This is a genomic window from Rhodospirillales bacterium, assembly GCA_023898765.1.
Taxonomy (GTDB): Bacteria; Pseudomonadota; Alphaproteobacteria; order Micavibrionales; family Micavibrionaceae.
The window spans coordinates 1-115,343 of sequence record CP060238.1 but is presented as its reverse complement, the minus strand read 5'-3'; the positions used below and the strand labels follow the sequence as shown (position 1 = coordinate 115,343).

Genomic DNA, 115,343 nt, shown 5'->3' with positions numbered 1-115,343 from the left:
GTCGCTGCCGCATTTTCAAAAACCGGTAAAGGCGCGGGCATTTTCGGCGCAGAAACAGATTTAGCGTCTGTGCCGCAAAAATAAAAATATTTCCCGGAAGGTTTTGTCCGGCTTCTTTACGGATGTAAAATTGTTCACGGCGTCCCCGCAATGCTTCCAGTTGTGAAATTCCGCCGTTTTCAAACAGGCAGATCGGAAAAGGGCAGTACAAAATGTTTTCAGCGCGCTGTAAAAACCTGATTGTAAAATCGTAATCGGCTGCGATTTTATACCGCAAATCATAACGCAGATCTCCGAGGGCGGTTCGCCGGTAGAGCATGGCCTGATGATGCGTAAACATGCCCTGCCATGTTTTTTTGTGGGGACGGGAATATTTGTAAAAATTCTCTTCCAGGGCATCGCCGTAGATGAAATCTGGTTTTGTTTCCGCGATGGCCGGTTGTATTTTTTCAAGGGTGTCCGGCGCGGCAAACTGGTCCCCGGCATTCATGAAAATCAGGTAAGAGCCCCGGGTGCGCTCTATCCCCTTGTTCATGGCCTCGTAAATTCCATGGTCCGGCTCGCTGATCCAGAGCGAGTTGGTATGTGGCAGATATTCCTTTGAGCCGTCTTGCGAGCCGCCGTCAATCACAATCCATTCGTAATTCCCGGTGCTTTGTCCTTGCAGGCTTTCATGCGTGCGCTTTAGTCCTTCCAGGTTATCCAGTGTAATCGTAATGACAGAAAAAAGAGGCTTAGTCATCGCCGATGGCGTCTATATAAAGGCCAGATATGGCGAGATTGGCGAAGATCTGGCTGATGCGCTCGGCGCCTTCGAGAAAATTAAAGGGTTCCGGATCGCGCGGTACGACAATGGTGGAGCCGGGCGGAATGAAATTCGCCTGATGGGACCACGCGCTGACTTGCAAAGGCTGCGCGCTGCCGTCCGGGTAGACGACGAAAGCGCGCTCTTTATCCGCGTAATAGGTCGTGCCGCCGGCTTCACGGATATAATCGCCTGGGGATTTTCCTTTGCGGAACTGTAGTGCGGCGGGCGAAAGGACTTCGCCGGCGACACGGACATTTAACGGACGTTTGGGAATATAAATCCGGTCCCCGGCCTCCAGAAGAATGTCCTGTTCGTGGTCGGCTTTGAGAGAGCCGGGATCGGCCTCGACCGTGATGCGGCCCACCGCTTTGGCGCCTTTCAGCTGGGTGACGAGTCCCTGCACGGCGCTGATTTGCGCCATGTCCGGTTTTTTGTCCTTGTCCAGATTCTGCAGGCTGCTTGCGAGTTTGAGTTCCAGATCCTGTGCCTGCGCCCGATAACGGTTTTGTTCCCGCTTGCGTTCGCTGGCGCGGCTGAAAATCGCGCCGTCAGGATAGCCCTGCAGGGTGATGCCGCCTGCGCGCTCCAGAAGGCTGAGCATGGTGTCGCCGGCCATCAGGTCATAACGGCCCGGATGATTGACTTCGCCCAAAATGGTTACGCTCTGGTCTTCCACGCGCTGGTATTTCTGGTTTACCCGCACCGTATCGCCCGGACCGATGAGAACATCCGCCGGATTGTCATCGTGAAAATTGACGGTGATCCTGCGTATGCCGCTGCGCCCTTGCGCTTGATGGTCTTTGCCGGTCAGGCGGGATGTGACCTCGATGTTGGAGGTGTTGGCTTCCAGCGTTGTGCCGCCTGCCACAGCCAGAACGGAATCCAGCGTGGTGTTTCCGGCAACGGGATAGGCGCCGGGACGCCGGACCGATCCGCGGACGAATGCAGAGCGTTCCCGCAGGTAAGAATTTATCAAAGGATCTTTAATGAAAGTGTCGTCTTTTTTTTGCGGTGCTTCATGTTGAAGGGAAGCTTCATGTAAAAGCGGTTGCCGGTCCGTTTCCTTTGCGTTTTCAATATTTTGAATTTGCATCATGGAGAAGAGGTGAACGATATCCCCTTCATTGAGGCGGCGGTCGAACGTTTTTTGCAAAACCTGACGCGGGGAAAATTCCAGAAGAGTTTTCGTGAGCTGGTTTGCGTCCCGGCGTTCAATGACTCCGATAAGCGGGTAAATATCATTTCCAAGAATTTTTTCGTCTTTAATGAGGTCTGAAAGGGATTTTGCTTTTTTAATATCATGTGCGCCGGGCTGGCGTGTGTGGCCGGACAATGTGACGTCACGCGTGCGTTTTTTTTCGGCTTGCGCGACCATAAGGATGCTGCCGTCTCCAAAAAGCCTGTCCACCGATGTTTCTATATCCTGCACGGTTTCTTCGCCCTCTTTCGTAACTTCCAGTTTCACATAGCGGTTGTTCCCCGGGGTCAGAACGCCGCCTGCTAGCCCCAGCATTTGTGTCCGGTTTAGCTTCTCGCCTTTGACGAGTTCATAAATGCCTGCGCGTTTGACCGCGCCGGAGATAGCCGCTGTGGGGCCGATGGGCGGGACGATAATCCTGTCGCCGTCCTGAAGAAGTTTGTCCGCTCCGGAGCTGTTGCTCATCAAAAGATTGTAGAGATCAATCGGGTAAGAGCGTCCTTTGCGGACAAGTTTAATCCGGCGCAACGACCCTGTTTTTTTGATTCCCTTTGCGGCGCTCAGCGCATCAAGGGCGCTGTGAAAGGCGGTCAGGTTTTTGCGTCCGGGTGCTATCACATGGCCGATGACCGATACGCTGATTTGCCGCACGCCGGACAGGGAGACAAAAACCTGCGTGTTGTGCATTTGCGCTGCGGCATCTTCCAAAGCGCTGCGGATATTTCCAAGCGTTTTTCCTGCGGCGAAAAGAGGGGCAAAATCTTCGATAACGATAAAGCCTTGCGAGTTTACGTCATATATGCTGCGGCGGCTGACTTGTCCGCGCAGAATAACTTCCAGTTTGTCGCCGGTGCTTAAAACATAATCGTCCTGCACCGTGCCGACGGGAATTTTATTTTCCGGCGGCTCGTCCGTATTGGAAAACAAGTCGTACCCATATTGATGCAGTTCATCGACAATTCGGCCCGAATAGATATCTTCCAGCGGGGAGAAGTTGAATTTTTCTTCTGTGAAGTCTTCCAGGTCTTTTAAAGACAGGCGGCGCGGGGAAATCTCTTCCGTCCCTATGGCGTTATTTGTTGCAGAATCCTCGGCATTTTCTTCCTCCCACGGCACAACCGGCGCGCTGGTCAGGGGGTCGGCGCGTGCGGGAGAGAACAAAACAAAGATAAAGGAGATTGTCAGAAAAAAAGGGACAGCGCTCCTGATAAGACAAAACATGATTCAAACCCAAGAAAATCAATGCGCCTTTTAATATACAGGCGTATGAGCTTTCTGTGAATCCCTTAATATGCCTCCTTCTGTCTTGCAAAGCTTTTTTGGACACGCTATTTCAGGAAAATGGCTCTTCATATGATTAAACTGGCGGTTGGTGTCGAGACACTTGCCGATTTTGCGCTTCGGCACGAAGCCGAGGCAACGGATTACGATGGTGTTCTTGCTGTGCCCTGCTGGACACGGTTCAGGGCTCGTCGGGCGGAGGAGATTCTTTCCGGCGGGGGGAGTCTTTACCGTGTTATTAAAAACCGGATTCAGTGCCGGATGAAAATTCTAGGGTTTGAAATGGTGGAAACGGCCGATAAGGGAACGCGCTGTATGATCCTGCAGTCGCCCGATATTATTCAAACGGTTTCTGTTGCCCGCCGTCCTTTTCAGGGATGGCGCTATCTGGAGGAAAAGGATGTTCCGCCGGACCGTGGACTTTATATCCGGGGGCAGGAAGCGGAGGATATTCCTCCTGAAATGGAAGCGGATTTAAGGGAATCCGGCCTTTTGTAATCATTGACGTAATACAATTATTTCTGTTGTTTTTCTGCGGTTTCAATCGCGGAAACCGGAAGGTTGCAATGCTTGTAAAAACCGCTTCATGAGCCCCGTTTCGTTGGGAAAACCTCTAAAAGTAAAAAAAATGTAAAAAAGGTGAAAAAGGTGTTTGACAGCCGTCGCGTGATCGTTATATAACCCCTCTCACAGCGCAGGCTTGGCCCGCGCTTTTTTATGTCGGAAGGCTTGAAATCTGAGGGTTTTTGTCGATTCGGCATAAAAGTTGACGAGTGGTCTTAAGAAGATTATATTCTCACCATTGTCAAATATGAGTAGCTCTAACGCTTTTGTTCCTAATGGGAAGAGGTGCGTGCGGGCCGCACGGTTCTTGAACATCGTGAATAGGAAAGAAGAGATACACAGGCAGCAGCGCCTGGGCCGTCAGGCCCTGATGTGTTGAACACATTAAAAAAGTCGGTTTTATGCCGGCATTTTGAGATCTGCTATTTAGTCTGTGTATTTTGTAAAACTTACAAAGTAAGTAACGATTCGTTTTCACTTTAAGTGAGGACGGATACAGTTACATGACGCATAGCAGGTCCTTGCACTTCTCAAATCCTTCTTAAGAAGGTTGAAGTGTCCAAGGATACTTCAATTTCTTAAATATGAAGTGATTTGAGTTGAGATCAAACTTGAGAGTTTGATCCTGGCTCAGAACGAACGCTGGCGGCAGGCCTAACACATGCAAGTCGAACGAACCTTCGGGTTAGTGGCGCACGGGTGAGGAACACGTGGGAATATACACTTCGGTGCGGAACAACGTCTGGAAACGGACGCTAATACCGCATAATGACTCCGGTCCAAAGATTTATCGCCGAAGAATTAGCCCGCGTCTGATTAGTTTGTTGGTGGGGTAACGGCCTACCAAGACGACGATCAGTAGCTGGTCTGAGAGGATGATCAGCCACACTGGTACTGAGACACGGACCAGACTCCTACGGGAGGCAGCAGTGAGGAATATTGCGCAATGGGGGCAACCCTGACGCAGCCATGCCGCGTGAGTGAAGAAGGCCTTAGGGTTGTAAAGCTCTTTCAATGGCGAAGATGATGACGGTAACCATAGAAGAAGCCCCGGCTAAATTCGTGCCAGCAGCCGCGGTAATACGAATGGGGCGAGCGTTGTTCGGAATCACTGGGCGTAAAGCGTATGTAGGTGGTCAAGAAAGTCGGGAGTGAAATCCCAGGGCTTAACCCTGGAACTGCTTCCGAAACTCCTTGACTAGAGTCCCGGAGGGGCCAGCGGAATTCCGAGTGTAGAGGTGAAATTCGCAGATATTCGGAGGAACACCAGTGGCGTAGGCGGCTGGCTGGACGGGAACTGACACTGAGATACGAAAGCGTGGGGATCAAACAGGATTAGATACCCTGGTAGTCCACGCCGTAAACGATGTGTGCTAGTTGTTGGGGGCCACAGGTCTTCAGTGACGCAGCCAACGCATTAAGCACACCGCCTGGGGAGTACGGTCGCAAGATTAAAACTCAAAGGAATTGACGGGGACCCGCACAAGCGGTGGAGCATGTTGTTTAATTCGAAGCAACGCGAAGAACCTTACCTACCCTTGACATACCTCTCGGGGATTACAGAGATGTTTTCCTTCGGTTCGGCCGGAGAGTGTACAGGTGCTGCATGGCTGTCGTCAGCTCGTGTCGTGAGATGTTGGGTTAAGTCCCGCAACGAGCGCAACCCTTATCGTATGTTACCAGCATTTAGTTGGGGACTCATGCGAGACTGCCGGTGATAAGCCGGAGGAAGGCGGGGACGACGTCAAGTCATCATGGCCCTTACGGGTAGGGCTACAAACGTGCTACAATGGGAGTGACAGTGGGCAGCGAGGTCGCGAGGCCGGGCTAATCCCTAAAAGCTCTCTCAGTTCGGATTGTACTCTGCAACTCGAGTGCATGAAGTTGGAATCGCTAGTAATCGTGGATCAGCATGCCACGGTGAATACGTTCCCGGGTCTTGTACACACCGCCCGTCACATCATGGGAGTTGGTTTTACCTGAAGGCCGTGTGCTAACTTCGGAGGCAGCGGACCACGGTAGGATCAGCGACTGGGATGAAGTCGTAACAAGGTAGCCGTAGGGGAACCTGCGGCTGGATCACCTCCTTTCTAAGGATGTTGTTTGGCATGTTTAGTTTTAAAAACGCGAAACTTTTCGCGGGCGGCAGTCGCCGCCTCTTGGTAACAAGAGCTTGCGGCTGCAAGCCGTGACAAGTGCCACGTTCTTAAACTAAAGTGCTGCTGTCTGTGCATCTCTTCTTTCCTGCATAAAGAACCAAAATAGGGTTGGCCGTTGGTTGAGCCTTTTTATTAAAGGAGGGCTTGTAGCTCAGTTGGTTAGAGCACACGCTTGATAAGCGTGGGGTCGGAAGTTCAAGTCTTCCCAGGCCCACCATTTAATGGGGACGTAGCTCAGCTGGGAGAGCGCCTGATTTGCATTCAGGAGGTCGGGAGTTCGATCCTCCTCGTCTCCACCATTTCTTTTCAAAACGCTTCGGATCGTAAGTGTTTTGATGAGGAATGAAAATTTCTCGGTTCTTGTACATCGTGAATAGGTTTGAGAATGTTGTTTGTCTGCAGAATCAGCGCAGGCAAATAACGAGTAAAGACAACCAATATTGACACAGGGAATGTGGTGCAAGCTACGTTTTGTGTGTCAAAATGATCTAACTTTAGACTGAGTAATCATGTTAAATGCCCTGTCCTTTGCCGAGGAGCAGGGAGCAGCAGATTTAATTCTGCGCGTGATTCAATATCAAGTGTCTAAGGGCATCTGGTGGATGCCTTGGCGATCAGAGGCGATGAAGGACGTGGCAGGCTGCGAAAAGCTCCGGGAAGGTGTCAACAACCGTTGATCCGGAGATGTCCGAATGGGGAAACCCAGCTCTTAGGAGTTATCGTTCACTGAATACATAGGTGAACGAGGCAAACCTTGCGAAGTGAAACATCTCAGTAGCAAGAGGAAAGGAAATCAACCGATACTCCCCTAGTAGCGGCGAGCGAAAGGGGACCAGCCCAGTGGCTGAAGTTTAAGAACCGGAAGTATCTGGAAAGATACACCAAAGTGGGTGATAGTCCCGTACGGGTAGAAAGAACTTCAGTCCTCGAGTAAGGCGGAACACGTGTAATTCTGTCTGAATATGGGGGGACCATCCTCCAAGGCTAAGTACTCCTGATCGACCGATAGCGAACCAGTACCGTGAGGGAAAGGTGAAAAGAACCCCGATAAGGGGAGTGAAACAGACCTGAAACCGGATGCCTACAATCAGATGGAGGGGGCTTGTACCCTGACATCGTACCTTTTGTATAATGGGTCAGCGAGTTAGTCTTGCATGCAAGCTTAAGCCGTTAGGTGGAGGCGCAGCGAAAGCGAGTCTGAATAGGGCGATATAGTATGCAGGATTAGACCCGAAACCCGGTGATCTAGTTATGGGCAGGTTGAAGATACGGTAACACGTATTGGAGGACCGAACCCACCTATGTTGAAAAATGGGGGGATGACCTGTGACTAGGGGTGAAAGGCCAATCAAACCGGGTGATAGCTGGTTCTCCGCGAAATCTATTTAGGTAGAGCGTTGTGTGAATACCTTCGGGGGTAGAGCACTGGAAGGGCTAGGGGGGCGCGAGCCTTACCAAACCTTACCAAACTCCGAATACCGAAGAGTAATGCACAGCAGACAGACTATGGGTGATAAGGCCCGTGGTCGAAAGGGAAACAGCCCAGACCTACAGCTAAGGTCCCCAAATCATAGTTAAGTGGAAAAGGAAGTAGAAGGTCCATGACAATCAGGAGGTTGGCTTAGAAGCAGCCACCCTTTAAAGAAAGCGTAATAGCTCACTGATCTAAATAAGACCTTCCGCGCCGAAGATGTATCGGGGCTCAAACTATGTACCGAAGCTTAGGATTCAGCTTCTTCGGAAGCTGTCTGGTAGCGGAGCGTTCCGTAAGCCTGTGAAGGTCCCCCGCGAGGGTGGCTGGAGGTATCGGAAGTGAGAATGCTGACATGAGTAGCGACAAAGAGTGTGAGAAACACTCTCGCCGAAATCCCAAGGGTTCCTGTCCAAGGCTAATCCGGGCAGGGTGAGTCGGCTCCTAAGGCGAGGCAGAAATGCGTAGTCGATGGGAACACGGTTAATATTCCGTGACCTGAACGTAGTGACGGTGGGCGTGAACCGTATCTCCTTATTGGATTGGAGATGCGGTGAAGCACATCCAGGAAATAGCTCGTTCATTAAGACCGTACCCGAAACCGACACAGGTGGGATGGTAGAGCATACCAAGGCGCTTGAGAGAACTATCTTGAAGGAACTCGGCAAAATGCACCCGTAACTTCGGAAGAAGGGTGACCTCTGTTTGGGCAACCAGACGGAGGTGGCACAGACCAGGGGGTGGCGACTGTTTATCAAAAACACAGGGCTCTGCGAAATCGCAAGATGACGTATAGGGTCTGACGCCTGCCCGGTGCCGGAAGGTTAAGTGGAGGTGTGCAAGCACTGAAATGAAGCCCCGGTAAACGGCGGCCGTAACTATAACGGTCCTAAGGTAGCGAAATTCCTTGTCGGGTAAGTTCCGACCTGCACGAATGGCGTAACGACTTCCCCACTGTCTCCAAGGTAGACTCAGCGAAATTGAATTCCCCGTGAAGATGCGGGGACCCCGCGGTTAGACGGAAAGACCCTATGAACCTTTACTACAGCTTTACAGTGGCATTAGATTATTTATGTGCAGAATAGGTGGGAGCCTTTGAGTCAGGGACGCCAGTCCTTGAGGAGGCACCTGTGAGATACCACCCTTGAATTGTTTGATGTCTAACCGTGGCCCGTTATCCGGGTCCGGGACCCTGTATGGTGGGTAGTTTGACTGGGGCGGTCGCCTCCCAAATAGTAACGGAGGCGCGCGATGGTGAGCTCAGGACGGTCGGAAATCGTCTGTGGAGTGCAATAGCATAAGCTCGCCTGACTGTGAGACTGACAAGTCGAGCAGGGACGAAAGTCGGTTATAGTGATCCGGTGGTTCCGTATGGAAGGGCCATCGCTCAACGGATAAAAGGTACTCTAGGGATAACAGGCTGATAGCGCCCAAGCGTCCACAGCGACGGCGCTGTTTGGCACCTCGATGTCGGCTCATCTCATCCTGGGGCTGGAGCAGGTCCCAAGGGTATGGCTGTTCGCCATTTAAAGAGGTACGCGAGCTGGGTTCAGAACGTCGTGAGACAGTTCGGTCCCTATCTGCCGTGGGAGTTGGAGTCTTGAGAAGAGCTGTCCCTAGTACGAGAGGACCGGGATGGACGCACCTCTGGTGTACCAGTTGTTCCGCCAGGAGCACCGCTGGGTAGCTATGTGCGGACAGGATAACCGCTGAAAGCATCTAAGCGGGAAGCCTCCTTCAATACCAGGACTCCCTATCAGAGCCGTGGAAGACCACCACGTTGATAGGCCGGATGTGGAAGTACAGCAATGTATGAAGCTAACCGGTACTAATTGCTCGATCGACTTGATTTTGAATCATCAGCGCGCAGTATTAAGTCTGTTTGCATACTTCTCTGTCATCCCCGCGGCACGCCGAAGGCGTTTGCACAGCGGGGATCCAGAGAAATGATTACGAAGTCTAAAAAGGATTTTATTGGTTTGTTTTTACTTTTTTGATTTAAGAACGCCGGACTTCCGGCGGGCGGCAGTCGCCGCCTTTTAAAAAAAGCGTTCGACCGAATGCCGCGAACGGTTTCGCGTTCTTACATTGAAAACGGGTTTGGATGACCTGGTGGTTTTAGCGCGAGCGAAACACCCCATCCCATTCCGAACTGGACCGTGAAAAGCCGCCGCTCCGATGGTACTTCGTCTTAAGGCGCGGGAGAGTAGGTCACTGCCAGGTCTTCCAAGCCCGTTTTTAATTCTTTATCTCGCCGAAGCTTTAGCGAAGGCGGATCAGACCTATTTATGATTTTTTTACATGAAATTCTTCCATGACAATATCAGTTTTAAGCCAGTATTTGTTTCATGTGATTAGCAAATTACCATCACATAAACATAATGACTTTCTGCGTATTGTTTATTTAATCGAAGCTGTTGATTATCATAAGCGTAATTTAGACTTTGCTCAAAAGCTAGAGCCTTCGGAAGCAGGATGGATGAGAGGGGCGCTCCAACCCCCAGAAGACTGGAAAACAAGCATTGATATTAAAGAACCCAGCCAAATTGCACATTATTGGTCTTACCTAGTTTCTATTATTGAGTTTGAAGCGTTTCTAACAACTATAGTTAGATTATCAGATGTTGCCTTTACACTCTTGAACCAAGAAATGATGAAAGCAGCTATTGAAGCTCAAGTTTTGACCAAACGAGAAGCCAAATATGTGAAAAACATTCGCGATTATTGCGATAAAAAAAACAAACCTAAATACAGTTTTTTACAAAAGAGCACATATAACAAAATTTTGGAACAAGCGTGGAAAGACTGGTTAGAAGATTTAACAAATTTAAGAAATCTGATCGTCCATAAAATTCCTTTTGGCGGCAGGACTTGGTCTGGTGGGCAAATTCCAATTGATGGGGGTTTGTATAGCGTACTCTTTTTGCCCGAATTTTCTGAAATAAAGAATTCGGCGTAATGGAAAAAATGTGATGCTGATTTCGGACGATTTCTGCCGTAAAGTCCTATCTGTTCGCAAGAAGGAAGGTCTTACAATTGCCGAGGTGGCGTCCCGGTTTTGTGTGGGCGTGGCCAGCGTGACACGTTGGCTTAAAAACCCCGAATCCCAAAAAACTCGCAACAAGCCCGCGAGCAAGATCGACATGGCGGCGCTGGCCCGTGATGTTTTGGCTTTTCCCGACGCTTACCAGTACGAACGGGCCCGTCGTCTGGGGGTCAGTGAAACCCTTGAAAGTCATGTCGAGTGTATCGACATGCAGAGTCAACTATCTGCTTTCCTTGATCTTCTTCTGGAACATATTCTCAACCCGTCTGCACCAACGATAGACAATTTGGTCGCAGAACGGTTTTTCTCTGCGATTATCACGAGGCGGGATTTCTGGAGTGATCCCCCAACTTTTCAGAGACACGCGCAGCTTGTCGTACTCGTAGTCCCTGATAACGACGCAATTCTCATTCAGCAGTGGACAAAGCCGTTTTTCCAGCCAGTCATTAAAAATAGCAGCAACGCCCAGAATTTGAGCCACCGCCGTTTTCTTTATGTCTTCCGATACCATATCCAAAGCGTGCGTGCGCATATCACATGAGTAGCTCATACTTTCGTATTAACATGGATTATTATTTGTTCAAAGAACTATGGCAACCCCCATCCATTTTGTAATGGAATGTTTTGGCTTTGTAATGGAGTGTTTTGGCTTTGTAATGGAATGTTTTGGCCTGGCTTTTCATCATCTTGGATCAGCCCTTCTTGAACAAGGAAGGCCTTCAGTATATTATGTCCACCATGATCAGGGTCCAGGTTTGTGCTTTTCCATATTTTTAGGAGTGCTTCATTGCGTGCGAGCATACTTTCATCATACTGATTTTTTTCATTTTCTCCGGAATTTTGGGATATTTCAGGCCTTTTGATAAGGGCTTCGATAATAGTGCGTGCTCCTATTACCCCTCTTTTCTGATCATCATGTATCCAAATTACAGCGTCGGCCAGATAATCGGCCATATTGGTCATACCATGCTCGTCTATCATTTTCATAGCTGTCGATAAGCCGGGCTTTGCAAGATGCTCAAAAGAATGCCCCATATACGCAATGCCGACCATTCTCCCGTAAGTGCGCGCAACCATTTCATGCATTTTTGTATTTGCGAACCCTTCCGGCGAATTGGAATGAGGAATTATAGCTGCTGCCAAAGCATGGAAAGCGTCAGGAAACTCCCTGGGGTCAGAAGAAGAAGGCCCTAATCTGTCAAAGAAATTATCAAGGCTTTTGTTGAGAGAATAAGCCGTTCTGTACCGACTCTCGGTGTCATTATCCTGCAATGTTGAAAAATTATTCAAATCTTCCCGGATATGGAACGCTGTTGTAAACAGAGAAGCGACTTTATGCGTATAGGCGGGCAAGGTTATACTTTGAATTTTATATTCGAGTTTTTCGAGATTATTATTCATCTCGGCAAATGCAGGGGAGTATGCCCAAAACAAAATCGTCAAAAGCGCCACCAATGCGCAATGTTGCGACGAATTCGTCCGCAACGAGCCCACATCCGAAATGCTCGAAGTCGGCTCAATTCCCGGCGGCCCGGATGAATTGCGCGCCATTTTGGATGATACCAACAAGAAAATCGCCTGCCTGAAAACCATGACACCGCGGGCAGCTTTTTAGACATCTCTATAATCCTTTTTTAGACAACACCATTAACCCATTGGCCTAAAAAAGAAATCGTCCGAAATCAGCATCACATTTTTTCCATTACGCCAAGAATTCGGATATAGATACAGAAAATGTGCTTAATATTGAATTTGACAAAAATAAATTGCCAGAAATTTTGTTAGAAAGAAATTCTAAGGCCTATAGTGAAAAAGTTCATAAAAAAGTTCATGAATTAGTTAATAGCCTTTTGCTGGGGGGCTAGTGAAAAGCCTTCCATCTCTTTCCGAATCAGATTTTCGCTTTGACCTTTGTAAAAGCCAAGAGTTCTTTAAACCTCTTTCAAACCCATTCACAGTGATTTAACCTGAAACCATGTTCGATTTCCTGACAGGTCTGGAAGATCAGGTTCTTTATGCGTCGCTCTTTTTTACAGGCGCCAAATCCGTTATTGGCGCCCAATAAGCATTCTTATGAAACAGGGCGAACGGGGTGAGCAGGATGATCTTTAAATCCATGAACAGGGACCAGTTCTCAATATAGTAAAGGTCGTAGGCCACACGTTTTTTCATTTTATCCAGTGTGTCCGTTTCTCCGCGGCAGCCGTGAATTTGTGCCCATCCTGTTATCCCGGGTTTCACGCGATTGCGCGCGGCATAGCTGTCGACAAGATCGTTGTAATAGGCGTTATGGCTGACCGCGTGGGGGCGAGGCCCTACAATCGACATTTCCCCCCGCAGGACGTTAAACAACTGCGGCAATTCGTCCATGCTTGTTTTTCGCAGGATCGCTCCTGTTTTGGTAATGCGCGGGTCCTGTTTCTGGGCTTGTTTGACTTCACCCTCCCCGGAATCCGTGACGGTCATCGTACGAAATTTATAGATATTGAAAACTTCTCCCATAAAACCATTCCGGCTTTGCTTGAACAGGACGCTTTCCGCCTTATTCATTTTTAACAGGAGGGCGCTTATCAGGAGAGCCGGGGAAAAACAAAGGAGTAAAAGAAAGGAAATAACGATATCGGACAGGCGTTTCATGTAAACCTGCCGGTTACCGAGAGGCCGGCGGTAAATGGAGACCAGCGGGGCTTCCCAGAGGCGGTCCGGCGATTCCCTTCCGAATAAAACGGTGGGCAGACAGTAATGGACGTGGCACGGCAGGGCCCGTAAATCCGACAACATCTGGTTCATACCTTCTTCGGACTCCATTTCACATGCGATAATAACGTCATCCACTTTTTCTTTATAAGATAGCTCTATGAGACTGTTTATGTCCCGAATGACGGGCAGACCGAATCTCTCGCTGTCATGACCATCATCATTCGGAAGATAAATCGCGAGAGCTTCTATCTTTGTTTGTTTCGAATCGTTGATAAGGCCCATTAACTTTTTTGTTTTGGCTGTGTCTCCAACCAGGATAGCCTTGCGGACAAAACGTCTTTGCTTCAGTTTTTGGCGGAACCATATGCTGAAGGCGTAGCGTTCCACACATAAAAAGCTGAAACTTAAAAACAGCCAGTAGGCCAGCCAGAGTCTGGAAAAGTCAGCGGATGATTTCAGGAGGAATGTTATAGAAAGGCAAAAGATGACAGGCAGGATGTTTGCCAAAAGCAGCAGGCTGACTTGTTTGAACAGGCCGTGCAAACAGCGAAGTTTATAGAGGCCGGATAAATGCCCCACAATCAGAAAAAAAACGGTGTCGGTAAGGATAAAACCAAGGTAATTTCCCGGAAGGACAAAAGAATTTAGACGCAAAAAATAAGCGATATGTGCCGTGATTAATAAAACCAGCACATCGACAAGACGGATAACATCGAAAATATTTTCTTCAATGCCATCCCTTATCCAGTAATTTTTCATCGTACTCTACACCTGCCGTTTTCAATAGGTTTATATCAACCTATTGTATTTACACATTAATTTTTATGAAGCATATGTTCCATATCTTAAGGCTGTTTTATAAGGAAGATTGAGGGTTTTATCCATAAAAAAATCAGGGATGCGCGTAGCGTTCTACCGGGCGTACGCGTCAAACAGCTTTTGAATGCCCTCTTCCAGCGCGACAGTGTGTTTCCAGCCGAGCGCGCGCAATTTGGAGATATCCGTCAGTTTGCGCATGGTTCCATCCGGTTTTTCAGCGTTAAAAAACAGCGCGCCTTCAAAACCGACGGTTTTTTTAATCATTTCCGCCAGATCCTTGATGCTGATTTCCTCGCCGGTCCCAATATTAATTGGTGTGTGAAAAGGATGGCCGGTTTCTATCAGGAAAATGCAGGCGTCGGCCATATCCTCGGACCACAAAAATTCCCGCAATGGCCTGCCCGTTCCCCAGATTTCCACCTTGTTCTCATCCACTCCGAATCGAGACAGGTATGCTCTGGCTTCCTCAATCGTTTTGAGGTTTAAATTTTGAACGACCGCGTCATATTTCTGTTCGCTCAGGAGTTTCGCCAGATAAATTTTTCGCATAATCGCAGGCAGGACATGGGCTGTTTCCAGGTCAAAATTATCATAAGGCCCGTATAAATTGGTGGGCATGACGGCCATAAAATCTGTGCCGTATTGGCGGTTGTAGCTTTCGCACATTTTTATGCCTGCGATTTTTGCCAGGGCGTAAGGTTCGTTTGTCTTTTCCAAAGGCCCGGTCAGAAGGCACTCTTCCGGCATAGGCTGCGGCGCGTCTTTCGGGTAAATGCAGGAGCTTCCCAAAAACAACAATTTTTGAACGCCGTGTTTATACGATTGATGAATGACATTGTTTTGAATCATCAGGTTTTCATAGATAAAATCTGCCGGATATGTGTCGTTCGCAACAATGCCGCCAACTTTGGCCGCGGCTAAAATAACGCATTCCGGCTTTTCTTCTTTGAAAAAAGATGTGACGGCCTTTGTGTCTGTTAAATCCAGATCACAGTGGGTGCGCGTTACAAGGTTTGTGTATCCTTTGTCCTGAAGGTTTTGAACGATCGCCCGTCCGACAAGCCCCTGATGTCCGGCTACATAAATTTTACTGTTTTGTTTCATTTCTTTTGGACCAAAGTTATAAACTCTAGTAACCGTTCGCAGCCAAAAATTTTTCTTTGTTCATTTGCGCCAAATCGTGTTTCATCATGTCATCGACCAGTGATTTCAGGTCGCAAACAGGCTTCCAGCCCAGTCTCTCGTGCGCTTTTGTGGCGTCTCCGACAAGGACGTCCGCTTCCGTGGGGCGAAAATAGTTGGGGTCTACGGAAAGAACTTCCTGACCGGTTTTGAGTTGGTATTCCGGATTGGCGCTGGAGGCGACAAGCGCTTTTTCGTCAACGCCTTTCCCGATAAAATCGAGTTCCACACCGATATAGGCGAAGGCCATGCGCACAAAATCCCGTACGGAAGTCGTTGTGCCTGTTGCGATGACCCAGTCTTCCGGTTCGTCTGCCTGAAGGATCATCCACATCATTCGCACGTAATCCCTGGCATGTCCCCAATCCCGCCGGGCATCCAGATTCCCCAGATAAAGTTTTTCCTGGCGTCCTAGCGCAATGTTTGAAACGGCCTGCGTAATTTTGCGCGTGACAAACGTTTCTCCCCGAACAGGCGATTCATGATTGAACAAAATGCCGTTGCAGGCAAAAAGCCGGTACGCTTCACGGTAATTTACGGTAATCCAGTAAGCGTACATTTTGGCGGCGGCGTAAGGGCTGAGAGGATAAAATGGTGTCTTTTCAGTTTGCGGAATTTCCTGCGCGGTGCCGTAGAGCTCCGATGTGGATGCCTGATAGATGCGGGTTTTTTCGCTCAGGCCCAGAAAACGGACAGCCTCCAGAATGCGCAACGTTCCTATGCCGTTGACATCGGCGGTGTATTCCGGAAGGTCGAAAGAGACATGAACGTGGCTCATTGCGGCAAGGTTGTAAATTTCGTCCGGTTGAACACTCTGGATAATACGCGTAAGGCTCATGCTGTCTGTCATATCGCCGTAGTGAAGAATGAAATTACGATTGTCCACGTGAGGGTCCTGATAAAGATGGTCAATACGGCCTGTATTTATCAAAGAGCTTCGTCGTTTAATGCCGTGAACCACATATCCCTTGTTTAATAAAAACTCCGACAGGTAAGCGCCGTCCTGACCCGTAACGCCCGTAATCAGTGCGACTTTAGACATTTTTAATTCCCTGACTTCTGGTTTTCACTGGCGTTGTCTGTGTGTTTTTGAAAGGATGTGGGTGTTGAGTGTTATGCAGGTAAAAGGATATGTTTAATGCGGCCGGATCGTCAAGGGATATGGCGCGGCTCTCAAAACGGCTGAAGGAGTGGGTGACAGGTATGGCTGAAGAATTTTTATCGGAAGCGATGGATTACATTGACCATTGGCTGGAATGCCAGAAGCTGCAGGACCGGCAAACGCCCGGCTATTCGGTTGCCATATCGCATAAAGGTGAAATTCTTTACAAACAGGCGTTCGGTTACGCCTATCTTGAAACGCAGGAAAAGATGACGCCGGCGCATCTTTTCAGGGTGGCGTCCCATTCCAAAACCTTTACGGCGATTGCTATTATGCAGCTTATGGCGGCGGGAAAGCTTTCCATCTATGAACCGGCAGCCCGGTATCTTCCTTTTTTAAAAGAGAATCCCGACAAACGTTTGCAGGACGTTACAATTGAGCAGATGCTTTGTCACGGCTCCGGCATTTGCGGGAATGGGGAGGATCCTTCTTTCTGGGGATTGGAAAAGCGTTATCCTACAAAAGGGGAAATGGTTTCCTTTTTTAAAACCGAGCCATTGGTAATTGAAAGCGATGTCCGCTTTAAATACTCGAACTATGCTTACGGGTTGCTCGGCTGGATTGTCGAGGAGGTGTCCGGCTTAAGTTATGCGGATTATATGCGCGAACAGATTCTGAAACCTTTGGGCCTGAAAAGAATTGGCGCGGAATATGATCCTGAAAGCGGGCCTTACGTTACCGGTTATACGCCCTTGCTGCCTGATGGAAAACAGGCGCCCATGGGCGTCTCTTCGAATACGGGAGAACTTGTCGGGGCAACGGGTTTTTATTCTGATGCGGAAAGCCTTTGCCGCTTTTACAGCGCCGTGATTCCGGGGTCCGGCCTGCTTTTGCCGGATGATCTAAAACGCAAGATGCTGAGCCGGAAATGGGACATGCCGGATGAGGACACAAAACGCGGCTATGCGCTGGGATTTCTTTGCGACGAGCAAGACGGGCGGGCGCTGAAGGGGCATTATGGCGGCATGCCGGGCAATATGACCCAGACGCTCTTTGATGGTCAGGACGATGTAGTGGTTTCTGTTTTAACAAACTCACAGGCGGGGAAGCCAGACATCCTTCAAAAAGGGATCTGGCACATTATAGATTTTTTTAAAGCGCATTATGAAGAGCCTTCCCCTTATAAAAAATACGCCGGGCAATTTTACGATATCTGGGAAACGTTTCGTTTTGTCCCGCTGGGGAAGAAAATATACGTTTCCGTTCCAACAGAGGCGGAGCCTTTTAAAAATTGCAGCGAACTGACACACCAGAAGGGCAACATCTTCAAAATCACAAAAGAAACGGGGTATGGCAGTTATGGGGAAGCGGTTGAATTCGTCATGGAGGGGAAGGACGTGAAAAGGGTGAAATATGGAGGATTCCCCAAATATGCGAAGCAGGATTATCTGGACTATATAGAAAAGGTAAAGAAAAAATATAATTAAAATCAATGTGTTGGTAATTTTTTGCCCGGATTTCGGATTTATCTTGCGGGGGAGGCGTTTGGCATAAAAGGAAATCATGTGTAAAATGGGAAGGTATAGGCTGAAAGGGGAGGAATTGAAAATGGTCACAGGTTACTGCGTGAAATGTAAGAAAAAAGATGTCCAGATGAATGCGCCCGCTATCCACCAGACAAAGAAAGGCGGTTTTATGGCGAAGGGGGCTTGCCCTGCGTGCGGCACGACGATTTGCGCGATGATGTCGAAAGACAACGCGGAAAAAGCCATTTCGAACGGTGTTACAAAAGCTTATTAAGCCTTAGGCGGCCAGTTCGGCCAGAGAGAGGAACTGTCTCAGGCGCTGCGTTTTCGGGTTTGAGAGAATCTCCGGGCCGCCTTGTTCGGCGACTTTGCCGGACTCCAGAAAGATGATTTGATCGGCGGCGCTTCGGGTAAAGCCGAGCTGGTGGGTAATCAGCAGGATGCCGATCCCGCGCTGTTTCAGATGCGCCAGTTTTGTCAGGATTTTGGCTGTTTGCTCGACATCCAGCGCCGAGGTGATTTCATCCATCAGGATATATTCGGGGTTTAAAATCAGCGCGCGCGCGAGCGCGGCCCTTTGTCTTTGCCCGACAGAGGCTTCGTTTGGAAAATTATCGATAAAAGATTCCATCTCGAAAAGCGCGATGAGGCCTTTGAGGTCTTCCTGCGCCTTCGCATTTCTTTGACGGGCCGGCAGCATGATGTTTTCCCGCAACGTCAGATGGGGCCATAGAAACAGGGACTGGAACACGGCCGTGATTTGCGGCCAGGGCGGCGCGATATTTTCTTCCTTGAGGGGAAAGTCATATTGCCGGTCATCAAAACGGATGCGGCCCTGATCGGGATAATCCAGAAGCGCCATGGCTCGCAAAAGGGTTGTCTTTCCGCCGCCGGACGGGCCGATCAGGCAGGTGATTTCTCCCGGCGCGATTTTAATATCCACGCCTTTGAGAACGTGGTTGCCGGCAAAGGATTTATAGATATCCTGACCCGAGAGCATTATTCCGGCACCTTGTAGGGTTGGAGAACAGGGTACAGGCTTCCCGGATATTTCTCGTATTTATGAAGGATTTTTTCCATTTGGCCGCTATTGAGGATCTGGACAAGGGCCGAATTCAGCATGGACTGAAGACGGACATCCTCTTGCGGCAGGGCGATGGTGTTCCCAAAGACCCGAAGGGGTCTGGCTTTTGTAATATTTTTCAGTGTCTGCGGATGCGCGTCCATAAACTGGTTGCCCAGGTAGTTTTCTACGAAAGTGAGATCGGCTTTGCCCGTTTTGACATCCATAAGCTGTTCCATCACGCTCGTCATATTGGGTTTGGATAAAATTTTTGCCTTCGGGAAATCCTGTTTTGCAATAATGGCGGCCATTTCGCCATCTCCCGCGGAAATGGTGACGTCTTCGGAATTTATCAGCGCAATGTCACCATCGAAACGATTGTCGTCGGCGCGGACAAATGCGTTCACGGCGGAGTACCAGAGCGGGGTTGTGAATCCGAGATATTTTCCTTCCGCCGGGTTTTGCCAGAATCCGACACAAATGGCGTCTGTGCGCCCGGTTCTGATTGTTTCCACGGTGTTGGCCCAGCCTACTTCTTCCGCCCATTCGATTTCAAGACCTAAAAGATTTCCGGCCTCTTGCATCACGTCATAGATGATTCCCGATAAGGCGCCCGTGTTGGGGTCCTGAATGACGGCAGGCGGATAGACCACATACCCGCATCTGATGGTCTGCGTGCGCATCACGCGTTCATAGGCGGATTCTGTGCCGTCTTCCGCGAAAGCGGGGGCGGCCATCAGGCTCAACCCCAGCGCCAGAAGTAAAATCAGCTGTTTCATTTTTGTTTTCCTCGCGTTTATGTTTATGTTTCGGAAATGTCCCTTGTAAAGCGGGCTTTCAGCCACAGCGCAAAACCATTGACCGGCAGCGATACGGCCAGAAAGAAAATCCCCAGCGCGGTATAAATTTCCACGGGGCGGTAAATCTGGGCGTTGATGCGCTGCGCCACGCGAAAAATTTCTTCCACGGAAATCAGGGAGGCGAAAAGCGTTGTGTGCAGCATGGCCACCTGCAAAAAAAGAAGCGTGGGCAAAATCTGGCGCAAAATAAGGGGAAGCTGGATTTTGAAGATGGTTTGCTTTCTGGTCAGGCCCGTGACTTTTGCGGCCGTCAGATATTGCTTTGGAAAATCGTTCAGCGCGCCGCGCACCGTGTCGGCGACGCCGAAAATATTGACGACTGAGAGGGTGAAAGCCGCCGTTATAAAGGGGTTTATAACAACGTTAAACATGGCCTGCGCCGGATAGTGCAGCCAGAACAAAAACACCAGGATGGGCACGCCGGAGAGCATAAAGGAAAACAGGCGGCTGGGCGTCCCTACGGTCCATGGAAACCTCACGCCGGCAAGCCCCAGCGCGCTGCCGAGCACAAGGCCGCAGCCCCAGATAATCGCGGAGAGCTGCAACGTAACGCCAAGCCCGTTCAAAAAAGCGGGATAGTAGTTAACAAGGATGCTCCATACGGACATGCGTTCGGTCTCTCTGGTCTTTGAGGTAGACTGCCTGAATGTCTTAGCATCTAAAAGAGGCTCAAACTAGAGCGTTTTTTGGCGTCTGACGCATTCCGGGCGAAGATCGGAGCAGGGGAAAAGTCCCGAACAGGCACCGCAGGAAAAGCCTGCAAGCTGTTCCACGTTTTCAATCGTGACGGCAGAGCCTTTGACCCGCATCTTAACTTTTTTCTGTAGAGTTGTAAGCGCCCGGGAGAAAGTTTCCGGCTGCATGCCTAGGCGGGCGGCAATCAGTGTCTTGTCATAAGGCAGACGGAGTGTAACAGGCCCGTCTGCGTTTTCCTTGATAAGCCGGAGGAGAAAGCACCCAATTCGCTGCGAAGCGTTTTGTATTGTCCTGTGTTCTATCTCCAGATCTTTGAGGACGTTTTGCCGGCCTATATAGTCCAGCATTTCCAGTACCAGCATTTTGTCCTGACCGATTTCCTTTTCCAGCGATAAAAGGGGAAAAGCCAGAAGAGTTGCATCTTCGACAATTTCGGCACTGAAAGGGTAGGTGTTTTGTTCAAAAAGGGCCGTTTCTCCAAAAATATAACCTTCTGAAACAACGTTCAGGACGACATCGTTTCCATCCTGCGTTTCACGGAAGAGTTTAACCCATCCGTTTTTTATGTAATAGAACCATTCGGCCTGATCTTCCTGAAGAAAGAGTGTTTTGCCTTTCGGGATATTTACGGTCTTTACCTCATCGGCAAAGCGGCCCAGAATATCCCGCCGAAAATCCGTAACGAAAGGGTGATGGCAGAGAATGTCTTTCATGGTCTCCGTTTCAGTGAATTTTATATCGGCATGTTCCATGGTTTTATCCTAGTCAGTCCATAGTTGCAGCGGCATCTGTTTTTTGCTTCGAAAAACTATTTCCCACAGAATTTTGACATTGGTCAAGGATGGTTTTTTGAGGCACTATAGTATAAGCGCGGAATTTGAGTTTCCCAAACGAAAGATATTCTATGCTGGGGCAGTGTCTAGAGGCGATTACGACCCAAAACGGTCTGGTTTTGAGCCTCTTTATAGCGGGGTTGGTCGGCGGTTTGACGCATTGCAGTGGCATGTGCGGCCCCTTTGTCTTGGCTCAAACGGGCGCTTTGGGGAACGAATCCGGCGGTTTCTGGCGGAAAATGCGTGCAGGGATGTTGTTGCCCTATCATTTAGGCAGGATGACGACCTATATAATGCTCGCAGTTCTGCTGAGCACGGTTTTGAATGCAGCGTTTCTTTACGGTCCGGCGAAAGCGCTTTTATCTTCCTTGCTTTTGATGGCGGCGGGCAGTCTTTTCCTGATGAGCGTTTTTCCTGCGTTGCAGGATATGTTTCCGTGGCTGGTAAAAATTCGTTTGCCTGTCCCGCGCGGCCTGATTGAAAAACTGGCGCGGCCTTTCACCCAAAAAATTTCGATTCTCCACCGGTATATACTTGGGGGGCTGATGGGTTTTTTGCCCTGCGGATTGTTGGTGGCGGCTTTGATGGCGGCGGGGACGGCGGCGGGGCCGTATAACGCGGCGTTGGCGATGGCATCTTTTTCTGTGGGAACAATGTTTCCCCTCTGGATTATTGGGGGTGTTGGGCGTACAATAGCGGCGCGATGGCCCGGTGTTATGGCTCCCCTTGCGAGGGCAATGATGATGGTAAGCGGTCTGGTTTTGTTTGTGATGGCCGGAAGCATGATTTTGTAGTGACGATTTTTGTAAAGGGAAGACGGGATGAATTCTATGGATGCAAGCATGAGAGAAAAGCCAGATTATGATATGGACATCGTGAAGCTTTTCACGTTGGCGACGATTTTTTGGGGTGTGGTCGGGTTTTTGGTGGGGCTGATTATCGCTCTGCAACTGGCTTTTCCGGATCTGAATGTCGAGCCGTGGCTTAATTTTGGGCGCTTACGTCCTGTCCATACCTCCGGTGTGATTTTTGCGTTTGGCGGGAACGCGCTTTTTGCGACCAGCTATTACGTGGTCCAGCGGACTTGCCATGCGCGGCTGTGGGGGGGGTGGCTGCCCGCTTTTACCTTCTGGGGCTACAACTTCTTCATCGTGATTGCGGCGCTGGGCTACGTGCTGGGTGTTACGCAGGGAAAAGAATATGCCGAGCCTGAATGGTATGCCGATTTGTGGCTGACCGTTGTTTGGGTCGCATATCTTTTAGTCTTCATGGGAACTCTGATTAAACGTAAGGAACCGCATATCTATGTGGCCAACTGGTTCTATCTGGCCTTTATTATCACCGTGGCCGTTCTTCATCTGGGCAATAACATCCAGATTCCAATTGGCCTACTGGATGCGAAGAGCTATGAAGTGGCTGGCGGGGTCCAAAGCGCTATGATTCAGTGGTGGTATGGTCACAATGCGGTTGGCTTTTTCCTGACCGCCGGCTTTTTGGGGATGATGTATTACTTCATTCCCAAGAGGGCGGAGCGGCCTGTTTATTCTTACCGTTTGTCCATTCTTCACTTTTGGTCCCTGATCTTCATTTACATCTGGGCTGGGCCGCATCACCTGCATTACACGGCGCTGCCGGACTGGGCGCAGACGTTGGGAATGACCTTTTCGATTATCCTGTGGATGCCGAGTTGGGGCGGGATGATTAACGGTATGATGACCCTGTCTGGCGCGTGGCACAAATTGCGTGAGGATCCTGTCATTCGCTTTATGATTATCGGGGTGGCTTTCTACGGGATGAGTACCTTTGAGGGGCCGCTCATGTCAATTAAGGAGGTCAATGCCTTGTCCCACTATACGGACTGGACAATCGGTCATGTCCATTCCGGCGCGCTCGGCTGGGTTGGTTTTATTACGTTCGGGGCGCTTTATTATCTGGTGCCCAAGCTTTGGGGGCGCAGGGAAATGTATTCCTTGAAGCTGGTCAATTTACATCTGTGGGTCGCCACGATGGGGATTGTCCTTTACATCTGCGCGATGTGGGTTTCGGGAATTATGCAGGGGCTCATGTGGCGCTCTTATGACGATATGGGCTTCCTTGAGTATTCCTTTGTCGAGACCGTTATGGCGATGCATCCCTTTTATGTCATCAGGGCGTTGGGCGGCGTTTTCTATCTCGGCGGGGCTTTGATCATGGTCTACAATGTCTGGAAGACCATCAGGGGAGATGTGAACATGGATGAAGAGGCCGAATATCTGGCCAAGATAGAGCCGCAAGGAGCACGCGCATGAGCTTTCTAAATAAACACGAAAAACTGGAACGTAATTCGGTTGCGATGCTGATCGGCATTATTCTGGTTGTTCTGGTGGGAGGGCTTGTCGAGATTGTCCCTCTCTTCCGGACGGAAACGGTGATTGAGCCTGTAGAGGGTGTGCGCCCTTACACGCCTCTGGAACTGGCGGGGCAGGCCATTTATATTCGTGAGGGCTGTTATCTTTGCCATTCGCAACAAATTCGCTCTCTCAGGGACGAGGTGACCCGTTACGGTCATTATTCCTTGGCAGCAGAAAGCATGTACGACCATCCGTTTCAGTGGGGATCAAAGCGGACGGGGCCGGATTTGGCACGGGTGGGGGGAAAATTTTCCGATGCCTGGCACGTTGCGCACTTGACAGAGCCACGGGATGTCGTGCCTGAATCGATCATGCCATCCTACAGCTTCTTGTCCAAACAGGCGGCGGACATTGAAAAAATCGATAGAAATATGAAAGTTTTGAAAATGGTCGGTGTGCCTTACACGGATGAGATGATTGCCAACGCCTATAAAGATGCGGTGGCACAAGCTTATGGTGAGGACAGTGACAACTATGACGGTTTTGCAGAGCGTTATGGTGAGGATGTGGCTGCGCGTGACTTTGACGGGCAGGAAAATCTGGTTTCGGATATGGATGCGTTGATTGCTTACCTGCAGGTTTTGGGAACAATGGTGGACTTTTCCGCTGCGGAGGCTGTTGAAGAATGATGGACTGGATAGCACATCATGCAGGGATCATAGGCCTTTTATTTTTTGTTGGTTTTTTTACACTGACGGTTCTGTGGGTATTTCGGCCAGGTTCCAGTAAGCATTATGCGAAGACGGCACAAATTCCCTTAAAAGAGGATGATGACGAATGAGTGACGAAAAGAAAAAAGAAATTGATGATGTTTCCGGTGTTGAAACAACGGGGCATGAGTGGGATGGTTTAAAAGAACTCAACAATCCCTCGCCGCGTTGGTGGATATGGGTATGGATTGCCTGCACGGTTTGGGCTGTTGGCTATTGGGTATTTTATCCGACATGGCCGACACTTGCCGGGAACACAAAAGGTATTTTAGGCTGGACCAGTCATAACCAGCTTGTGGCGGCGCAGGACAAGCTTTCCGCGCGTCAGGATGTTTATTTGGAGCGTTTTGAAGGGGCTTCTTTAAAAGAAATTATGGCGGATCCGGAGCTCTATGCTTTTGCGGTTGCAGGGGGAAACGCGGCTTTTAAGGACAACTGTGCGACATGTCATGGAAGCGGCGGCGTTGGAGGAAAAGGCTTTCCAAATCTGAATGACGATGATTGGCTTTGGGGGGGGGCTCTTGAGGATATTCAGCAGACGATCACTTACGGTATTCGCAGCGGGCATGATGAGGCGCGTCAGTCTCAAATGTCGGCTTTCGGGGCGGACGAGTTGCTGGAGAAGGATGAAATTTCGGCCGTTGTTGATTATGTTCTTTCTCTCTCTGGCGGTGAGAAAGCGGAATCTTATGCTCAGGGGAAAGAGATTTTTGCGGATAACTGTGCGGCTTGTCATGGCGAAGATGCAAAAGGCGGACGTGATTTCGGGGCGCCGAATCTAACGGATTCTATCTGGCTCTATGGCGGAGAGCGTGAAGATGTTTATGAAACCGTTTTCTATGCGCGAAGAGGCGTCATGCCGACCTGGGCCGGACGTCTGGATGAAAACACCATCCGTCAATTGACAATTTATGTTCATGAGCTTGGCGGCGGGGAATAAATGCTTTTGGCTGTTTATTCAGCCTCGCTTTGTTTCCATTCATGTTTCTAGAGGGGAAAAGCGGTGTCTTCTGAAGAAAAACCGGTCCAGCTTTTTGCTGCGCGTAAGAAAATATATTCTAAACGTGTTTCCGGGAAATTCCGAACTTTAAAGTGGACGGCTCTCGTTTCCTGTCTGGCCTTTTATTATCTCGCGCCTTTTCTGCGCTGGGATCGTGGCCCGAATGCGCCAGATCAGGCCATTTTGATTGATCTGCCTGCACGCCGTGCTTACTGGTTTTTTATCGAAATCTGGCCGCAAGATATTTATATTTTGACAGGCATTCTTGTCTTTCTCGCCGTTATTCTCTTTGCGGTGACGAGCATGTTTGGCCGTGTCTGGTGCGGTTATTTTTGTTTTCAGACGGTTTGGACCGATCTTTTTATCTGGGTCGAGCGGATTGTGCAGGGGGATCGCTTTGCGCGGCAAAAACTGGATGACTCCCCGCTTTCTTTTGAAAAAATCTGGAAAAAGGGGCTAACTCACTTTATTTGGATCTTAATAGGTCTTTTTACGGCGGGCACGTTTGTTTTGTATTTTAATGATGCGCCGAGTTTATTGACCGGTTTTTTACATCTACAGGCTTCTCCGATGGTTTTAGGGTTTATGATTGCCCTGACCCTCAGTACATACGTGATGGCCGGGTTTGCACGTGAACAGGTTTGTACTTTCATGTGTCCTTATGCGCGTTTTCAATCGGCTATGTTTGACAAGGAGACGTTGATTATCGGCTATGACCCGATCCGTGGCGAGCCGCGCGGCAAGCACAAAAAAGGAGATAGTTGGGAAGGGAAAGGCCACTGTGTCAATTGTACGGCCTGTGTCCAGGTCTGTCCGATGGGGATTGATATTCGCGAAGGGTTGCAGATGGAGTGTATAGCCTGCGGCCTGTGCGTGGATGCGTGCGACGAAATTATGGATAAAGTGGAATTGCCCCGCGGGCTGGTTCGTTACGATACCGAAAGAAATTTTGACCTTTTGGCGAAGGGGCAGCCGGAAGAGAAATTTCATATCTGGCGTCCCCGTACGCTTTATTATGGGGCGGTGTTATCGCTGATCGGGATATCCATGCTCTATGCTCTTCTTACAATTTCTCCGTTGGAGCTGCATGTTTTACATGATCGTAACCCTCTCTTTGTTCAACTTTCGGATGGAAACGTCCGCAATGGTTACGAGATCAAAATCCTGAACAAGACACACGAACATTCCCATTATGCTTTGTCTGTAAGCGGGCTGGAGGGGGCTGTCCTTTCTGTGAAGGGCGCGGGAGAGGTCTCTGCGGAGGATCTGTATGTTCCGGCGGATAGTGTAGGCGCCTATCATGTTTTTGTCAGCGCGCCAAAGCAGGAAGAAGAGCGCAAAAACGTTTCTTTTGCTTTGAAGAGCCGTGATGGTAAGATGGAAGACACATACGAAAGCATATTTATTAGCAAAAGGCCTCGAGGATGAGTGCGTCAACGCCCCGAAAAAGTGATAAATGGATTCCATGGTATTTTGTTTTGGTTTTCCTGGTTGTGGTGTGTGTGAACGGTTTTTTTGTTTACACGGCTGTGACGACCCATACAGGGCTTGTGACAAAGTCTCCCTATGAAAAGGGGTTGTCCTATAACAAAAAAATCGCAGAGGCGCGGCGCCAGGAGAATCTTTCCCTCAAACAGGATGTCAGCTTTGAGGCAGGGCGTCTGCGCTGGCAGCTTCGCGATAAGCAGGGGCGACCTATCCTGAAAGTAAAAGCGAATGCCCGCTTTGTTCGTCCCGTTCAGGAGGGGTATGATTTTTCTCTTCCCCTGCAGGAAAAAGGCAGCGGGCTTTATGAGGCTGTGGTAGACTTTCCGCTGTCAGGAAAATGGACGGCCAGACTGGACGCGCAATGGGACAGCCAGCATTATCAGACTCTTTATCATTTGATGGCGCCGTAAAGAGCGACCAAAACGCAGAGGCCGGTTACGAGTCCCTTGTTCGCCAGACGGCTGAAGGGGACAATGAGCTTGTTCTTTCTGTTGACGGCGTTCATTGCGCCGCCTGCATCCAGAAAATCGAATCCCGTCTGAATCGGGAAACGGATATTATTCAGGCGCGCCTGAATTTTTCAACACGCCGGCTGATTGTGCAATGGAAAGGCCCTGCTGTCCGTGCGAATGATTTTGCACGGGATGTGGCGGCTCTGGGATATGGGGTGCATCCCTACAACCCGCGCAGCGCGCAGGAGGGAACGAAGGAGGAAGAGCGCTTCTTGCTTCTTTGTCTGGGTGTGGCGGGGTTTGCCATGGGCAATATTATGCTTTTGTCGGTCGGGCTTTGGAGCACGACCATAGAGACGATGGGGCTGGCGACACGGGATTTGATGCACTGGGTGACAGGCGTCATTGCGCTGCCGACGGTTGTTTTTTCCGGTCGGCCTTTTTTTCGGTCTGCGTTGAAGGCGCTTTCCGCCGGTCATACCAATATGGATGTGCCGATTTCTCTGGCGATTGTTTTGGCCTGCGGGATGAGCCTGTTTGAAACGCTCCGGCACGGGGAGCATGTCTATTTTGACTCTGCCGTGATGCTGATGTTTTTTTTGCTGATAGGCCGGTATCTTGATTTCAGGGCGCGGCGCTCCGCGCGGTCTACGGCAACGGATCTTTTGACGACCTTGTCCGGTTTTGCGAGCGTGCTGGAGGAGGGCGGCACTCTTCGCCGGGTTTCCATTTCCGACTTGCGGGAGGGGCTGCGTGTGCGTGTAGCGGCCGGAGAGAAATTTCCGGTCGACGGTTTTCTTCTGGAAGGGGAAACGGACGTGGATACGTCTCTTGTTACGGGAGAGACATTGCCGCGGCATGCGGGGAAAGATACGGAAGTTTATGCCGGGACGCTCAATCTTTCTGCACCTGTGGTCATTCGCGTGGCCAAGGCGGCGGAAGATTCCCTGCTCTCGGATATTGTTCGCCTGATGGAAAAAGCGGGGCAGGGGCAGGCGGAATATGTCCGTCTTGCGGACAAGGCGGCGCAGCTTTATACGCCGGTTGTCCACACTTTGTCTGCGGCGACATTTCTGGGCTGGTGGCTTGGTCTGGGGGCGGATTGGCAGGACGCCCTGATGGTGGCGATTACGGTTTTGATTATCACATGTCCCTGCGCTCTCGGGCTGGCGGTGCCAGTGGTGCAGGTGCTGGCGACGGGGCGGCTTATGAAAGAAGGCGTTCTGGTCAAGGCCGGCGATGCGTTGGAGCGTCTGGCGAAGATAGATACGGTTCTTCTGGATAAAACCGGCACGCTGACATTGGGGCGTCCGGCCTTGCAAAATAAAGAAGAGGTGCCGCCGCAGGCTTTGCGGCTTGCTGCAGCGTTGGCGGTGCAGAGCAGCCACCCGCTTTCCCTGGCCGTGGCATCTGCCTATGAGGGGGATGTGCCAGATATTAAAGAGGTCCGCGAATATCCGGGAAAAGGGCTGGAAGGGCGTTTAGGGGACAAGACAATCAGGCTGGGGAGCCGGAAATGGTGCGGGGACAGGGCGGCGCCTTCTTCCGAAGAACTGGAGCTATGGCTGGCTTGCGAAGGGGAGGCGCCTGTGCGCCTGTCCTTTGCGGATGTGCTGCGCGTGGACGCAAAAGAGGTTATTGCCACCTTTAAGGCGCAAGGCGTATCTCCGTTTCTTTTGTCCGGTGACAGGGAGGCCGTCGCCGCGCGTGTGGCGCGGGAGGTCGGGATTGAAAAATACTGGGGTGAAAAGATACCGTCCGAAAAATACGAGATACTGGAGTCCCTTAAGAAAGACGGCCATTCTATCCTGATGGTGGGAGATGGTTTGAATGACGCGCCCGTTCTGGCAAGCGCCAATGTTTCAATGTCGCCTTCCACCGCTATTGATATGGCGCAAAATGCGGCGGATATTATTTTTATGGGCGAGCGTTTATCTCCGTTGGTGCAGTCTCATAAGACAGCGGTCCAGACGCAAAAACTGGTCAAACAGAATTTTGCCCTGGCGGTGCTTTATAATATAATCGCGGTTCCATTGGCGATGGCGGGTCTGGTGACGCCTTTTATTGCGGCGCTGGCCATGTCGGGTTCGTCTTTGATTGTGATTGCCAATTCTTTTCGTTTAAGATGGAGAGGTTAGAATGAGCGTCCTTCTTTACCTTGTTCCCGTTGCCCTGTTTCTGGGGTTGCTGGGGCTGGCGGGCTTTATCTGGTCGCTGAAAAGCGGGCAATACGAGGATATGGACGGCGCGGCCCGCCGCATTTTGCTGGATGACGATATAAAGGATGAACCTTCCGGAGAATAAAAAGGTTTATGTTTTTTTAAGCTATAGCGTTTCGTAGGATATTTTTGGTGAAAAATCCAGGAGTTTCCAGCAACCCTTAACGTCAAAGATGCTGGCACTGTCATCAATCAGCAGTCTTTCCAAAGACGCGGCTGTCATCTCTTTGTATGTTTTGTGTTCGACCATAAGGGCCACGCAATCATATTTTTTGTTGGCAGGAAGTGTTTGCTTAATGGATAGCCCGTATTCTTTTTTAACTTTATCAATTTGCGCAAAAGGATCGTGCACATCGACATTATGCCCTTTTTTTTCCAGTGTCTTAACGACATCAATCACTTTTGTATTTCTGATATCGTTGATGTTTTCCTTGAAGGTAAAGCCGAGGATCAGGATGTTTGCCGGTTTTTTCTTCGCTCCGATACAGGCGTCAACCCTGTCTGCGATAAAGGCGCCCATGCGGTCATTTGTCTGGCGTCCGGCAAGGATGACTTCCGGTTCGTGGCCTATCTCCCGCGCACAATGCGCCAGATAATAGGGGTCGACACTAATGCAGTGCCCTCCTACCAGACCGGGGGTGAAGTTTAAAAAGTTCCACTTTGTACCGGCGGCTTCCAGAACATCGCAGGCCGATATACCCATTTTATTCAGGATCATTGTCACTTCATTGATAAAGGCAACATTGATATCCCGTTGTGCATTTTCAATGGCTTTGGAGGCTTCGGCTGTTTTTATATCTTTTGCCTTAAAAACGTTGTTTTTTGTAACGCGGGCGTAAATTTCAGCCAGAATTTCGGTGACTTCAGGCGTTTGTCCTGAAACGACTTTGGTTATATTCTCGATTGTATGTTGTGTGTCGCCCGGATTAATGCGTTCGGGGGAGTATCCCAGATAAAAATCCTGTCCGCAGGTCAGTCCGGACTTTTCTGCCAGTAGTGCACCGCAAATATTTTCGGTTACGCCCGGATAGACCGTACTTTCATATACAACGATATCGCCTTTTTTAAGATGTTTTGCAACGCTTTGAGTTGCGCTTTTGACGGCGTTTAAATCCGGTTCATTGTGACTATTAATGGGGGTGGGAACGGTAATGATATAGATTTGGCATTCTGAAATGTCGTTGCAGTCGGATGTAAAATGACATGTACAGGACTTCAGATCGGCCTGTTTTGTTTCCCGATTATTGTCCCTGCCTTTCTTTAATTCGTTAATTCGCTCTTCATTGAGGTCAAAGCCAATGGTTTTAAAATGCTGGGAAAGCATCACGGCCAGAGGCAGGCCCACATAGCCCAGACCGATGACAGCGAGTGATGTTTCTTTAAGGTTTTTTATCATGATTGTCCTGTTTTGGCTCCGGCCGGAAATTGTCCGGATTTCCCGGCGATACTAGATTTTTAAAGGGGGCAGGGCAATCCCGGATTTTAAATAATGGCGTTATTTCGGGTTTTTTTTATGGTCTTTATGTAGAAAAAGACGGCCGGACGCTTGATGGATATTGTGAAACCCGGTAGAGTCGTCTATCATTTCTACGGCTCTGTTCCTGACTGCCGTTCTGGTCGTTTTTTGTGTTCAAAACTATTCAAGGTTTTTAAGTTTTACCATGTCGAAACCCCAACAAGTTAGACCGACTAAGGCTTATGACCTTAAGGCATTTACTATTCTTCTTGTTGAAGATTATGAGTTTATGCAGCATCTGATTACCGGCATGTTGCGTGCTTTTGGGGTTGGAAATATCATTGTTTGTGAAAGCGGCAGCGAGGCCAGAGGGCTTTTATCCGTTATGGCGGCGGCCAAAACGGCAGATATGAAAATGGCCGATATCGTCTTGACGGACTGGATGATGCCGGAGGGGGATGGCGAAAGTCTGTTGAACTGGATCAGGAATCATAAAGAAGATAAGATAAGGTTCATGCCTGTGACCATGGTGAGCGCTTTTACAAGCGAAGATGTCGTCAAAATGGCGCGGGATTTCGGGGCAAATGAAGCGCTTGTCAAACCCGTTTCCGGTGAAAAACTTGCGCAGCGAATTTTGTCGGTGATCGACCATCCGCGTCCTTTTATCAAAGCCCCCCATTTCTTTGGCCCTGATCGAAGACGTAAAGAATTAACGTGGAAAAAGGAAGAAAGACGTAAAACGCAAGCGGAAGAAATAAAGGTGCACAATGAGCAAATCTGAAGAAAAAAAAGAACATGATGTTGAAGTTTTCAAAAGGGTGAACCGTTTGAAGCTCAAGACTGGGGCCGGTTTGAATGACGGGCCGGGGAAAATCGACCAGCATCGTGTAAACAGCGCCAATTCGGTCGTGCAGACGATGGCTTCCTTATATCCGCAGGAAATTAAAAACGTCATGAGCGTTTTGTATAAGGAATGGAAGGAGATAAAGGCTCTTCCCGAAGGCGAAGACCGCAGTGTCCATGTAAAGAAAATGTCTAATACAGCCAACCAAATCAAGGATCTGGCGGGAACTTTCGGTTATGTGTTGATGGAGTATTTCGGGGAATCCCTGCGGGACTATATTCTTGCAACGGATTTGAGCAAGAAAGAGCATTTCACGATTGTTCAGGCGCATGTGGATGTGATGGCGGTGGCTTTTCGTGAAAATCTGAAGGGAGATGACGATGAAGCGGCGGTAGAGCTTAAAAAAGTCGTTCAGGAAGCCATTGAAAAATACAGTTAGGACAACAGCGTTTCCGGAATTCTTTCGGCAGGTTATAATTTCATTAACGATTCTTTGAGACGATCTAAAAGCCATGATAAAGCAATCTACAAATCACCTTTTTATGCTGGAACCTGCGGAGTTTCACGCCAATCCGGAAACGAAGGAAACCAATGCCTACCAGCATGAGGACCCCAGTGACGCGTCTCCTTTGCAGGGGAAGGCGCAGGCCGAGTTCCGGGCGTTCCGGGATACTTTGATCTCCCATGGTGTGTGCGTTACGACCGGGAAGGGGGCTAAAGGGCATCCGGACGATATTTTCTGCAACAATTGGGTCTCGACGCATGCGGGGCAGCGGCGGATGGTCTTGTATCCCATGCTGGCCAAGAACAGGCAGGGGGAACGGCGTCAGGATCTGATCGATGTTTTACGTAAGTCTTATAGTGACGTCATGGATTTTTCCGTGCACGAACAGCATGGAAAGTTTCTGGAAAGTACAGGGTCCCTTTGCCTTGACCGTGTCAACGGCATCGCTTATCTGGGGCGTTCTGCACGCGGCGATGAGCGGCTGGCTTCTATGTGGTGCGAGACAATGGGGTACAAGCTTTTTGCTTTTGATACGGAGGATGAAGGGAAACCCGTTTATCATACGGATGTTGTGATGTGGATCGGGACGGGGATGGCGGGAATTTGTGCCGATGCCCTGAAAGACAAGTCCGTGATTGAGAAATTAAAAGAAACCCATGAAGTTATCGAATTTACCAATGAGCAGATGGCGGCTTTTTGCGGCAATGCGCTGGAGGTTATTGGCGAAGGCGGGCGCAGAATGCTGGTCATGTCGGCAGCAGGGTTCAGGTCCTTAAGCCCCGCACAAAGAAAGCACATCGGGAAGTATTACCGCACGGTTATCCAGCCCAATATTCCCACGATCGAATATTATGGCGGGGGATCCGCCCGCTGCATGCTTTTGGAACTGTTTTAGGTTTCTTTTGTTATTGTGCGCTCCATCCGCCATCGACCGGGAGGGCGGCGCCGGTGATGTTGGCGGCCCCATCCGAGCATAAAAACACAGCCAGAGCGCCGATCTGTTCAAGCGTCGTAAATTTTTTAGTGGGCTGGGCGGCGAGCAGGACATTTGTGACGACCTCTTCCTCTGTAAGGCCGCGTGCTTTGGCGGTATCGGCGATTTGCCCTTCAACCAGCGGTGTTTTGACGTAACCCGGGCAGATGGCGTTGCAGGTAATGTTGTGTACGGCCATTTCAAGGGCGACCGTCTTGGTCAGACCGGCGATGCCGTGCTTGGCGGCGACATAAGCGGATTTATAGGGAGACGCGACAAGCGCATGGGCGCTGGCAAGATTGATAATCCTGCCCCAGCCTGCCTCTTTCATGTATGGAACGGCGTGTTTTGTCATGTGAAAAGCGGCAGACAGGTTGATCGCGATAATGGCGTCCCATTTTTCGGCGGGGAAGTCCTCGATGGGGGAGACATGCTGAATACCTGCATTGTTAACGACGATATCCACGCTGCCGAGCTTGTCTTTTGTTTCCTTGACGAGCGCTTCAATCTCCTCCGGACTGGTCATATTCGCACCGTTATAAAGAATTTTTCTTCCGGTTTCTTTTTCCAGCGCCGCGCGGTCTTCCTCTATCTTGCCTGCGTCTCCGAAGCCGTTCAGCATGATGTGGCAGCCTTCCCGGGCCAGGGCGCGGGCAATTCCCTGTCCGATACCGCTGGTTGAGCCTGTGATAATGGCTGTTTTTCCTTCGAGCATGTCACGCCTTCCCTTCCCGTTTCGCCCTTTCATATTTACCCCTCATCCATAACGAAGTCGAGGGGTCTTGTGGAGCTATGCTTGTAAATCAAGATGTTTTCCGCGCAAGGACTCGAAAGGTCCGGGCCGGTGGTTTGGCAGGACCCCGCCGGACAGGGTAAAAGGATCGCTGGGACGTATGCCGGTTTCTATTTTGGTGCTTTGTTCTCCGGCTTCATCGGTAAAGCGCAGGATGCGCTGGAAAAGTCCGTTATGTGTGCGTTCTAGATTGTCTTCCAGAAAGGTGGTGTTTCCGGAAGGGTTTTGCTGGATAACGTTCCGCTGCGTTCCGCGCGGGGTGGTGACCAGTTCTTCGATACGGGTAAAGCGCCGTCCGTCGGCGCGCTCAAATATCTGCGTCCGCCGTATTCCTTTTTCCAGTTCTTCCAATGTTTCGGAGACAAGCTGTGTTCCGCCATTTTCCGGCGGTGAGCTCTGTTGCCGGACTGTCAGGGCTTTTGATAGCTTGATCCGTTCCTCTTCCGGGCCGGGGGCGGGCGGAGGCGGAGGGTGAGCGTATCCCGGTAAGAAAGCGCGCGGGCTATAGTCTCCACGTATTTCCATAGATCAAAGTTGTCTCTTGACGTTAAAACAAGGGCACAAAAAAATACGTAAAAGACACAGTGGGGGAATACCTTTCCATTCTTAACGGAGTTGCCTTTTTTTGAAAAGACTTCTCGTCAAAAGGCTGTGGATTGTTTTCTTGCACTTTTGGCGTCTTCGTCATAAGGATAAAAACCATGAAATCCGTGCGTGAGATTCTTTCTTATCTTATATGGCCTGCCCTGATGGGGCTGTGCGTGGGGTTGACGGTTTACGGCTTTTCGACGGGAAAGCCCGTTATAACCTTTAATCTTGTTTATCTGTCTCTGGCACTCACCTTGCTGGTTCTGGAGCGTCTCATGCCGCATGAGCGCACGTGGCTGGAGGCGGATGGCCAGACATTCGCCAATATTGCGCATACGTTGCTTAGCAAAGGCGTGGTGCAGGGACTCATTATTTTTGGCGGGGTGATTGGCCTTACCTCTATGATAACAGGGCTGGATCAACCCGGTTACAGCATTTGGCCGCGGGAATGGCCGCTTTTCCTGCAGGTGCCTTTGGGGCTGGTGGCGGCGGAATTCGGTCTGTACTGGGCGCATCGCCTGGCGCACATATGGTATCCGTTGTGGCGCTTTCACGCGATCCATCACAGCGTGACGCGGCTTTGGGTTATCAACACGGGCCGTTTTCACTTTGTGGATTCTGTTTTCAGTATTCTTCTGGGGGTTTCTATCCTGTTTATTCTGGGCGCGCCGCTGGAAGTGATCACGTGGCTTTCCGCGCTGACGGCCTATATCGGCCTTTTGACTCACTGCAATATTGAAATGCGTTTTGGGCCGATTTCATGGGTGTTCAATACGCCGGGCTTGCATCGCTGGCATCACAGCCGCAACCTTGAGGAAGGGAACAGGAATTTTTGCGAGAATCTCATGATCTGGGATCAGGTTTTTGGCACCTACATTAATCCGCCGCGCCGCCCGCCGGCGGATATCGGGGTTAAGGAGGATATCCCTGCCAGCTTCGTAAAGCAGCTCGCATGGCCTTTCAAAACGTTTCGCGAAGAAAAAGCGTAGATAGGATTTATCTATGATGTTTTTTTTCTTCCAGGATTTCGTCCAGCTTCCTGAGGACGCTTGCGGGCTCAAGAATTTTTGGGAGAAGGGAGGGGCGGTAAAACCGGGTTGGAGTGGGGGTAACGTTCTTCATAGCTTCTACGAAGTCTTCCATATTTTTCACCACTGTGACGATATTTTCAGGAACAAGGCTTGCGATTTCCTGAATGCCGCCTGATTCTTTTGTGGCGATGACGGGTGTTCCTGCGCATAAAGATTCCAGAACGACATTGGGCAGGCCCTCAAACCGGGAGGGCAGCAAAAGGCAGTCGGCTGCGCCGATATGTGGCCACGGCTCTTTTGCAAATCCTTTCAAAAAAATATTTTTTTCCAATCCTGCTTTTTGAATCTGCGCTTTGAGGTTTTCTTCTTCCGGTCCGCCACCCAGAATCGTTATTGTCCATTCAAAGGGGATATCTTTACCCCTTGCTTCTAAAGAGTCGATCAGGCGGTCGAACCCTTTCTGTGGGTGCAGGCGGCCCACGCAGATAAAACGAACGGCGCTTTTTCCCTCCCGTTCCGGCAAGTCTTTTGCCGCGCGGATTTTTTCTATATGAACGGGGTTGTAAAGCCGTACAAAATTTTCGGTGTCTATCCTTACAAGATCACGAAACTGGTCAATTATGATCTGGGCCGGGCAGATAACTTTATCCGCTTTTGGATAGAGCCATTTATACAAAATCTTCACCAGCCATCCGCGCTTCATTGTGTCAAACATGTAAGAGGGGGTAATGGCTTCCCGTACGATGATTTTTATGTGGCGGGGCAGAAAGAGTTTCAGGAGGAGAACGGCGAAGTTCATATGCGCCATGGTGGAGAGGATGATGTCCGGCTGTGCTTGCCGCAAGAGCAGGAGAAGAGACGGCAGGGAGCGTAAAAAGCCGCGGTAATTTTTTATGGTGTGAACGGGGATATCCGGGGCGATCAGATCCCGCAGTTGTCCGTTTTTTTGCAGACCGATAAAGATCGGCTCAAATCGTGTCCGGTCCAACCCGTTCATCAATGTGATCAGGACACGCTCCGCGCCGCCGGCATTGAAAGACGGTAGGACGAACGCTACTTTCCGGCGGTTTAGGGAAGGCATAGCTTAGCCTGCCGGCGTTTCAATGCGGCGCATCGTGATAAAAATAATTTCATTTCCGTAGCTGATCTGGCCGGACATCTGTATCTTATCGCCCTTTTGCGAAAGTTTCAGGACGGTTTTATAGGTCACGGGTTCCCGGGTGGGAGAGCCGTCGGGCCGGGTCAGCACAAAATTCGCATCGGCTTCCGTCGGGTCGGCGACCGAGGTCATTTCGACCTCGTTTTCGCTTAACGCTTTGAAATAACTTGTCCATTTGCAGTTCGCGCTGTCATAACGCTCTGTGCGCCCTTGCCTGATTTGGGTGGTGCCGTCGCTTTTTTTCTCCAAAGGTCCCCGGTAATTTGTAACGGTCGATATCTGGTAGGTCCCGTCAAGGTTTATATCTGTGTTCATTCACGTCACTCCGCTCCTGTTCCACGGAGCATTTTACGCGATTTCACGCAGGGGTAAAGCGGCAGAAGATGTCAGGCAGGCTGATATTCCCATAATTTTATATGACGGGCGTCCGCGCAGCTTTCCCGGATATGCGCCCTCCGCCCTCTATTTTGGTTGATATTGCAGCCCCGTTTTTTGAACGGCGTCTTGATTCATTAAATACAGCACCATTGTCGAAGGAGGGATTGCCTCGGACATTGTGCGTACGCTCAGGTTAAACTGATCTGTCAGGACGGCGTGGGCCCTGTTTTCGGGATTTGAATGCCAGCGCAGATGTCTTATTTGCGTATCAAGCTCGCTGCTTTTCTTGGCAGGAAATTCACCCTCCGGTATTTCATATCTTCGCACGGCTTTTATCGTGGATGCCACGACCTGAAAAAGCTGCTCGTCTGTAAGGTGGCTTCTGTGGTTCATCTGTTCCAGATTAATACCCCAGGAGGTGTTGAACGTTGAGTAGTTCAGCGTGGCGAATGTGACGGCAACAGCGGCTCTTGCCTCCTCTTTTTCCCATGTCAGAAAGCCGACAAGAGGCAGTCCTCCTTCGCTTTTTACAGCGGCCTCATTTGTTGTAATGCCAAGATTCCGGATGGCGCCGGCATCGTATAATGTTATGGGGCGCGTAATATAAGCGTTTTCGGCTCCGGACGGCAGGCTCAGTTCGCTGGAGAGCAAGGGGGTCGCGTCAAGGTTCACCTCATTTATCCGTGCGGCGCCGAAATTGTTTTCCGTCCACTCCATCATGCGGGTATTTCGTTTGTCCGTTTCCCATTTAATGAACTTGGCGCCTTCGTTTAAAGCCTTATTTGCCAGACTTCTTATGATAACAGAGCCGATTCCGTGCTCTCTGGCGTTTTTTTCGACAAAAATATCTTCCATGTAAAACCCGTACCGGCCGTCACCGTCGAAGGCCGGATTGAACATGACATATCCGCCCGGATCATCGTCAAGTGTGTAGAGCCCGCAATTCAAAAGTCTTATGTGGCCTCTTTTTCTGGCCCGTTGCTGGTCAGCGGTGAGGGTATCTTTAAATTTTTTGAAAGGAAGGCTTGTCGAGATGAAAGCTTGTTCCGGTTCTCCCGAAATAAGGGACCATACTGCTGCGGCTTCCAGGTTGCTGGCAATCCGCCCTTCGATTTTGTGAGGGTGCAACACAGGAAACCTCTTTATATCGTTTACTTCAGTGCAATTAGAAAATTAACTAAGGGAAAAAATTTGCCATCTCTGAAAAATCTGGGGATCTCTGGCTTGTAAGATCTGGTCGGTATCCAGCCCCACATCACGAGCAACGGTAGACAGGTTGTCGGTACGCATCCCCGTCGATGTTAACAAATTAAATCGGCTGCCTTCAAAAACAGAAATTTTTTCTTTTCTTTCTTTGCCTGTCTGACTGTCTGTAAAGCGTAAAGAAAGACTTTGTGTTTCCGTTGCCTCAATATGATGCGCAAACAGTCCCGATGTTTCGTAGTAAGTTCCTGTATACTTAAACGCCTCAGGCTTTAAGCCTTCTACGTTTCCTGTTCTTTGAAGGCGGTTCAGAGGGTGAAGTATCCACTTGTGAAAGGCTGCATTGTCATAGATGCCTCTCATTTGGTCTTCGCTGCTTGCCGTTGTAAAGCTCATCAATATTTTACTTCGAGGATCATTTTCTTTTCTTGGGTCGGATAACCGTTTCAGGCTTTCAAGGAAATCAGCGTAATGACCTGAAGGAAAACTTTCCTTTGGCATGTTTTCTGGGTTTGTTAAACCACCGATGCATATAACAGATGCGGGGCCATGGCTTGGTTCAAATGGCGGGCGTCTGAAGTCACAGTTATATGCTTTGATATCAACGCTATGGCCTAATTCTTGTGCGGCGAATTGGCTTACCCTCCAATAAGCGTGCTCATTAAATTCTGGCGATAACTCATAAATAAAGACCTCTTTTACCTTGGGGGCAAGCCTAAGAAGCTCTAATTCTTTGTCGCAGCTTCCAGGTCCCACCAAAACAATTGTTTTTGCATTTTCTAAAAACTCAGAAATTTTTGATTTATTGTCTTTGAGGACGGCAAGATCACCGGTTTCTTGTTGGTATCCCTTTGTGCCGTGAGCCATTTCAAGAAAGGCTTTTGCCCCGCCGTTTGTGTAGAGCTCAGGGTTGAAATCCCCATGCGTTTTGCCTTTGAAAAGGTTGTAAAAACGCTCTTCCAGAGATGGCTGCCCCTCTCTACTGAAGGTTATGATATCGGAGGGGGTGCCAATACCTTCCGATTTCATGTTACCGGAAGTTAATAACGGCGAGGATTCCGTTTGATAAGAAGGCATGGCAGACGGTGCAGGAGATAAGCCCAGTTTGCTCATAATACGCAAACCGAATTTTCCGATTCCTAAATCCGAAAGTAGTGGGGTTTGAGCACTCATTTTTCTATCTTTTGCCTTCTTCTATAATTTTCGCACTATCCCATGCAAGTTGGAACTGCAGTCTATATGCTTCAGCAACGGCGGGGTAATGAATGATAATGATTTCAGGCTCTTCTTTCTCAAAAAGCAATAGAGACAATTTGTCGCCGTAGACAAAGAACTGTACATAGCCAAAAGTTTCTTTTGGAGCCCAGCGATATTCTCCCCAATCAGAAGAAATAAAATTTGTATCTCCCTCTTTGATTAATATTTTGTAGTGCAGGTTTAATTCTTTTACCCTTTTTTTGTGTTTTTCCAAAAACTCAGGGCCGATAATTTTTAAAAAGGCATCTTCATTGACATTGCTCAGTAAGTAAGGGCGTTTATCTGTTACACCGACTTGATACAGATCATCATACCATGCCATGACTCCATCGTGTCCATGAAGTACTCTCACGTCTCCTTTTCTTTGCTTAACTCCTTCCAATCCCAAAAACTCAATCCCGGAGCTTTCGAAAGCCTTGCGGATGGTTAAGAGGGTTTTTTCGCGCGGGGTGGACTGGCCGTTTTCAATACTGCCAATGGATGTCGCCGAGATTCCCGTATGCTCGGCAAGGTCTTGCTGGCTCCAGCCCAGTATGCCCCTGGCGCCACGTATCTGTGCTGTTGTAATGCTCATCTTGACAGGCTGCTTTGTTCTTCCCACACGCTATATTATGAATAGTGACTATGGTTTAACCCAAGTTATGGAACAAGTCTACAAAAAAATGCTGAAAAGAACGGATTTTTTTCTTGACAGCGCTCCCTGTTTTTGAGAAATATCAAACCACAGCTTATAAATATGTTAAGTTGGTCGTGAGGCAAGGGCAAAAACTTCCCGTCTCCTTGTTCTTGTTTGTGCGACAAAAATTCTCTTTATGGTGGTAAAGAGATGTGTACCCCACACACACGGCGGAGCGTTTCTGAGCAATCAGGGCGCTCCGTTTGTGATTCCGGGGCCTTGGATGTGAGGGGTCTAGAGAAGACCTTCCCTGTGCAGGAGGGCGTCCGGGTCGGCATCGCGTCCGCGAAAACGCCGGTAGAGGGTTTGCGGCGGCTCGCTTCCGCCTTTCGAGAGGATTTCCTTCACGTAGCGCCTTGCGGTCTCCCGGTCATAAAGCCCTTTTTCTTCGAACAGCGCGAAGGTGTCGGCGTCCAGCACTTCCGCCCATTTATAGCTGTAATAGCCTGCGGCATATCCGCCGGCAAAAATATGGCTGAAGGAGGCGGACATCGGCCCTGCCAGGCGCGGGAACAGACGGCTGTCTTCGGTAGCCTTGTCTTCAAATTCGGCGACATCTTTGATCGCGGCGGGGTCCGTCATGTGCCATGCCATATCCATCCGGGAAAAGCCGGTTTGGCGCAGCCCGCTCCAGCCGACCATAAAGTTCTTGGCTTTATTTAATTTTTCAATGAGTTGGGCCGGGATTTTTTCGCCTGTTCTGTAATGGGCGGCAAAGAGGTCCAGCGCTTCTTTCTGATAGGCCCAGTTTTCCTGCACCTGAGACGGGAGCTCCACAAAGTCCCAAAGAACGGAGGTGCCGGCGTGGGACGCGTAGGTGACATCGGAGAGCAGGGCATGGGTAGCATGGCCCATTTCGTGAAACAGGGTGGAGACTTCCTCGAAGGTCAGAAGGGAGGGCGTGTCTTTTGTGGGCTTGGTAAAGTTGCAGACAATGGCCACAATCGGGCGTTTTACTTCTCCGTCTTCCAACCCCTGGTTGCGGTAGGCGGTTTTCCATGCGCCCTGTTTTTTCCCGCTGCGGGGGAAGAAATCGGCATATAATATCCCCATGAATTTATCTGTTTCTTTATCATAAACTTCATAAGCCCCGACATCTTCATGCCAGACCGGATAGGCTTTGGAGGGTTCGAAACGCAGCCCCAGCAATTTGCTGAAATGGGCGAAGGTGCCTTTTAAGACATTCTCGAGCGGAAAGTAGGGGCGCAAATCCTCGGAAGAAAAAGCGAACAGCTTTTGTTTGAGCTTTTCGCTGTAATAACCGATATCCCAGGGCTGCAGGTTTTCCAGACCGTCCGTCTCTTTGGCGAAGTCGCGCAGGCGTTTGAGGTCTTCTTCGGCGGCGGGTTTGTAGACGTTCAGGAGCCGGTCCAGAAAATCCATGACCGTTTCGGAATTTTCCGCCATGCGGCGTTCCAGAACATAAGCGGCATGGTTTTTATATCCCAGAAGCCTGGCCCGCTCGTCGCGCAAAGTCACAATTTTTAAAATATTTCCGCAATTGTCAAATTCATCGCCGTAGGCTTTGTTTGAAAAGGCCCGCCAGATTTTTTCCCGCAAATCGCGGTTGTCGGCGTACGTGACAAAAGGAACGTAGCTGGGGTAATCCAGCGTAAAGAGCCATTTGCCGGGCATGCCTTTTTCTTCGGCCATGTGGGCGGCGCCTGCAACGGCGCTTTGCGGCAATCCGTCGAGGTCGTTTTCGTCTTCGATAACAAGTGAAAACAAATCGGCGGATTTTTTGGCATTGTTCATAAAGGCCGGGCCAAGGACGGACATTTCCTCGTTAATCTCTCGCAGGCGGGCTTTGTCCCTGTCATTCAGCAATGCGCCGCCGCGCACGAAACTTTTATACGTGTCTTCCAGAAGAGTCGCTTCTTCCACGTTCAGTCCCAATCCTTCCCGGGCATCATAGACGGCTTTGACCCGTGCAAAAATATCGGGGTCCAGTGCAATGTCGCTGCTGAAGTTGGAACTTAAGGGGCCTATCTCTTCGGCGAGTTTTTCCAGCCCGTCCGTTCCGGCGGCGGAAAGCTGGTTGTAAAAAATGCTTGTGACGGTCCCCAAATGCGTGGAAGAAGTTTCCAGCGCGACAATGGTGTTTTTAAAGTCGGGCGCTTCCGGATTTTCTTTCAGGGCGGCGATATTTTTCCGGGCTTCCGCGATGGCGGCCTTTACGGCGGGAAGATAGTGGTCTTCGTCAATCCGGTCGAAAGGCGGGGCTTGATGGGGGAGATCAAAATCCTGTAAGAGAGGGTTGTCGGTCATATTTTACCTTTAAACTTAAATTTTTGAATGAAACAGCCGCTGAGATCAAAAGAGTTCGATGACGTTTATTTTTCTGACCATGACGGGCTGGCGGAAACGCAGCACGTATTTATAGAAGGTAACGGTCTTCCCGGGGCTTTTCAAGCCCTTGGACAGGGCCGGGATCATTTTACGGTCGGGGAAACCGGTTTTGGAACAGGGCTGAATTTTTTGGCTGTCTGGAAGCTGTTCGATGAGACAGCAGCGCCGGGCACTTTTCTGGATTTCGTGTCGATTGAAAAATTCCCGTTGTCACCAACGGAAATCAGGGCAGCGCTTTTGCCGTGGGCCGAGGAACTGGGGCCTTATATGGACAAGTTTCTGGCGCAGTACCCGCTGCGCGCCGCCGGGTTTCACCGCATCGTTTTTGACCGCCGTGTGGCCCTGACGCTTGTTTTTGATGACGTAAACGAGGGACTGCCGCAGGTGAACGCCTGTGTGGATGCATGGTTTCTGGATGGTTTTACGCCAGCCAAAAATCCGGAGATGTGGAGCGAAACGGTTTTTCGGGAGATGGCCAGATTGAGCGCTTCCGGCGCTTCTTTTGCGACCTTCACGGCGGCAGGGGACGTCAAGAGGGGCTTGCGCGAAGCGGGGTTCAATGTTCAAAAACGTCCCGGTTTTGGCCGGAAGCGCGATATGCTGGCAGGGCGTTTTACCGGGACAGGGACCTCTCTCCCTGCCGGAACGCGGCCCAAAAAAATCGCTGTTGTTGGGGGCGGGCTGGCAGGAACGGCCTGCGCCTGGGTTTTGAAGCAATATGGCTTCACGCCTGCTCTCTACGGCTGGCAGCCGTCGCAAGACGTATCGCCGGAAAAGGCGCCGGACGTTTTTCCTTCCCTGTATAACCCGCGATTTACAGGGCAGCGCGATGCGGAATCCGGTTTTTTTGTTTCAGGGTTTGCGCAAGTCGTTCGGGCGATGAAGGGATTTGAGGATGTCGGCCATTATCCTTGCGGGGGGCTTCACTTGCTTCACCCGGAGGTCAAGCAAAAACGGCTGCCCCGTACGGCGCAGAACTGGCTGTGGCACCCGGACCATATGCGTCTTTTGACGGCGGCGGAGGCGTCTGATGTTTCCGGCATTCCCTTAGGGGAGGGGGCGCTTTATTTACCGGATGCGGGCAGCGTCGATATGCGAAAGCTCTGCGCGGCCTATGCGGAAGGTATCGAAAAGGATATGAGCGGGCCTGTTGAAGATCCGGGCCATATGGATGCCGATGCGGTTATCCTGGCGTGCGGTGAGGCGGTGCGGGGATTCGATGTTCTGGAATGGCTCCCCGTCCATACCGTCCGCGGGCAGGGAACCTCCGTGCGGCAGACGGAAATTTCCAAAAACCTGAAGACGAATATCTGTTACGGGGGCCATATCTGCGCGCCGGTGGAAGGGGTGCATGTTGTGGGGGCCACCTTTCAGAAATGGCTTCATGATCCGCAGATACGGGAAGAAGACCACCGGTATAATCTGGAACGTCTGGAAGGGGCTGTTCCGTCTTTACCCGCTAACAGGTGGACTGTGCTTGGCGGCCGGGCGGGGTTCCGCTGTTCTGCGGCAGACCGTTTCCCTGTTGTTGGCCCCGTGCCGGGGCAAAAACATGTATATGTGCTCACGGCTTTAGGCTCTCACGGCATTATCGGGTCTTTGGCGGCGGCGCATTTGCTGGCCGACCAACTCCGTGGCGGCCCTGTTTCCCTGCCTTCTCATACGGTTTACGCGCTTTCCGCACAGCGGTTTTTGGACCGCTGCGCTAAAAAATCCCGCAAATCGAGATAAATGGGAAATCGGGAGGAATGTTGTGCTATAATAGCAGGATGTCTTTTGTATTCTGTATTCTTCGAAACTGGCTGGAGAGCCAAAAAGGGGCCACAGCGGTTGAATATGGTCTGATCGCGGCCGGGATCGCGCTCGTTATCGCCGTTTCCGTCTTCGCGTTCGGAGGAGAAGTGGAGGCATTATACGCCAGCCTTGACGGAGCGCTGGACGGGCCATAGATTTTAAAGCCTGATGATGGCTTTTTTATTCCTTTCCGGTTTTGTGCTTTCCCTGTTCCTTTTTTCTGTAGGACGGAAGATCGCTCTTCGCGCGGGTTTTGTGGACAGGCCCGGCGTGCTCAAAACGCATGAAGGAGGCGTTCCGCCTATCGGAGGGCTGGTTATCCTGCCCGTGTTTGCCGCATTGTCATGGTTGGGGGGCTTTCAGGACATCGTGCCGCTTTCCCTTCTTCTGGGTTTATTTGCTGTTTTGGTTATGGGGGCGCTGGACGACGCTTTCATTTTGCCGGCGTGGGTTCGTTTCGTTTTGCAGTTTGCCGTTTCCGTCTTCATTGTTGTGGTCGGCGGGGTGCAGCTTCATACCATGGGGAATCTTTTAGGCTTTGGGGAAATCTACCCGGGGTGGTTTTCTGTTCCTTTTACCATTATGTGCTTCATGGTTTTGATGAATGCCCTGAACATGATGGACGGGCTGGACGGGTTGTCCGGCGGTTATTGCGCCGGTGTTGTTTTCCTGCTGATTCTGGCCTGCGGGCGAGCGGGCTTGTGGAATTACGTGGTGGTCTTGTCTTTTCTGCTCGCGCCGCTTCTGGCTTTTCTGGTGTTTAATATGCGCCATCCCTGGCGAAGAAAAGCGTCAATTTTTATCGGCGATTCCGGGGCGCTGGCGCTGGCGCTTTTGCTGGGCTGGTTTTGCATCACCCTGTCGCAAAGCGCGGTTACCGGTCAGCCTGCCGCACTTGCGCCTGTGTCTATCATCTGGCTTTTGGCGGTGCCGGTGATGGATCTTTTTGCCCTGTTTTTCGTTCGGTTGCGCCGCCGGCAGCATCCTTTCGAAGGGGATCGCGATCACCTGCATCACCGTATTCTGGATCGGGGTATTTCACCGGAAAAAGCGACGCCGCTTATTCTGGTTGTGGCGGCTTTTCTGGGGTTGGTCGGTTTGGCCGGTTTTTGGATGAGACTTCCTGAAGCGGCCTTGTTCGGGCTATGGGTGTTTATTTTGCTGGCTTATACTTTTCGCGGCCTTAAAAAATATGGCCGCAAAAATTGATTTTTTTCGAAGGGTTTCGTTTTTTCCCGCGTATTACTTCCACGAACCAATCATCAAAGTGCATCAAACAAACGATTAAGGAGCTTAAATCATGCATAAAAAAATTATCCTTTTAGGCGCGGCTGTTTTGGCATTGCAGGCCCTTCCTGCTTTCGCGGAAGGCGGGCGGAATGGCGGCCCTCATCCGGGGAAAGACATGTTTGCGCAAAAAGACACAAACGGCGATGGCGTGGTCAGCAAAGACGAGTTTTTGTCCGGCGCTGAAAAACACTTCCAGAAAATGGATGAAAACGGCGATGGAGAAATCACAAAAGACGAAGCGCGAAAGTCCCGTGAAAAGATGAAGGAAAAAATGAAAAACCGTCGCCAGAAATGGGAAGAACGGCAGGAGGATGAGAGCGAAGAATAACCGGACGGGGTCATCCGGCCATGCCGAAAAATACGGATGAAAAAACAGACGAAAGCCTGATGGCGCTGGTTTCCGGCGGGGACCATCAGGCTTTTTCCGTTCTGGTCCGGCGGCATGCGGACCGGTTTTACGGACTCGCGTATCGAATGATTCTGGATCGTGCGGAGGCGGAGGATGTTGTGCAGGAGGCCTTTTTGAAGATCTGGAACAAGCCGGATATCTGGAATTCGGCGCGCGGCGTCAGGTTTACGACATGGTTCTACCGGATTGTAACGAATGGCGCGATTGATGTTGCACGGAAGCGTATAAAACTTGCGCCGACGGATATCATGGACCAATGGGCGGATGAGCGCGCCGGGCAGGATGCCGAAATGGAAAAACGCGAAGCGCAGGCCCATCTGGAATCGGCTATTCAGCTTTTGCCGGTTCAGCAAAAGGCGGCGCTGAATTTATGTTTTTACGAAGGGTTGAGCAATAAAGAGGCTGCCGATATTTTAGGGGTGGGACTTAAGGCGCTGGAGTCTCTTTTGATGCGGGCAAAAACGGGCTTGCGGGATCGTTTGATGCGGGAGCAAAAGATTGAAAGGAGGGAAAGGCATGGATGATTATGATCTCGATGACCGGTTGAAAAGCCGGTATGTTCCGAAGGCGACGGGGGATCTGGCGGACAGGATTATCCGGATGAGCCGTCAGCGCACGGCATCTGCCCGGGTCTTTTTGTGGACGGAAATCCGAAACATGTTCCTTTTGCCAGATCCGGCTTACGCTTTTGCGGTCAGTGCGGTTTTAGGGCTTTTGCTCGGGCTGGGATTTTCCGGCGAATATGTGGGGCTGGAGAATGAGTTTTTGTCGTTCCTGAATATTGAAGAAGGAGACTGGTTATGAGCAGGGCATTCAAGATTATTTTTACGGGGTCGCTTCTCCTTAATCTTGTGTTGGCGGGGGCGGGGGTTGGAATGGCCTACAAAATGAAGGCACATTTTTTGCCCTCCTCACAGGCCGTTTCCCCGGAGATACGCCAGAAACTAAGACAGTCCATGGAGGAAAACAGGGCGCAAATGCAACCGGTTTTCCAGGAAATGCGCGCGGGCAAACAAGAGTTGAAGAATATTATCCTGGCAGAAGATTTTGATGCGGCGGCTTACCGGAAATCTGCCGGACACATGCTGGATTTAAAGGATAAAATAGAGCGCCGGAGGGCGCTTTCCATGGAGAAAGTGCTGGCGGATTTATCGCAGGCGGAGCGTGAAAAGATAGCGCGGCGCTTTCTGGACCGTTTGGGGAACGGACCCAAACGCCCGTCCGGATATCACCGGAAAGCCCCGCCTGCCGGGGATTAGCCTTTCCGTTTCAAATTTGTGTTCGTGCTTGCGTATCCGGTAAAATGAAGACTGGATATACGAAGCGAAAGGCAAGGGTCATGGGAAGATTTGGTCGGTCCGGCGGCGGTTCCTCATCGGGAGGGCTTGGCGGTAGAACAGAGCAGCTTGTCGGCACGGTTGTCGACAAGAAGGTTGCGCCCAGAAACGGCCAGAAGCGCGTGATCGTGAATAAAAAAGGCGGCGGGCGCAAGATGGTCGCTGTCGATATGTCCGCCCGCGAGGCGGATAAGCTGGAGCGAAAAGGCACATATCGTTTTGAGGTTGAAGAAAAAGAGAGCACCCGTGACGGCGGTTCCCAAAGGCGCCGTTCTTCCAGCAGTTTCAGGTCCTATCAATGTGAAGGGACGCCTGAAAGGCACACAGGTTCAAGCACGGGAGAGGACCGTTTTAACCGTTTCAACAGCGGCGGAACGGGATCCGATACCAGCGGCCGCAGAGGCGGACGGGGCCATGATTTTTACAGCTAACCTTTAAAGTCGGGCATTTTTTCAAACAGTTTTTTCAGAAGAACGCAGATCATCGCGATATCTTCTTCCAGATAGGATTTTTCGCGCCAGGCGATTCCAATTTCCCGTGTGGGGGCCGGCGGATAAAAAGGAAGTATTTTCAGGTCGTTCGGGAGGAACCCTTCCCGCACCACCATTTCCGGCAGGAGCGTTATGCCATAGCCTGCGCGGACCATCTGGATCAGGGTCTGGAGGCTGGCGGCGCTGAAATCCCGCTGCTGTTTTATGTTGCGCAGGCCGCAGGCATCCCGCGCATGATCGCGCAGGCAATGCCCGTCTTCCAGCAGTAAAACCGTCTGGTCTTCCAGATCCGTTCTGTGGAGTTTATCTTTTTTTTCAAAAGCTTGTGCGGGGGCGGCTACATAAAAATCTTCTCTGAAAAGCGGGGCCTGATGAAATCCGGCCATTTTGAAGGGGAAAGCCATCAGGGCCATATCCAGCGTGCCCTCGTTCATTCTCTCTGTTAAATCGGTGCTTAAGCCCTCATGAACGGAAACTTCCAGATTTTTGAACGTCTTTTCGATATGCGGCAAAATCGTGGGTAAAAGGTACGGGGCGATCGTCGGAATAACGCCCAGACGCATCGGACCGCTCATTGGCCGGGCGGCACGCCGCGCTTTGTGCGTCATGATTTCCGCCTTTTCCAACAGATTCCGGCTCTCGGATATAATCTCTTCGCCCAGCGGGGTGAGGTGGATTTTACGGGTTGTGCGGACCACGACAGGCTGCAAAAGGACCGCTTCCAGCTCCTTGATTCCGGCGCTGAGCGTGGATTGCGTGACATTGCAGGCTTCGGCGGCCCTGTGAAAACTTTTGCGGTCCGCCAAAGCGACTAAATATTGGAGCTGGCGCAAGGTCGGGAGAGGGATCATTGATCGTTTTTTCCTTTCAATAAACATGTATATTAATCGATAAAATCAATTAATAAAATCGAAATTACTCGTTGGATTTCTGCCCTGTTATGGGGCTACAGTGAAAGGGTATTTAAAACATCAACATTTAACAAAAGAGGACATTGATATGCTTGGAATTGGCGACAAATTACCTGAATTTAAGGTAGCCGGTGTCAAACCCGGTTTTATGATTCATGAAGAAAACGGCGAAAGCGCGTTTGAAGACATTACAAACGAAAGCTTTGACGGCAAGTGGAAGGTTTTTTTCTTCTATCCGAAAGACTTCACGTTTGTCTGCCCGACAGAGATCGTTGAATTTGCCAAACTGAACGACGAATTCGCGGACCGCGATGCGGTTGTTCTGGGGGGAAGCGCCGACAATGAATTTTGTAAACTGGCATGGCGCCGCGAACATCCGGACCTGAACAAACTGAACCAGTGGAGTTTTGCCGACAATGACGGGCGTCTTATCGACGGTTTGGGCATTCGTGATGCCGCGGCCGGCGTCCCCCTGCGCGCCACTTTCATCGTGGACCCGCATAACGTAATTCAACACGTATCGGTCAATGCGTTGAACGTGGGGCGGAATCCGAAGGAAACCCTTCGTATTCTGGATGCCCTGCAAAGCGACGAGCTTTGTGCCTGTAACCGCCCTGTCGGCGGCGACACGATCGACCTGCACGCCGAGGCCGAAAAAGCGGCAGCCTAACGCATTTCGCATTACGGCGAAGCGTAAAAAGTAACAACAATGAAGCAACCCGGCGTTATCCGGAGAGAGTCCGGGTTGCTTTCTTGCAGCCAAAACAGGGATTGAAATTTAATCAGGAGGACAGGATGAGCATTGAAAATATCAAGAATGAAATACCCGAATATGCCAAGGATATAAAACTGAATTTATCTTCTTTGGCGAACGAAGAAACGTTAACGCCGCAACAGTTCTGGGGAACGATGCTGGCGAGCGCGCTGGCGGGCCGTAACGGATTTGTCATCCGCGAGGTGGCGGAAGAGGCGGCAAGGAATCTGTCCGAAGAAGCCCTGAACGCTTCCAAAGCGGCGGCTTCCATCATGGCGATGAATAACGTTTATTATAAATTTGCCGGGATGATGGGCGGGGAATACCAGACGATGCCTGCCAAGCTCCGTATGAACATTATTGCCAATCCGGGCGTGGATAAAGCGGATTTCGAGCTTTGGTCGTTGGCCGTGTCCGCCATCAACGCGTGCCAGTTTTGTGTCAAGGCACACGAAAAACAATTGGTTGACCACGGGGTAACAAAGGAACAGATTCAAACAGCTGTGCGCATCGCCTCCGTGGTGCAGGCAGCCTCTGCTATCTTAGAAGGAAAGGAGTCTCTCTCATGAGCCAAGTCACCGATGAATTACAAAAAGTTCTGGCCGATACATTTGTGCTGTATTTCAAAACGCACAGCTTTCACTGGAACGTCGAAGGGCCGCAATTTCACATGCTTCACCTTCTTTTTCAGGAACAATATACGGAGCTTTGGACCATATCGGACGAAATTGCAGAACGTCTTCGGGCGCTGGGCGCCTACGCGCCGGACAATTTTTCCGGCATTTTAAAAACAGCGTCCTTAAGCGAATCCGGCAAGACACCGACAGCAGATGAAATGGTCAAAATTCTGCTGGCGGATCATGAGGCGATCGTAAAAACGCTCGGCAGCGCGTTAAAGGCGGCGCAGGCGGCGGAAGATGAGGTGACGGCGGGGCTTTTAATCGACCGCATGACATCCCATGAAAAAACAGCCTGGATGCTCAGGAGTCTTGGAAAATAACTCTGACAAGAGGCGCTGTGTAGGGGCGGAAGTCTATTTTTTATCGCGATCGTGAGTGTGATCGTGAAAATAAACTTCGCGGTGGGGGTAGGGGATTTTAATGTTGTTTTCCTTGAACGCATCCCACAGGGCCAGCATGACGGAACCGCGCGTGTTGGTCAGCCCTTTTTCCGCATCGCGAATCCAGTAACGCAACACAAAGTTCAGGGAACTGTCCCCGAACTCGACGAGATGGCAAACGGGGGCGGGGCTGTCCACCACGCGTTCCGGAAGGGCGGCGGCGGCTTCGGCCAGCGCCTTTACCTGATGCGGGTCGGAATCGTAATGCACGCCGAACTCCGTCTGAACGCGCACCAGAGTGTTCCCGTGTGACCAGTTGACGACTTGCTGAGTAATAAAATCCTCGTTCGGCACCAGGTAGGATTTATTGTCACGCGTCATGATTTCCGTGAAACGCGCGCCCATCTGGTTGACCCATCCAAACGTCGAAGCGCCGCCGCCGGGGCTGGGAAGCTCTATAATGTCGCCGGGTTTGATGGACTGGTCCATCAACAAAAGCATGCCGGAAAAAATGTTGGAGATGACTTTTTGCAATCCAAAACCAACCCCAAGACCCACGGCGCCCGAAAAGACGGCAAAGAGGGACAGGTCAATCCCCGCCGTGGTGATGCCGATCAGCAGGCCGCAGGTAATAAGAACGACGCGCGTAATCTTCGCAAGCAGGACGCGGGAGGAAGGCGTCAGGCTGGCGGCTTTGGCAATGCGGCGTTCCAGAACCTTGGAAAGGAACAAGGCGCTGTATAAAAGGGCAAAAATAGCCAGAAGGCCCTTGGTCAGGGTCAGGGCAGAGAGCCTGAACTCCCCGATATCCATCCCCACAGCGTCCAGCGTTGTCATGGTTTCGTCGAGAATGCCGAAAATGCTTAACGCGGCAAGGGTCCAGATGATAAGGGCGATCGTATTCCGCGCAAAACGGTTTTCAATGAACTGGACGACAAGACGGATGAGAATCCACGCCACCAGAAGTTTCATGATTCCCATCGAAAAAGAAACGTTGAATCCAAGGACTTCGGACCCGGCAATATGCGTCCCGATAAAAAGCAGTATGAGCGCCAGTCCCGGCGCAACCAGTCTTGTCATTTGACGCAGCACCTCGGTGATCCGGTAAGGAACGCGGAGGTTGTTGATGCGCTCGGTCAGCCGCGGGCGCAAGGCTTTCTGGCCGATATAGGCCAGGACAAAGGAAATCAGTAAAAAACCGCTTTGAATCGCAAAATCCGGCGTAAAAACATTCGTGCCGAGCCACTGACTCACCTGAATTTGCAATTTCGACGGATCAAGATTTTCAAACATGGAAGCGAGCTTATGCGATTCATGCCGCTATGAAAACCAGAAACCTGCAAATTTTGTGCATTTGGCATTCGACAAAAGAGGATTAAGCCGCCAACGCCTTGCGGAGCATGAGGCTGACATTTTCTTCAAAGGCGGCGTCAAAGTCCTGCCCGGTCATCAGGCGGAAAACAATAGGGCCCAGAATCACGTCAATCGCGGCTTCGATATCGAGATCGGCCGGAAATTCGCCCGAGTCTTTTCCCTGTTCCAGATAGCCGGCCAGCGCGTTGTAGCGGTCCTGAAAAAAGTTTTCGACCAGATTCTTGAGAGCTTCCGGATCGCCCTGGGCTTCGCCGATAATTTCGGCAACCACCCGCCCGTTTTTGCCTGAAAGCTGGCGCATGAGCTTGTCTACCTGCGCCCGGACCCCGTCAAAGGAAGAAGCGGAGGCCGGCAGGATATTGTGAAATCCGGGCTGGCTGAAAACAGCGTCCATGACAACGGCCTGCTTGTTCGGCCACCAGCGGTAGATCGTCGTTTTTCCGACTCCGGCTTTTTTGGCGATCGCCTCGACGGAGAGTTTTGCGACCGAATTATGGGTCAGAAGCCGCCGTGTGGCGTCCAGAATGGCGCGATGGGATTCTTCACTGCGCGGGCGTCCGGCTTTGTGCATCTGGTCTGACGTCTGCACATCCTCAAGGCTGGAAACTTGCATCTTACAGCTCCTTTTCGTGTCCCCTTGAACGGGGCGATCTATCTTTAATACTGAACGCTCCGTTTCTAAATTAAAAAATTTTTTCAGGCAAGAGGCTGAATCCGTTTTTCCACAATTGAAAAAAGAAGCGGCGGCATGCTATTGTGCGATGCTGGTCACAGGGTATGAAGGGACGGTTTATGGAAGTTTGGATTTTATACGGTGACGATATCGAGTCATCCGCTGATTTGGCTTTTGAAGTGCGGCGCTTTCTGGCCGAAGGAAAGAAGATGGGAATCGACGTCAAGGTTTTTAGGCCTTCCCAGTTCGATTTGCTTGTCAATGACCAGACCCGCGATTCTATCCTGATTAACGGCAAACATGTTTCCCTGCCGGATTTTGTGTATCCCTATTTCAATCACAAAGATCAGAGCTATTTTTCCCTCGCCGTTGTCCGGCAACTGGAACGGCAGGGCGTGAGGGTTTTTAACGGCGCGAGCACAATTGAGAATGTGCGGGATAAAATGCACACACATCAGGTTCTGTGTGAAAATGCCATTCCAACCCCTATCACCATGCTGGCAAAATTTCCGGTCGATATCGATCTGATTGAAAGAACGATCGGATTCCCCGTGGTCGTCAAAACGCTCAACGGGGCGCTCGGGATTGGTGTCTTTTTGATTCAAAATAAAAAGGCGTTTCAGGATTTGCTCGAGTTGATCGGGGAAACGAATCCGGATCTGCTTCTGATTTTTCAAAAATTTGTCAAAGCCAGCGAGGGGCGCGATTTGCGCCTGTTCACCGTGGATGGCGAGGTTATCGCCGCGATGGAACGGCGGGCGAAGGAAGGGGACTTTAAAGCGAACTATTCTTCCGGCGGGTCTGTCCATTTCTTCGAGCCGGATCAGGAGGCGCTGGATATTGCGGTCAAAACGTCCAAAGTCCTTAATATCCAGATCGGCGGGATTGATTTGCTTTTCAGCGAAAATGGCGGCTATACGATCTGCGAAGCCAATACCTTCCCCGGTTTCAAGGGACTGGAAAAAGCCTCCGGCGTGAATGTGCCGGAAAAAATCTTTCAGGCGATGCAGCGGCGGCTGGAGCAGACGGCTCTGCCGGGAAAGGAAACTGCGGATACGCTGCCAAAGACTTCTGCGGAAGGACTGGCTGGTAGTGTTCCGGCAGAATAACCGCTTTCTTTTTTATAAATTTTTTCGACAAAAAGAAAGGCCCGGTATCCTGGGGGGATACCGGGCCCGATTTCGCCTGCCTTTCGTTTGGGTTCACGGTTAGGGAGGGGCGGCAGGCGGAAAGCTTACGTCTTTTTAATTTTAATTCATCCGAAACGTCCTATGGAGAGTGTTTCCTCTTTTTCCTTATTGCTACGCTTGCTGGCATACATCTCTATATCGACCGCATCAAAAACGGCCTGAACGGTATCTGCGCCTGTATATTCCTTGATGCCCAGAGAGGCCCGCACCGGAATATCCGTGCCGTACCACGGCAACGAAAGGTGATTGAGCTTCCAGATGAGCTTCTGGGCGCGTTCCAGTGTGTCTTCCCGGCGTGCATCCGCAAAGAGCAGGGCAAACTCATCCCCGCCAAGCCGCGCGGCGACGTCCATATTGCGTATGTCCTCGGAAAGCGTTTTCCCGATCAGTTGCAGCGCGGCATCTCCCGCGGGGTGGCCATAGGTGTCGTTGATGGTCTTGAAATTATCCAGATCAATCATAATCACCAGCCCGCCCCGGCTTTTTTTCCGTGTTGTGCGGTCAAGCTCGCGTTCAAACGCCTGGAAAAAGCCCCTGCGGTTCATCAGTTCCGTGAGTTCGTCTGTTGTGGAGAGCTTTTCGAGCAGGGCAATACGCTCCTTTTGAGCCGATATCTTTTTTTCCGCCAGCGCCAGCATTTCCCCGGCTTGTTTCAGCAACTCCGCAGGCGCGCCTGTCGTTTTCCACCAATGCTCTTTTTTGTGCCCGTGTTGCTCCAGATAGGAAAATATCTCATCGGCGTCATCCAGCCATTTTTTCCCCAGATGTGCCGGCGGTGACGGCAGGGACGGCCGGGGCAGAGCGTTGTTTTCCTGCGGTATATTTTCAGTTCCCATGATGTCACACCCGAAATTGTTATGAATCCGTATCCTCTCGTGTTTATCCTTGCGAAGGGTGTGCCAGAGTTTGAAATCATAGAAATCTGTTTATTTTCAAATAGTTACATTGTTTATTGTGTAAAATTTTCTTTTTTTGAGGGGGAAAAGGGCAGGGAAAGGGGAGATTGTGCCGGGTCGTTAGAAGGGAGCAGGGCAGAGTTTGCCGGGTTTTTGTCGTTTTGGAAGAATAGATGCCTGTTTTATGTGGATTTACTTGGCTCTTCGGCTCCTTTTTTTGTACAATGGAGCGTTAACGTGTTTGAAAACACATCAAAATATAAAAAACACAAAAAAGGCTCTATAAGGCTCAATGACGCTTTTCTATCCATGGTTTAAAACCTTCATAATTTTGATTGTTCTGGCGATTTCTTTTCGTCCGGCGCTTGCCGCGCCGCTTGATGTGGCGTCCGTTTTGGTGCCGCACAAGGCCCTGTACGATATTGACCTTGTGGCCACGCGCAGTGGCTCCCAAATTATCAATATAAGCGGGAAAATGTTTTACGAGTGGAAGCCTTCCTGCGAGGCATGGACCACGGACCACCGTTTTAGCCTGTTCTACGAATATGCCGATAGCCCGGGCATGCGCATTACTTCCGATTTTTCAACATTTGAGCCGTTTGACGGAAAAAGCTTTGATTTTACGTCCCGGCGCAGGAGAGACGGGAAGCTCTATCAGGAATTGCGGGGGCGCGCGGTTTTGGGAGAAAAAGATAAAAAGGCGACGTATTCCCTGCCGGAGGGCTTGAAATACGACTTGTCGGCGGGCACGTTTTTTCCGATGGGACATACGGTGGAAATGGTTCGGCAGGCACAGGCCGGGAAGAAATTCTTTTCCGCGGAAGTATTTGACGGCAGCGACGAAGAAGGGCCGATTGAAATCAATACCTTTTTTGGATCCAAAGCGAATGCCATGAGTGTGGTCAGCCCCTCCAAAAACATAGATATGAGCCTGATCAACACGCCGGCATGGAATGTGCGGATGGCCGTTTTTCCCCTGTCCAGTCCGGAAGAAGGCGCCGATTACGAAATGAACATGATTTTCCATGAGAATGGCATCATTTCGGACATGTTGATAGAATATGACGATTTTTCCGTGTCCCAGAAACTGGTGGCGCTGGAGCCGTTGGAAAGAGAAGAATGTGGAAATTTCAGGCTTAAAAAAACAGGAATGAAAGGCGCAGAGCGCGCCTTGGAACGGTAAAATGGCGGATGAAGAGATAAATAAAACGGTTCTTATCGTTGAGGATAACGAACTGAATATGAAGCTTTTCCACGACCTTCTGGAAGCCCATCATATTGGAACCATTGAATGTCTGAACGGTTTGGAGGTCGTGGATATCGCCCGGGAGAAAAAACCGGATTTGATTTTAATGGATATCCAGCTTCCTGAAGTGTCGGGGCTGGATGTTACAAAATGGCTGAAAGAGGATGAAGAGCTGAAAAACATTCCCGTTATCGCCGTAACCGCGTTTGCGATGAAGGGCGATGAAAAAAAAATCCGGGATGGCGGCTGCGAGGATTATATTTCCAAGCCGATTTCCGTTCCCCGTTTCCTGGAGGTTATTCATAAATATCTGGGGGAGCGTACCGTTGTCCCGGAGACGGGAACGAGTCATAAGGAAAAATAAAAAGAAGAAAAAATCGGGGAATAAAAAAGTTCAGGAATAAAGGGAGAGGTTTTCTATGTCGGCGCGTGTTCTGGTTGTTGATGATATTTTGCCCAACGTCAAACTTATGGAAGCAAAGTTGGCGGGGGAGTATTACGATGTTTTAACGGCCATGAACGGTCCGCAGGCGCTCTCGATGATAGAAGCGGATGCGCCCGATATTGTGCTTCTGGATGTGATGATGCCGGGGATGGACGGGTTTCAGGTCTGCAAAAAGATAAAGGAAAACCCCGAAACGGCGCATATCCCGGTTGTTATGGTGACCGCCCTGACCGACCCGAGCGATCGTGTAAAGGGACTGGAAGCCGGCGCGGACGATTTCCTGAGTAAACCTCTGAATGATACGGCGCTTATGGCGCGGGTGCGCTCTTTGGTGCGTCTGAAGATGACCGTGGATGAATGGCGCACGCGGGAAAATACGGCCTCTCAGCTTGGCGTGGTGGAAACGGCCTCAAACGCCATGGTCGAGCCTGTCAAGGGAGCGCGTATTCTGGTGATAGAAGACCGGTCTTTTGAAAGCGATAAATTTGTCGAAGCTCTTAAAGCGGACAATGACGTCATCCATGTTGTCGAGGCCGGTCCTGCGGCAATGGAAGAGATCAAAGAGGAAGATTTTGACCTCATCGCGGTCAGCCTGAACTTAAAAGACGAGGACGGTTTACGGCTTTGTTCCCATTTGCGTTCCAATGAACGCACGCGCTCCGTCCCGATCCTCATGATTGCGCAGGAAGACGACATGCCGCGTATTGCGCATGGGCTGGAAATCGGGGCGCACGATTATATTTTAAGGCCCGTGGACCGGAACGAATTGCTGGCGCGGGTGCGGACGCAGGTTCGCCGCAAAAGATTTCAGGAGCGCCTGCGCTCGACCTATGAAATGAGCCTGTCCCTGGCTCTGGTGGATAGTTTGACGGGGCTGTATAACCGCCGTTATCTTGAAGTTCACCTGCAAAAACTCATTCAAAAGAACGAACCGGGCAGCAAGACGCTTGGGGTCCTCATCATGGACATCGATCATTTTAAGGAGGTTAACGACCAATACGGACATGGTGTCGGGGATGAAATTTTGAAAATATTCGGGGAACGGCTCCAGTATAATATCCGGGGCTTCGATATGGCTGCGCGCATGGGCGGCGAGGAATTTGCGATCATTTTACCGGACGTGTCCGAGGATATGGCCTATCACATTTCAGAACGCCTGCGCCGGGCCATTTGCGACGAACCTTTTAAATGCGGCGCACCGGGAGGGCAGATAAATGTGACGACATCTATCGGCGGCGCGCTTATTCGCAGGAACGACCAGACGGTTGAGGAGGTTTTGAAACGGGCGGATACGGCCCTCTATGCCGCCAAGGAAGCGGGCCGGAACGCAACGTTCTTTGAAAAAATTGGGCGAATCGACCCGGACAAGTATAAAGCGGAACTTCGTAAAGCCCTTTAGGTTCATATCAACTAGAGCGTTCATCGTTTAGATTGGTTCCATCCTGTCATTCTGAGCGCAGCGAAGAATCTCCGGGAAACGCCGGGATCCTTCGCCTTTGGCTCAGGATGACAAAACGGGTCGTGACTCAATCTAAACGATGAACGCTCTAGCTGGTATAATGTTGAAGCAGCCAGCAAAAAGGCGCCATGTTGGCGCCTTTTCTTTTCAATGTCTTTGTATGGGCCCTTGTACGGGACCGACCTAGTTTGCCTTTGAAGGCGGCATTTTCTTCTCGACAAATTCGACATGCATGCCCTTTTTGCCCGTTTCCGGGTTTACCGCCCACGGGTCGAATTTACGCATTTTCAGCTTTTCGGCGTATTTCGCCCCTTTTTTCTTGTAGTACCGGAACCCTGTTCCGGCGCTGCTTTCCATGCGGACTTTGACCGCGCCACCTTTTTTCGCCATGGGATACCATCCTTCATCTAAAATCAGACCCGCAAACTAAGGGTTTTGCAGAAAATGTCAAGCGCTCTATTTGCGTGTGCGCTTGCGGGGAGCCGGTTTTCGGCCTTTTCTGTGCGGTTTGGGCCTTGAGGGAGGCCGGGGCCTGATTTTCCTGAACTGAACGCCGGGAATATCGGCGCTTTCGTCCCCGATCAGCTCGAAAATGGAGCTGCCCGTGAGGCCGTCCGCTTCCTTCAGGCGGACTGCAAGACTGGCGCCAAGGCGGTAAATACGCCCGTCACGGCGGCCTATAAGCGCATGTTGCTGCTCGTCATGGATATAATAATCATCCGGCAGGGCGCGCATGGGGATCAGCCCGTCCGCGCCGTTTTCATCCAGCGTGACAAACAGGCCAAAGCGTGTGACCCCGCTGATTTTGCCGGAGAACTCCGCGCCAATGCGCTCGGACATCCACTGGGCCGTAAAACGGTCCACGGCAGAGCGCTCCGCCTCGGCGGAGGTGCGCTCGGTTTGCGAAATATGCTGCGCTTTTTCTTCCAGAGCGGCGGCTTCGCCCTCCTCCATTCCTCCCGGCCCAAGGCCGTAAGCCTGAATCAGGGACCGGTGGACCAGCAAATCCGCATAGCGCCGGATGGGGGAGGTAAAATGCGCATAACGCCGCAAAGCAAGGCCGAAATGGCCGATATTCTCGGGGTCGTAAACGGCCTGCGACTGGGTGCGAAGGATAACGGTGCCAATCAGGTGCGCGTAAGGCAGCGCCGCCGCTTTTTTCAGGATTTCGTTGATCTGTCCGGGCCGCGCCACGCTTCCTTTCGGGAAAGGGAGGTCGAAAGCGCTCACAAACTCACGCGCGGCATCCAGCTTCTCCGGGGACGGGCGGTCGTGTACGCGGTAGACGCAGGGAGCCTTGCGCGCTTCGAGCGTTTGCGCCGCGGCAATATTGGCCAGAATCATAAATTCTTCAATCAGCTTGTGGGCGTCAAACCTCGGGCGGTTTATGACGCCTGTCATCTTGCCTTTTTCATCAATCAATATCTGGCGTTCCGGCAGGTCCAGATCCAGCGCGCCGCGCTTTTGACGGGCTTTGTCAAGAATATCGTAAGCGGCGTAGAGGGGCTGGATGAGGGGCCAAAGTTTTTCACCCTCTCCTTGCGCCACCGCGCTTTCCCTCTCCCTCGAGGGAGAGGGATTAAGAGAGAGGGTGTCATATGTGTGTTGCACCTGCTCGTAGACCAGCCTTGCCGCCGAACGCATGATCCCGCGAACAATCTTATGTTTGGTGAGGCTTCCCTCCCGGTCGATCCACAGATGGAAGGCCATACAGGCGCGGTTTTCATTCGGGCGCAGGGAACATAAATCGTTCGACAGCGCTTCGGGCAGCATCGGCACCACACGATCCGGAAAGTAAGTGGAATTGCCCCGGCGGTAGGCTTCCCTGTCCAGGGCGGAGCCGGGCCGGACATAGTAGGCGACATCGGCGATGGCGACAATCAGGTGAAAGCCGTCTTCTGTTTCTTCGGCAAAAACGGCGTCGTCGAAATCCCGCGCATCCGCGCCGTCGATCGTCACGAGCGGAATACCGCGCAAGTCTTCCCGGCCCTTGAGAGCGGGAACCTCAAGCCCCTTTGTTTCCGCTAAAACCGTTTCCGTAAAAGATTCGTGCAGGCCCGCTTCATGCAGCGCGATCAGGGAAATCGCCTCGGGGTCATCGCGCGCGCCGATTACGCGCACAATGCGGACTTTTTTACGCTTGAGGCCGCGGGCCGGCTGGATTTCTCCGACAACCAGATCGCCCGCTTTCGCCTCGCCCAGATCTTTCTGGGCGACATCGAAACCGTATTTGGCCTTTTTACTGGCGGGTTGGAGCATAAAGCCGTCACGGGTTTTTTGAAGCTCCCCCATGACCTGCCCGCGCGGATCGTCCAGCCGCCGGATGATATTTCCTTCGTAAAACCTGTCCGTATATTTCCGCAGGCGCACCAGAATGCGGTCGCCCTCTTTGACAGCCGGGTGGCCGCGCTGGTCGGGCAGGATTTCAATGCGCGGGGCTTCTCCCTGCACCTCCTCGTCCCAGTCTGCAGGCCGGGCGAAAACATCTCCGTCGATATCGATTTCGCTGACCTGAACGACCGTAACAGCCGGCAGAGCTTCAGGGACGCTGTAGATCTGGCCGGGCTGCTTGACGATATGTCCGTTCGCCTCCATCTCGCGCAGGAGCGCTTTCATCGGGCGGCGCAGATCCCCGGTAATGCCGAAGGCCCGGACAATTTCGCGTTTGGTCATGGGGGCGGGGGCGTCTGCCAGCAGACGCAGAATATCTTCTTTTTCGGGGAGGGTCTTCATGGATAGAACATCTAGCTTTCATTCCTCGTCAGGGCAAGCGCTATTCAATATTTAAAAATATGGAAACAATTACCAAAAATCGTGTGACTTTCACCCGTCTAGCCCATAGTCTCTTTTCGCCTGAAGGCGAAAGGGCGAAACCAAAAACGTGACAATGAAACTTACTCTTTTTATACAGAATTTTTCAGATGGCGGGGCACAACATATGATTGTCAATACCGCCAACGAATTTGCAAAACGCGGCCATGACGTCGATTTACTGGTTGTAAACGGAAACGGTCCCCACATAGACAAGGTTGAAAAGGACGTTCATCTCGTGAATCTGGGGAAACGGCGATCGTTAGCGGCGCTTTGGGGCCTTTCACGCTATATTCGCACGCGTCAGCCCGACATATTTCTCTCTGCCATGACACATACGAATATTGTGTCCGTAATGGCCCGATTTCTTGCTCCTTTTTCCTCAACCCGCCTGATTCTGACGGAGAGAACGCTTTTGTCCATGCATATCCGTGAAACGCCCCGTCTGCAGGAAAAATTTTTCCTCGCGGGGGTAAAGTTTTTTTACAGATTTGCCGATAAGGTCATAGGGATTTCAAGAGGCGTTGCGGAGGATATTCAGTCGTTAGCCCGCCTTAAACCTCATCAGGTCGGCTATATTTACAATCCGGTCATTACATCGGCTATGCAGGCGCAATTAAGAGAAACTTCTTCGGATTTGATGCCGGAGAAAAAGGATGGAGCGTTTTTAATCGTGACATCCGGACGGCTGTCTTACGAGAAAGATCAGGAAACCCTTTTGAAGGCATTTGAAAAGCTGAGGCACACGCATAACGCAAAACTGGTTATTCTTGGGGATGGCCCTTTGAGGGCAGATCTGGAAAGGCAGGTGGAAGAGCTCGGTATTCAAAATCACGTCGTATTTGCAGGATTCGTTCCCAATTCTCTGGCTTATATGAAACAGGCTGATTTGTTTGTTATTACGTCCTTATATGAAGGGTTCTGCAATGTCATTGTCGAGGCACTGCTTTGCGGTTTGTCCGTTGTGTCAACGAACGCCCCTTCCGGCCCACCAGAAATTTTAGAAGAAGGAAAATATGGCCTGCTGGCGCCAGTCGGCGATTCTAACGCGATTGCACAAGCCATGGCTCAGGCATTGAAAGAACCGTTTGACCCTCAAAAACAAAAAGAGCGCGCTTCGTGCTTTACGGTCGAAAAAATATGCGACCAGTATGAGGCGTTATTTCAAATAATGATAGAGAGGCAGCCAGAACGACAAGAATGAATATCCGTCACCTTTTTGTTTTTCGAACCTTGAGAAGAATTATAAATATTCCTGCGCAACAAAAATTGCAAAACGAATATTTAAGAAAGTCATATCGCTCATATTTGATCGACAGGCTTCACAGGCATGCCTTTTACAGGTTTTTATATGGTCTTGAGGTTTTTAGAATTTTTCTCTTTTCCGTTCTTAAAATGAGAGAGGAAGGACAAGACAAGGATCTTGTTTATTTGATTTCGACAAGAAACCAGGCGCGGCAAATTGATTTTGTCCGCTCGCTCTTTCCGGATAAAGCTTTTAAAAGCTTTGACCTCCAGAATGAAAAACCGTTGGGGGTTGATTTTGTCCGCTATCTTCCTGCGTTGTTTTGCAGTCTTTATGTGACTCTCCTTTATTTGTATAAATCGTCTAAGGATGAAGACGCTATTACCTTGGTGAATTACATTTTGTATTTATGCACCGAAGCGTTTTTTCGGCGGATTTTTATCAGGCTTCGTCCTAAAGCAGTTCTTGTTGCCAACGATCATTCGGCTATACCTCTCGGGTTTGCGGAGGCTGCCCGCGGTTTGGATATAAAAACAATTTATATTCAGCATGCCTATATTACGGACGACTTTCCGCCGCTTCGTTTTAATCTGGCATTACTGGACGGTCAGTGTGCCCGTGACATTTACGCTGCGCAAGGAGCGAGTCAAACATCTATCGTTTTCAGGGGCTTGGAAGGGGAGGAGCGTTCCATGAAAACGGACGTTTTGATTCAAGGGACACCCCTGACGGTAGGACTTTTTCTGAATGTGTTTTACGAAGAAAAACTGAAGAATATCCTTATGTCCCTTGAAAACCATCCCGGCATTCAACGTATTATCGTGCGTGCTCATCCGGCCTATCCGGTCAATCTGTCCTTTTTAGAATGCCCGAAAGTCGAACTTTCTTCCCGCGAAAAAACATTGTGGGAGGACGCCGATGCATGTGACGTCGTGATTGGAGGAAATTCCAGTTTTCACCTTTCGGTTCTAAAATACGGCGTGCCGACTCTGTATTATAATGATTTGGATTATGTTGATTACGATGATTACAATTTTGTAAAAAACAATATATGTTACGAAATAACCTCAATAAGGGATTTAAACTTCCAAAAAGCTGCAGAATTTTATGCGGACCCGGACTGGAAAAAGAGGTTTTCTTATCTTGATGCCGGTTATGGTCGCGATCAGGAGAAAATAAACGCTGAGACAAGATCGGCTATCGAAAAACAACTGTCGTAAATAATCGCCTTGGAAAGAAGTCAAAAATCGTATGTTTAAAGTTATCAGAAAAATTTTATCCTTACTCTCTTCAGGAGAAAAAAAGAGTCTTGGGTTTTTGTCTGTCTTTATGGTCTTTAACGCACTTTTGGAAGTGTTGGGAATTGCATCGATTGCGCCTTTGATAGCCGTTATTGTTAATCCGGAGAGTCTGGAGACTCTTCCCATTCTGAATGACATCTATGTCACGTATGAATTTAAGGATTTTCAAAAATTTACGATTCTTCTGGGCGGTGTTATTTTGTGCATTATTCTGGTGAGTAATTCGATGATGCTTATGACGAATTATTTTTCCGTTCGGTATGCCAATAACCGGGAATACACTATTGGAAGGCGTCTGTTGGAAACGTATATTTATCAGCCTTACAGTTTTTTTCTGGAACGGCACAGTACAGACCTTCTTCGAAATATTTTTAACGAAGTGAGTTATGTTGTTTCCAATGTGATCATGCAGCTTCTTTATCTTTTGTCCCGGTCCATTTCCGTCGTTTCCATCCTTGTGTTTATATTTGTCGTGAACCCGCAGGTTACGATCATGCTCGGCCTTATTTTAGGAGGGGCTTACGGGGCAATCTATCTATTCCTTAAGACGCGCTTGTATCGTCTGGGTAAAGAGAGTGTAGCCGCTACACAGGAAAAACTTAGAACGATTACAGATTCTATTCGGGTAATACGAGATATTAAAATGCTGAGAATAGAAAATATCTTTTTAAAAAAGTATGATGTGGAGGGGCGGCACTATGCCAGAGTCAAGACATTATCAGATCTTTATGCTGTCGCTCCGCGTTACATCATTGAAGTTTTTGCTATTTTTGCTCTAGTTTTTGCCGTCATTTATTTATCCGCCACGCGCGATAATGCAAATGAAATTTTGCCTGTTCTGGGTGTTTATACCTTTGCCGGTTACAGGTTAATGCCGGCGCTTCAGATGATTTTTAACGCTCTTTCCAAGATACAATTCTCTTCGCATTCCCTTGATATTATCGCGGGTGAATTGCAGGACCTCCAATCCGTTTCTCTGGAAAACAAGAACCGAAAAAAGGCCACGGTTCCCTGTAAGAAAAATTTTAGTCTGAAGGATATCAGTTTTCGTTACAGGGATAAGGATATGGTTCTTCATGGCGTGAATTTAAGTGTTCAGAAGGGTGAAAAAGTCGGGATTATAGGGGAGAGTGGCGGCGGGAAAAGTACACTGATTGATTTGTTGGCCGGGTTGAGTAAACCCGAAGAAGGAGGGCTCTACATTGACGGAAAATTGTTGCCACCATCCGATTATGCCGGGTGGCGACAAAATATTTCCTATGTGTCGCAGAATGTTTACCTTCTTGATGATACTGTCGATATGAATATAAGTATGGAAATGCAGGGCGGGCAGATTGACCGGGCGCGCGCAAAACACGCAAGGGAGCTGGCGCTCGTGGATGAGTTTTTGGAAGAAATGGGAGAGGATTCGTCGCTCGTAACGGGAGAAAACGGTATTCGTCTGAGCGGCGGTCAACGTCAACGCATCGGTATCGCGCGCGCCCTGTATCAGGATAAGGATATTCTGATTTTAGACGAAGCGACGAGCGCTTTGGATGTCCATACGGAAAAGAGGCTCCTTGATAATATTGTCAGACAAAAATCAAAAACACTTATCTTTATTACGCATCGGGTGGAAACGCTTAGCTTCTGTGACAGAATTTATGTTGTGTCGGAAGGAAAGATTGCCGATTCAGGGTCGTATGACGATCTTCAGGAAAGATCGTCATATTTTAAAAAACTGGTGAAGGATTCCAAAGACTAACCCGTGCGTTTTATAGATTGATCTTTTCCTGTTCCGCTTTCGAAAAAATTCAGGAGCCTTTGTTTATGGCCGGAAATAAGTTCGTCATACGGTCTCGTATTATAGGCAACATTTGTCGGATCGGATAAAGAGCCGATGAATAATTCATTCTGATAAAAATGCAAAAAACGCATCAGGTCGGCCTGAACTTTTTCTGGGGATATATGAGGAACCTGTTGAAAGGCGGCGCGAAGGTCTTCCGCGTTGTTTACTCTTAAGCAGCTTCGGCAGCCGCTATACCACGGGCGTGCAAAGGCGATGCAGGGTTTTCCGGAGGTCAGGCATTCCCACCCGACCGTGCCGGTTTGTGTTACCACCGCCTGAGCATTTTGAATGAGGTCCGGTGTAGAAACGGATTGCGGCACGAAATGAATGGCGGGCGAAGCATCCAGTAAATCTTTTAGATCCTGGATATCCCTGAAATGCATTGCGGAAACGGCATTGATAGACGTGTCGTATTGTCTTGGGTTTTCCTTCACATAGATTTTCCATCCTTCCGGCAGCGCGGCCAGTATCTGTTCCAAAACAAGATAGTGGTCTTCATAAATTCCGGCTTCGGGCTGGGTTGTCATTTCTGGCTGCAGATGCATCGGGAAATAGACATAGGGTTGCTCCAGGTCAATGTTGCCCGTATGGCTTTCATAATAGGATTTTAAGCGTGCGGCATGCACTCTATGACGGCGCAAGGCTCGTGACCAGATGGACAATGATGAGTGTTCATCCATGCTCAAGGGGAGGTAAAACCTGCGCTTCGTCCGTTCAAACAAGGCGTAATAAACAGGGCCGGCTATTCTCTTTATCCGAAGCGCCATTGATATTTTCGGACGCGATTTTTGAAATTTCTCAGTAAGATTCCGGCTCGTATTTACGGATTGTTTGTTAAAGGCATCGTTTTCAGCCTTGACGGCCTCCGTTACAAGACTGCCTTCTTCAAAGTCCTTGAGAAGCGCCGGGTCGATTTGCGATCTGATATCTTCAACGGAAAGCCCTTTCAGATAACCGCCTGGAACGATCGGGATATCCTTATAACTTTCCCGAAGTAAGGAACGGTTATTAATGGCGGTATGAGAAAAATAAGCAAAGGGAAGGCCCAGAAAACGGCTGGCCTGCATCAAAACAAGTTCCCATCCAACATGCGGCGCATAAGGACAATAAACGGCCTCAATATCTTCACGTTGTAAAAATCCCATCCAGAAGCGGATAAGATCACGAAAATATAATTTTCTCTCCCGAAAGGAAACGGACTCGTAATTTCCACGGTCCGTTAAAATATAAAAGTCCCGTTCGATGGAGGAAAAATAAGACAGTATCTCCGGGTTAAGTGGCTGGAAATAGCTTTTATATTCCTGCTTGAGGGTCTTCCTGCGGTAAAGTGCCGGAGAGTTTACTATTTTTATTGCGTTGAACTCAGGTCTTTTCTTTCGCAGGTTTTCAAGCTCTGCGGTGTGCATATGCGATCCAGCCCAGGTAACGCAATGCTGCGTCTTCGACAGGGAAACAATAAGGTCCAGAGAATATTCTGTTTTGCATTCGACGAAAAAAACACCCATTTGTTTTATCGCTTTCTTGCAATGGTCCACATATGGGAAGACAGGTTGTGCTTGGCTAAAAAATCCTGAAAATCATGCCCGGCGCTGTCCCAGTTTTCAATCAAAAGCTGATGCAGGAACGGCTCGTCTTTTTGCGACAGACTGCCGGATAAAAACATTTTCCGCACCAGTTCCGCATCCAATTTTCCAGGGGTCATAACTTCCAGCACGTCAAACCCGTGGCGCTCAAATAACGTTTTCATCGACTTCGGATTAAAATAATTAAGATGTTCAACGTCTACGGTCCCGGCGTATTCCGGTGCGACAACTACATCAAAACCTTTGCCGTTCGGATTTGTAATAATGGCAAGCCCGCCCGGTTTTATAATGGCAGCGCATTTTGCAATAAAATCGGACGGCGAGAATAAATGTTCCAGAACTTCAAAGGAACACACAAGATCAACCGAGCCCGGTTCAAAATTCGCATCTTCGATAGGCGATTCAATAACATGAAGCCCCTTTTTCCGACAGGTTTCCGACAGGGCAGGAGTCGGTTCCACCGCTGTGATATCGCTTACAAAATCCAGTTTTAATATTTCTTCGCAAAAGGTGCCGAAGCCTGCCCCGACTTCAACGAGTTTTTCCGGTTTTACACCCAGCCGTTCACAAATATCTTTGACCTTTTTTGCTCGGGGCCGAAAAATATTTTCACGTCGTGCATCTTCTGTGGCCGGAAAAATATGTTCGTTCCAGAAATCATAATTCTGAGAATTTTTATAAAAATCTGCGAGTTGTTCTTCCGTTGGTCGCGGGTTTATATAGAGCGTTTCGCATTCTCTGCACTTTTTATAGTCCAGTGTATATTTCCTAAATGCCAGTTCGGCATTGTCCTGATCGCAGGCCGGGCAGTTTACGTGTACGAAATTATCTTTATATCCCAGGATATAGTCGATATCAGCCATCATTACAGCATGCTGTTTTTCCATGATGTCATCGGGACGAATATCGTTTTCCGAGAAAGTCTTCAGCGTTTCTTTTCCGGCAGGATTTGACATGGCGGTTATCCGACTTTTTTATTGTTTCTGACGCAATTCGTGTTGTCCTGATATACGGGGCCGTAGGTGGAATCCTCTCCCCAGATATTCTCTTTGACCCACTGACCGTTTTCAATTCTCCAGACGCGCGGATCCCGAAATCCATCAAGAATGTAATCAAATTCTTCTTCACTCATGTCAACATATTTGAGCCATCTTTCCAGATCGCGCCGGGGTTTGACGGCGTCATATTTTTTGACCATATCGATGCCTTCATCGCGCGTCATTCTGCCTGATCGTATGTCTTTGCAGGCATGATCCGTTGCCCGTCCGTAACCGAGTTTGACAAATTTCATGTAATCGTGAATACCGTTTTCGTGCATATCATCCAGATTGGAAAACATGCGGTATGTCCGTTCGAAGGGCTGGCGGGCTGGCTCCCATCCATATTTTTCAACAACCAGTTTTGAATTTTCCTCTCCGTCCCAATTTAGATAATTGCTTAAATAAAGGCCACGCACACCGACTTCGTCAATTTCTTCATCACCTGGATATTGTGCCCATAAAAGATCTTTTGGCCTGAGTCCTTCTTTCATCTCTCCCATGCCAAGCTTTTCCAGCCCTTCATCGGTAAAATCGTGCCAGTCGTAGCCGCGCAAAGAATGCTCCAGCCGGTGTTTGGCCGTAAATTCAACAAAATCGTTATAGGAATACATCCCGCCCAAATCCATAAAGCCGTGTTCACCCCATAAGATAAGGGGGATTTTATAACGGACAGCAATCTGGATAGGCACTGTAAAAATTCCGCAATGTCCGTGCCAGTTATTGTCGCCCTGTACTTTAAAGCCAAGACGGTTCATCTTGATCAGCGTGTCGACGCCAGGGCGCACGATGATGTGGTCCACGTCGAACACTTCGCGCATGCGCAGCATGTTTTCTTCGCCTTCCGGCAAATAATTATTGGCATGATAGGTAACGAGCAGGGGTTTCAATCCCAGCTCTATCATTTTGTGGACCTGGAAATAGCTGTCTTTTCCACCACTTACGGGAACCAGAATGTCGTAGTTATTGTCTGTTTTATAGCTATAGACCAGATCTTTGAACATTTCCCATCGTTCAGCCCAGTCAATATTCTTTTTTTGTTCGTGGACGCGACAGCCGGTGCAGACTCCATTCTCATCAAACGCAGTCGGCACGGCCGAAATATCGGGACAAACACAGTGGGAACAGTAAGCAACCATTTTTAAGCTATACCCTCTTTGATTTTTAAAATCGCACGTTCACGCCCGCCCGCTGCAGTGCACGTTTTCCATTTCTATCAGACAATTCCTTGAAATGCCATATATTTGCTGCCGCAACGGCCGAAGCTCCGGCCTCTGCAGCCTTGGCATAGTGTTCATAGGTTCCAACGCCGCTACAGGCAATTACAGGAATTTTAACCGCTTTCGCCACAGATGAAATCAGGGGCAGATCATATCCTGTTCCTTTCCCGTCTTTATGGATGGCCTGCACCAGAATTTCTCCAACGCCCATGGCTTCCAGTTGTTTTGCCCATTCGGACGGATTTTTTCCTTTGGGAGTGCGGTTTCCGTCTGTGAATACTTCATATTCTCCAGAGGGATGGAGAAGGACATCCATGCTTGCAACGACGGCTTGGGAACCATATCTTCCGGCGATTTTTTTTACCAGATCTGGCGTGTCAAACAGGGCGCGGTTTAATGTGATCTTGTCCGCACCGTGTTGAAAGCGTTCTGCCGCATCGTCAAAACAGCGAATACGTCCACCCCATGTCAGGGGGACAAAACACGTTTTACTGACTTCATCCAAAATGGAGAGAGGGTTTTCCAGTCCTTTTGTTTTATGATCGCTTCGCCGCTGGAAGTTATAATCTCCCTGCGTAATGTCTATATAAATCAACTCGTCAACATTCCATTCGTTAAAGCGTTTTACTTCGTGAATGGGGTCGCCGATAATTTGGTGCGTCAAAAAATCCTCGCTGCGGACAAGTTGTCCGTTTTTTAAAAGTAAAATCGGGATGAGGCGGGTTTTCAGCACGGCACTGCCTTTAGAAAATTTTGGAGCAAGGCCAGTCCGGCCGCCTGGCTTTTTTCAGGATGGAATTGCACGCCCCATATGTTCCCGGATTCAACGCTGGCGGCAAATACCTGACCGTGATGGCAGGTTCCGCTTATGACAGAAGGATCGTCAGGCTCAAAAACATAACTATGGACGAAGTAAAAATCCTGCGGTGTGTCTATGCCCTCATACGTTGCGCTGCCTGCCTGTGCCGTGACATCGTTCCAGCCTATGTGCGGGATACGGATTTTATCATCATCCGGAGATAAACGGACAACATGTCCGTCAATCAGCCCCAGACCTTCATGGAAACCGTTTTCCGATCCTTCTTTTGCGAGGAGCTGCATGCCAAGGCAAATTCCTAAAAACGGCTTTTTATCTTTTACGGCAAAAATTTCAATGGCGTTCAGCCAGCCATTATCCCGGAGTATTTGCATGCCATCGCCAAACGCGCCAACGCCGGGAAGTACAGCGCAATCTGCGCCAGCCATATCTTCCGGCGAGTCTGCAATAAAGGGCTGTGCGCCTACATACTCAAAGCCGTTATAGACAGAGCGCAGATTTCCCAATCCGTAATCAATAATGGCAACTTTTCTCATTTCGTATCTCAGGCGATCATATCCCATTGCAATGGTGTGCCGGCTTTGATATCGGTGCGTGCCTTTTTCGAGCTGATGAAATCGGCATAACGAATATGAAGGCCGCCGTTTCCGGGACGAATGGAATCGACATTTCCTTTACGTCCTGCGGCAAAATTAAGTTTTTCTCCGGCTTTTACGTCTTGAACGACCCAAAGAGACGGGCGGGCCGGGCGCGATTCAATTTCCCGCTGGGTCGGTTCGAAACAGACTTTACCATGCGTCAAATCGGCGAGTTCTCTTTCACGGGCTGTTTCATATCCTACAAAGCCGTCTTTCTCGTATTGTCGGATCATGTCAATCATGCGCTTCAATTCATGGGGTTCCCGCGAAAAGGCCCAGTCATATCCCCCCTTGTTTTTTTCAAAGAGCGCACGGGAATGATTGCGATCCAGCATCAAATGAACTTCGATGATTTTCGCCCCGAATTTTACGGATTCAACCGGCGCAATATGCGCAGCGGGTTCCGTCTTGTTTTCATGGTCCGCAAACAAAGTGTGATCCGAAAGCCCCGTCACACAATTAAACAGTTCTCCAATAACGGGAATAGTCGCCAGATTGACCTCATGGAAGGCTGCCGGATAGCCGCTGTTACAATGTAAAAGGGCGATATCTTGTGCCCCCGCGCTGCGCAGTACGTCTATGGATTCTTTCATCTCCAGAAAATCCGTCATGCCGTTGGAGACAATGATGGGTTTTCCCGTTTGCGCCATATATTCCAGAAGCTTCGTATCCACAGCTTCAAAAGAGGCCACTTTTAAAACCGGCACATCCTGTTCTACCAGAAAATCGACGGCAGTTTCATCGAAGGGCGAGGAAAAAAGCTGCAATCCGTTATCCTCGGCGACTTTTTTCAGGTCTTTATGCCATTCCCACGGCGTGTGCGCTTTTTCGTACAGGGCATGCAAATCGATGCCTGCCCACATTGTTCCTTCCAGCATGCCTTTATAGTTGCGCGTAATGGTGTCGGCGGTATAGGTCTGAAGCTTGACGGCGTCTGCACCGGCTTTTCCGGCGGCCTCAATGATTTTGCATGCCTCATTGAAATCGCCGTTATGATTGCAGGAGACTTCAGCGATAATGTAGCAGGGGGCATCCTGACCAACCAGACGATCCCCGATCTTGAAGTTAGGCATGACATGTTCCTTTCTCTACAGTGCATGGGTTGGATATGTACCATGAAGTGTTGACGGAAGTAAATCCGGCGCGGCGGAAAAGCGTATGGGACGCCTTATTGTCCGGCAAAATTTCGGCAATCAGGGGTGCCTCCGGCTCGTAGGCCCGTAAAAGGGAAAGGGTTGCCGCAGCTATCCCCTGTCCCTGCAGGTCCGGGGCTATGAAAATGGAGATTTCATAGATGTCTGCGGTCGGATTTTGAATTATATCCTGCCGTTCTTTCGCATCTTTTTTATCCAGACGGGCAACGCCTGCCGCTTTCCCGTCATATTCCACAATAAAGAGTTGCCGGTCGGGATGATCCAGACTGCTGGAAAACCATGTCTGATGTTCTTCCCATGAGGGGGCTCGCGGATTTCTGGCATATTTTCTGATCTGTGGATTGGTCTGCCATTCGAAGACGGTCCTGCAATCTTCTTCATCGGCAAAGCGCAGGGAAACGGATCGTCCGGATTTTGCCATTTTTTTTAAAAACAGGCAGAAAACCCTGTCTGTGCCCTGCCCATGGCATAAGGCGCCGGCTTTTTGCCCCATATCCTGCCGCAATGTTTCGGAATTGGGAGCCATCAACCTGGAAAAAACCTCTAAAAAATCCGGTGCTTTGAGGGTGTCAACGGACCCCATATTATAAATGGCGCCGGCCTTTTCCAAATTTTCTAAAACAAGCTTTTGATTGTCCGCCAGTTCCAGTGCGATTGTCGGCAACTTTAAACAGCAACGTTCCCAGCTTGTTGCGCCTGCTGCGCCTATGCACAGGTCGGCCTGCACCATAAGGTTGGCTATATGCGGGGTGTCCAGATGAAGGGTGATTTTATGAAATCCGTCATTCTCTATTGCGGCAACGGCATCTTTCACAGACAGAAGAGAAAGCGCGCCGGCGCCTGTGACAACATCAATATCCAGAGATTTTTCTTTGTAGCCCCGTATCATGGAGAGGGTATATTCCGTTGCGCCTTTCGGATTTATTCCGCCAAAAGAGATCAGGACGCGCTGCGCTTTCGAAAAATCCCGGTCCAGCGTCTGGCGAAGGCGTGAGAAGTCCTTTCTCAGTAAGGCATATTGAGCGCCAGCCAGAATTTTGCATGTTTCCGGCACCAGAGCTTTGTAGTCGGAAGGGTCCCTCCCATAGGTCTGGTCCATTAAAAGATCGCAATCATGGGCCCGGTCCGCAAGATCATCGATAACCATGATATTTTTAGTCCAGCGCCGCGCTGCACTCTCATAAGATTTGTCAAGCCCGTAATGGTCGACAACCAACCAGTCGGCATGACTCATTTCATTCCCAATGTGTACTGGAAATCCGCTTTCCCGCAGGGCACGCACTGTTTCGAGCGTTTCCTGTGTGCTTAAGAATGAGACATGGAATCGTCTTTCTTTAAATTTTTGTGCCAGCGTCAGGCAGCGCATGACATGACCGGTTCCGATATGAGGGGAGGCATCGCAGCGGAATACAATGACAGGCATTTGTTCGGGCATGTTTTTTACCATGCGGTCCAACCCCCATCGACGGGCAGGTTGATGCCGTTCACATAGCTTGAATCGGCGCTCAGGAGGAAGTGGACGGCTGCGGCCACTTCATCCGGGTTGCCAATACGTCCCATCGGGTTTTTTTTGCAAAGCTGTTTGTGAAAATCCGGCATGTCTTTTATGATGGCCGGTGGAGGAAATGCGCCGGGACTGACACTGTTAGTGCGAATGCCCCGGTCTGTTACATGTCCGGCAAAATACCGGGAAAGCTGGATAATGGCGGCTTTGGACGCGCCGTAAAAGGGCGGGTTGTTCATACCGCTATCGCCATAAATGGAAGGATCCGGGCTTACCACGCCGTACATAGAAGCAATGTTTACAATCGAAGCATAATCATCCGTTTTATGTTTGCGCTCCAGCAATGGCAGACATTGTTGCGTCAAATCAAACAGGGCCGAGACATTGACAGAAAAACATTTCTGGAAATCGTCATAAGTGGCGTCGTCAACGGACCCGCCCATCGGAACAAAAGCATTGTTTACCAGACCATCCAGCCGTCCGCTTTTTTCTTTGATTGTCCGGACATTTTCCCGCAGGGCTTTCTGATCGCTGATATCAAAAGGCAAAGCCAGACAGCCGCCTGCGTACTTCGATAAATCCGATTCCAGTTCTTTCAGCGTTTCCGGCGTGCGTCCGTTTAAATAAACAAAGGCGCCAGCCTTGACCAGCCGTCCTGAAATTGCGTGGCCCAGATGACCGGCAGCGCCCGTTACCAAAATGACTTTATCGCCGAGATCGAAATTTTTTTGAAGGGTCATGGCATTATCCCATCTTCGTTATCTTGCAGGCCACAAGGCCGGGTTAAGGAATTTTTCATCAAGTTTTGGAATCTGTTTTTCAATCTCTGCCGCATCCTCGAGGACAGACTGGTTAAACAAGCTTAAATTCTCTTCAAGCTGTTCAATTGTTTCTACGCCCACCACGATACTGTCAATCCATTCCATTGAACGGACATAGGCATAGCAAAGGTCCTGCACGGATTTTCTATTGCAAGTCTGCACCAGAGATTTGAGCGTTTTTTTGAAAGAGTCCGCTTCTGTTGGATCCAGCACAGGCCATTGTGCCGCCGGAAGCAGGAACACGCCTTGCAACAGGCTACTGCGCGCCTGGATATGAATATCCTGCCGCCGCATGCGTGCGTCAGCGAATCCGCTTTCCCGCCACCGCCAGTCACAAATGTTAAAGGGGATCTGGATAAATTCTATTTCCGGCTCTGCAAGCGCTTCCAGCGCTTCCGCCGGGGACTGAACCGACGCACCGAGTTTCTTAATGAGATTTTCCCGCTTTAAGATACGTAGATGGTTCCAGATTTGCCCCGCATGCTGTGTGTAATGTTCCCATCTGTGCAGCATGACGCAGGGCAGTGTACTCAGGCCCAGACGGTAAGCGGATTTATAAAGGCTTGCTTCGACCGCATCCTTGATTGCTCGGGGCGTAGGAGAGCCCCCCAGATCATCCAAGGTGGCAAGTTTGGTGTGGATATTCAAATCCTGTTTTTGGGCAAGATTGAGACAAGTGCCAATCACCTGTTCCGATTCCCCATATGCCGCAGCGGTGTCAATAAAGTTGATTCCATGCGCGATGGCTGTCTCCAGTATCTTTTTTGCGTTCGCCATGGCAGGTTTTCCGGTCCGGTTGGCGATGCCGTAATCAAGCCCCAGTTGAACGGTTCCCAGAGCCAGACGGCTTTCCACCCGCAGCCCGGCTTTCTTGTAGGGCGTTTTAAAGGCCGGTGCATCAGGACTTCTCTTCAATCTTTCAACCAGCGTTTGCCATGAAACGCAGATCGGGTCTTCGTTTACATCTTCAAAAATTCCTGCAATGCGCAGATAATCTTCAAAGCTGTCAATCGTTGCACGCAGATGGGAAAGATCTTCTTTTAAGGGAGAAGAAAACAACGCGTAATCTCCCTTTTTTGTCAGGTAGGAGGTCACATGTTCCCGGTCTTCCGCGGGCAGGTCCATCTGGTGGATTTCGCGCAATTTGCCAAGACGAATAACTTCCGCACTGAGTCCGTAAGGCAGCCCGTCAAAGGGGGAAAAGCTTCGCGTATAATCCCCTCCGGATTTTTTGTGAAATGCAAGAATGTCATTCACGAAGGAAGAGTCTACAAGGGGATTGTCTCCGGTCAGGCGGATAATCAGGTCCTGGTCCTTCATGTCCGATGAGGCCTGAATAAAACGCCCCAGAACGTCGTTTAAGTCTCCGCGCAGACAGGGGGTGTCAAACTTTGATAAACACGCCGCCAACAAGTCATCCGATTTTTCCAAAGAGGTGGCAACGACCAATGGATGTTGCGCCGTTACGGCTCTTTTGGCACACAAGACAGCCAAAGGAATCCCCCCCACAGGCAAGAGCATTTTCCCCGGCAGGCGCGAGGAATTCAGGCGGGCCTGCAACACGATTCTTACGTCAGGCATGAGGATGTCCCGTCAGGATGGTTTCCAGTTGATGACAGATATAATCCTGCTGGTCGAACGTTAATCCCGGATAAAGCGGAAGGGTCAGGGCATGAGCATAATAACTTTCCGCCGCAGGGAAATCTCCTTCTTTAAAGCCCATGCGGCGGTAAAAAGGATGCAGGTGCACAGGAATGTAATGAACATTTACGCCAATATCCGCTTCGCGCAAAAGGTCAAAAACTTCTCTCCGGCTTCTTTCCGGTTGAAGCTTTATCACGTAAAGATGCCAGCTTGACTTACTGTCAGGGCAGGGGGTGGGAAGTTGAAGCGGAAGATCTGCCAGTTTTTTATTGTATCTTTGTGCCAGCACCCGCCGCTGTGTCACAAACTCTTCCAGCCTGTCCATCTGGCTGAGTCCCAGTGCGCATTGTATGTCTGTAATGCGGTAATTGTTTCCAAGGTCAATTTGTTCAAAATACCATGCGCCTTCGTCTTTTTTCTGCATAAGCTCCGGTTCCCGTGTGATCCCGTGTGTACGCAGATATATGAGCTTTTGATAAACATGTTCGTCATTGGTTGTGATAATTCCACCTTCTCCGGTTGTAATGATTTTCACCGGATGAAAACTGAAGACGGCAGCTTTTGAGTAGACGCAAGATCCCACTTTCTTTTCTTTATAAGCCGCGCCAACGCAATGCGCGGCATCTTCGACAATATCAAAACCGTATTCTTCGGAGAGAGTGTACATAGTCTCAAGATCGCAGGACCGGCCGGAAAAATGGACAGGCGCAACAATGTCAGGGAGCGTGTTTTCTTTTTTCGCCTTTTCCAGTTTTGCCTTCAATGCTTGCGGGGACATGTTGTATGTATGAGGATTGATATCGACAAAATCGATGTCCGCGCCGCAATACAGCGCTGCATTGGCTGTTGAAACAAACGTGTTGGGGCTCGTCCAGAGGCGCTGGCCTTTCCGAAGGCCGCAAGACTGATACGCCAGATGAAGCCCTGTGGTGCAGTTGCTGACGGCTACGGCATATTTTGCCCCGCAATAATCTGCCATCCGGCGTTCAAACTTTTCAATGACGGGGCCTTGCGTCAAAAAATCGGATTTAAGAACGTCAACAACGGCTTTAATATCATGTTCGGATATATCCTGTCTGCCGTAGGGGATCATTGAATAGCCTTGTTTAAGTCTCTGCTTTCTTCAACGCTCAAATAATGTGTGTTATCCAGAGAATTATATTCGAATCCGTCCGGGACAAGGATGCCTTTTCCCCCCTGAGGATTTGAAAAATAGTCGATCTCTTCATTAAAATTAATCGTTGGTGCAATAACAAAATAGTCGTCGAACTCTATGGTTCGGAAACAATCGTCTTTCGGGCACATGACCTCATGCAGTTTTTCGCCGGGGCGGATTCCTATTATTTTATGGGGCAGGTCCGGTGCGAGGGATAAGGCCAGATCCGTCATTTTAAGGGACGGGATTTTCGGCACGAATATTTCTCCCCCCTGCATGCGCTGAAAAGCGTTGATGACAAATAAAACACCCTGATCAAGCGTGATCCAAAATCGCGTCATTCGTTCATCTGTAATGGGGAGTTCTTTTGCGCCCTGTGCAATCAGTTTCCTAAAAAACGGCAAAATTGAGCCTCTGGACCCAACGACATTGCCGTAACGCACCACACTGAACATGCACTTTTTGGCTCCTTTGATATTATTTGCGGCAACAAAAATCTTGTCGGAAGCAAGTTTGGTTGCGCCGTACAAATTGATCGGATTGGCGGCCTTGTCCGTCGAAAGGGCCACCGTTTTTTTCACGCCGCAAGCCGTTGCTGCCCGAATAACATTTTCTGCGCCGTTTATATTCGTTTTCACACATTCCATGGGGTTGTATTCCGCCGTCGGAACGATTTTCAACGCAGCGGCGTGCACGACATAATCCACACCATCCATAGCCATAAGCAGACGGTCCAGATCGCGGACATCTCCAATAAAATATCGCATGCAGGGGGCATTGAACTCATGCGACATTTCAAACTGTTTCTGTTCGTCCCTGGAAAAAACGATAAGGCGTCTTGGCTTATAATGATCCAGAATGTACCGGATAAAGTTTTTTCCGAAAGACCCTGTCCCGCCTGTGACTAAAATTGACTGGTTCTCAAACATGCTTTTTTGTTTACTTTCCTGATGCCGGAGTGCTTTTGCAGAAAATATTTCTAAATCATCTGTAAAACTCTATCAACCGTCAATTTTTCCACGGATGCCAAGGCGTTAAATCCCGAAGCCTGATCGGGAACGTATTGCCTGTCACGGGATCATCTGGTACTTCTCAGTTCTATTTTGAAGGGAATGTCTTTTATGCAGAAAATCCTGGTTACAGGGGCCGCCGGATTTATCGGGTTCCATTTAAGCCGCCGTTTGTGCGCCGAAGGCAAAGAGGTCGTCGGCGTGGATAATCTGAATGATTATTACGATGTGACTTTAAAGGAAAACCGTTTGAAAGAGCTGGAACCCTTTGAAAATTTTCGTCTGGAAAAAGCGGATCTTGAAGACAAAGTATCCATCGACCGGATTTTTGAAGAATTTCAACCCGAAGCCGTTGTGAATCTGGCGGCTCAGGCGGGCGTGCGCTACTCCATTGAAAATCCCTACAGCTATATCAACAGCAATATTATGGGATTTATGAATATTCTGGAAGCGTGCCGTCATCATCCGGTGAAGCATCTCGTTTTTGCCTCTTCGTCTTCCGTGTACGGGGCCAATACGAAATTGCCCTTTTCAGTGCATGACAATGTGGATCATCCGATCAGCCTGTACGCCGCCACGAAAAAATCCAACGAACTCATGGCGCATACTTATGCGCATCTTTACGGGATTCCCTGTACGGGCCTGCGGTTTTTTACGGTGTATGGGCCGTGGGGGCGGCCGGATATGGCTTTGTTTAAGTTCACCAAGGCCCTTTATGAGGGCAAGCCCATTGATATTTACAACCACGGCCATATGCGCCGCGATTTTACGTATATAGACGATATTATCGAAGGGGTTGCGCGCCTGATCGACAAGCCGGCCGCGCCGCACGCCGGCTGGAACGGCGATCACCCCGACCCTCAAAACAGCAACGCACCCTACCGTTTGTACAATATCGGCAACAACAATCCGGTGGAACTGATGGAGATGATTAGAACGCTGGAGGAGGAGCTGGGCCTCAAGGCCGAATATAACATGATGCCTTTGCAGCCCGGCGATGTGCCGGAAACCTACGCCGATGTGCAGGCCCTGCAGGAAGCCGTCGGCTTTAAACCTGCAACCCCTCTGCGGAAGGGGCTGCAGGAATTTGTGAGCTGGTACAGGGCGTACTACAAACTCGGCAACGGCCCGGAAAGGGAAGAAGCGGCGAAACAAGGGTAGCCAGGGTTACTTTTTCGCGGTCTTTTTAGGGGCCGGTTTCTTCCTGGCCGCTTTTTTCTTCTTTGCCGGCGTTTTCTTTTTCGGTTTCGGCGCCGCGCTTTTTTCAGCGGATTTGGCGGCTTTTGCAGCGTCGCGTTCCTGTTTTTTGGCGATCAAATCCACGGCCCTGTTCATGCCGATAGACATCACGTCTTCGTCCTTGGGAATGGAGGCGAATTTGCCGTCGTGATTGACAAACGGGCCAAAGCGCCCGATTCCGGCCGTAATCATTTTGCCCGTTTCGGGATGCGGTCCGATCTCCCGCGGCAGGGACAAAAGCTCCAGCGCTTTTTCCAGCGTGACGTCTTCAATGGCAACGCCTGCGGGAAGCCCCTGGCGTTTTGGTTTTTTGGCAGGTTTTTTAGGCGCTTTCGGTTTTTTAGGCGCCTCTTTGCCTTTTTTCTCGGCGGCCTCAACGCGCTTGGCGTAACGCTCTTCATAAGCGTCGAGTTTTTCCTGATAGGCCGCTTTTTCCTCGGCGGTTTCTTCGGGCGCATCAATCTGGACATAAGGGCCGTAAGGACCTCTTCTTAAAGATACGGCCCGTCCCGTATCTGGGTCTTCACCCAATATTTTCGGGTTGTTTGCGAGTTCCGCGCCTTCGTTTTCATTTCCGTCCTTGCCCGGGACAACCAGGGGTTTGGTAAAGCGGCAATCGGGATAATTGGTGCAGCCGATAAAGGCGCCGAATTTCCCAAGCTTGAGGGACAGCCGCCCTTCCTTGCGCCCGGCTTCGGTGCAGGCGGGGCATATCCTGTCTTTTTCGCCGTTATGGAAGAAATGGGGGGCCAGTTCTGCATCCAGATGGTCAATGACTTCCGTGATGCGCAGTTCTTTTGTTTCATCTACGGCTTTCGAGAAATCAATCCAGAACTGGCGCAGTGTTTCCTGCCAGCCCACCTTGCCGGAGGCAATGGCGTCCAGCTCTTCTTCCAGATTGGCGGTGAAATCGTAATCGACATAGCGGGTGAAGAACCTCGCGAGAAAAGTGGTCACGATCCGTCCCCGGTCCTCCGGGACAAAGCGCTTGCGGTCCATCGTCACGTAGGAACGGTCCCGCAGGACCTGCAGGATCGAGGCATAGGTTGAAGGGCGGCCAATCCCGAGTTCTTCCATTTTCTTGACCAGCGAGGCTTCGGTGTAACGCGGCGGCGGCTGGGTGAAATGCTGCGCGGGGCGCACTTCCATGAGTTTGGAGGGCTCCCCTTGCGCAAGTTCGGGCAGGAATTTTTCCTGATCCGCGTCTTCTTCGTCTTCGGACTGTTCCTCGTGATACAGGGTCAAAAATCCGTCAAAAGAGATGACGGAGCCGTTGGCCCTTAAAACCACATCATCCGTTCCGTCCGAAATATCGACGCGGACCTGGTCCAAAACGGCGTTTTCCATCTGGGAGGCCATGGTGCGTTTCCAGATGAGGTCATAAAGCTTGCGCTGATCTTCTTCCGAAGGCGCGTCTTTCCCGCCCGGCAGCAGGCTTAAATCCGTCGGGCGGATGGCTTCGTGGGCTTCCTGAGCGTTTTTGGCCTTGGATTTATAAAGGCGCGGCGCTTCCGGAAGATATTTATCGCCGTAATCGCTTTTAATTTGCCCTCTTGCCTGCTGCACGGCTTCCTGAGACAGATCCGTTCCATCGGTCCGCATATAGGTAATCAGACCGGCTTCGTAGAGCCGCTGGGCAATCCGCATTGTGTTGGAAGCGGAAAAGCCGAGCTTGCGGGCAGCCTCGATTTGCAGGGAAGAGGTGATAAAAGGGGCCGGCGGGTTTCGCCGCACCTGTTTTTTCTCGACGCTCTGGATGGAAAGCTTCTTCTCCCGGATTCGCTTTTCGGCTTTTAGGGCCTCTTCTTCGGTGCCGATATCCATCTTGTCCAGCTTGTTGCCGGACAGGTGTGTCAGCCGCGCCGTAAAAGGCGCGCCGTCTTTATTGTGCAGCAGGGTTTCGATCGACCAGTATTCCTGCGCGTTGAATTTTTCGATTTCCGCTTCGCGTTCGCTGATCAGGCGCAGGGCGACCGACTGCACGCGCCCCGCTGAACGGGAGCCGGGGAGCTTGCGCCAAAGAATAGGGGAGAGGTTAAATCCCACAAGGTAATCCAGCGCCCGCCGGGCCAGATAGGAATCGATGAGCGCATGATCCAGCGTGCGGGCATGGTCAAACGCTTCCTTGACCGCCGTTTTGGTGATTTCGTTAAAGGTCACGCGGTAGACGTTCCGGCCTTTCAGCAGGCCCGCATCCTCCAGAATTTTTTTGACGTGCCACGCAATGGCTTCCCCTTCGCGGTCGGGGTCGGGGGCGAGATAGACCGCATCGGCTTTTTCGACGGCGCGTTTGATTTCATTCACGGTCTTGGCCGCCCGTTCGCCCAGTTCCCACTTCATGGCAAAATTTTCATCGGGCAGGACGGAGCCGTCTTTGTTCACCAGATCCCGCACATGTCCGTAAGAGGCCAGAACCTTGTAGCCGGGGCCGAGATAACCCTCGATTTTTTTGGCCTTGGCGGGCGATTCAACGATGACAATGTTTGGAGCGTCCAATCTGTTTCCCCTTAATGTATCAATACAATCCGGCCACCCGGAAGGCGCTCGATCCGCCCCGCCAGTTCCATTTCCAGCAAAGCGGTTTGCACCACAGGAATAGTCAAATGACAGCTTCGCACCAATTCGTCAACCGCTATGGGTGTTTGCGATAAATACTGCAGGAGAAGAGCCTGTACATTTTCAGGGGGCATTTCATGGTCCTCGACGGGGAGAATGTCTTCTTGTGGAATCCAGGAAAACTGCGGTTTTTCGCGCAGGGAAGCTCCTGTAAAATTCGACAGGTTTTGCAAAATATCCTGCGCGCTTTGGACCAAAGTGGCGCCGTCTTTAATAAGGCGGTTGGGGCCGGCGGCACGGGGATCGAAGGGGTGGCCGGGCACGGCGTAGACGTCACGTCCCTGTTCGGCCGCCATGCGCGCGGTAATTAAAGAGCCGGATTTCACGGTCGCTTCGACCACGACCACGCCTGCCGAAAGGCCGGAAACAATGCGGTTGCGGCGCGGAAAATGGCGGGCCAGCGGTTCCATCCCGAGCGGACTTTCCGCGATGACCAGACCTTGCTCACATATTTTTTTGTAAAGATCTGTATTTTCCCGGGGATAAATAATATCCAGTCCGCCTGCCACGATTGCGATCGTGCCCGTCTCCAGCGCGCCCTGATGGGTGGCGGTGTCGATTCCCCGGGCAAGGCCGGAAACAATTGTCTGCCCGGCCTGTCCCAGTTCGCGGCTAAGTTTTTCTGCAAATTTCCGTCCGTTCAGGGACGCGTTACGCGCGCCGACCATCGCCAGACATTTGCGCCGCATCAGCGTTTTGTCTCCAAGGAAGGAGATAACCGGCGGGGCGTCTTCACACGCGCCCAGAGGCAGCGGGTAATCCGCCTCGCAGGCACAGGTGAAATCGCCGCCGAGCTTTTGAAGGGCCTGGTATTCCTGTTCCATGACCTCTTTCGAGGGAGGGGTGAGCGCTTTGGCTTTTCCACCGCGCCGTGAAAGTTCCGGCAGGGCTTCAAGGGCTTTTCCTGCGCTGCCATAGCGCTGCATCAGGCGGTAAAAGGTAACGGGGCCGACATTGTCCGTGCGGATCAGGCGCAGCCAGTCAAGCTTTTCCGATAAGGAAAGAGGGGCTTCCAGAGGGGCCTGATATGGCGCGGCAAGGGTCATTTCTTTTTCCCTATCTTCGGTTCGTCCCCTTTGAAAAGGCGTTTGATATTGGCGCGGTGCTTCAAATAAACCAGCGCGGCGATGAGGGCGCACAGGCCGGAGAGATTGGCATCATCATACAAGATATGTGCAATCAAAGGGGTAAAGCCGATCGCTACGAGGGCGGACAAAGACGAAATGCGAAAGACCAGCGCGGTCAAAAGCCAGAGGCCGCAGGCACTCAGGCCGATATAAGGAGCCAGCGCAACCAGCGTGCCCAGCGCCGTGGCCACGCCTTTGCCGCCTTTGAATTTGAGCCAGACGGGGAAGAGATGTCCCAGTATGGCGCCGAATCCTGCGAGCATGGCCGCGTTAAAGTCGATAAAATAGAGCGTCATAAGGACCGCAATGGCGCCTTTGCCGCTATCCAGAAGGAGAGTTGCAAGGGCCAGGGGTTTGCTGCCCGTTCTTAAAACATTCGTCGCGCCGATATTGCCGGAGCCGATTTCCCGGATATCGCCATATCCGCCAAGGCGCGCCAGGACAAGGCCAAAAGGGATGGATCCCAGAAGATAGCCAAAGAGTGCTGAAAAAAAGAGTTCCATCACCTGTCATCCCGAGCGAAGTCGAGGGATCTTGAATATATCCGCCTGCAAAGATCCTTCGACTTCGGGCTGCGCCCTTCGCTCAGGATGACATGAAGATGTTGTGTTGTTTGGTTCATGACCGGTCTTTCAGCAGCAAATCCAGAACGGCCATGCGGGTGGGAACCCCGTTGCGGACTTGCTGTAAAATCAGGCTGCGATCCGGATCGTCGGCGACATCGCCTGCGATTTCGACTTCGCGGTTTATGGGGCCGGGGTGCATAACGAAAGCTTCGGGCTTCGCAAAGGCCAGCTTTTCGTAAGACAGGCCGTATTGCCGGAAGAAATCGGCATCCGATTTAATCAGGCCGGATTGCATGCGCTCCGTCTGGTTGCGCAGCATCATAACGATATCGCAGTCTTTGAGGCCGTCTTTCATGTTTTCGAAGGTTTCAATATCTTCGACGGGGAAGCTTTCCGGGATGAGCGCGGGCGGGGCGACAATACGGACACGGGCGCCCATTTTACGCAGGAGGATCATGTTGGAGGCCGCCACGCGGCTATGGGCGATGTCGCCGCAAATGGCGATGGTCAGCCCTTCTATTTTTCCCAGACGGCGGCGGATGGTGAGGGCGTCCAGCAGGGCCTGCGTCGGATGTTCGTGCCAGCTATCCCCTGCATTGATGACGGGGCAGGCCACTTTCGAAGCCACAAAGCCCGGCGCGCCGTATTCCTTGTGCCGGATAATAATGGCGTCCGGGCGCAGCATGGCCTCCAGCGTCTGGATGGTGTCCAGCAGGCTCTCGCCCTTATTGACGGAAGATGTTTGAATGTTCATGTTCACCACGTCCGCGCCCAGCCGCTTGGCGGCCATTTCAAAGGAGGTGCGGGTGCGCGTTGAATCTTCGAAAAACAGCGTGAGGACAATCCGGTCTTCGAGGATATGGGGTTTGAATTTGCGGTCGTCCAGACGGTCGGCGTAATAATCGGCCAGATCCAGAATGATTTCGATTTCCTTTTTGCCGAGATCTTTAATCCCGATGAGATGTTTGTGCCCGAAGGCGCCGCGGTCGACTTTTTGAAAAGGTTTTTGCATGAGCTTCATATAACCGCGCCGCAGCCGCGAGGGCAAGGCAAGATTTATATGACGCCCTGATTTTCCAGTCTTTCCATGTCCGCTTCTTTCATGTCCAGAATGTCTTTCAGAACCTCGTGTGTATGTTGTCCCAGCGTGGGCGGCGCCTGCCGGTAGGATACGGGGGTTTCGGAGAGTTTTAACGGGCTGCCGACCAGAGGAATGTCTTCGCCGGACAGGGGATGGTCCATGGCGATCTTCATGCCGCGGGCCTGAATTTGTTCCATGTCAAAGGCCTGACTTATGGTATTGACCGGCGCCACGGGGATGTCGACGTCCCGCAAGGCGTTGACCCAGTGTTCCGTCGGTTTTTTTGCAATGATATCCGCAATCATGGGGACGAGTTGCTCCCGGTTTTTCACGCGCGCGGCGTTGGTTGAAAAAAGCGGATCTTCCGCCCATGATTCCTGTCCCAGAAAGGCGCAGAATTTTTCAAACTGCCCGTTGTTTCCAATGGCGACGACGACATGTCCGTCCTGTGTCTTGAAGGACTGGTAGGGCACGATGGTCGCATGGGCGTTTCCCTGCCGCGGCGCGTTCTGGCCGCTGGTGAGATAATATTGCGCAATGTTCGTCATGCCCGCGAGCGTGACGTCCAGAAGCGACAAATCGACCCGCTGGCCCTTGCCTGTTGCGTTCCGGCTATGCAGGGCGGTTAAAATACCGATCGTGCCGTAAAGCCCTGTCATGACATCGCTGAGGGCCACGCCCGCTTTTACCGGCTCTCCCTCGGGCGTTCCCGTATTGGCCATCAGGCCGCCAAGGGCCTGCGCCAGAAAGTCGTAGCCCGGTTCCTGCGCCAGCGGGCCGTTTTGGCCGAAGCCGCTGATACTGCAATAGACAAGCGCCGGAAACTCTTTTTTAAGATCATCATAGCCCAGCCCGTATTTTTCAAGGCCGCCGACCTTGAAATTTTCGATCAGGACATCGCTTTTCGCCAGAAGCCGGCGAACAAGTTTCTGCCCTTCCGGTTTTGCGATGTCGATGGTTACAGAGCGTTTGTTGCGGTTGCAGGATAAATAATAAGCGCTTTCGCTTGTGTCCTCTCCGTCTTTCCCTGCCATAAAAGGCGGTCCCCATTTGCGCGTGTCATCGCCCTGGCCGGGGCGTTCGATTTTCAGGATGTCCGCCCCCAGATCCCCCAGGATTTGGGTGCAAACGGGCCCTGCCAGGACGCGGGAGAGATCGAGAACACGAAGTCCTTCAAGAGGCAAAGACATGGCTGAAATCCTTTATGAAATCCTGATATATCCAGATGCCGGTCAAGACAATGCCGATGGCAAAGCCGGGACCCGCGGGAATAGCCAGATTGTGAAAGTCGAGCGGGGTTTTGTCACGAAAATGGGTGTAGAAGCCGTATCCAAGGCCGTGTAGAAGCCCGGCAAAGGCGCCGAGCGTCAGGGAAATAAGAATGCCGTCTACGCCAAGCCATAAGCCGGCGGCGCCCATGAGCTTCACGTCTCCCAGACCGAAAGCGTCCATTTTGTAGTACGCGTTTGCCGCCATTCGCAGAAGATAGAGGCTTCCAAATCCAAGAGCGGCGCCTGTCACAATGTCCTGCGGCGAAAGATAGCGCGCGGCGGTGACGAAATGAAAAAGGAGTCCCAGCAGGGCGAAGGTGAGAACATATTTGTTCGGGAGCAGGCGGATTTTCAGGTCGATGACGGATAACACCGCCAGAAGACCCACAGCGCCGATCAGGCAAAGAAAAGCAATTCCATAGAGCATATTTATTCTCCCGACGGCGATAGTAACGTTCGATGTTTCCGAAAGCCAGATGTTAAGAGCGGATTTTAAGAATTGTATATTGAAGTGGTCATAAGAAATTTACAACAGAGATTGCCAAGTTATGGAGCTTGCTTTAACCTCAATTTGATTCTTCGTAAGAACTCCAAGATCAGGCGATTTTAATAAACATGGTTGAGACAGACAAAACCCCGGCAAATAAAATTCTGGTTGTAGAGGACAATGACTTTGTCCGGATGCAGATCGTCCGCTATTTGTCAGATGCCGGCTACGAGGTGGCTGAGGCTTCTCATGGAGATCAGGCAATAGACGTCATGAAAACGCAGCCGGTCGACATGGCGATTGTGGATGTCCGCATGGAACCTGTGGATGGTTTTGGTTTTATCAAGAGTATCCGTGGCATGGACATGGATACTCCCGTTATTCTGGTAACAGGGGACAATAACCCCGACCTCCTGGGGCAGGCGAGAACCTGGGGGGTTGGGTCCGTACTGATTAAACCTGTGCAGAAGGATAGATTGTTGAAAGCGGTAGAGCGTACAATCCAGATACATAACAGAAGAAGAGCGTAGATCAAATATGCGGATTTGTCGTACGAGCCATTGTTATTTGTTTTCTCTTTTGGGGGCTGTGCTTCTTCTATTGGGGTGCGCCGAGGTGAGCGTGCCGGATTCGCGCTCTGTCAAGGTTCCCTCTCCTGCGAGTGCGGACGAAAGAAAAAGCGCGGTCAATGAACGTTCCGACAGCGTGATGTACCTTCCTTTGGGCGACGATATTCTCATGCCGGAAATTCTCGCCGATGAATCCCTCCCCCGCGAGGTTGTGGGGCCTTTCGAATTGCGGTCAGAAACGCTGGCCGGGGCTTTGCAGCTCATTCTGGCCGATTACGACATTTCCCTTGCCTTTGAAACCGATGAAGGGCTGGACCGCCGGATTACGGTTGCGAATCTTCACGGGGAGCTTGACAGCGTTGTGCACCGTGTCTGTTCTTTGGCGGATCTTTATTGTTCCTACGAAAACGGGGTTCTTGTTGTAAAGGATACGGAAACCTTTACGGTGACTCTTCCACCCGTTGGCGCTTCCAGTGCCGGGGAGGGGGGCGGCGACCCTACGGCGTTTTTGAGCAATGTGGCGGCCGGGCTTTCCGCGGTTCTTGGTGGCAGTGCAGCGCCTATCATAGATACGACGACAAGGACCATCATCTATCAGGCGACGCAGCGAAAGGCCGTTATAGCTTCCCGGTATTTCCAGCGGTTGCGGGCGAATACGGCCATGATCGTCTATGAAGCGTATATATGGGAAGTCAATCTGGGGGCCGGGAATACGGTTGGCATTGACTGGTCCATGCTCGATAAATTCGGGAAGTTCAATGTTAGTCTTGCGGCCGACGGGAATGTGTCGGCCAATTTCACGAACCCGATCAGTATCGGCCTGCCGACGACACAGGCGATCGGGGCGACGCCTTCGGATATGGTGCAGTTTCTTTCCACGTTCGGGGCTGTTAAATCCATTTCCCAACCGCAAATCTCCGTTCTTTCCGGCTCTTCCGCCGAGCTTCGTGTGGCAAACACGGAAAATTACGTTTCCAAAATTGCGACGACGCTGGATGGCGGCGGCGGGGCGACAACCTCTGTCGATACCGATTCCGTTGATTCAGGGTTTACGCTGAATATCGGAAGTACATGGGACCGTTCCACGGTCTATGCCGACGTGTCCGTCAAGCTGACGGATGTGATCCAGATCGATAATTTCGTCTTTTCCGACGGCGGTGTCGGCGGGACGAGTACGTCTATCCAGTTGCCTCAAACGACGGAGCGCGAACTCAATACCCAGATACGGATTCGTCCGGGAGATTCTGTTTTGATTGCGGGACTCGTTCAGGAGAGGGATAATTTTTCCAAAGAAGGCCCCGGTTTCATGGAGCCGATCCTTCCTCAAAGCCGGACAGCGGAGACGGATAATCTGGAACTTGTTATCTTACTGCGGCCGCGCGTTGTCGTGTATACGCCCAAAGATGAGAATGCTGCGGATACCGTGGCGATGTCGCACAATTCCTCTGCAGTGCCTGCGGCCGCGCTCAAATCATCCGCTCTTTCTGATAAAGCCGTTGAGCCTGAGGTTGCTCATCCCGCGCCCGCCGTTGTGAAATCACAGCCCGTGCAGGCCCCTGCCCCTGCCCCTGTTTCTGCCAAAGCAGAGGAACCTGAGCCTGCCGTTCTTCCGGAAAAAGAAGTTAAGAGGGAGGCTGTGCGTCCTCCTGAGCCTGTTATTGCCGAGCCTGTTGTTTCCGCGCCCGTTATCGCGGAGCCTCCGCCACCCCTTCCTCCCGCGCCTGTTTCCGCTGAAGTGGAGGCGCCGGAGCCTGCGGCGCTTCCTGTGAAAGAACCTGCGCAAAACGCAGGAGCAGCGACCAGTCTTTCCTCTTCTTATGCGCCCGTTTTGGAATCGGCTTCACCCAAGGTGTCCGAAGAGTCTAAATCTCCTTATGTGCCTTTTTCGGGAGGGCGCTATAAGCCGGGATTTAAATCAAAATATCAGGGGCAGAAAGAAACCCGTCCCGTGACAGATGCTCCGGTTTCTGCTGCGCGGCCTGCTTCCTCTCCTGTTGAAGAGACTCCTGTCGAAGAGGCTCCTCCTTCCGTTGAAATTTTTGAGCTTCCCTCTTCTTCTGTCGAGATTTTCGAAATTGAAGAGAAGGACGCGGCGTCTTTGGAGGGGGGTGCGTATAGCACATATGGTGCGGAAACAGGTTATTAAAACAGGTTGATGTGTTTTTTTTTGTTATGTCTTTAGGGAGTGTTGACAACCGTTATAATCCATCTTCACGTTCTTCTGTTTCGTGGTAGACTGTCGTTGAAGTTTAAAAGAGGCCCTCCATTGTCTTATTTCCGTTTTGTTATTTCTGTTTTTATTGTGCTTTGTTTTCTTCAAGGTACACATGTTCGCGCTCAGGATGCTTTTGGTGATCCGGGCGCGCGCACCTCTTCCGGGGGTACGGGGGATCTGATGCCTGTAAACGACAAGGTTGACGCCGGCATCGTTTCGCTGGGAGCTTCTGCGCAGGTTGTTGTTTTGTTCCGGAATGATGACGCAAAACCTCTGACGGCCGGCGATATCAGCCTTTATCCTTCTTCGAATGTTTCGGCGCGTGTGAGCGAGAACCAGTGTTCTCTGACGCCTCTCGATCCGGGCGCTGTTTGCGCTGTCGCCTTGACTGTGAAGGCGCTGCAGGTTGGCAAATACAGGATCGAGATGCTTGTGCGCCATGACGGCCGTTCGAAGCTCCTGACGGCAACAGTGGCCGGGATTGTCGAGAGTTCGGATGATACCACGGTTTTGACAAGCGATATCGATATTGTTCCCGGTGAGATCGATTTTGGGGATCTGACGGCCAGCCGTCCTTTGGTACGGTCTGTTATTCTGCGGAATACAACGTCAAACATGATTAACATCAAAGATATATCGATTCAGGCCGGCGCCCAGTCGGGACTGTCTCTGGATGCGGATTGTCCGTCGCTGGAGACGGGACAGGCCTGTATTGCGACGGTGACATGGACGCCTATCCAAAAAGGGCCGGCAACCGGTGTTCTGGTTGTAGAACATAGCGGCCCGACGAGTATATCAAGTGCGGCCATAAAAGGGGAATATACGCCGGATACGGCAAAAGAGGCGGATGTTTTCCCGGATGTCGTGCCGGGATTTGGGCTTCTGACGTCTTCTCTCAGCGAGGTGGATTTCGGAACCGGCGTGGAAACGGTTTCCGCCATAACCGTTTCTCTGGTCAATGTGGGGGATGCGCCTTTAACCATTCGTGACATTCGCCTGTCTAACAACAAGACGGGGGTCGAGGTTTTAAAGGGCGGTTGCGGCATAGGGACGAAACTTGATCCTATTGAAGCCTGCCCTTTGACGCTGTCCTGGGAGCCTGTTCGTGAAGGGGATATTCTTGATGATATCCAGATCCGGCACAACGGTGTGCGCGGAATTCTCGTTCTTCCTGTCCGTGGAACGGCAAAGCGGGCTGTAAACAAGGATAGCAAGGCAATCGTTCTGGATTCTCTGGGATCCTTTCTGGGCAATGTTCCCCCTGTTTATTCCAGCACATTGGGCGCCGGGGAAGAGTCTGACGGTAAAGGTGGTTCCGCGCCGAAGAAAGTCGAGGTCAGGGGTGTTCTGGACGGGTATACCATTACATCGCAGGGTCCGCGGCGGGCGATTATATCCGGACCAGGGGGCAGCAGGGTCGTTTTTGACGGGGAGAAAACCATTATTGGCGGCGTTGTATGGAAAATTGGAATCAGGCCGGACTCTGTCCAGTTTATAAATGGAGATCAGCAGGTTCTCTTGCTTTTTGATAAATCTTTATCTTCTGTTAACCGTGTTAGTGGACAATCAAGTGCAGAGAGCGATTCTGAGAGTAGTAGCTCTGAAAGCAGCGGTGAAACAGAAAATTGATTGACGATTTATGGATGATCTGGAAATTTCTGAAGAAAAACAAAAGGATGCCCCTTCCGGACGGGAGCTTGTTGACGAGCGTTCAGGGGCGGACCGCCGGCGCCTAGACGTCCCGCCTCCAGGGGGTGTGGATCGCCGGCAATGGCAGGACCGCCGGAAATTGCGTGCCAGTGAAGGCCGCGAACGCTATATGGATATGGTACAGCGTGAAAGGGCCATGTTTCTGGAACATGGTGTCGCGCGTTCTACGGACCAGCTTTTGGATATGGCGGGGGCGGTGTCCGCTTCCGGGCTTGAAGAAGAAAGCAGCATTAAGGACCGGGCAACGGGGGATCAGTTGCGCAGCGTTTTGCCTGTGCAGGCCTGGCTTCCTTTAAGTATCCATTTGATAGGTCTGAAAGACGGCGTTCTTACGATTGCGCCTCTTAACGAGCTCAACGAACGCCAGGTTGAGGTTCTCATTTCAACGGCAACACGAAGCGGATTCCGTGTCAGCAAGGTTGAAACGGAGATGTGGGACCGGGCGGAGCTTTTGGATACGCTCCGTTCTGTTCATGATTTGTCGGCCGACAGATGCGAAAAGACTCTCTCTCTGTGGCTTGCCGATGTTGATAACGGGCTTCTTTTGAACCAGTTTCAAAGAGATATGCTGGCGGAGGCCCTGCAGTTGCGGGCTTCTGATATTCACCTTGTTCAGGACAACAATCCCGATGCGCCCAACTGGATTCGCTACCGGATTGACGGCGATTTAATTCCCATGCATCTGTTGCCCGCGGATGCGATGGCACGTATCACGACATTGCTCAAGCGGGATGCGGGCCTGAACTTCGGGGATCGTGTGACGCCGAAAGACGGACGTTTCGGCTTTACGTGGCAGGGGCGCGGTATTGACGTCCGGGTGGCTGCCGGGCCGCAGGCGCAGGATGGTGAAAAAATTACGATGCGTCTTCTGGACCGGGCGGCACTGAAGGGCTTTGATGAGCTTTTCCGTCGTCACCCGGATGTGGGGGATTATATGGCATCTCTTTTGTCGCCGGAAATTAAAGGAGGCGGTGGACTTATTCTGCTCTCCGGTCCTACCGGGTCCGGTAAGACGACAACGCTTTATGCCTGTGTGCAGCAGATAGACCGACGCCGGAAGCATGTTTTGAGCATTGAGGACCCTATTGAATATGAACTGCGTTATGCAACGCAATGGCAAGTCCGGTCGGGGATGCCCGGCGGGGGGTTTGCGGATCTTATCCGCGCGGCGATGCGGCACGATCCCGATTATATCATCATTGGGGAGATGCGGGATGCGGATACGGTCGAGACGTCTTTACGGGCGGCGGAATCGGGACACACTGTGATTTCAACCGTCCATGCCGACACAGCGCTTCAGACTTTTGAGCGCTTGCGCTCTTTGATGCCGGCGGAGCGGGAACGTTCTTCCACTTACACCCTTTCCCAGCAGGTTCGCGCGATTTTGAACCAGCGTCTGGTGCGGACCCTCTGTCAGGGATGTGCGCATCATCATACGGTCGGAGACGTCCTGAAAGAGCATGAAATAGCAGAATTCGGAATCTCGGCGGATGAAAAAGTCCGGACGCACAACACGGCAGGATGCGATTTATGTAACCGGACGGGTATTTCGGGACGAACGCTTTTGCTCGATGCAATTATGATTACATTGGGGCCTGGGCACCGCGATTCAATCTATCAGGCGCTTATAGGTAATGTGAACGATCTTGTTCATGAGGACGGGGTGCAGGTTCATACCCGCCGGGATGGTTTGATTGATCTGGTAACAAGCGGGCTTGTGGATCCGAGATCCGCCCTTTCTTATCTGGAAGAATAGGGATTCTTATAGGGTTTTTAACATGCAGCAATGGAGCGCTGAAATTGCTTACGATACGCCCTACGGCGCCAAGAAAAAGACGGAGACCTTTTATCTGCCGACCCAGGAAGACGTGCGTGAAGCCGTTATTAAAAACGGCGGCTATGTTCTTTCAATCCGGCCACATGAGCGCTCTCCTCTGGAGCGGATTCTGGCGCGGTCGACATGGTGGCAGGTTCAGCTTTTGCGCGGCATACAATTCAGAGCGACGGCCACGTCTCCCGGCGTGGCGTTTTGGAAGCTGATCGAGTCGGAAACAAACCCTATGCGCCAGAATATCCTGGCGCCGGCCCGGGAAGCTCTCTCAAGGGGGCTTGGTGTTATTGACGCGCTAAAGGCGCTGCGGATTTTCGATGCAGGAACGCTGGCTATTCTTGCGGGGAGCGAAAAGGCCAACCAACTGGCCGAGGGGATTCCGCACGCCATTCACTCCATTACCCAAAAAAGGAAAAACGCACGCGCTGTTATGGGAACGATGGGCTGGCTGGCTTTTGACGTTGTCTCGATCGTTCAGTCTTTGTATTGGGGAAAGGATATGGTTCTCAAGTGGTTTCATGACAATCCGCCTACGGAACCTGAAGCGCTTGCGAAGTTTAATACGGTGGTCGGGAATCTTGCTTTGCTGTGGGATGTTCTGATTTATTCCGCTTTTGCCATAGGGGCGTTTATGGCCTGGGCCGTTATTTCCCATATTTTAAACAAGGGGAAAAAGGATTGGCCAACGGCCAGAATTATCCGGAAAATTCCCCTGATAGGCGCGTATTTGAGGGATTTGGGTTTTGCCGATTCCATGACGGCGTTTGCGCGGATGCTTGAGGGGCGCGTCCAGATCAATATTGCGCTGGAACAGGCCTCGGAAGCGACGACAACGCCGGAAGTCGCCCGGTATTGGGACGAAACAAACGAAGATCTTGAAAGAGGTGTCATGCTCGGGGCGGCTTTGGACAGGGCCCCTTTGACGCATGGGGAGCGGATGGAACTCGCAACCTTGTCTGACCTTAGCCAAGTTGCTACCATCATGACGTCTATTGCGCAGATGAGAGCGGCAGCAGCCAAAACAAAACATTCGCTGATTATCTGGCTGGCTTTCGCGCTTACCGGGGTGTATCTTGTTATTGCGTTTGGGAGTGCTATCTATGCCCTCACCGTTATGAATATGAGCATGGATAGTATGATGGGTGGATTAATGGAAGGAGCAATGTAGGTGGCTATTTCTTCTAAGGACGGACCGCGGGGCCGCACCGGGAGGTCTGCTTCTGAAAAACAGGAGACTTCCGGTGTTACCAGACTGACGCCCGGTCTGGCTGATAAGCTTGCCGGCGAAACGGCCGATTTCAAGAGAGAGCTTGTGCCTTATTTGCCTCAGGAACTTATCGGGGGATCCGTTCCTTATGTCGCAGGGACGGAAGAGGAAGCTATATGGAATGCGGCATCGCAGGCTTGCGGTACGGAAAAGGTGCATTTCACATATAGTGTAGAAGGCGGGCGATGCTGGTACCTCGCCTGTGTGTCGTCCTCTCTGGCTTCGGCGCCGGATAGCTGGTGCCCTCTTGCCGCAGCCCTTCCCGGAAACAGCGAATTTTGGGACAAGGAAACCGTTTATATTTACGAACAGGAAGGAACGGCCTCTGCGCTGCGGTGGGATCCTGACACGGGCAGGATGCAGATTTTTGTCGGGGCCGCGAGGACGCTTCTGCCCCGCATACAAACGATGGATGCGAATTTTGTGACGATTAACGCAGAGGTTGCGGATGTTGTGCCGTGGAAAAACCGGATGCTCAGAACGGAAAAGCTTTCGAGGGCGGCGGCAAGGATGCTGCTGGTCGTTGGTATTTCGGTCAATCTGGTTATTTTTTCCGCTCTGGTTTTTCAGTTTGTTTTAAGCAATACTGTCAAACGCGATCTTGTCAAAGTGAAGTTGAATACGGATCGCGCGGCGCAGCAACTCACATTACAGGCCTATAACGCCCTGCAAAGCGACACGATTAAACATATGGTCCGTATTCAAGAGCTTTTGGATGAACTCAGGACTTTGGGGGGCACACTGGTCAAATATGATGTGAAGGACAAACAGGTTGTCTGGGAGGCTGTCGTGCCCCAGGCCTATACAAGAAACGTTGGCGGCGTAAAAACAGATGTTATTCCGCCGCTGGAAAAAGACGGAAGGGCGCGTGTTCGCGGGTATAAGTAGATAAAATTTTATATGAATTGTCGGCGTTTATTAAGCTAGATTTAGGTATATATTGTTATAATTTTAGATATTGCGGTTTATTTAGGCAGGATTCTGTTTTGGATTTTAAGTCATTTGATTTTAATGCGGCTTTACGGAAGATAACGGATCCCAAATCGACAGGGGATCTGAACCTCTTTCTTGAAAAATTGCCTCAAAATGCGGGGCAGACCGTTTTGATCGCGGCAGGGATCGCCTGGGCGATGGCCGGGGCTTTGGGGCTGTTTACGGCCATCGAGACATCACAGATGACGGAAATGCGCGAAAAACTTAAGGAAATGGAAGCGCTAAAACCCCATGTTCCCAAAATTAAAGACGTGCCGATTTCCAAAGAGGAAGTTCAAAAATTCGTTGCAGAGATAAAGGATGTGTACAAGGGGCTGGATATTCGGGCTAACGGGTCCGTCATATTGATTACGGCCACGAATACGGCCCAGTTTGCGGAGTTTCGGGAAGCTGTCGGGCATGTCCAAAACGGAGGATCCGGCTGGCGGGTGAGTGTTGATAAATTATGTGTTGGGAGGGAATGCGACAGGCAGCATAAACTGGGTGCCTCTTTGAAAATTAATAAAGTTTCTGTGGAAAAACCGGACTGATCGTTCGTTTTTCGGGAAAAGATGGTTAGACTTCTTTTATCAAAAGTGGAGAAAAATATGAATAAACAAACAAACAGACAATCAGAGAGTGGGAACGTTCTCTTTTTGATCCTTATCGCGGTGGCTCTTTTTGCGGCCCTGTCTTACGCGGTCACAAAGTCGACGCGCTCAGGCGGCGGGTCAACGGAGAAGGAAAAAGCGACGTTGAGCAGCGCGGCCATGACCCAGTATCCGACAGCTTTGCGGACGGCGATTATCCGTATGGTGCTTAACGGGGTCAGCGTACGGAGCATGTATTTTGACGCGCCGGCAAGTTTCGGCGGCGCTTCTACGGAGACTCTCGTGTTCCACCCGGATGGCGGCGGCGCGACATATCAGGACGCCCCGGAGGATATGATGGTCAATCCCGGCGTCGGGACTTGGTATTTCAATGCCAACTTTGATGTTCCTGAAATTGGCCGGGACGGCGCAGACGGAAGCGATATCGTCGCGTTCCTGCCCGGTGTCACAGGTGCCGTGTGCGAGAAAATCAACAGTGAATTCGGGATTACTGCAGGCACCTGTGTGATGAACGGGGCTATTCCTCAGGCGGATGCCGCTGTAACGGATGCCCTGATAAGCGATACGCTTGTGGAACCGACGGTGACGCCGTTCCCTGGAACAGGGGTGGACTCTCCTGACTTGCAGTGTGATTCAGGGACGGCCTTTAGCGGACAGGCTACGGGATGTTTCTATGAATCTGTCGTCGGTCAGAATGTCTTTTACGCTGTCCTTTTGGAGAGATAAGGCTTTTTTGAATAATTTCTTCACTTAAATTAAAAGCCCGGTCTGTTATAATGGAAACAGGACCGGGCTTTTTTTATCGAAGGGGCATTTTTGTTATGAGAGAGAACAAGAAAAAACACGCATCGGAGCAAAAAGGGAGACAAAGGGGAAGTGCCCTCGTTTACATCCTGATTGCGATTGCCTTGCTCGCGGCCCTGACGGTTACGTTTATGGAGCCTTCGAGCCAGCAGACCAGTTCCCAGAATACGTTTGAAACCGTTTCCGAACTGAATACCCAGATAGGATTTATCCGTTCTTCCGTGCAGGAGTGCGTTTTGACCTATCCTGCGGGAGATACGTCCCTGCCTGCGGGAACGACAAATACGCCTTACCCAATCAACCCTTCAAGCTCCTATTTCACACCGGCGCCCAAAAGCGGCGCAGCAGCGAACGATCAGGTTCGCAATATCATGTGTCCCGGAAATCCGGGGGACAGTAATGACCATGCGGACATATATTCCGGCGCGTCCGGAAAGTTTTTGGCGCCGCCGCCGAGCTTGTTTGAAGAATTTGTCTATTATAACGGCATAAACGGCGTTTTCTTTTTCACGCAAACGGACAAAACAGACGCCTTTTTGCAATCGGCCATGCAGAAACTGGACGACCAGTTTTCAGAGTGCGAAGCGGATGTTATTGACGCATCCGGCGGACAGGTGGAACTTACCAGCACGGCGGGCGGCGGTGATCCCAAATGCCCGGCGGGAAGCACCTGTTTTCGTGTATGGATGATTACGCATCCTTCGGCATCCGGCGCCTATAACGGGGATACGGACGGAGACGAGGCGGCCTGTCCGTAGGCGTTAGAAGCTTTTGACTTCTTCTTCTACCCTTTGGAATTCTTTCCCGATGTCCTGAACCAGGTCGCCGGATTCGATTTGCTTTTCCGCATGGTCTTGCAGCCTGGCGGCAATATCTCCCAGAATATTGGCGCAGGCGGAACGGGCAGCGCCTTTCAGGCTATGGGCGGCTTCCATAAGAGCGTGATGGTCCTTGTCTTCCTGTGCTTTTTGTATCTGTTCGATGAGCGGCTGTGTCATTTCCACAAAAAGGCCAAGCATTTCGATCGCATTTTCATCAAAGGCGCCCATCTGGGCAACCATGGCGTCTTTGTCTATGGCCGAGAGGGCGTTTCCGTTTTCCTGCTCCTTCGAACCTGCGGAGTTCGGTTCGGGCTGCGGCTCTTCTTTCAGCAGTCCCCACCGGATAAGAAGTCTTTTGAAATGCCCCAGAGAAACGGGTTTGAGCAGGCATTCATCAAAGCCGTGGCTCATATAGGTCTGGCGCTGCGCCATCTGGACATCTGCGGTCAGGGCGACGACAGGAAAATGCCGGTCCAGCTTTTTGTCATCTTCCCTGATTTCTTTGACAAGGCCGTAACCGTCCAGTTCCGGCATGTGAAGATCTGTAAATAAAATGCCATATCCGCCGCTGCGGACGGCTTCGAGCGCTTTCAGACCGTTTTCAACAAAGAAAGCTTCCACACCCAGCATGTCAAGCTGACGTTTCAGGACGTCGCGGACGCTTGCCGTATCTTCCGCAATGATGAGTTTTGTCGGACCTTCAATGCTCATCTTGGACAGCTTTTCCGCTGCGTCCAGAACGGCCTCTCCCAGACCGATGCGGCTGGCCGGCTTGGCAAGGTAGGGAATGCCAAGGGATTGCAATGTGTGCTGCAGGCCGGCATCGTCCCTGACGGTATACATGACAAGCCCCATGAAGGGCCTTATTTCCATGATTTTCCGGATCAGGTCGAGACCCAGCCCGTCGGGAAGGCCCTGGTCTATCACGCCCACATCGAAAGGGCGCCTTTTGACAAGGGCAAGGGCTTCTTCAATGGTCGGGCAGCTCTCGACATTTGCCCCCATGGAACGCAGAGATTTTGCGATTTCTTTCGCGCCCATAGGATGGTCCTCAACGGACAGAACGGAAATTCCTTCCAGATCCGGCATGTCGAGAATATTGGCTTCGGTATCGACTTCTTCTGTGGGGATTTCGAACCAGAAAGTGGAGCCTTTCCCTTCAACGCTTTCAACGCCGATTTTGCCGCCCATGAGTTCCACCAGTTTTTTGCTGATGGACAGGCCCAATCCCGTGCCGCCATATTTTCGGGAGGTAGAGCTGTCGGCCTGCGTGAAAGGGGTAAAAAGTTTGGCGGCAATTTCCGGGCTCATGCCGATGCCGGTATCGATAATTTCAAAACGTAAGCCCAGCCCGTTTTCAGGCGGCGAAACGGCTTTTGTGCCTTTTGTAATTCTGATGGTGACGGAGCCTTCAGATGTGAATTTCAGCGCGTTGCCCATCAGATTGATAATGATCTGGCGCAGCCGTTTGGGGTCGCCCACAATCACGAACGGAACGTCCTGAGCGATGTCATCCGCAAGCTCTATATTTTTTCCCTGCACCTTGACTTCCATGGCCTCCAGAATGCCGCGGGCCAGCGTCCGGACGGGGACCTCGAAAAGATCGAGTTCAAGCTGCTCGGCATCCATTTTGGCGAAATCCAGAACATCGTCCAGAATTTCCAGCAGGCCGCTGGCTGAATTTTTCGCCGTTTGTGCCATTGTCAATATTTCAGGCGGCGGATCGTTCTGTTCGATCAGTTCCAGCAGGCCATAGACGGATTGCATCGGCGTGCGGATTTCATGGCTGATGGTGGCCAGAAAGTTGGATTTTTGCGCCGCGAGGGCATCGGACTTTTCCGCAGCCTGCTGAAAACGTTTTTCGGCTTTCTTGCTGCTGGAAATATCGGTCGCCCATAAGATAAAACAATCCTGGTTTTCCCAGTGGATTTCCTTAATGGACAGGAGCGCCCATCGCCTGTTTCCATTTTTATCCTCAAAAGGCAGCGTGGCGTCTTTGGGCGGCGTGGGGCTTTTGAGTTTTTTGGCGAGTTGCGCCATCTCATCGCCGTCCCATATTTTTTCAATATCTTTTCCGACATAATCGGACGGCTGCTTTCCTTTAAGGGAGCGCGCCATGGCCGGATTCATATAAAGGGCGATTAAATCTTTGCGGCTGCGTTTGAGAATACAAACCCCAATGGGAATGTCGTCGTAAGGAGGATGTGCGGTCATGAGAGGTCTAAAAAAGGGTTGTCTTCAATACGGGATTTAGCATATCACAAAGAAGAACAAAAAGGATGAGGAAAAATAATGAGTTATAAAGTTGCGGTTGTCGGGGCTACAGGCAATGTGGGGCATGAAATGCTTTCTATTCTGCATGAGAGAAACTTTCCGGTGAGCGACGTGATTGCGCTGGCCTCAAGCAAGAGCGCCGGAAGAGAGGTTTCTTTCGGGGAGGATGATTTAAAGGTTCAGGATCTGGCGGCGTTCGACTTCAAGGGGGTCGATATTGTGCTGTCCTCTCCCGGGGGAAAGGTATCGGCGGAATATTCGCCCAAAGCGGCGAAGGCCGGCGCCGTCGTGATCGACAATACCAGCCATTTCCGCATGGAGCCGGATGTGCCTTTGGTTGTGCCGGAGGTGAACCCGCAGGATGTGGCGCTGCATACAAAACGGGGCATTATCGCCAACCCGAATTGCTCCACCATCCAGATGGTTGTGGCGCTGAAACCCCTTCACGACCTGGCCAAAATCAAACGGGTGGTGGTGTCGACATACCAGTCCGTTTCCGGCGCGGGAAAAGAGGCGATGGATGAGCTTTTCAACCAGACGCGCCATTTCTACATGAACGACAAGGTTGAACATGAAACCTTTCCAAAGCAGATATCTTTTAACGTGATTCCGCAGATTGACGTCTTCATGGATGACGGGATGACAAAAGAGGAATGGAAAATGGTTGTGGAAACGAACAAAATTCTCGATCCGGACATTCAGGTCTGCGCGAATTGCGTCCGGGTGCCCGTTTTTATCGGCCATGCGGAAATGGTCAATGTGGAATTTGAAAACCCGATCACGCCGAAAGACGCCATGAAGGCCTGGAAGGGGTTTGATGGCGTCACCTGTATTGATCTGGACAGCGAAATGGAATTTGTAACGCCGGCCGAAATCGCAGGGGAAGACGATGTCTTTGTGTCCCGTGTGCGCCGGGATGACAGCATCGCAAACGGCCTGAATTTCTGGTGCGTGGCCGACAATATGCGCAAAGGCGCGGCGCTGAATTCCATCCAGATCGCTGAAATACTGGTTAAGGATTATATGAAAAAAGCGGCGTAACTTTTTTGGTCTGGAAACCGAATAGACCTTCATGAACAGACGCAATTTTTTAACAGGGCTGGTTTTGTGCGGCGGTGCGCTTCTTCTGGGGCGGGCGGCCGGCGCGGAGGATTTTATTACAGGCAACGTGATTAAAAAGAAAAAAGAAAAATTTCCTTTTGAGCTTTCCGATGAAGAGTGGCGGGCGCGCCTGACGCCGGAGCAATATGAAGTGATGCGCGAAGAGGGAACGGAGCGGACCTGTTCCTCTCCCTTGCATAAGGAAAAGCGTGCTGGGACCTATCATTGCGCGGGCTGCGGCGCTCCTCTTTTCCTTAGTCATCATAAATTCATCAGCAAATCCGGCTGGCCGTCTTTTTATCAGCCTGTTTCGAAGGACGCGATCGGCAGTTCGACGGACTTTTCACTGGTTTTGCCGCGCACCGAGATTCATTGCGCAACGTGCGGGTCCCATTTGGGGCATGTTTTTGACGACGGCCCTCCGCCCACGGGAAGGCGCTATTGCATCAACGGGCTTTCCCTCATTTTCGTCCCGGACTAGGCCGACGGAAGCTTTAAGGGGAAGAAACCCATTTTCCGTTTGAAATTTGGGGTGCGCCGCTTATGATTGAGTCCGAACAAAAAAACCGGATTTTGCCCCATGTCAGATCAGCCGCGCTCACGCCCTTTGTCCCCCCATCTGCAGGTTTATAACCTGCCTATGACGGCCCGATTGTCGATTCTGCACCGAATCAGCGGGGCTTTGCTGGTCGTGGGATCCGTTCTGATCGCCGCGTGGTTTATTGCCGCGGCGTTTAGCGAAGATTACTATAATATGGTAATGGATTTGACGCTGACCGCGCCGGGGCAGTTTGTCCTTTTTGGCTGGTCTGTCGTTCTTTATTACCATTTATGCAACGGCATCCGGCATTTGCTGTGGGATATCGGGTTTTTTCTGAACAAAAAAGGGGCGGCTGTGACCAACTGGCTTGTGCTGCTGGCCACGCTTGTTTTAACGGGGGCGACATGGTTTTGCCCCTGCGTCCTTTCATAGGAGTGTAGAAAGATGAAATCAAAAATGGCACAGGCGAAGGGGCTCGGCGCAAGCGGCGAGGGGGTTCATGACTGGATGTTCATCCGTATTACGGCGCTGGCGAATATCCCGCTGGTTCTATGGCTTGTCGTTTCGATGGCGGGGCTGAAAGGGGCGCCTTATCTGGTGTTTCTGGCATGGGTTTCATCTCCGCTGAATGCCGTTTTACTCATTTTGCTGGTGATTTCGGTTTTCTATCACGCTGTTTTAGGCTCTCAGGAAATCATCGAGGACTATATTCATCACAAAGGCTTTAAGATGTTCAAACTGATCGGTCAGCGCCTGTTCTTTTTCGCGCTCGGTGTGGCCTGCATTTTCTCGATTTTAAAAATCGCTTTTACAGCTGGAGCTTAAGGACGACCTATGTCTCAATCCTATGAAATTATCGATCACGAATATGATGTTGTTGTTATCGGCGCCGGCGGTGCCGGCTTGCGCGCCGGGTTTGGCTGCGCGGAAAAAGGGCTGCGCACAGCGCTGATTTCCAAAGTTTTTCCCACCCGTTCCCATACAGTGGCGGCGCAGGGCGGCATTTCAGCCTCTTTGGGCAATATGGGAGAGGATGACTGGCGGTTTCATATGTATGACACGGTCAAGGGCTCCGACTGGCTGGGCGATCAGGACGCGATTGAATATATGTGCCGGGAGGCCGTGCCGTCCGTGATCGAGCTGGAGCATTACGGCGTGCCCTTTTCCCGCACGGCGGAAGGAAAAATCTACCAGCGCGCTTTTGGCGGCATGACAACCCATTACGGCAAAGGCACGGCGCAGCGCACCTGCGCGGCAGCAGACAGGACGGGACATGCCATTTTGCATACGCTTTATCAGCAGGCGCTGAAACACCGCGCCGAATTCTTTATCGAATATTTCGCGCTGGATTTGATTATGAGCGATGAAGGCGAATGTCTGGGGGTGATGGCGTGGAATCTGGATGACGGGACCATTCACCGTTTCCGGGCGCATCAAACGATTTTGGCGACCGGCGGATACGGCCGGACTTATTTCTCCTGCACGTCCGCGCATACCTGCACAGGGGACGGAAACGGCATGGTGCTGCGGGCAGGACTGCCTTTGCAGGACATGGAGTTTATCCAGTTCCACCCGACGGGGATTTACGGCGCAGGCTGTTTGATTACAGAAGGCGTGCGCGGCGAGGGCGGGTATCTGACCAATGCCGAAGGGGAGCGCTTTATGGAGCGCTATGCGCCCTCCGCCAAGGATCTGGCCAGCCGGGATGTGGTAAGCCGGTCCATGACGATTGAAATTCGGGAAGGGCGCGGGGTCGGCGAACATAAGGACCATATCCATCTGCATCTGGAGCATCTGGACCCTGATATCATTCACTCGCGTTTGCCGGGGATTGCCGAAAGCGCGCGCGTTTTTGCCGGCGTGGATGTCACGAAGGAACCTATTCCCGTTATACCGACCGCCCATTACAATATGGGCGGCATTCCGACCAATTTCCGCACCGAAGTCGTGACGCCCCTCAAAGGGGACCCGAACCATGTGGTGCCGGGGTTAATGGCGATCGGGGAAGCGGCCTGCGTATCCGTGCACGGGGCGAACCGCCTGGGCTCCAACTCCTTGCTGGACCTTGTCGTTTTTGGCCGCGCCGCCGCTATTCGGGCCGGCGAAACGGTAACGCCGGGGATGCCGCATAAGCCGATGCGCGGGGACGACGGCACGAAGGCGCTGGATCGCCTTGACGGATACCGGCATGCGAAGGGCGGTACCTCTACGGCGCATTTGCGCGATAAAATGCAGCGCACAATGCAGCACCACGCGCCTGTCTTCCGGACGGGGGATGTTCTGGCCGAAGGCGTGAGCAAGATCGATGAATGTTTCAGGCTGCGTTCCGATCTGGGGATCAAGGACCGTTCCATGATTTTCAACACGGATCTCGTGGAAACGCTGGAGCTGGACAATCTTTTGTATCAGTCCGTGGCGGCGATGAACAGCGCCGTGAACCGGGAGGAATCGCGCGGGGCGCACGCCCGGGAAGATTTTCCTGACCGCGATGACGAAAAATGGATGAAACACACGGCCGTTTGGGTGGATAAAGAGGGAAAATCCACCATAGATTACCGCCCCGTTATCCTGCAGCCTTTGACGGACGAAATCGATCCCATCCCGCCCAAACCAAGGGTGTACTGAGACGGGAAAGCCCGCACGCACGGATCCGGTGGATTTGTAAAACAGGAAGGCAGCGGATGCCTTTCATGTTTTCCCTGTTGGACCTCCGGCCAAAAAGCTTTATATAAAGGGGGTTCGTTTTCTTTTTTCAGAAGGAGTCTTTTCGATGGCCCGTCTTGTTTTTTTCGCGTTTTTTCTGGTTTTTGCTTTTCCTTCCCTGTCTTTGGCGCAAGGCTCCGTCAATGTGGGGGATGCCATTCCAGGTGATCTAAGCGCAAAAGACCAGAATGAAAAAATGCGCAGCTTTGAGGATATTAAAGGCGCGAAAGGCATAACGCTTGTTTTTATCCGGTCTGCCGATTGGTGCCCGCATTGTCAAAAACAGCTCATTGACCTGAATAAAAACGCCAAAAAGTTTTCGCAAGCCGGCTATCCGGTTGTTACGGTCAGTTATGATTTGCCTGAAAAGCTGAATAAATTTGCATCACAACACGGTGCCGGCATTACGATGCTGTCGGATCCGGCGTCTAAAATTATCCGTGATTTTGGCATTTTGAATGAAAACAGCGCCAAAGGAACTTTTTCTTACGGTATCCCGCATCCCGGTGTTTACATTGTTGCCAAAAACAAGAAAGTACAGGCCAAAATCTTTAAAGAAGATTATACGCAGCGCCCGTCAGCGGGAGAGATTCTGGCTGAAATCGAAAAGCTGAACCCGCCCGAAGTGCCGCCGGAATCGATGGACGAAGATCCGATTGTACCTGGGGAGGAGACTATTTCCATTCCGGAAAAAATCGTCGATCCTGTAGCTCCGCCGGAAGAAACGGTAGCTCCGCCTCCGCCGGCCTTGCCGGATCCTAATGTGCCCTCAGAGGCTGTTCCCGAGGCGCCTGTCGTTGAACTTGAACCGGATCCTGCCGGGCTTGAGCCGCCGGTACAGCCGGTTTCTCCCCCGGACGCTTTTTAATAAAAGGGGGGTATAACAGGCAGCAAGGGCATGTGCCGGATTTTGGGGGTTTCAGCTTTCCCATGTGGGCCGGTATGGTTTAAAGGGTTGCTTTTTGCGTCGTCCGGCGCTATATGTCATGCCTCTTTTACGGCCTGATAGAAGAAAACTTCTTTAGGCCCGGTGGCGCGGGATGGAGCAGCCCGGTAGCTCGTCAGGCTCATAACCTGAAGGTCGTAGGTTCAAATCCTACTCCCGCAACCAATCTTCTAAATCCAAACTCTCTCTGAGCCTTGTAATCCCTTGCAAAAGGGCAGAGTTTTTGGGCTTTTGCGCCCAAAGCTAAAGGGCATGCGCCCCCTCAAAAAGCCATTTATACCCCCATTTTCTCTCTAAATACCGATTTTTCTCTGAAGCTGTAGAGGCGATTACAAAAACGCCCTTCAGCTTTTTACCATTGTTTTTCAATGAGTTGATAATGCTGTAAAATTAACTGTTTTCAGGTCGCAGCGTAAACTAGGGTGCGTTTGAACAAAACCATTGTCGCGCAGAGATGTAGAGTGAAATATATAGGCAATCAGGCGTTTACAGAAAATCCGAAATGCTGGCGTTGATCTTCCCAGCCATTCGGGAAGGGTTTCATGAAATCGGTGAGGCTGAGGCTGTAAGGCTGGCGGCCATTCAAGATGGCTTCAATGATATCGGGTGCCAACTGGGTCATGCGTACTGTCTTGGCAATATAGCCGTGATCGAGTTTTTCTCGCTCGGCCAGCTTCATGATGGTTAAATCAGGATCCGCTTCCAGCATTTCAAGATATTGATGCCCGCGCCCAACCGCTCTGATCATATTATTTTCGTATTTTGGTCTGCGAGCAACTGACAAATCACGTCCGTCAGGCGTGGTGATATATTTCCTGCCTCCGTGAAGTTTGAATTTAATCGGGATGGTGATTTCCAGCGGTGTGTTTTCGGTGGGCTGTCCCTTTTTCATTTTGGCATCGGGCATCATTTCATGAAGCAGCCCGGCCATCCCCAGCGGGCGCAGTGCGATAATCACTTTTTCGGGATAGACCACCACTTTTTGGATGATCAGTTTCGCAAGTCGTTGTTGCTCCAAGGGAAAAAGCTCATCCCAGAGAAGATCAAAATTCTGCAAGGTCTGGACAATTTTTGTGTCATCGGGACTGTTATCATTCAAAAGCTCTTTAACTTTTCCAATGACGCTTTTTGACCATTCAGGCCGCGTAAGGATACGGCGCATCTGCTCGATGATCACGCCCTCCAGCAATGGCGCCGATAATGTTTTTATCGGACAATCATCGTAACTCTTTTTTACGGCCTGTGTGCTGACGTAATATTTATAGCGCTTGCCCGCCTTTTTCACAGCGGCGCATGTGAAGGTGTAACCTTCGGCATCAAAAACCAGTCCGCGCAAAAGATACTGAGCCTGTGTGCAGCGTAACGGCGATGAATTTGGCACTCTGTTTTCTCTGATTTCTTTGGCCTTGTCAAAATCGGCGGGATCAATAAAACCAACATGCTCGCCTTCGTAAATAGTGCCTTTATGACTGATCTTTCCGATATAAACAGGATTGTCCAAAATTTTGTAAATTGAGCTTTTCGTGATGGGTTTTCCGGGATGGAAGCGTCCGGATCTGGCAACCCAGCTTTTTGATTGGTAGCCTTTTTCTTTTAACTCCCCGACCAGTTGCGTGGCTGATCCCATTTCAAGAAAGCGTTTGAATATAAACTGTACGATCTCGGCTTCATCGGGATTGATTTCCAGTTTACGATTGTTGACATCATAGCCGAGCGGCGGCACACCGCCCATCCACATGCCCTTGCGTTTTGAGGCTGCGAATTTATCGCGGATCCGCTCGGCGGTCATTTCTCGCTCAAACTGGGCGAAGGATTGCAGGATGTTGAGCGTCAGCCGCCCCATAGATGTGTCGGTGTTGAAATGCTGGGTGACGGACACGAAAGAGACTTTTTGTTTTTCAAAAAGTTCCATGATCTTCATAAAATCAGTCATTGATCTGGACAGGCGATCAATCTTGTAAACAACCACCACGTCAATCAAACCGTCCTCGATATCCTGTATCAGTCGCTTGACGGCTGGACGTTCCATCGATCCGCCGGAAAAACCACCGTCATCGTAACGTGAGGGTAATAAAACCCATCCCTCATGTGCTTGGGCGCGGATGTGATGTTCTGCCGCTTCGCGCTGGGCATCGAGAGAATTGAAATCTTGATCCAGTCCTTCTTCGGTCGATTTGCGCGTGTAAATTGCGCAGCGTTTTTTAATCTTTTCTGCCATTACTGTCTCTTCAATCCAAAAAATACCGGGCCAGACCAGCGCGTGCCTGTAATCACGCGGGCAATTACTGAGAGGTTGGTGTATTTCATGCCCTGATATTCGAGGCCGTCATTCAGTACTGTGACGCGGTGTTCTGTTCCCTGATATTCGCGGACGATCACCGTTCCCGGCGGCGGTAAATCACGGTTACGTTTCATCGTGCCTGCGTTGATGTCCTGCTTCATTCTTCGGATGTTTTCTTTTGTCTCCGGTGAGAGGCCGCCAAAGGCCAGCTCTTGAATTCGGTAGGCTATTTTCCGCTCAAGATTGGCACGGTTGAATTTCGGTGGCTCGGTATCAAAATATTGAGTCCATGTTTCTTTTAGAGCCGCCATATCCATATTTTGTATTTCACTGAGTTGTTTCAAAGCCGTGTTTGTCATGCTCTCTCCTTTACTTTTGGTCATGACATGGACGCTTCGCTTGGCGGTGAAGTCCAGTAGAACTCTCTCCGAATGCGCTTATTTCTGCACGTTTTTGCACACGGACGACTGCTTTTGCCAGAATGCTGGCAATTTCATCGAGCCGTTCCTCGGTTGTCATTGTATGGGGCTGGGTTTGGTTCATTATTTAGCATCATTATGTTAAAGTTTTGATGCCAATAATTTTGAAGCAACAGCACTAGTGAGCGCGTGGTGCCCAGTTAGTGCTTAGGTGGTGATGGGCTGGTGATCAGCGATAGAAGACACAAAGCCTTCATCCAGCCGATAACTGCCGCGCCCGTCAGATATAATCAAATGCCGCCAGAGCGGATTGCGTTTGAAAATATTGGATAGTGTGAAGCTTTGCGATCCGGCTTTGGCAAGAAGCTGCTTACCATTCTGCCATGGTTTTCCATCCAGCGCGGCTTCGTAAAGCTGGCGAATGATGTCAGCTTGAATAGCGCCAAAATTATGTTTCTGGCCGTTGAACACCACCTTTTTAAATGTTGGATCATAATCTGTGCTCTTGATAATAGGCTGCGTTTTGCCAACGCGGCCTATTATTTTGACATTACAAACGGATGTTTCGCTGATGTGATACTGCTTCTCAAAATGTTTCCGATCATCATTCAGGATCACTAGGTCATCAATAGAAAAACGCATGCTGTCTGCTGTGTCGGGAAGCATCAATCTGGAATTACTCTCCGGGCATAAAAAATCGCGCAAGTAAACTTTGCCCGATTTGAATAGCGTCCTGCAATGGTGCGGGTGGAGCGGTGTGTAGCCTTCCCAATGTCGTAATTCTTTCGTCAGGATAATGCGCGCGCCATCTGTTTCTTCCCTGATTTCATAAACGCTCATCAGGGGAAGCCAAACATTCGCCCGGATCTGTCCATGCATGAGCCATTGCCTGATATCCGAGGAGCTGATCTGCCAGGCTGTCTGAAGATCGCTTAGAGAATAAAAAACCCTTTCTGGTAAGCTCGCCATAGCTCCAGCTCCTTTCCTTCCTGCAATGTTTCCTTGGTATCGGTAAGTCGAATCCCGCCAACACAACCAACTTGATTTTTGTACCACAATCAAATAAATTGAGTCAATCTGAATACAACCTCAAGGAAAATTTATGAGCAGTCATGGTGGAAAAAGAGAGGGCGCTGGCCGCAAGTCAGGCTCTGGAAAATACGGTGAGCCAACAAAAGCACTGCGGGTTCCAGCGAGTCTTGTGAAAGATGTTAAGGATTTTATCCGCGTTAAAAAAGTAAAACGTCAACGCATACCATTGTACATGGCTGGCGTTCCGGCTGGCTCCCCCTCATTTCTGGAAGACCATGTTGAGGATTACATTGATCTGAATGAATTTTTCATCAAAGACATGGAACAAACCTTCATGGTCATGGCCGAGGGTGATTCCATGGTCGGTGCCAATATTCGTTCCGGCGATATTTTGATTGTTGATCGTTCCATTGAAGCCCAGCATGGCCATATCGTAATCGCTGGTGTCGATGACAATCTCACCGTCAAGCGTCTGCACATTAAAGATAATGAAATTTTCTTAAAACCGGAGAATGATAAATACGAGCCTATTAAGCTGAACGGTAACAGCCGCCTGCATATCTGGGGTGTGGTGACGAATATCATTCATCGATTGGTGGGTTAATCACAACCCCGTCATAAGCTGAGCACCAAGCCGTCACCACGCGCTCACCACCCTGAATAACTCAAGCTGATCTCCATTACATACGCAAGGAGATCAGCGAAATGACAAACGATAAACGCCCCCTCGAATTAGACGACATATATAAAACACCTGTTGGTGACCTGTTGGCACTTTCGGATCAGGAATTGGATGATCTGATCGCCAGCGCAGAAGACGCTTATCAAAAAGCCCGCAAGCTCAAGTCCTGGCTGAATGGTGTCAAACGCCAAAAAGCAAGCCGGAAGAAGTGAGGCTTGCCATGAACCCATTTCAAAAACACGGCATTGAGCATCTTTCCGCATCGAGCCTTAATCTCGCCCGCGATAATTTGCCGCTCTGGATCATTCGTTATCTGGGAAAAGTTAAAGGACAGCAAAGCGTCAATATGCTGGCAGGCATTGCGGTGGAAGAAGCTGTTGCCCGCGGCCTTGATCATCCGGACATGGATGAAGAGGCGATCATTCAATTCGCCAAAGATGAATATCTGAAAAAGACGGCGCTCGGCTTTGATCAGGAAGACCGGGAAAACAAGCTACAGGAAATCACAGGTCGTCCGGCAGAAGGACGAAAGCAAGCCTGGGACGGCATGGTGAGGAATGCGCTTCGCACGCTCCGCCCTTATGGTATCCCCACAAAGCCGGAAACCGGAAAACAACATCGCATTGAAGTTTTTCTCGATGGAATCCCTGTACCGCTGATCGGTTTTAAGGATTTTTCCTTCGATCAGCATGGCCTTGATATCGACCTCAAAACCACGGCACGCATGCCAACCGATATGTCTTTCGATCATCAGCTACAAGGCGCGGTGTATTGGAAGGCATCCGGCAACCGGGCGCAGCGATTTGCCTATGTCACAAAAGCAAAAGCGGACGTTCTGGAATTAACGCCGGAGGCTGCTGCTTACGCCATTCATACCGCCACAGGCATTGCACATTGTCTGCAGCGATTTTTATCCCTTTCCAGCGACTGGCAGGAACTCAGCCAGCTCACCATCCCCGATTATTCAAACTTCCGCTGGGACTCTTTGACGGCAGGTGCCGCCAGAGAGCTTTGGGGTTTTTAAACAACGCATCAATCAAGAAAGGAAAATGACCAATGCCACTCCATAACCTCGAACGCTCTGCCAATGCCGTACCACATGTCCGCTATATGGCCGGAACCGCCAGCTGGATGCTCTCAACTGATGAAGGCATGAAAACCATACAGCTTCCGCAATGCCTGTTTGATTTTGGAAAAATCAAAACCGGATGGGGATGTTTCCAAGAAGACCAGGCTCCTGAATGGGTCTGGGATCCGTCATTGGAACACCAGGCACCCAAACCAAATGATGGCCGTGAATGGAAAAAGGGTTTCCATGTGTTGATCCTCTTGCCACAGGAATATGCACCGCTCCAGCTGCGCGAATTTGCCACGACGGGTGTTGGCGCTGTTGAAGGCATTAAGGGGCTGTATGCCCTGTATGAACAAGCCAAGGATCAAAATCCAGGCAAAGTGCCGCTTGTTCAATATGTCGGCGCAACGCCTACGCAAATTGGCCGCAAAGGTGGCCGTACGAACATCCCAAGCTTCCAGATTACGGGATGGATTGATCGTCCGGCGGCCTTTGATGAACCGCTTGGCGATGACGGTAATAATCAAGGCCAGCAGCAATTTGCCAGCCAGTCCGGGTTCGCGCAGGCCGCGCCGCAAGCGAACACAGGGTTTAAAGCTGCACAGCCAGCTCCACCACCTTCTCAGGCCGCCACGTCTGTCCAGCCGCCGCAAACGGATAACTCCTTTCAATCGGCCTCACCTCAGCCGGACAGTGGCAGCCTCAACAAACCCGTCTTCTAAACCTCCCTGCAACTTGGTTGTCCGGCACTACGCCGGGCAACCGCTCTTTTCTTGAAAGCTGAATTTTAATGACTGCCGATCAATCACATCTGGAGCCGAACAAAGAAGCGATGCTGTTGCAGCTGACGCATCTTTTTGGCGAAACTCATGCGGATGGGATGATTGAGTTGGCATGGACGGATCCCCAGAATAATCACGCGCTCTCGAAAGCCCGGCTTTTTGATATTACAGATTTTGGAGAGATTCCTGATTTTGCCGCCGCGCGCAATGCTGAGGGCAGCAATGTTTATATCGGCGCGGCCTTACGCAAAAAGGGGTTGCCTGATCATAAGCGCACCAGTGATGATGCCTTTTTTTCTTTAACCTCAGCTTACGTTGATCTGGATGAGCCAGGCGTAGCATCCAAAGCGCGCGAGATTTATGGTGCAGTCGGCCCGACATTGGTCGTGATCACAGGGCAACATCCCCATTTCCGCGCTCAGTTATGGTGGCGGCTGGATGAACCGGAAACTGATCCGGATAAAGCCAGGTTTATCAATAAGCATCTCGCCGTTGCCATGAGCGGCGATGAGACAGTTGTTAATCCTTCCCGCGTCATGCGATTGGGCGGTTCCATTGCGTGGCCGGTCAAGCCAGGGCGCGTAGCGGAAGTAACGGAAGTCCAGTTTTTAGGGCGGCCTGATGTTCCGGCGGAAGCACTTCTAAACATTGTCACACATGTTCTTCCACAACTTCCGCAGACTTCCGCGACACTTCCCGAAAACACACAAACACCTGTGACACATCACAGTACATTAAATCTGCCCGATCTGAATGGATTGTCGGTCGATGGCTGTATCGCCAATATCCGCGCCGGACGGGAATGGCACAAAAATATGGTCAGGCTCACTGCTCACTGGGTGAATGCGGGCATGTCAGATCAGGAAATCCTGCTGGCTTCTGAAAGTCTGACTTTATCTGGCTACACCCGCGAGCAAACGCGCAGCGAAGTAACGAAAATGCTGCAAGGCGCGCGGGACAAATGGAACATTCAAAACCCGTCAGTTCTTTTAGAGCAGCCAAAACTCTCGCCAATACCATCCCTGGTCTTGAAAGATTGGAATGGTCATAAATATGCAGGAGAAGCACCAGAGCAGCGCTGGCTAGTTGAAAATCAAATTCCTCTTGGTGTGCCGATCCTGCTGGCAGCAATGGGCGGTGTCGGAAAAAGCTATATGGCTTTGGATCTGGCGCTGCATGTTTCGCTGCCCACCACCTCAATGTCATTTCCGTACCGTGTGTTTGGCGGGCAACTGAAGGAACACGGCACAGCGGTTATCCTGGCTGCAGAAGATAGTTACGAAACCATTCACCGCCGTTTCAATAAAATTGATGAAGCCGATAAACGCGTGCTGGCAGGTGACCGGCTGATTGTTGTTCCTATGCCGAGCGTTGGCGGGCCGCGTCCCCTGATTGATGTGGAAAATGGTGTTCCGCAGAAAACAGAATTTTTTCATGACTTCAAAGCCCAACTGCTGGAATTGCCGGATTTAAAGCTGGTGGTGATTGATCCGCTTCAAGCCTTCATCATGGCAGATGTCACATCGGATCCGGCGGCAGCACAGTTTATGTGGTCGGCGTTGGCGGAAATCTGCGCGGAGACCGGGGCAACGATTATCGTCACCCATCATATGCGCAAAGATGGCATGCACAACATCACCAGTGTTGCCGGAGCGCGGGAAGCGATACGTGGATCAACGGCTCTGGTGGACGGCGCACGCGGTGCTTATGCCCTGTGGCAGGCGGACAAGGATTACGCCCGGATCTGCTGCCAGTTTTTAGGCCGGGATTTTGAAGAAAACGCCATCATTCAAGGCGCCATTGTCAAAACCAATGATGATGTAATACAGGCTATTCACACATACGTTCGCGCAGAAAGTGGCCTTCTTGTTCAGGATTTGAACCTCAGCAATCTGGATCCGGATGAGATTGGGTATCCAGATTTCGAAACAGAGATCGAGATCCTGAAAGGAATCGAAAACCACTGGAATGCCGGAGAGCCTGTATCACAGGCACCAAATACCGGGCCACGTTATATCGTCAAATTTCTCAAAAAGCATTTCGGCCTCAGCAAATCAGTCGCTCAGACCCTTCAGGGCAAGTGGGTTGATGAGGGCATCATCGCCACGGAAGTCATCAATTCAAGTTCAAAACTCAAAGGCTATCGCCTGATCAAACTCCCAGAACAAAAAACGGAAGGAGCGGAAGCATGGTACACAAACCATTGATTTCATTATGCGGAAGTGTTTACGGAAGCTGCGGAAGCATACCCCTTAACACATTGATTTTATTAAATAGGCATTTGCGGAAGCTGTTCCCTAGATCCTTAAGGATCTATTTCGGAAGCCGCGCTTGCGCTGCGCGGCGTCCGAATACGATCTGGTCTCTGACGGATCTTGCCGGAGGTGCGGCATGAGCAAATACCGCAAGCCATACATCAACCCCGATGCCCTTCGTGCTGCCCAGCAAGCGATGGCGCCGGATCATTACAAAAAACGCTCCCTCACCGAAGGGCTGGATTATCTGGCCAGAGAGATGGAAATCAAATGGGGCGTTGATCGCTTGCCGCTGCTTGTCTCCGATCAGATGCGGGGAGCCTTTTATCGACAAAAAGATCTGCTGGATGAAGCGCTGCAATCCGGTGATCTCACTCTCATCGATATTCAGGTGGGCGGTATGAAACGCGCCTGGCAGGCTTTGGATCAGGCAGCGACACAAGCCGGGCAACCAGTATTATCGGCGGATATTTGGGAAGTACGGCTTCCGGTATCAGGCCGTGTTGTGGCGATTGTCAAAACCTCCGCCGAAGCGCACGCCATTGCCAGACCTGATTTGGAAACATGGACGATCACCGAGATTGCCCAGCTGATCGATGGCATGGACGAGAGCGTGGCCAAAATCAAACAGCTTTTTCCCGGCGCAGAAGTAACCGCCATCACGAAAAAAGAAATTCCATCAGAGCAACAGGACAAGCCATTCGACTGGTCGAAGGGCGATGACATCCCGTTTTAACCCGAAAAGAAAGGAGAAAGGCCATGAGCCACTACCAATGCCCACTGGGAAGAGCAGCAGGTGCCAGCCCCAAAAACGAAGATGAGATGGAGCTGATGCGCAGAGCCGCCTGGCGGAAGCAAGGCGTTTTGAACGTAGCCCCATCTGACAATCGCCTGACATGGCCAGAGAAAGAATTCGTCAAACAAATCGCAGAGAAGCTCTACGGCGAGCGGAAGGAGTCCCAATGAAAATGATCGGCCCACCACCAGAACCATACTGGACAGAAAAGATTGTGATGGCGTTTATGGAAGAAGCCGCAGAGATCCACAGATGCATTCCTGATGTGCGCGTCCCCGGTTATCATTCCATGTGGCCGGACACGCTCAAGGATGACTGGGAGCGATATTACGACATGCTGCACGCAAGGCAGCGGCGCAACTACGCTCTTCCCAAGCAGGTGGATTTCATGGAAGAAGTCATGCGCTGGCTGCGATGGCTCAATGTCATCGAGCAGCGGGTGATCTGGGCGCGCGCCAATAACATTCCATGGAAAGTATTGGAGCATGATTTCAACAGCAGCAAGACCACGCTCTGGCGACACCTCAACGTGGGGACAAATCGTCTGGCAGCAATCTTGAACAACAATGATCCGGATGGTGACTACCAAAATAAACTCAAGCGTTTTTGAGAGCCAGTCATGCTTACGAACCATTTGAAACAGTGTTGCAACACCGTTAACACACATTCCCTGAAACACTTTTTCGATTTTTGGGGTATGTTTTTTCTATGCTGGACAGAAATGCGCGATTTGCTGCTGCGACCGCCCCCAATCAACTTGACTTACAAAATCTCGCGGGTCCTGTGGAGCCGAAACCTATAGGGGCGGGGAACGCGCGGGAGTTTTTTAGCGTCTGGGGTTTCAACTTCCTTGACATACCTACTTGACACTTTCCATCTAACCTTTTGATTGTGCGTTGTTATTCGGCGTAAAGCTAGAACACCAAATCGTCACTTACTTGACATTATGACCGAACTGATGAGCCAGAAAGCCTACGCTGAATATAAAGGATTCAGCAGGCAGTATGTGCATGAGCTTGTCAGGGATAAAGTTTTACGCCTGAAGCGCGGTAAGATTGACCGTGATGAGGCTGATATAATCCTCGAAGCCCGGCGTGAACCTGCCCGGCCATTACGCCGGAGCACGCAAACGCTCGCACAAGATACAGCGCCGCCCGCAACGCCTACGCAAATGTCCGGCAGGTTACCTGTATCAGAATTGCCCACGCTGCTTTTGAAAACACGGATCAAAAGCGAAACCGAAAAAGCGAGATTGCTGGAGATTAAGGCCAAGGTTGAGGCCGGAAAATATATCGACCGTGACGAAGCCGAAACACAGATATTCAAACACTTTCGCCCTCTACGCGACAACCTGCTGACGATCCCTGATCGTCTTGATGCAGAGCTGGCCGCAA

Annotated in this window: 107 protein-coding genes, 3 tRNA genes, 3 rRNA genes and 1 pseudogene (2 of these 114 only partly in view); 68 read left to right on the top strand and 46 right to left on the bottom strand. The window is 50.8% G+C overall.

Annotation, left to right across the window (positions count from 1 at the left end):
- Window positions 1-84: the 3' end of a glycosyltransferase family 2 protein gene (locus tag H6853_00570; protein USO03813.1), read on the top strand. The gene continues 792 nt to the left of window position 1, outside the view; 84 of the gene's 876 nt are visible here — the last part of the coding sequence; the start codon falls outside the window, past its left edge; its stop codon occupies window positions 82-84.
- Here H6853_00570 and H6853_00565 read toward each other — a convergent pair.
- Together H6853_00565 and H6853_00560 are read right to left on the bottom strand one after the other, a co-directional pair.
- Window positions 1-742, bottom strand: partial view of a glycosyltransferase gene (locus H6853_00565; protein ID USO03812.1) — the 5' portion only. It extends 17 nt beyond the left edge of the window; the window shows 742 of its 759 coding nt (coding positions 1-742); the start codon lies at window positions 740-742; the stop codon falls past the left edge of the window. The genes H6853_00570 and H6853_00565 overlap by 101 nt on opposite strands.
- Window positions 735-3,227, bottom strand: a complete 2,493-nt coding sequence (locus H6853_00560) for an SLBB domain-containing protein (protein ID USO03811.1) — start codon at window positions 3,225-3,227, stop codon at window positions 735-737. Before H6853_00560 ends, H6853_00565 begins: the two co-directional genes overlap by 8 nt.
- Window positions 3,228-3,359: 132 nt before the next feature.
- Between H6853_00560 and H6853_00555 the strand changes: the two genes are divergently transcribed.
- The 8 genes and pseudogenes from H6853_00555 to H6853_00520 all read left to right on the top strand — a co-directional run bounded on the left by H6853_00555 (window position 3,360) and on the right by H6853_00520 (window position 10,705).
- Entirely contained in the window at window positions 3,360-3,785 is a 426-nt protein-coding gene (locus H6853_00555) for a DUF1489 domain-containing protein (GenBank protein ID USO03810.1), read from the top strand.
- Window positions 3,786-4,457: 672 nt separating this feature from the next.
- A 16S ribosomal RNA gene (locus H6853_00550) occupies window positions 4,458-5,948 on the top strand.
- Between the two features lie 202 nt (window positions 5,949-6,150).
- Window positions 6,151-6,227: transfer RNA gene (locus tag H6853_00545), tRNA-Ile, on the top strand.
- Between the two features lie 6 nt (window positions 6,228-6,233).
- Window positions 6,234-6,309 (top strand) — tRNA-Ala (locus tag H6853_00540).
- 277 nt (window positions 6,310-6,586) lie between these two features.
- Window positions 6,587-9,337, top strand: a 23S ribosomal RNA gene (locus H6853_00535).
- Window positions 9,338-9,589: 252 nt separating this feature from the next.
- A 5S ribosomal RNA gene (gene rrf / locus H6853_00530) occupies window positions 9,590-9,704 on the top strand.
- Together the 16S, 23S and 5S rRNA genes with 2 tRNA genes alongside form the textbook arrangement of a ribosomal RNA operon.
- Before the next feature lie 91 nt (window positions 9,705-9,795).
- Window positions 9,796-10,440: a hypothetical protein gene (locus tag H6853_00525; GenBank protein USO03809.1), complete on the top strand. Its 645-nt coding sequence runs from the start codon at window positions 9,796-9,798 to the stop codon at window positions 10,438-10,440.
- 13 nt (window positions 10,441-10,453) lie between these two features.
- Window positions 10,454-10,705, top strand: a pseudogene (locus tag H6853_00520) (transposase).
- 410 nt (window positions 10,706-11,115) lie between these two features.
- Here the strand turns inward: H6853_00520 and H6853_00515 are convergent.
- The 4 genes from H6853_00515 to gmd all read right to left on the bottom strand — a co-directional run bounded on the left by H6853_00515 (window position 11,116) and on the right by gmd (window position 16,270).
- Window positions 11,116-12,120, bottom strand: a complete 1,005-nt coding sequence (locus H6853_00515) for a hypothetical protein (protein ID USO03808.1) — start codon at window positions 12,118-12,120, stop codon at window positions 11,116-11,118.
- 420 nt (window positions 12,121-12,540) lie between these two features.
- Window positions 12,541-13,986, bottom strand: a complete 1,446-nt coding sequence (locus H6853_00510) for an undecaprenyl-phosphate glucose phosphotransferase (protein USO03807.1) — start codon at window positions 13,984-13,986, stop codon at window positions 12,541-12,543.
- Between the two features lie 153 nt (window positions 13,987-14,139).
- The gene (locus H6853_00505) at window positions 14,140-15,150 is read right to left on the bottom strand and encodes a GDP-L-fucose synthase (protein USO03806.1); all 1,011 of its coding nucleotides are present in this window, start codon (window positions 15,148-15,150) and stop codon (window positions 14,140-14,142) included.
- A gap of 25 nt (window positions 15,151-15,175) precedes the next feature.
- Window positions 15,176-16,270, bottom strand: coding sequence for a GDP-mannose 4,6-dehydratase (gene gmd / locus H6853_00500; protein ID USO03805.1), 1,095 nt, complete (start codon window positions 16,268-16,270; stop codon window positions 15,176-15,178).
- 89 nt (window positions 16,271-16,359) lie between these two features.
- On the opposite strand from gmd, the gene H6853_00495 reads away from it, so the two are divergent.
- Together H6853_00495 and H6853_00490 are read left to right on the top strand one after the other, a co-directional pair.
- Window positions 16,360-17,817, top strand: coding sequence for a beta-lactamase family protein (locus H6853_00495; GenBank protein ID USO03804.1), 1,458 nt, complete (start codon window positions 16,360-16,362; stop codon window positions 17,815-17,817).
- Between the two features lie 121 nt (window positions 17,818-17,938).
- A complete protein-coding gene (locus H6853_00490) occupies window positions 17,939-18,130 on the top strand; it encodes a hypothetical protein (GenBank protein USO04551.1) in 192 nt (63 codons plus the stop codon).
- Window positions 18,131-18,133: 3 nt separating this feature from the next.
- On the opposite strand, the gene H6853_00485 is transcribed toward H6853_00490, so the two are convergent.
- From H6853_00485 to H6853_00470, 4 genes are all read right to left on the bottom strand, one after another.
- The gene (locus H6853_00485; protein USO03803.1) at window positions 18,134-18,856 is read right to left on the bottom strand and encodes an amino acid ABC transporter ATP-binding protein; all 723 of its coding nucleotides are present in this window, start codon (window positions 18,854-18,856) and stop codon (window positions 18,134-18,136) included.
- A complete protein-coding gene (locus H6853_00480; GenBank protein USO03802.1) occupies window positions 18,856-19,698 on the bottom strand; it encodes a transporter substrate-binding domain-containing protein in 843 nt (280 codons plus the stop codon). Before H6853_00480 ends, H6853_00485 begins: the two co-directional genes overlap by 1 nt.
- Window positions 19,699-19,721: 23 nt before the next feature.
- Window positions 19,722-20,387 carry an ABC transporter permease subunit gene (locus H6853_00475; protein ID USO03801.1) on the bottom strand — a complete coding sequence of 222 codons (666 nt, stop codon included), beginning with the start codon at window positions 20,385-20,387 and terminating at the stop codon, window positions 19,722-19,724.
- A gap of 66 nt (window positions 20,388-20,453) precedes the next feature.
- Window positions 20,454-21,188, bottom strand: coding sequence for a Crp/Fnr family transcriptional regulator (locus tag H6853_00470; protein USO03800.1), 735 nt, complete (start codon window positions 21,186-21,188; stop codon window positions 20,454-20,456).
- Between the two features lie 191 nt (window positions 21,189-21,379).
- Here H6853_00470 and H6853_00465 point away from each other — a divergent pair, with 191 nt between their 5' ends.
- From H6853_00465 to ccoS, 9 genes are all read left to right on the top strand, one after another.
- Entirely contained in the window at window positions 21,380-22,102 is a 723-nt protein-coding gene (locus H6853_00465) for a sulfite exporter TauE/SafE family protein (protein ID USO03799.1), read from the top strand.
- Between the two features lie 27 nt (window positions 22,103-22,129).
- Window positions 22,130-23,596: a cytochrome-c oxidase, cbb3-type subunit I gene (gene ccoN / locus H6853_00460; GenBank protein ID USO03798.1), complete on the top strand. Its 1,467-nt coding sequence runs from the start codon at window positions 22,130-22,132 to the stop codon at window positions 23,594-23,596.
- Entirely contained in the window at window positions 23,593-24,327 is a 735-nt protein-coding gene (ccoO, locus tag H6853_00455; GenBank protein USO03797.1) for a cytochrome-c oxidase, cbb3-type subunit II, read from the top strand. The genes ccoN and ccoO overlap by 4 nt, the downstream gene beginning before the upstream one ends.
- Window positions 24,324-24,479 (top strand): cbb3-type cytochrome c oxidase subunit 3, encoded by a 156-nt coding sequence (locus tag H6853_00450; protein USO03796.1) that lies wholly within the window; start codon window positions 24,324-24,326, stop codon window positions 24,477-24,479. Before ccoO ends, H6853_00450 begins: the two co-directional genes overlap by 4 nt.
- Window positions 24,476-25,348, top strand: a complete 873-nt coding sequence (gene ccoP / locus H6853_00445) for a cytochrome-c oxidase, cbb3-type subunit III (protein ID USO03795.1) — start codon at window positions 24,476-24,478, stop codon at window positions 25,346-25,348. The genes H6853_00450 and ccoP overlap by 4 nt, the downstream gene beginning before the upstream one ends.
- Window positions 25,349-25,411: 63 nt before the next feature.
- Entirely contained in the window at window positions 25,412-26,836 is a 1,425-nt protein-coding gene (ccoG, locus tag H6853_00440; GenBank protein USO03794.1) for a cytochrome c oxidase accessory protein CcoG, read from the top strand.
- Entirely contained in the window at window positions 26,833-27,306 is a 474-nt protein-coding gene (locus H6853_00435) for a FixH family protein (protein USO03793.1), read from the top strand. Before ccoG ends, H6853_00435 begins: the two co-directional genes overlap by 4 nt.
- The gene (cadA, locus tag H6853_00430) at window positions 27,258-29,486 is read left to right on the top strand and encodes a cadmium-translocating P-type ATPase (protein USO03792.1); all 2,229 of its coding nucleotides are present in this window, start codon (window positions 27,258-27,260) and stop codon (window positions 29,484-29,486) included. Before H6853_00435 ends, cadA begins: the two co-directional genes overlap by 49 nt.
- 1 nt (window position 29,487) lies before the next feature.
- A complete protein-coding gene (gene ccoS / locus H6853_00425) occupies window positions 29,488-29,652 on the top strand; it encodes a cbb3-type cytochrome oxidase assembly protein CcoS (GenBank protein USO03791.1) in 165 nt (54 codons plus the stop codon).
- A gap of 21 nt (window positions 29,653-29,673) precedes the next feature.
- Here the strand turns inward: ccoS and H6853_00420 are convergent, their stop codons facing one another.
- Window positions 29,674-30,963 (bottom strand): nucleotide sugar dehydrogenase, encoded by a 1,290-nt coding sequence (locus H6853_00420; GenBank protein ID USO03790.1) that lies wholly within the window; start codon window positions 30,961-30,963, stop codon window positions 29,674-29,676.
- A 349-nt stretch (window positions 30,964-31,312) separates the two neighbouring features.
- Here H6853_00420 and H6853_00415 point away from each other — a divergent pair, with 349 nt between their 5' ends.
- From H6853_00415 to H6853_00405, 3 genes are all read left to right on the top strand, one after another.
- Complete coding sequence (locus H6853_00415; GenBank protein ID USO03789.1) at window positions 31,313-31,804, top strand: response regulator; 492 nt, start codon at window positions 31,313-31,315, stop codon at window positions 31,802-31,804.
- Window positions 31,791-32,306, top strand: a complete 516-nt coding sequence (locus tag H6853_00410; protein USO03788.1) for a hypothetical protein — start codon at window positions 31,791-31,793, stop codon at window positions 32,304-32,306. Before H6853_00415 ends, H6853_00410 begins: the two co-directional genes overlap by 14 nt.
- A 73-nt stretch (window positions 32,307-32,379) precedes the next feature.
- Window positions 32,380-33,267, top strand: coding sequence for a hypothetical protein (locus tag H6853_00405; protein ID USO03787.1), 888 nt, complete (start codon window positions 32,380-32,382; stop codon window positions 33,265-33,267).
- A 10-nt stretch (window positions 33,268-33,277) separates the two neighbouring features.
- Here H6853_00405 and H6853_00400 read toward each other — a convergent pair whose 3' ends face one another.
- Window positions 33,278-34,060, bottom strand: a complete 783-nt coding sequence (locus H6853_00400; GenBank protein USO03786.1) for a 3-hydroxybutyrate dehydrogenase — start codon at window positions 34,058-34,060, stop codon at window positions 33,278-33,280.
- A gap of 75 nt (window positions 34,061-34,135) precedes the next feature.
- A complete protein-coding gene (locus tag H6853_00395) occupies window positions 34,136-34,663 on the bottom strand; it encodes a hypothetical protein (GenBank protein ID USO03785.1) in 528 nt (175 codons plus the stop codon).
- A gap of 176 nt (window positions 34,664-34,839) precedes the next feature.
- Between H6853_00395 and H6853_00390 the strand changes: the two genes are divergently transcribed.
- Entirely contained in the window at window positions 34,840-35,715 is an 876-nt protein-coding gene (locus H6853_00390; protein ID USO03784.1) for a sterol desaturase family protein, read from the top strand.
- A gap of 7 nt (window positions 35,716-35,722) precedes the next feature.
- Here H6853_00390 and H6853_00385 read toward each other — a convergent pair whose 3' ends face one another.
- The 6 genes from H6853_00385 to H6853_00360 all read right to left on the bottom strand — a co-directional run bounded on the left by H6853_00385 (window position 35,723) and on the right by H6853_00360 (window position 42,698).
- On the bottom strand, window positions 35,723-36,838 hold the full coding sequence (locus H6853_00385) for a glycosyltransferase (GenBank protein USO03783.1): 1,116 nt from the start codon (window positions 36,836-36,838) through the stop codon (window positions 35,723-35,725).
- Window positions 36,839-36,841: 3 nt separating this feature from the next.
- A complete protein-coding gene (locus tag H6853_00380; protein USO04550.1) occupies window positions 36,842-37,165 on the bottom strand; it encodes a hypothetical protein in 324 nt (107 codons plus the stop codon).
- Window positions 37,166-37,378: 213 nt separating this feature from the next.
- Entirely contained in the window at window positions 37,379-38,425 is a 1,047-nt protein-coding gene (locus tag H6853_00375) for a GNAT family N-acetyltransferase (protein ID USO03782.1), read from the bottom strand.
- A gap of 42 nt (window positions 38,426-38,467) precedes the next feature.
- Window positions 38,468-39,670 (bottom strand): L-histidine N(alpha)-methyltransferase, encoded by a 1,203-nt coding sequence (locus H6853_00370; GenBank protein ID USO03781.1) that lies wholly within the window; start codon window positions 39,668-39,670, stop codon window positions 38,468-38,470.
- Window positions 39,671-39,674: 4 nt separating this feature from the next.
- A complete protein-coding gene (locus H6853_00365; GenBank protein USO03780.1) occupies window positions 39,675-40,328 on the bottom strand; it encodes a helix-turn-helix transcriptional regulator in 654 nt (217 codons plus the stop codon).
- A gap of 336 nt (window positions 40,329-40,664) precedes the next feature.
- On the bottom strand, window positions 40,665-42,698 hold the full coding sequence (locus tag H6853_00360; protein ID USO03779.1) for a M3 family metallopeptidase: 2,034 nt from the start codon (window positions 42,696-42,698) through the stop codon (window positions 40,665-40,667).
- Between the two features lie 27 nt (window positions 42,699-42,725).
- On the opposite strand from H6853_00360, the gene mnmD reads away from it, so the two are divergent.
- The 8 genes from mnmD to H6853_00320 all read left to right on the top strand — a co-directional run bounded on the left by mnmD (window position 42,726) and on the right by H6853_00320 (window position 48,040).
- The gene (gene mnmD, locus H6853_00355) at window positions 42,726-44,510 is read left to right on the top strand and encodes a tRNA (5-methylaminomethyl-2-thiouridine)(34)-methyltransferase MnmD (protein USO03778.1); all 1,785 of its coding nucleotides are present in this window, start codon (window positions 42,726-42,728) and stop codon (window positions 44,508-44,510) included.
- Window positions 44,511-44,548: 38 nt separating this feature from the next.
- Window positions 44,549-44,728 carry a Flp family type IVb pilin gene (locus H6853_00350; protein USO03777.1) on the top strand — a complete coding sequence of 60 codons (180 nt, stop codon included), beginning with the start codon at window positions 44,549-44,551 and terminating at the stop codon, window positions 44,726-44,728.
- Between the two features lie 16 nt (window positions 44,729-44,744).
- Window positions 44,745-45,782 carry an undecaprenyl/decaprenyl-phosphate alpha-N-acetylglucosaminyl 1-phosphate transferase gene (locus H6853_00345; GenBank protein USO03776.1) on the top strand — a complete coding sequence of 346 codons (1,038 nt, stop codon included), beginning with the start codon at window positions 44,745-44,747 and terminating at the stop codon, window positions 45,780-45,782.
- A gap of 91 nt (window positions 45,783-45,873) precedes the next feature.
- Complete coding sequence (locus H6853_00340; GenBank protein ID USO03775.1) at window positions 45,874-46,191, top strand: EF-hand domain-containing protein; 318 nt, start codon at window positions 45,874-45,876, stop codon at window positions 46,189-46,191.
- 20 nt (window positions 46,192-46,211) lie between these two features.
- Window positions 46,212-46,796 (top strand): sigma-70 family RNA polymerase sigma factor, encoded by a 585-nt coding sequence (locus tag H6853_00335; protein USO03774.1) that lies wholly within the window; start codon window positions 46,212-46,214, stop codon window positions 46,794-46,796.
- Entirely contained in the window at window positions 46,789-47,076 is a 288-nt protein-coding gene (locus H6853_00330) for a hypothetical protein (GenBank protein USO03773.1), read from the top strand. The genes H6853_00335 and H6853_00330 overlap by 8 nt, the downstream gene beginning before the upstream one ends.
- Window positions 47,073-47,531: a periplasmic heavy metal sensor gene (locus tag H6853_00325; protein USO03772.1), complete on the top strand. Its 459-nt coding sequence runs from the start codon at window positions 47,073-47,075 to the stop codon at window positions 47,529-47,531. Before H6853_00330 ends, H6853_00325 begins: the two co-directional genes overlap by 4 nt.
- A gap of 80 nt (window positions 47,532-47,611) precedes the next feature.
- Entirely contained in the window at window positions 47,612-48,040 is a 429-nt protein-coding gene (locus H6853_00320) for a hypothetical protein (protein ID USO03771.1), read from the top strand.
- Here H6853_00320 and H6853_00315 read toward each other — a convergent pair.
- Window positions 48,037-48,951, bottom strand: a complete 915-nt coding sequence (locus H6853_00315) for a hydrogen peroxide-inducible genes activator (GenBank protein ID USO03770.1) — start codon at window positions 48,949-48,951, stop codon at window positions 48,037-48,039. The two genes, H6853_00320 and H6853_00315, sit on opposite strands and share 4 nt — an antisense overlap.
- A gap of 148 nt (window positions 48,952-49,099) precedes the next feature.
- Between H6853_00315 and H6853_00310 the strand changes: the two genes are divergently transcribed.
- The 3 genes from H6853_00310 (at window position 49,100) to H6853_00300 (ending at window position 50,765) form a co-directional block, all read left to right on the top strand.
- Window positions 49,100-49,681 (top strand): peroxiredoxin, encoded by a 582-nt coding sequence (locus H6853_00310; GenBank protein ID USO03769.1) that lies wholly within the window; start codon window positions 49,100-49,102, stop codon window positions 49,679-49,681.
- Between the two features lie 125 nt (window positions 49,682-49,806).
- Complete coding sequence (locus H6853_00305; protein USO03768.1) at window positions 49,807-50,334, top strand: carboxymuconolactone decarboxylase family protein; 528 nt, start codon at window positions 49,807-49,809, stop codon at window positions 50,332-50,334.
- Window positions 50,331-50,765: a DNA starvation/stationary phase protection protein gene (locus tag H6853_00300; GenBank protein ID USO03767.1), complete on the top strand. Its 435-nt coding sequence runs from the start codon at window positions 50,331-50,333 to the stop codon at window positions 50,763-50,765. The genes H6853_00305 and H6853_00300 overlap by 4 nt, the downstream gene beginning before the upstream one ends.
- Window positions 50,766-50,798: 33 nt before the next feature.
- Here the strand turns inward: H6853_00300 and H6853_00295 are convergent, their stop codons facing one another.
- Window positions 50,799-52,118 carry a mechanosensitive ion channel gene (locus H6853_00295; GenBank protein USO03766.1) on the bottom strand — a complete coding sequence of 440 codons (1,320 nt, stop codon included), beginning with the start codon at window positions 52,116-52,118 and terminating at the stop codon, window positions 50,799-50,801.
- An 82-nt stretch (window positions 52,119-52,200) separates the two neighbouring features.
- On the bottom strand, window positions 52,201-52,812 hold the full coding sequence (locus tag H6853_00290; protein USO03765.1) for a TetR/AcrR family transcriptional regulator: 612 nt from the start codon (window positions 52,810-52,812) through the stop codon (window positions 52,201-52,203).
- A gap of 179 nt (window positions 52,813-52,991) precedes the next feature.
- Here H6853_00290 and H6853_00285 point away from each other — a divergent pair, with 179 nt between their 5' ends.
- Window positions 52,992-53,981 (top strand): RimK family alpha-L-glutamate ligase, encoded by a 990-nt coding sequence (locus tag H6853_00285; GenBank protein USO03764.1) that lies wholly within the window; start codon window positions 52,992-52,994, stop codon window positions 53,979-53,981.
- A gap of 146 nt (window positions 53,982-54,127) precedes the next feature.
- Here the strand turns inward: H6853_00285 and H6853_00280 are convergent, their stop codons facing one another.
- Complete coding sequence (locus H6853_00280) at window positions 54,128-54,898, bottom strand: GGDEF domain-containing protein (GenBank protein USO03763.1); 771 nt, start codon at window positions 54,896-54,898, stop codon at window positions 54,128-54,130.
- A gap of 352 nt (window positions 54,899-55,250) precedes the next feature.
- On the opposite strand from H6853_00280, the gene H6853_00275 reads away from it, so the two are divergent.
- Genes H6853_00275 through H6853_00265 form a run of 3 tightly spaced genes read left to right on the top strand, consistent with a single transcriptional unit; the run spans window position 55,251 to window position 58,048 of the window.
- On the top strand, window positions 55,251-56,141 hold the full coding sequence (locus H6853_00275; GenBank protein ID USO03762.1) for a cell envelope integrity EipB family protein: 891 nt from the start codon (window positions 55,251-55,253) through the stop codon (window positions 56,139-56,141).
- 16 nt (window positions 56,142-56,157) lie between these two features.
- The gene (locus tag H6853_00270) at window positions 56,158-56,568 is read left to right on the top strand and encodes a response regulator (GenBank protein USO04549.1); all 411 of its coding nucleotides are present in this window, start codon (window positions 56,158-56,160) and stop codon (window positions 56,566-56,568) included.
- 55 nt (window positions 56,569-56,623) lie between these two features.
- Window positions 56,624-58,048, top strand: a complete 1,425-nt coding sequence (locus H6853_00265; protein USO03761.1) for a PleD family two-component system response regulator — start codon at window positions 56,624-56,626, stop codon at window positions 58,046-58,048.
- A gap of 243 nt (window positions 58,049-58,291) precedes the next feature.
- Here the strand turns inward: H6853_00265 and rpmG are convergent, their stop codons facing one another.
- On the bottom strand, window positions 58,292-58,498 hold the full coding sequence (rpmG, locus tag H6853_00260; protein USO03760.1) for a 50S ribosomal protein L33: 207 nt from the start codon (window positions 58,496-58,498) through the stop codon (window positions 58,292-58,294).
- Window positions 58,499-58,564: 66 nt separating this feature from the next.
- Window positions 58,565-60,841 carry a ribonuclease R gene (gene rnr / locus H6853_00255; protein ID USO03759.1) on the bottom strand — a complete coding sequence of 759 codons (2,277 nt, stop codon included), beginning with the start codon at window positions 60,839-60,841 and terminating at the stop codon, window positions 58,565-58,567.
- Window positions 60,842-61,046: 205 nt separating this feature from the next.
- Between rnr and H6853_00250 the strand changes: the two genes are divergently transcribed.
- The 3 genes from H6853_00250 (at window position 61,047) to H6853_00240 (ending at window position 65,210) form a co-directional block, all read left to right on the top strand.
- Window positions 61,047-62,123 carry a glycosyltransferase gene (locus tag H6853_00250; GenBank protein USO03758.1) on the top strand — a complete coding sequence of 359 codons (1,077 nt, stop codon included), beginning with the start codon at window positions 61,047-61,049 and terminating at the stop codon, window positions 62,121-62,123.
- A 431-nt stretch (window positions 62,124-62,554) separates the two neighbouring features.
- On the top strand, window positions 62,555-63,385 hold the full coding sequence (locus H6853_00245; GenBank protein USO03757.1) for a hypothetical protein: 831 nt from the start codon (window positions 62,555-62,557) through the stop codon (window positions 63,383-63,385).
- Window positions 63,386-63,494: 109 nt separating this feature from the next.
- Window positions 63,495-65,210, top strand: coding sequence for an ABC transporter ATP-binding protein (locus H6853_00240; protein ID USO03756.1), 1,716 nt, complete (start codon window positions 63,495-63,497; stop codon window positions 65,208-65,210).
- On the opposite strand, the gene H6853_00235 is transcribed toward H6853_00240, so the two are convergent.
- The 11 genes from H6853_00235 to pseB are packed head-to-tail and all read right to left on the bottom strand — an operon-like array spanning window position 65,207 to window position 77,797.
- Complete coding sequence (locus tag H6853_00235) at window positions 65,207-66,799, bottom strand: hypothetical protein (GenBank protein ID USO03755.1); 1,593 nt, start codon at window positions 66,797-66,799, stop codon at window positions 65,207-65,209. The genes H6853_00240 and H6853_00235 overlap by 4 nt on opposite strands.
- A 5-nt stretch (window positions 66,800-66,804) precedes the next feature.
- Complete coding sequence (locus H6853_00230) at window positions 66,805-67,833, bottom strand: class I SAM-dependent methyltransferase (protein ID USO03754.1); 1,029 nt, start codon at window positions 67,831-67,833, stop codon at window positions 66,805-66,807.
- 5 nt (window positions 67,834-67,838) lie between these two features.
- Window positions 67,839-69,053 (bottom strand): N-acetyl sugar amidotransferase, encoded by a 1,215-nt coding sequence (locus H6853_00225; GenBank protein USO03753.1) that lies wholly within the window; start codon window positions 69,051-69,053, stop codon window positions 67,839-67,841.
- A gap of 25 nt (window positions 69,054-69,078) precedes the next feature.
- Window positions 69,079-69,867 (bottom strand): imidazole glycerol phosphate synthase subunit HisF, encoded by a 789-nt coding sequence (gene hisF / locus H6853_00220; GenBank protein USO03752.1) that lies wholly within the window; start codon window positions 69,865-69,867, stop codon window positions 69,079-69,081.
- Entirely contained in the window at window positions 69,861-70,487 is a 627-nt protein-coding gene (hisH, locus tag H6853_00215; GenBank protein USO03751.1) for an imidazole glycerol phosphate synthase subunit HisH, read from the bottom strand. Before hisH ends, hisF begins: the two co-directional genes overlap by 7 nt.
- A gap of 8 nt (window positions 70,488-70,495) precedes the next feature.
- Window positions 70,496-71,662 (bottom strand): N-acetylneuraminate synthase family protein, encoded by a 1,167-nt coding sequence (locus H6853_00210; GenBank protein ID USO03750.1) that lies wholly within the window; start codon window positions 71,660-71,662, stop codon window positions 70,496-70,498.
- Entirely contained in the window at window positions 71,655-73,190 is a 1,536-nt protein-coding gene (gene pseG, locus H6853_00205) for a UDP-2,4-diacetamido-2,4,6-trideoxy-beta-L-altropyranose hydrolase (protein USO03749.1), read from the bottom strand. The genes H6853_00210 and pseG overlap by 8 nt, the downstream gene beginning before the upstream one ends.
- The gene (locus H6853_00200) at window positions 73,184-73,987 is read right to left on the bottom strand and encodes an SDR family oxidoreductase (GenBank protein USO03748.1); all 804 of its coding nucleotides are present in this window, start codon (window positions 73,985-73,987) and stop codon (window positions 73,184-73,186) included. The genes pseG and H6853_00200 overlap by 7 nt, the downstream gene beginning before the upstream one ends.
- 18 nt (window positions 73,988-74,005) lie before the next feature.
- Window positions 74,006-75,649: an aldo/keto reductase gene (locus H6853_00195; GenBank protein USO03747.1), complete on the bottom strand. Its 1,644-nt coding sequence runs from the start codon at window positions 75,647-75,649 to the stop codon at window positions 74,006-74,008.
- Window positions 75,642-76,805 carry a UDP-4-amino-4,6-dideoxy-N-acetyl-beta-L-altrosamine transaminase gene (pseC, locus tag H6853_00190; GenBank protein ID USO03746.1) on the bottom strand — a complete coding sequence of 388 codons (1,164 nt, stop codon included), beginning with the start codon at window positions 76,803-76,805 and terminating at the stop codon, window positions 75,642-75,644. Before pseC ends, H6853_00195 begins: the two co-directional genes overlap by 8 nt.
- On the bottom strand, window positions 76,802-77,797 hold the full coding sequence (pseB, locus tag H6853_00185; protein USO03745.1) for a UDP-N-acetylglucosamine 4,6-dehydratase (inverting): 996 nt from the start codon (window positions 77,795-77,797) through the stop codon (window positions 76,802-76,804). Before pseB ends, pseC begins: the two co-directional genes overlap by 4 nt.
- 192 nt (window positions 77,798-77,989) lie before the next feature.
- Between pseB and H6853_00180 the strand changes: the two genes are divergently transcribed.
- Window positions 77,990-79,039 carry an NAD-dependent epimerase gene (locus H6853_00180; GenBank protein ID USO03744.1) on the top strand — a complete coding sequence of 350 codons (1,050 nt, stop codon included), beginning with the start codon at window positions 77,990-77,992 and terminating at the stop codon, window positions 79,037-79,039.
- Window positions 79,040-79,045: 6 nt separating this feature from the next.
- On the opposite strand, the gene topA is transcribed toward H6853_00180, so the two are convergent.
- The 6 genes from topA to H6853_00150 form a co-directional block, all read right to left on the bottom strand.
- Window positions 79,046-81,613 (bottom strand): type I DNA topoisomerase, encoded by a 2,568-nt coding sequence (gene topA / locus H6853_00175; protein USO03743.1) that lies wholly within the window; start codon window positions 81,611-81,613, stop codon window positions 79,046-79,048.
- A gap of 11 nt (window positions 81,614-81,624) precedes the next feature.
- Window positions 81,625-82,779 carry a DNA-protecting protein DprA gene (gene dprA / locus H6853_00170; GenBank protein USO03742.1) on the bottom strand — a complete coding sequence of 385 codons (1,155 nt, stop codon included), beginning with the start codon at window positions 82,777-82,779 and terminating at the stop codon, window positions 81,625-81,627.
- On the bottom strand, window positions 82,776-83,363 hold the full coding sequence (gene plsY, locus H6853_00165) for a glycerol-3-phosphate 1-O-acyltransferase PlsY (GenBank protein ID USO03741.1): 588 nt from the start codon (window positions 83,361-83,363) through the stop codon (window positions 82,776-82,778). The genes dprA and plsY overlap by 4 nt, the downstream gene beginning before the upstream one ends.
- 115 nt (window positions 83,364-83,478) lie before the next feature.
- Entirely contained in the window at window positions 83,479-84,438 is a 960-nt protein-coding gene (locus H6853_00160) for an aspartate carbamoyltransferase catalytic subunit (GenBank protein ID USO03740.1), read from the bottom strand.
- A gap of 44 nt (window positions 84,439-84,482) precedes the next feature.
- Window positions 84,483-85,697: a CoA transferase gene (locus H6853_00155; GenBank protein USO03739.1), complete on the bottom strand. Its 1,215-nt coding sequence runs from the start codon at window positions 85,695-85,697 to the stop codon at window positions 84,483-84,485.
- Window positions 85,681-86,205 carry a prepilin peptidase gene (locus tag H6853_00150; protein USO03738.1) on the bottom strand — a complete coding sequence of 175 codons (525 nt, stop codon included), beginning with the start codon at window positions 86,203-86,205 and terminating at the stop codon, window positions 85,681-85,683. Before H6853_00150 ends, H6853_00155 begins: the two co-directional genes overlap by 17 nt.
- Before the next feature lie 188 nt (window positions 86,206-86,393).
- Here H6853_00150 and H6853_00145 point away from each other — a divergent pair, with 188 nt between their 5' ends.
- The 9 genes from H6853_00145 (at window position 86,394) to H6853_00105 (ending at window position 97,002) form a co-directional block, all read left to right on the top strand.
- Window positions 86,394-86,795, top strand: a complete 402-nt coding sequence (locus tag H6853_00145; GenBank protein USO03737.1) for a response regulator — start codon at window positions 86,394-86,396, stop codon at window positions 86,793-86,795.
- Window positions 86,796-86,802: 7 nt separating this feature from the next.
- Complete coding sequence (locus tag H6853_00140) at window positions 86,803-88,980, top strand: type II and III secretion system family protein (protein USO03736.1); 2,178 nt, start codon at window positions 86,803-86,805, stop codon at window positions 88,978-88,980.
- A 249-nt stretch (window positions 88,981-89,229) separates the two neighbouring features.
- Window positions 89,230-90,678, top strand: coding sequence for a choice-of-anchor D domain-containing protein (locus tag H6853_00135; GenBank protein USO03735.1), 1,449 nt, complete (start codon window positions 89,230-89,232; stop codon window positions 90,676-90,678).
- 10 nt (window positions 90,679-90,688) lie between these two features.
- Window positions 90,689-92,515 carry a Flp pilus assembly complex ATPase component TadA gene (gene tadA / locus H6853_00130; protein USO03734.1) on the top strand — a complete coding sequence of 609 codons (1,827 nt, stop codon included), beginning with the start codon at window positions 90,689-90,691 and terminating at the stop codon, window positions 92,513-92,515.
- Between the two features lie 22 nt (window positions 92,516-92,537).
- Window positions 92,538-93,758 carry a type II secretion system protein gene (locus H6853_00125; protein USO03733.1) on the top strand — a complete coding sequence of 407 codons (1,221 nt, stop codon included), beginning with the start codon at window positions 92,538-92,540 and terminating at the stop codon, window positions 93,756-93,758.
- On the top strand, window positions 93,759-94,745 hold the full coding sequence (locus H6853_00120; GenBank protein USO03732.1) for a hypothetical protein: 987 nt from the start codon (window positions 93,759-93,761) through the stop codon (window positions 94,743-94,745).
- Between the two features lie 98 nt (window positions 94,746-94,843).
- Window positions 94,844-95,380, top strand: a complete 537-nt coding sequence (locus H6853_00115; GenBank protein USO03731.1) for a hypothetical protein — start codon at window positions 94,844-94,846, stop codon at window positions 95,378-95,380.
- A 105-nt stretch (window positions 95,381-95,485) separates the two neighbouring features.
- Window positions 95,486-96,166 carry a hypothetical protein gene (locus tag H6853_00110; protein ID USO03730.1) on the top strand — a complete coding sequence of 227 codons (681 nt, stop codon included), beginning with the start codon at window positions 95,486-95,488 and terminating at the stop codon, window positions 96,164-96,166.
- A 95-nt stretch (window positions 96,167-96,261) separates the two neighbouring features.
- Entirely contained in the window at window positions 96,262-97,002 is a 741-nt protein-coding gene (locus H6853_00105) for a hypothetical protein (protein USO03729.1), read from the top strand.
- 3 nt (window positions 97,003-97,005) lie between these two features.
- Here the strand turns inward: H6853_00105 and H6853_00100 are convergent, their stop codons facing one another.
- A complete protein-coding gene (locus tag H6853_00100; protein ID USO03728.1) occupies window positions 97,006-99,279 on the bottom strand; it encodes a response regulator in 2,274 nt (757 codons plus the stop codon).
- A gap of 78 nt (window positions 99,280-99,357) precedes the next feature.
- Between H6853_00100 and H6853_00095 the strand changes: the two genes are divergently transcribed.
- The 7 genes from H6853_00095 (at window position 99,358) to H6853_00065 (ending at window position 104,795) form a co-directional block, all read left to right on the top strand.
- Entirely contained in the window at window positions 99,358-100,380 is a 1,023-nt protein-coding gene (locus H6853_00095) for an aspartate-semialdehyde dehydrogenase (GenBank protein USO03727.1), read from the top strand.
- A gap of 31 nt (window positions 100,381-100,411) precedes the next feature.
- Window positions 100,412-100,921: a peptide-methionine (R)-S-oxide reductase MsrB gene (msrB, locus tag H6853_00090; GenBank protein ID USO03726.1), complete on the top strand. Its 510-nt coding sequence runs from the start codon at window positions 100,412-100,414 to the stop codon at window positions 100,919-100,921.
- 99 nt (window positions 100,922-101,020) lie between these two features.
- Complete coding sequence (sdhC, locus tag H6853_00085; GenBank protein ID USO03725.1) at window positions 101,021-101,413, top strand: succinate dehydrogenase, cytochrome b556 subunit; 393 nt, start codon at window positions 101,021-101,023, stop codon at window positions 101,411-101,413.
- A 12-nt stretch (window positions 101,414-101,425) separates the two neighbouring features.
- Window positions 101,426-101,806, top strand: a complete 381-nt coding sequence (gene sdhD, locus H6853_00080) for a succinate dehydrogenase, hydrophobic membrane anchor protein (GenBank protein USO03724.1) — start codon at window positions 101,426-101,428, stop codon at window positions 101,804-101,806.
- Between the two features lie 9 nt (window positions 101,807-101,815).
- A complete protein-coding gene (locus tag H6853_00075) occupies window positions 101,816-103,606 on the top strand; it encodes a succinate dehydrogenase flavoprotein subunit (protein USO03723.1) in 1,791 nt (596 codons plus the stop codon).
- A 145-nt stretch (window positions 103,607-103,751) separates the two neighbouring features.
- Window positions 103,752-104,552, top strand: coding sequence for a redoxin domain-containing protein (locus H6853_00070; protein ID USO03722.1), 801 nt, complete (start codon window positions 103,752-103,754; stop codon window positions 104,550-104,552).
- Between the two features lie 166 nt (window positions 104,553-104,718).
- A tRNA-Met gene (locus tag H6853_00065) sits at window positions 104,719-104,795 on the top strand.
- Between the two features lie 313 nt (window positions 104,796-105,108).
- On the opposite strand, the gene H6853_00060 is transcribed toward H6853_00065, so the two are convergent.
- The 3 genes from H6853_00060 to H6853_00050 form a co-directional block, all read right to left on the bottom strand.
- Window positions 105,109-106,848 carry a recombinase family protein gene (locus H6853_00060; GenBank protein ID USO03721.1) on the bottom strand — a complete coding sequence of 580 codons (1,740 nt, stop codon included), beginning with the start codon at window positions 106,846-106,848 and terminating at the stop codon, window positions 105,109-105,111.
- Complete coding sequence (locus H6853_00055; protein USO04548.1) at window positions 106,848-107,270, bottom strand: DUF2924 domain-containing protein; 423 nt, start codon at window positions 107,268-107,270, stop codon at window positions 106,848-106,850. Before H6853_00055 ends, H6853_00060 begins: the two co-directional genes overlap by 1 nt.
- Window positions 107,271-107,537: 267 nt before the next feature.
- Window positions 107,538-108,299 (bottom strand): hypothetical protein, encoded by a 762-nt coding sequence (locus H6853_00050; protein ID USO03720.1) that lies wholly within the window; start codon window positions 108,297-108,299, stop codon window positions 107,538-107,540.
- A 133-nt stretch (window positions 108,300-108,432) separates the two neighbouring features.
- On the opposite strand from H6853_00050, the gene umuD reads away from it, so the two are divergent.
- The 9 genes from umuD to H6853_00005 all read left to right on the top strand — a co-directional run.
- Window positions 108,433-108,966, top strand: a complete 534-nt coding sequence (gene umuD / locus H6853_00045) for a translesion error-prone DNA polymerase V autoproteolytic subunit (protein USO03719.1) — start codon at window positions 108,433-108,435, stop codon at window positions 108,964-108,966.
- Window positions 108,967-109,067: 101 nt separating this feature from the next.
- Complete coding sequence (locus tag H6853_00040) at window positions 109,068-109,256, top strand: hypothetical protein (GenBank protein USO03718.1); 189 nt, start codon at window positions 109,068-109,070, stop codon at window positions 109,254-109,256.
- 8 nt (window positions 109,257-109,264) lie between these two features.
- Window positions 109,265-110,068 carry a hypothetical protein gene (locus H6853_00035; GenBank protein USO03717.1) on the top strand — a complete coding sequence of 268 codons (804 nt, stop codon included), beginning with the start codon at window positions 109,265-109,267 and terminating at the stop codon, window positions 110,066-110,068.
- Window positions 110,069-110,100: 32 nt separating this feature from the next.
- A complete protein-coding gene (locus H6853_00030) occupies window positions 110,101-110,838 on the top strand; it encodes a hypothetical protein (protein ID USO03716.1) in 738 nt (245 codons plus the stop codon).
- A gap of 68 nt (window positions 110,839-110,906) precedes the next feature.
- On the top strand, window positions 110,907-113,105 hold the full coding sequence (locus H6853_00025) for an AAA family ATPase (GenBank protein USO03715.1): 2,199 nt from the start codon (window positions 110,907-110,909) through the stop codon (window positions 113,103-113,105).
- 184 nt (window positions 113,106-113,289) lie between these two features.
- Complete coding sequence (locus tag H6853_00020; GenBank protein USO03714.1) at window positions 113,290-113,889, top strand: hypothetical protein; 600 nt, start codon at window positions 113,290-113,292, stop codon at window positions 113,887-113,889.
- A gap of 23 nt (window positions 113,890-113,912) precedes the next feature.
- Window positions 113,913-114,119: a hypothetical protein gene (locus H6853_00015; protein ID USO04658.1), complete on the top strand. Its 207-nt coding sequence runs from the start codon at window positions 113,913-113,915 to the stop codon at window positions 114,117-114,119.
- Window positions 114,116-114,559: a hypothetical protein gene (locus H6853_00010; protein USO03713.1), complete on the top strand. Its 444-nt coding sequence runs from the start codon at window positions 114,116-114,118 to the stop codon at window positions 114,557-114,559. Before H6853_00015 ends, H6853_00010 begins: the two co-directional genes overlap by 4 nt.
- Window positions 114,560-114,907: 348 nt before the next feature.
- Window positions 114,908-115,343: hypothetical protein (locus H6853_00005; GenBank protein USO03712.1), on the top strand; the 436-nt coding region annotated here is incomplete at its 3' end.

Coding starts and splice junctions, on each gene's coding strand:
- pseC (USO03746.1), bottom strand. CDS start 76,805: ATGATCCCCTACGGCAGACAGGATATATCCGAACATGATATTAAAGCC.
- H6853_00225 (USO03753.1), bottom strand. CDS start 69,053: ATGGTTGCTTACTGTTCCCACTGTGTTTGTCCCGATATTTCGGCCGTG.
- H6853_00140 (USO03736.1), top strand. CDS start 86,803: ATGCGGATTTGTCGTACGAGCCATTGTTATTTGTTTTCTCTTTTGGGG.
- hisH (USO03751.1), bottom strand. CDS start 70,487: ATGAGAAAAGTTGCCATTATTGATTACGGATTGGGAAATCTGCGCTCT.
- H6853_00025 (USO03715.1), top strand. CDS start 110,907: ATGACTGCCGATCAATCACATCTGGAGCCGAACAAAGAAGCGATGCTG.
- H6853_00055 (USO04548.1), bottom strand. CDS start 107,270: ATGACAAACACGGCTTTGAAACAACTCAGTGAAATACAAAATATGGAT.
- H6853_00370 (USO03781.1), bottom strand. CDS start 39,670: ATGAGTGCTCAAACCCCACTACTTTCGGATTTAGGAATCGGAAAATTC.
- H6853_00485 (USO03803.1), bottom strand. CDS start 18,856: ATGCTCTCGGGTCAGGATATCTATAAATCCTTTGCCGGCAACCACGTT.
- H6853_00365 (USO03780.1), bottom strand. CDS start 40,328: ATGAGCATTACAACAGCACAGATACGTGGCGCCAGGGGCATACTGGGC.
- H6853_00360 (USO03779.1), bottom strand. CDS start 42,698: ATGACCGACAACCCTCTCTTACAGGATTTTGATCTCCCCCATCAAGCC.
- H6853_00505 (USO03806.1), bottom strand. CDS start 15,150: ATGAAACAAAACAGTAAAATTTATGTAGCCGGACATCAGGGGCTTGTC.
- H6853_00555 (USO03810.1), top strand. CDS start 3,360: ATGATTAAACTGGCGGTTGGTGTCGAGACACTTGCCGATTTTGCGCTT.
- H6853_00200 (USO03748.1), bottom strand. CDS start 73,987: ATGACCCTTCAAAAAAATTTCGATCTCGGCGATAAAGTCATTTTGGTA.
- H6853_00310 (USO03769.1), top strand. CDS start 49,100: ATGCTTGGAATTGGCGACAAATTACCTGAATTTAAGGTAGCCGGTGTC.
- H6853_00280 (USO03763.1), bottom strand. CDS start 54,898: ATGGGAACTGAAAATATACCGCAGGAAAACAACGCTCTGCCCCGGCCG.
- H6853_00135 (USO03735.1), top strand. CDS start 89,230: ATGCCTGTAAACGACAAGGTTGACGCCGGCATCGTTTCGCTGGGAGCT.
- sdhC (USO03725.1), top strand. CDS start 101,021: ATGTCAGATCAGCCGCGCTCACGCCCTTTGTCCCCCCATCTGCAGGTT.
- H6853_00450 (USO03796.1), top strand. CDS start 24,324: ATGATGGACTGGATAGCACATCATGCAGGGATCATAGGCCTTTTATTT.
- H6853_00560 (USO03811.1), bottom strand. CDS start 3,227: ATGTTTTGTCTTATCAGGAGCGCTGTCCCTTTTTTTCTGACAATCTCC.
- H6853_00510 (USO03807.1), bottom strand. CDS start 13,986: ATGAAAAATTACTGGATAAGGGATGGCATTGAAGAAAATATTTTCGAT.
- H6853_00395 (USO03785.1), bottom strand. CDS start 34,663: ATGGAAATACGTGGAGACTATAGCCCGCGCGCTTTCTTACCGGGATAC.
- dprA (USO03742.1), bottom strand. CDS start 82,779: ATGACCCTTGCCGCGCCATATCAGGCCCCTCTGGAAGCCCCTCTTTCC.
- cadA (USO03792.1), top strand. CDS start 27,258: ATGGGACAGCCAGCATTATCAGACTCTTTATCATTTGATGGCGCCGTA.
- H6853_00515 (USO03808.1), bottom strand. CDS start 12,120: ATGGTTTTCAGGCAGGCGATTTTCTTGTTGGTATCATCCAAAATGGCG.
- H6853_00240 (USO03756.1), top strand. CDS start 63,495: ATGGTCTTTAACGCACTTTTGGAAGTGTTGGGAATTGCATCGATTGCG.
- H6853_00315 (USO03770.1), bottom strand. CDS start 48,951: ATGATCCCTCTCCCGACCTTGCGCCAGCTCCAATATTTAGTCGCTTTG.
- H6853_00335 (USO03774.1), top strand. CDS start 46,212: ATGCCGAAAAATACGGATGAAAAAACAGACGAAAGCCTGATGGCGCTG.
- H6853_00210 (USO03750.1), bottom strand. CDS start 71,662: ATGCCTAACTTCAAGATCGGGGATCGTCTGGTTGGTCAGGATGCCCCC.
- H6853_00075 (USO03723.1), top strand. CDS start 101,816: ATGTCTCAATCCTATGAAATTATCGATCACGAATATGATGTTGTTGTT.
- ccoS (USO03791.1), top strand. CDS start 29,488: ATGAGCGTCCTTCTTTACCTTGTTCCCGTTGCCCTGTTTCTGGGGTTG.
- H6853_00020 (USO03714.1), top strand. CDS start 113,290: ATGAGCAAATACCGCAAGCCATACATCAACCCCGATGCCCTTCGTGCT.
- H6853_00525 (USO03809.1), top strand. CDS start 9,796: ATGACAATATCAGTTTTAAGCCAGTATTTGTTTCATGTGATTAGCAAA.
- H6853_00470 (USO03800.1), bottom strand. CDS start 21,188: ATGAAAGACATTCTCTGCCATCACCCTTTCGTTACGGATTTTCGGCGG.
- H6853_00415 (USO03789.1), top strand. CDS start 31,313: ATGCAGCATCTGATTACCGGCATGTTGCGTGCTTTTGGGGTTGGAAAT.
- H6853_00400 (USO03786.1), bottom strand. CDS start 34,060: ATGCTCGAAGGAAAAACAGCCATTATCACAGGCTCAACCAGCGGTATC.
- H6853_00095 (USO03727.1), top strand. CDS start 99,358: ATGAGTTATAAAGTTGCGGTTGTCGGGGCTACAGGCAATGTGGGGCAT.
- sdhD (USO03724.1), top strand. CDS start 101,426: ATGAAATCAAAAATGGCACAGGCGAAGGGGCTCGGCGCAAGCGGCGAG.
- umuD (USO03719.1), top strand. CDS start 108,433: ATGAGCAGTCATGGTGGAAAAAGAGAGGGCGCTGGCCGCAAGTCAGGC.
- H6853_00015 (USO04658.1), top strand. CDS start 113,913: ATGAGCCACTACCAATGCCCACTGGGAAGAGCAGCAGGTGCCAGCCCC.
- H6853_00325 (USO03772.1), top strand. CDS start 47,073: ATGAGCAGGGCATTCAAGATTATTTTTACGGGGTCGCTTCTCCTTAAT.
- rpmG (USO03760.1), bottom strand. CDS start 58,498: ATGGCGAAAAAAGGTGGCGCGGTCAAAGTCCGCATGGAAAGCAGCGCC.
- H6853_00050 (USO03720.1), bottom strand. CDS start 108,299: ATGGCGAGCTTACCAGAAAGGGTTTTTTATTCTCTAAGCGATCTTCAG.
- H6853_00195 (USO03747.1), bottom strand. CDS start 75,649: ATGCCTGACGTAAGAATCGTGTTGCAGGCCCGCCTGAATTCCTCGCGC.
- H6853_00330 (USO03773.1), top strand. CDS start 46,789: ATGGATGATTATGATCTCGATGACCGGTTGAAAAGCCGGTATGTTCCG.
- H6853_00345 (USO03776.1), top strand. CDS start 44,745: ATGGCTTTTTTATTCCTTTCCGGTTTTGTGCTTTCCCTGTTCCTTTTT.
- H6853_00060 (USO03721.1), bottom strand. CDS start 106,848: ATGGCAGAAAAGATTAAAAAACGCTGCGCAATTTACACGCGCAAATCG.
- plsY (USO03741.1), bottom strand. CDS start 83,363: ATGGAACTCTTTTTTTCAGCACTCTTTGGCTATCTTCTGGGATCCATC.
- H6853_00230 (USO03754.1), bottom strand. CDS start 67,833: ATGTCAAATCCTGCCGGAAAAGAAACGCTGAAGACTTTCTCGGAAAAC.
- ccoO (USO03797.1), top strand. CDS start 23,593: ATGAGCTTTCTAAATAAACACGAAAAACTGGAACGTAATTCGGTTGCG.
- H6853_00235 (USO03755.1), bottom strand. CDS start 66,799: ATGGGTGTTTTTTTCGTCGAATGCAAAACAGAATATTCTCTGGACCTT.
- H6853_00100 (USO03728.1), bottom strand. CDS start 99,279: ATGACCGCACATCCTCCTTACGACGACATTCCCATTGGGGTTTGTATT.
- H6853_00495 (USO03804.1), top strand. CDS start 16,360: ATGTTTAATGCGGCCGGATCGTCAAGGGATATGGCGCGGCTCTCAAAA.
- H6853_00490 (USO04551.1), top strand. CDS start 17,939: ATGGTCACAGGTTACTGCGTGAAATGTAAGAAAAAAGATGTCCAGATG.
- H6853_00390 (USO03784.1), top strand. CDS start 34,840: ATGAAATCCGTGCGTGAGATTCTTTCTTATCTTATATGGCCTGCCCTG.
- H6853_00465 (USO03799.1), top strand. CDS start 21,380: ATGCTGGGGCAGTGTCTAGAGGCGATTACGACCCAAAACGGTCTGGTT.
- mnmD (USO03778.1), top strand. CDS start 42,726: ATGAAACAGCCGCTGAGATCAAAAGAGTTCGATGACGTTTATTTTTCT.
- ccoN (USO03798.1), top strand. CDS start 22,130: ATGAATTCTATGGATGCAAGCATGAGAGAAAAGCCAGATTATGATATG.
- H6853_00040 (USO03718.1), top strand. CDS start 109,068: ATGACAAACGATAAACGCCCCCTCGAATTAGACGACATATATAAAACA.
- H6853_00295 (USO03766.1), bottom strand. CDS start 52,118: ATGTTTGAAAATCTTGATCCGTCGAAATTGCAAATTCAGGTGAGTCAG.
- H6853_00070 (USO03722.1), top strand. CDS start 103,752: ATGGCCCGTCTTGTTTTTTTCGCGTTTTTTCTGGTTTTTGCTTTTCCT.
- H6853_00145 (USO03737.1), top strand. CDS start 86,394: ATGGTTGAGACAGACAAAACCCCGGCAAATAAAATTCTGGTTGTAGAG.
- H6853_00275 (USO03762.1), top strand. CDS start 55,251: ATGACGCTTTTCTATCCATGGTTTAAAACCTTCATAATTTTGATTGTT.
- H6853_00150 (USO03738.1), bottom strand. CDS start 86,205: ATGCTCTATGGAATTGCTTTTCTTTGCCTGATCGGCGCTGTGGGTCTT.
- ccoP (USO03795.1), top strand. CDS start 24,476: ATGAGTGACGAAAAGAAAAAAGAAATTGATGATGTTTCCGGTGTTGAA.
- tadA (USO03734.1), top strand. CDS start 90,689: ATGGATGATCTGGAAATTTCTGAAGAAAAACAAAAGGATGCCCCTTCC.
- H6853_00030 (USO03716.1), top strand. CDS start 110,101: ATGCCACTCCATAACCTCGAACGCTCTGCCAATGCCGTACCACATGTC.
- H6853_00300 (USO03767.1), top strand. CDS start 50,331: ATGAGCCAAGTCACCGATGAATTACAAAAAGTTCTGGCCGATACATTT.
- H6853_00305 (USO03768.1), top strand. CDS start 49,807: ATGAGCATTGAAAATATCAAGAATGAAATACCCGAATATGCCAAGGAT.
- pseB (USO03745.1), bottom strand. CDS start 77,797: ATGTTTGAGAACCAGTCAATTTTAGTCACAGGCGGGACAGGGTCTTTC.
- H6853_00480 (USO03802.1), bottom strand. CDS start 19,698: ATGAAACAGCTGATTTTACTTCTGGCGCTGGGGTTGAGCCTGATGGCC.
- H6853_00405 (USO03787.1), top strand. CDS start 32,380: ATGATAAAGCAATCTACAAATCACCTTTTTATGCTGGAACCTGCGGAG.
- H6853_00035 (USO03717.1), top strand. CDS start 109,265: ATGAACCCATTTCAAAAACACGGCATTGAGCATCTTTCCGCATCGAGC.
- H6853_00010 (USO03713.1), top strand. CDS start 114,116: ATGAAAATGATCGGCCCACCACCAGAACCATACTGGACAGAAAAGATT.
- H6853_00320 (USO03771.1), top strand. CDS start 47,612: ATGGGAAGATTTGGTCGGTCCGGCGGCGGTTCCTCATCGGGAGGGCTT.
- H6853_00265 (USO03761.1), top strand. CDS start 56,624: ATGTCGGCGCGTGTTCTGGTTGTTGATGATATTTTGCCCAACGTCAAA.
- H6853_00340 (USO03775.1), top strand. CDS start 45,874: ATGCATAAAAAAATTATCCTTTTAGGCGCGGCTGTTTTGGCATTGCAG.
- H6853_00420 (USO03790.1), bottom strand. CDS start 30,963: ATGATAAAAAACCTTAAAGAAACATCACTCGCTGTCATCGGTCTGGGC.
- H6853_00155 (USO03739.1), bottom strand. CDS start 85,697: ATGTCTTTGCCTCTTGAAGGACTTCGTGTTCTCGATCTCTCCCGCGTC.
- H6853_00125 (USO03733.1), top strand. CDS start 92,538: ATGCAGCAATGGAGCGCTGAAATTGCTTACGATACGCCCTACGGCGCC.
- msrB (USO03726.1), top strand. CDS start 100,412: ATGAACAGACGCAATTTTTTAACAGGGCTGGTTTTGTGCGGCGGTGCG.
- H6853_00475 (USO03801.1), bottom strand. CDS start 20,387: ATGTCCGTATGGAGCATCCTTGTTAACTACTATCCCGCTTTTTTGAAC.
- H6853_00435 (USO03793.1), top strand. CDS start 26,833: ATGAGTGCGTCAACGCCCCGAAAAAGTGATAAATGGATTCCATGGTAT.
- H6853_00290 (USO03765.1), bottom strand. CDS start 52,812: ATGCAAGTTTCCAGCCTTGAGGATGTGCAGACGTCAGACCAGATGCAC.
- H6853_00250 (USO03758.1), top strand. CDS start 61,047: ATGATTGTCAATACCGCCAACGAATTTGCAAAACGCGGCCATGACGTC.
- pseG (USO03749.1), bottom strand. CDS start 73,190: ATGGTAAAAAACATGCCCGAACAAATGCCTGTCATTGTATTCCGCTGC.
- H6853_00410 (USO03788.1), top strand. CDS start 31,791: ATGAGCAAATCTGAAGAAAAAAAAGAACATGATGTTGAAGTTTTCAAA.
- gmd (USO03805.1), bottom strand. CDS start 16,270: ATGTCTAAAGTCGCACTGATTACGGGCGTTACGGGTCAGGACGGCGCT.
- H6853_00350 (USO03777.1), top strand. CDS start 44,549: ATGTCTTTTGTATTCTGTATTCTTCGAAACTGGCTGGAGAGCCAAAAA.
- H6853_00105 (USO03729.1), top strand. CDS start 96,262: ATGAGAGAGAACAAGAAAAAACACGCATCGGAGCAAAAAGGGAGACAA.
- rnr (USO03759.1), bottom strand. CDS start 60,841: ATGAAGACCCTCCCCGAAAAAGAAGATATTCTGCGTCTGCTGGCAGAC.
- H6853_00285 (USO03764.1), top strand. CDS start 52,992: ATGGAAGTTTGGATTTTATACGGTGACGATATCGAGTCATCCGCTGAT.
- H6853_00385 (USO03783.1), bottom strand. CDS start 36,838: ATGCCTTCCCTAAACCGCCGGAAAGTAGCGTTCGTCCTACCGTCTTTC.
- H6853_00180 (USO03744.1), top strand. CDS start 77,990: ATGCAGAAAATCCTGGTTACAGGGGCCGCCGGATTTATCGGGTTCCAT.
- H6853_00160 (USO03740.1), bottom strand. CDS start 84,438: ATGCAAAAACCTTTTCAAAAAGTCGACCGCGGCGCCTTCGGGCACAAA.